This is a genomic window from Pseudomonas sp. NFX5 (genome assembly GCF_049132125.1).
GTDB classification, from domain to species: domain Bacteria; phylum Pseudomonadota; class Gammaproteobacteria; order Pseudomonadales; family Pseudomonadaceae; genus Aquipseudomonas; species Aquipseudomonas marginalis.
The window spans coordinates 171204-286163 of sequence record NZ_JAFMZG010000023.1 but is presented as its reverse complement, the minus strand read 5'-3'; the positions used below and the strand labels follow the sequence as shown (position 1 = coordinate 286163).

The window sequence follows — 114960 nt, the reverse complement described above, 5'->3', positions numbered from 1 at the left end:
ACCACGCCCGCGACCTGGCGCTGGTGCGCGCGCGCCAGGAAGACATCCCGATTGTGCTGGGCTCGGCCACACCCTCCCTGGAAAGCCTGCACAACGCCTACACCGGTCGTTACGGGCTGCTGCGCCTGAACGAGCGCGCCGGCGGCGCCAAGCAACCACGCTTCCTGCGCCTGGACGTAAAAAGCCGGCCGCTGGACAGCGGCATTTCCGGGCCGATGCAACAAGCCATCGGCCAGACCCTGGCGGCCGGCCAGCAGGTCTTGGTGTTTCTCAACCGCCGGGGCTTTGCGCCGACGCTGCTGTGCCATGACTGCGGCTGGATGTCCGAGTGCGAGCGTTGCGATGCGCGCATGACCGTGCACCAGCGCCATGGCGAACTGCGTTGCCACCATTGCGGCCATGTGGAACGTGTACCGCGCCATTGCCCGCAGTGCGGCAAGGTCGACCTGCGTCCGGTGGGCGCAGGCACCGAGCGCGCCGAGGAGCGCCTGGGCATTCTGTTCCCGGACTACCCGGTTTTGCGGGTCGACCGCGACAGCACCTCGCGCAAGGACGCCATGAACCAGCTGTTCGCCACCATCCAGAAGGGCCAGCCGTGCATCCTCGTGGGCACACAGATGCTCGCCAAAGGGCACCACTTCCCCCGGGTGACCCTGGTGTCGATCCTGGATGCCGACGGCGGCCTGTTTTCCGGCGACTTTCGCGCCAGCGAGCGCATGGCGCAGCTGATCGTGCAGGTCGCCGGGCGTGCCGGGCGCGCCGAGGAGCCAGGCAAGGTGATTATCCAGACCCACCTGGCCGACCATCCGTTGCTGATTCAACTGACCGAACAAGGCTACTTTGCCTTCGCCGAACAGGCGCTGAGCGAACGCCGCTCCGCCGGCCTGCCGCCCTTTGCGCACCTCGCGCTGTTGCGCGCCGAAGCCCATAAACCGGGGCAGGCCGAGGGTTTTCTGGATGAAGCCTGCAGCGCCGCCGAACGCTTGCTCGGCGAGCTGGGGCTGAGCGGCATCGAATTGCTCGGCCCGGTACCCGCGCCCATGGAGCGTCGTGCCGGGCGTTATCGTGCCCAGCTACTCTTGCAGGCCACGTCCCGCGCACCGTTGCATCGCCTATTAAGTAGCTGGTTACTTGCGCTGGAGCAAATGCCCAGTGGCCGCCAGGTGCGATGGTCGTTGGATGTAGACCCGGTAGATTTGTATTAAGCCTGGCCATAGGTCCTGCGAAGGTTGGCAAGCCCGCCCTCGCCACGGATAATGCCCAGTTTTTCCACCTGCGCATCGCGCGCCGCCGCTTGCGGTCGAAAGAGAACACCATGAAAGACACCATTCGCCAGCTGATCCAACAAGCCCTCACCCAACTCGTCAACGAAGGTGTGTTGCCTGAAGGCCTGACGCCGGCGATCCAGGTGGAAAACACCCGCGACAAGACCCACGGCGACTTCGCCAGCAACATCGCGATGATGCTGTCCAAGCCGGCCGGCATGAAGCCGCGCGACCTGGCGGAAAAAATCATCGCCGCGCTGCCTGCCGACGAGAGCGTTACCAAGGCCGAAATCGCCGGCCCGGGCTTTATCAACTTCTTCCAGAACACCCAGGCCCTGGCTTCACGCCTGGATGCGGCCCTGGCCGACGCCAGGATCGGCGTACGCAAGGCCGGCCCGGCTCAGCGCGTGGCCATCGACCTGTCGGCGCCCAACCTGGCCAAGGAGATGCATGTCGGTCACCTGCGCTCGACCATCATCGGCGACGGCGTGGCCCGGGTCCTGGAGTTTCTCGGCGACACCGTGATCCGCCAGAACCACGTAGGCGACTGGGGCACTCAGTTCGGCATGCTGATGGCCTACCTGCAGGAAAACCCGATCACCAGCAACGAGCTGTCGGACCTGGAGAACTTCTACCGCGCCGCCAAGAAGCGTTTCGACGAATCCGAAGAGTTCGCCGATCGCGCCCGCGGTCTGGTGGTCAAGCTGCAAGCCGGCGACAAGGAATGCCTGGAACTGTGGGGCCGCTTCCGCGAGATCTCGCTGTCCCACTGCCAGGAAATCTACGAGTTGCTCAACGTCAAGCTGACCATGGCCGACGTGATGGGCGAAAGCGCCTACAACGACGACCTGATCAACGTGGTCAACGACCTCAAGGCCAAGGGCCTGCTGGTGGAGAGCAACGGCGCGCAGTGCGTGTTCCTCGATGAATTCAAGACCGCCGACGGCGAGCCGCTGCCGGTGATCATCGTCAAGGCCGATGGCGGCTACCTCTACGCCACCACCGACCTCGCGGCCGTGCGCTACCGCAGCGGCGTGCTCAAGGCCGACCGTGCGCTGTATTTCGTCGACCAGCGCCAGGCCCTGCACTTCCAGCAGGTGTTCGAAGTGGCACGTCGCGCCGGTTTCGTCACCCATCCGATGCACATGGAGCACATGGGCTTCGGCACCATGAACGGCGCCGATGGCCGCCCGTTCAAGACCCGCGATGGCGGCACCGTCAAGCTGATCGACCTGCTCAACGAAGCCCAGGACCGCGCCTACAACCTGGTGAAGGAAAAGAACCCGGAGCTGGCCGAGGCCGACCTGCGCAATATTGCCCGCGTGGTGGGGATTGGCGCGGTGAAATACGCCGACCTGTCCAAGCACCGCACCAGCGACTACAGCTTCAACTTCGAACTGATGCTCAACTTCGAGGGCAACACCGCGCCGTACCTGCTGTACGCCTACACCCGCGTGGCCGGTGTGTTCCGCAAGCTGGGCAAGGACTTCAGCGAAGTCGAAGGCCGCATCGTGCTGGACGCGCCCCATGAACAGGAGCTGGCCGCCAAGCTGGCGCAATTCGGCGAAGTACTGAACAGCGTCGGCGAGAAAGGCACGCCGCATATCCTGTGCACCTACCTGTACGAAGTCGCCGGGTTGTTCTCCAGCTTCTACGAGAACTGCCCGATCCTCACCGCCGACGACGAAGCCCAGAAGCAAAGTCGCCTGCGCCTCGCCGCACTGGCTGGACGGACCCTCAAGCAAGGCCTGGAACTGTTGGGCCTGGAAACTCTGGAGCGTATGTAAGTTGGCTGCCAAGAAAAAACCTGCACCCAAGCGCGGCGCCAGCCGCTACCAGGCCCCGGCGAAGAAGCCGATCCCAGGCTGGTTGTGGATGGCCATCGGCCTCACGGTCGGCGCGTTTATCGTGTTCCTGATGAAGCTGGACCCAGGCCAGGGCGATGACGTCAAACGGGTCAAGCAGGAGCAGCAGAAGGCCACGAAAATGGCCGAAGCCAACAAGACTGCACCGAGCCCGACAGCACCGGTAAAGCCGAAGTACGACTTCTATACGCTGCTGCCGGAATCGGAAGTGATCGTGCCGCCTGACGCCGTGCCGGAGAAAACCCTGCCGACGCCGCAAGTGCCGACCACCCCGGTAACCCCGGCAGAAGCCGCGAAAATCGATACCGCCCGGGCCCAGGCGGCGTTGGCCGGGATTACTCCGCCGCCAGCACCACCGGTTGCCGAAACCAAGGCCGCGCCGGTGACCAAGTTCTTCCTGCAGGCGGGCTCGTTCCCGAAGCAGGCCGATGCGGATCGCGTGCGTGCGCAGATCATTCTGTTGGGCCAGACGGTGACGGTGGAGTCCGGCACGGTGAAGGACGCGACCTGGTATCGCGTGCTGGTGGGGCCGTTCAGCAACCGCGAACAGCTCACCGTGGCGCAGAAGCAATTGGCCGGCGCCGGGTTTAGCAACCTGTTGTTACAACAGCGCCAGAGCCGCTGATTCGGGCTCAACTTCGATAAAAATGTGGGCGGGGGCTTGCCCCCGATGGCGGTGTATCAGTCGCCGAAAATATTGACTGATCTACCGCTATCGGGGGCAAGCCCCCTCCCACAGTTGCTTTTGCAGCGCTCTGAAATGGGTGTCAGACCGATAAACACCACTCGTCCGCCATAAACCCCCATGGTTGAAATCCCCCCCGCCACCCCCATATGAGTTTCCATCAGGGCATTTTCGCCCCGCTGCGTGGAGACTCTCCCCTTGACCACCATCGTTTCAGTACGTCGCCACGGCAAAGTCGTCATGGGCGGCGACGGCCAGGTTTCCCTGGGCAATACCGTGATGAAAGGCAATGCGAAAAAAGTGCGTCGCCTGTATCACGGCCAGGTCCTCGCCGGTTTTGCCGGTGCAACCGCCGACGCCTTCACCCTCTTCGAGCGTTTCGAAGGCCAGCTGGAAAAACACCAGGGCCACCTCGTACGCGCCGCGGTCGAACTCGCCAAGGAATGGCGCACCGACCGCTCCCTCAGCCGCCTGGAAGCCATGCTGGCCGTCGCCAACAAAGATGCGTCCCTGATCATCACCGGTAACGGCGATGTGGTTGAACCTGAACATGGCCTGATCGCCATGGGCTCCGGCGGCGGGTATGCACAAGCCGCAGCCAGCGCACTGTTGAAGAAAACCGACCTGTCGGCCCGCGAAATCGTCGAGACCGCCCTGGGCATCGCCGGCGATATCTGCGTGTTCACCAACCACAACTTCACCATTGAGGAGCAGGACCTCGCCGAGTAAGCCACAGGCTTATTCCCGCTTGAGGCCGCCAAACACTATGTCCATGACTCCCCGCGAAATCGTCCATGAACTCAATCGCCATATCATCGGCCAGGACGATGCCAAGCGCGCCGTTGCCATCGCGCTGCGTAACCGCTGGCGCCGGATGCAACTGCCCGAAGAATTGCGCGTTGAAGTAACACCGAAGAACATCCTGATGATCGGCCCGACCGGCGTCGGTAAAACCGAGATCGCGCGACGCCTGGCCAAGCTGGCCAACGCGCCGTTCATCAAGGTCGAAGCGACCAAGTTCACCGAAGTCGGCTATGTGGGCCGCGATGTCGAGTCGATCATTCGTGATCTGGCCGACGCTGCCCTGAAGCTGCTGCGCGAGCAGGAAATGACCAAGGTCAGCCACCGCGCCGAAGACGCCGCCGAAGAACGCATCCTCGACGCCCTGCTGCCACCCGCGCGCATGGGCTTCAACGAAGATGCCGCACCGGCCTCGGATTCCAACACCCGCCAGCTGTTCCGCAAGCGCCTGCGTGAAGGCCAGTTGGACGACAAGGAAATCGAGATCGAAGTCGCTGAAGTCTCTGGCGTCGACATCTCCGCACCGCCTGGCATGGAAGAAATGACCAGCCAGTTGCAGAATCTGTTCGCCAACATGGGCAAGGGCAAGAAGAAAAGCCGCAAGCTCAAGGTCAAGGACGCGCTGAAGCTGGTACGCGATGAAGAAGCGGGACGCCTGGTCAACGACGAAGAGCTCAAGGCCAAGGCCCTGGAAGCCGTTGAGCAGCATGGCATCGTGTTTATCGACGAGATCGACAAGGTCGCCAAGCGCGGCAACGCCGGCGGCGTCGATGTATCCCGCGAAGGTGTGCAGCGCGACCTGCTGCCGCTGATCGAAGGTTGCACTGTCAATACCAAGCTGGGCATGGTCAAGACCGACCACATCCTGTTTATCGCTTCGGGTGCGTTCCACCTGAGCAAGCCAAGCGACCTGGTGCCCGAGCTGCAAGGCCGGCTGCCGATTCGCGTAGAGCTGAAGGCGCTGACCCCCGGCGACTTCGAGCGCATCCTCAGCGAACCCCATGCGTCGCTCACCGAGCAGTACCGTGAGCTGCTGAAAACCGAAGGGCTGGGCATCGAGTTCCTGCCGGACGGTATCAAGCGCCTGGCGGAGATTGCCTGGCAGGTCAACGAGAAGACCGAGAACATCGGTGCGCGCCGCCTGCACACCTTGCTTGAGCGCCTGCTTGAGGAAGTGTCCTTCAGCGCCGGCGACATGGCCGGGGCGCAGAATGGCGTAGCGATCAAGATCGACGCCGACTACGTCAACAGCCACCTGGGCGAATTGGCGCAGAACGAGGACTTGTCGCGGTATATTCTGTAAGCCTCACACAGAACTGCTTTGCTTCAAATGTGGGAGGGGGCTTGCCCCCGATAGCGGTGGATCAGTCAGCTTATCTATAGCTGACCCACTGCAATCGGGGGTAAGCCCCCTCCCACATTTTTAAGCCGGTTTATTCAAGAGCACCTCATATGGCCAAGTTTCCTACCGCTGTAAACCTGCACAAAACCTCCAACACCCTCGGCCTCACCTATGGGCCCGACGAGGTCTACCAGTTGCCCGCCGAACTGCTGCGGGTGCATTCGCCTTCCGCCGAGGTCCAGGGCCACGGCAAGCCCATCCTGCAATTCGGCAAGCTCAACGTGCGCCTGACCAAGATCGAACCGGCCGGCCAGTACGCACTGAAATTGACCTTCGACGACGGACATGACAGCGGACTGTTCACCTGGGACTACCTCTACCAATTGGCCGTGCGTCAGGACGCGTTGTGGGCCGATTATCTCGCCGAGCTCAAGGCAGCCGGCAAAACCCGTGATCCGAGCGAGTCGGTCGTGCGGCTGATGCTCTAGTCCAGGCTTCTTGCTCTTTAGAGGGCATTTTCTAATTTCATCTGCTTGAATGCCCTGTCGCGTGGCCAACGATTGGCCCGCTTGCGAAAAAAATTAAACTCGGGTAACCAATGGAACTGGCAAGTTCCCTGCATTTGACGATGCGGTATCAACGGTCACCCGAGTCGCAGTACCTGGCTTGTGTTGTGTATCGAAACCTGGTGCGCAGCGGTACCCGGTACTCGTCTTTCGGACAATGGAGCGTCGTAGATGAGTAACAAGAACAACGATGACTTGAAACGCCAGGCCTCGGAAAACACCCTGGGGCTCAACCCGATCATCGCGTTACGTAAAAAGGATTTACTGGCCTCGGCCAAGATGGTGCTGACCCAAGCCATCAAGCAACCGTTGCACAGCGTCAAGCACGTCGCCCATTTTGGCGTTGAATTGAAGAACGTGATGTTCGGCAAATCGCAGCTGCAGCCCGAAAGCGATGACCGTCGCTTCCACGACCCAGCCTGGAGCCAGAACCCGCTCTACAAACGCTACCTGCAAACCTACCTGGCGTGGCGCAAGGAACTGCACGACTGGATCGGCCACAGTAACCTGTCGGAACAGGACATCAGCCGCGGCCACTTCGTAATCAACCTGATGACCGAAGCCATGGCCCCTACCAACAGCGCGGCCAACCCGGCGGCGGTCAAACGCTTCTTTGAAACCGGCGGCAAGAGCCTGCTCGACGGCCTGTCGCACCTGGCCAAGGACATGGTGCACAACGGCGGCATGCCGAGCCAGGTCAACATGGGCGCGTTTGAAGTGGGCAAGACCCTGGGCATCACCGAAGGGGCGGTGGTATTTCGCAACGACGTGCTGGAGTTGATCCAGTACAAGCCGATCACCGAACAGGTGCACGAACGCCCGTTGCTGGTGGTACCGCCGCAGATCAACAAATTCTATGTATTCGACCTGAGCCCGGAAAAGAGCCTGGCGCGCTTCTGCCTGCGCAATGGGCAGCAGACCTTTATCGTCAGTTGGCGCAACCCTACCAAGGCCCAGCGCGAATGGGGCCTGTCGACCTATATCGAGGCGCTCAAGGAAGCGGTCGACGTGGTCACCGCGATCACCGGCAGCAAAGACGTGAATATGCTCGGCGCCTGCTCCGGCGGCATCACCTGCACCGCCCTGCTGGGCCACTACGCGGCGCTGGGGGAGAAGAAGGTCAACGCCCTGACCCTGCTTGTGAGTGTGCTGGACACCACCCTGGACACCCAGGTAGCGCTGTTCGTAGATGAGCAGACCCTGGAAGCGGCCAAGCGCCACTCCTACCAGGCCGGTGTACTGGAAGGCCGCGACATGGCCAAGGTGTTCGCCTGGATGCGCCCCAACGACCTGATCTGGAACTACTGGGTCAACAACTACCTGCTGGGCAATGAGCCGCCTGTGTTCGACATCCTGTTCTGGAACAACGACACCACGCGCTTGCCTGCGGCCTTCCACGGCGACCTGATCGAACTGTTCAAAAACAACCCGCTCGTGCGCGCCAATGCCCTGGAAGTGTGCGGCACGCCGATCGACCTCAAGCAGGTCACGGCCGATATCTATTCACTGGCCGGCACCAACGACCACATCACGCCGTGGCAGTCGTGCTACAAATCGGCCCAGCTGTTTGGCGGCAAGGTGGAATTCGTACTCTCCAGCAGCGGGCATATCCAGAGCATCCTCAACCCGCCCGGCAACCCCAAGGCGCGCTACCAGACCAGCGACAGCCTGGCGGGCAAGCCACTGGAGTGGCAGGAGAATGCGACCAAGCATACTGACTCGTGGTGGCTGCATTGGCAGGCGTGGCAAGCGGAACGGGCGGGCAAGCTGAAGAAGGCACCGACGACTTTGGGTAACAAGACCTATGCCGCAGCGGAAGCAGCCCCCGGGACTTACGTACACGAACGCTGAATTGAAATGCGTTCAAATGTGGGAGGGGGCTTGCTCCCGATGGCCGTGTGTCAGCCATCTGATCAATTGCAATCGGGGGCAAGCCCCCTCCCACCGTTGGCCTGCATTCCAACCGTCACATCTCACAGGGCTTGAGCATGCCGCAACCGTTCATCTTTCGTACCATCGACCTGGATGGCCAGACCATCCGCACGGCGGTACGCCCGGGCAAGCCCCACTTGACGCCGTTGCTGATCTTCAACGGCATCGGCGCCAACCTTGAGCTGGTGTTTCCGTTCGTCCAGGCCCTGGACCCGGACCTGGAAGTGATCGCCTTCGATGTGCCGGGCGTGGGTGGCTCCTCGACGCCCAACCGGCCTTATCGTTTTCCCGGCCTGGCCAAGCTCACTGCGCGCATGCTGGACTACCTGGACTATGGCCAGGTGAATGCGGTGGGCGTGTCCTGGGGCGGCGCCTTGGCGCAGCAGTTTGCCTACGACTACCCGGAACGCTGCAAGAAACTGATCCTGGCGGCGACCGCGGCCGGTGCCTTTATGGTGCCAGGCAAGCCGAAGGTGCTGTGGCTGATGGCCAGCCCCCGGCGCTATATCCAACCGTCCCACGTGGTGCGCATCGCACCGATGATCTATGGCGGTTCGTTCCGCCGCGATTCGAAACTGGCGGCCGAGCACGCGAGCAAAGTGCGCTCGGCCGGCAAGCTGGGCTACTACTGGCAACTCTTCGCGGGGTTGGGCTGGACCAGCATCCACTGGCTGCACAAGATCCGCCAGCCGACCCTGGTGCTGGCCGGGGACGACGACCCGCTGATCCCGCTGGTCAACATGCGCATGCTGGCCTGGCGCATTCCCAACGCACAGTTGCACATCATCGATGACGGCCACCTGTTCCTGATCACCCGGGCTGAAGCCGTGGCGCCGATCATCATGAAGTTTCTCGAGGAGGAGCGCATGCGGGCCGTGATTCACCCGCGACCTGCGGTGTAAGGACCACACCGCCGCGCAACTTGCCGAGAACCGACTATGGTTCTGAATTGGCGTGCCTGTTGATGGCTTGACGAAGGAGTGTTGGCTCATGCGAGAAAGACCCGTGACGAACCCGGCGCCCACCCCTGCCGCGTTCATCAACGCACAAAACGCGATCACCGGCCTGCGCGGTCGGGATTTGCTGTCGACCTTACGCAGCGTTGCCGCCCACGGCTGGCGCAACCCGGTGCATACCGCCCGTCACGCCCTGGCCCTGGGCGGTCAACTGGGTCGTGTGCTGCTGGGTGAGACCGTGCACGAGCCCAACCCACGGGACAGCCGCTTCAGCGACCCGACCTGGACGCTCAACCCGTTCTACCGACGCAGCCTGCAAGCCTATTTGAGCTGGCAGAAGCAGACCCGCCAGTGGATCGATGACAGCTCACTGAGTGACGACGACCGCGCCCGCGCGCACTTTGCCTTCGCCTTGATCAACGACGCCGTGTCGCCCTCCAACACCCTGCTCAACCCGCTGGCCGTCAAGGAGCTGCTCAACTCCGGCGGCAACAGTGTGGTGCGCGGCGTGAGCAACCTGTTCGACGACCTGCTGCACAACAACGGCCTGCCGCGCCAAGTGAGCAAACAGGCCTTTGAAGTCGGCAAGACCGTGGCCACCACCCCAGGCTCGGTGGTATTTCGCAATGAGCTGCTTGAGTTGATCCAATACAAGCCCATGAGCGAAAAACAGTACGCCAGGCCGCTGCTGATCGTGCCGCCGCAAATCAACAAGTACTACATCTTCGACTTGAGCCCGGCCAACAGCTTCGTGCAGTACGCCCTCAAGAACGGCCTGCAGACCTTCATGGTCAGTTGGCGCAACCCGGACGTGCGCCACCGCGAATGGGGCCTGTCCACCTATGTGGCGGCGCTGGAGGAAGCACTCAACGTCTGCCGGGCCATCACCGGTGCCCGCGAGGTCAACCTGATGGGCGCCTGCGCCGGTGGCCTGACCATCGCCGCCCTGCAAGGCCACTTGCAAGCCAAGCGCCAGCTGCGTCGTATCTCCAGCGCCAGCTACCTGGTGAGCCTGCTGGACAGCCAGATCGACAGCCCCGCCATGCTGTTCGCCGATGAGCAAACCCTGGAAGCCGCCAAGCGTCGTTCCTACCAGCAAGGCGTGCTGGACGGCCGCGACATGGCCAAGGTGTTCGCCTGGATGCGTCCCAACGACCTGATCTGGAACTACTGGATCAACAATTACCTGCTGGGCAAGGAACCGCCGGCCTTCGACATTTTGTACTGGAACAACGACAACACGCGCCTGCCCGCCGCACTGCATGGCGACCTGCTCGATTTCTTCAAGCACAACCCGCTGAGCCATCCCGGCGGCCTGGAAGTGTGCGGCACGCCCATCGACCTGCAGAAGGTCACGGTGGACAGCTTCAGCGTGGCCGGGATCAACGACCACATCACGCCGTGGGACGCGGTGTATCGCTCCACGCAATTGCTCGGTGGCGAGCGGCGCTTCGTGCTGTCCAACAGCGGGCATATCCAGAGCATCCTCAACCCACCGGGCAACCCCAAGGCCAACTACGTTGAAAATCCCAAGCTGAGCAGCGACCCGCGTGCCTGGTACTACGACGCCAACCACGTCGAGGGCAGTTGGTGGCCGCAGTGGCTGGCGTGGATCCAGCAGCGCTCGGGCGTACAGCGCGAAACCCTCACCGCCCTGGGCAACCAGAATTACCCACCGATGGAAGCGGCGCCCGGCACCTATGTGCGAGTGCGCTGAGCTCAACGATCAGATTAAGAAGACTGGATGAAGACCCGCGACCGTATCCTTGAATGTGCCTTGCAGTTGTTCAACCAGAAGGGCGAGCCGAACGTGTCGACCATGGAGGTGGCCAATGAAATGGGGATCAGCCCCGGCAACCTCTACTACCACTTCCATGGCAAGGAACCGCTGGTGCTGGGGTTGTTCGAGCGCTTCCAGGGCGAATTGGCGCCGCTGCTCGACCCACCGGCGGACGCGCAACTGCAGGCCCAGGATTACTGGCTGTTCCTGCACCTGATCATCGAACGCATGGCCCAATACCGGTTTTTGTTCCAGGACCTGTCGAACCTGGCGGGGCGCCTGCCGAAACTGGCCAAGGGCATTCGCAACCTGCTGACCGCACTCAAGCGCACCCTCGCGTCCTTGCTGGCGCGCCTGAAGGCGGACGGGCAACTGGTCAGTGACACCCAGGCGCTGGGCCAGTTGGTGGAGCAGATCACCATGACCCTGCTGTTCTCCCTGGACTACCAACGCATTCTCGACCGTGAGGGCGAGGTGCGGGTGGTGGTGTATCAAGTCATGATGCTGGTGGCGCCGCATCTGCTACCTGCGGCGCGGCAGGCCACGGAGCGATTGGCGCTGCGCTATCTGGACGATCATGTTTAAGCATTATCCGGAAATCTGCGGCTGACAGTTGAGCCGAATCATTCAAACTCCCCGAATTGCTGGGTAAACTTGAATAACTCACTGTCATTCTTGATTCCCAATTTTCTATAAGCCGATTGTTTCTGCGTACTGATCGTACTCGCACTGCGTGAAAACTTTGCGGCAATCGAATTCACCGACATTCCATCCAGAAAACATCGCAGCACCTCCTGTTCTTTAGGCGTAAGACAGGCGTTCAAGCGCAACGGCGTTGCATAGTCCATTTTCGACTTCATACTCACGACTTCCAGCATTGATTGCATGCCCTGCAAAGCAGGCACCATGCAAGGCTGCAGATAAATTCGACCTTGGGCGACGGTTCGAATAGCCGTGATCAACTCCGTCAGGTTCTGGGTTTTACCCAGGATTCCCCAACAGCCAGCCTTCAGCGACAGTGATACGGTAGCGGGCGTGTAATGCGAACAGACAATCAACGGCCGGCACTGGCTGAAGCGCCGGTTCAGCGCTTGTATAAGACTCAGGCCATCGTTGTCCGAAGGGGCCAGGATGAAGTCCATTACCACCACATCCGCCGGGCGCCGCGCAAGGGCTTCCAGTAATTCCTTGGCCGTCCCGAAAGAGCCGACCACATGGAGGTCGGCCTCGTTGCTCAACCCCAACTCGATCCCCTGCCGAAGCATCGCATGGTCATCTAGCAGCATGACGGTATACGTAGTGGATATTGAAGTAGGCATAAATAAACCCGCATAAGTAAATACAACACCGCAACATTATTCGCTGCTGCGAGCACGGTATACCCTGCCCCATCAAGGGATCAACATAGCGGGGCAATAAGCGTTACCCCTTCAGCAACATCCTACAGATAATTCCCAGTACTACAGACAATTCCTAAGTTAACCCGATTATTTTTCGAACTATCACGAGATAAAACTCGCCACTTCACTATAGATGCCATCTGGCACTGCACGCCAAATTATATAACCGCCATTAGAGACTAGTTCGAAACGAACTACAGGTGCTGCTTTTTACCTGTGGCGGCTCTCGTTTATTAAAATCACGACCGGAATCATCATGAAATTTACCGCTATCTCCACCGCTGCAACACTTCTTGCCCTGACAGCTGCGTTATCACGGCCCGCATTCGCCACCAACGACGGGGTCATCAACTTCACGGGGTTGGTGACCGATGTGACCTGCACCGTCGAGGGTGCCGCACCTGGCACAGGCGCAGTGGTCAAGGACGTCAACCTGGGCGGCGTCTCTGCTTCACGCCTGGCAACCGCTGGCAGTCGCGCCAACCTCACCGGTTTCACCATTCGCATTGGCGGGCCCGGCGAAGGCAGTTGCACCAACGGCCGCACCGCCATGGTGGCGTTCGACCCAACCAGCCCGGCCATTGACGTGGCGACCGGGCGCTTGAACATCGACGGCTACGACGACCCTTCCGACACTACCAATGCCAAGAACGTACAGGTCGAAGTCACTAACCGCGACGGCTCCCCGATCAACGTCTACACCGATAAATCCGAGGGCGTCGTGATCGCCGATAACCAGGCCATTATCCCGCTGGCAGCCCAAATGTACGCCAGCGGCGCCGCAACCGAAGGCACGGTGAAAACACGCGTCGGCTTCCTGGTCGAATACGCCGAGTAAGGGACAACACGTCTGCATACGCAGACCTCGAAGCCCGGGACCTGCAATTGCATTGCGGGTCCGCCCCCAGACTCGAAGAGACTTCAAATGATTAAAAGAATGGCCTGCCGTGCTCTCGCCACCTGTGCCCTCGGGCTGCTATCGCTGCACGCGCTCAACGCCCATGCCGGCATCATTGTCCATGGCACACGCGTGATCTACCCCGCTGAGCAGCAGGAAGTGGTTGTGCGCCTGGAAAATAAAGGCGATCGCCCGGCACTGGTACAGACCTGGCTGGATACTGGCGACCGAAACTCGACACCAGCGACTGCGCGGACTCCGTTCACCCTCTCACCGCCGATGTTTCGCATCGAACCGCACCAACAACAGGCATTGCGCCTGCGTTATTCCGGCGCCCCGTTGCCTACTGATCGCGAAAGCCTGTTCTGGTTGAACATATTCGAAGTGCCGCCGACTTCCGCCGACGCCGCGCAAAACAACCAGATCGAATTGTCGTTTCGCACTCGCTTGCGGGTGTTCCTGCGCCCACAAGGGTTGCCATACCCCGTCAGCAGCGCGGCAACCAGACTGCAGTGGAAACTGGTCCCCCATGACAATGGGTTCGCCCTGCAAGCGACCAACCCCACGCCCTACCATATTTCGCTGGCATCGGTCGCGTTGCTGAGCGAAGGCAAACGGTTCAACAAGGCGCCGAGCCAGGCGGCCAATGACGGTCTGTTATTGCCGGCCGGAGACATGAAACTGTTTGCATTGCCCCAGTTGCGTATTCGTCCCAACGGCAACCCCAAGGTCGAGTTCGTTTCCGTCAGCGATTTTGGCGCCCGCGTGCAGCACACGACGGCTGTCACCCTTTCGTCCGCAGGATAACCCGCAGCATGAACGCGACTTTGATCTCACATTGGCTAACCAGACTCAGCCTGTTGACGCTTGCACTGATCTGTCCCGTCATGGCGCAGGCAAGCGTTGTGATCAGCAGCACACGGATCATCTATCCGCAACAGGACAAGGAAGTCACAGTAAGGCTGGAAAGCAAGAATCAGGTACCCGTCCTGATGCAGGCATGGCTGGACAAGGGTGACGAGCACTCTACCCCGGACGCCGGCGGAATCCCCTTTGTTGTCACGCCGCCGATCTTTCGTATCGAGCCAGGCCGGCAACACGTCGTGCGCCTGGCATACACCGGCGAAACGCTGCCGTCTGCGCAGGAAAGCCTGTACTGGTTCAACTTACTCGAAGTGCCTTCGCAGGCCGAAGATGCCGCCCAGGGCAACCAGTTGCAACTTGCCTTCCGCTCCAGGATCAAGGTGTTTCTCCGACCGCCCAGCCTGCCCTTTGCGGCCGAAGCCGCGCCGGCCAAATTGCAGTGGCGCAGCGTAACCACCGAGCACGGCCCGTCACTGGAGGTCTATAACCCGACCCCCTATTACGTGAATTTCGACAAGATCGAAGTGGTCGCGAAGGGGCAGCGCCATGCGCGCAAATCCGCTGCATCGAGCGGAGACAATATGGTGGCGCCCGATAGCCGCAACCACTTCCAGATTGCAGGGCTTGCGTCGTTGCGTACGGCCGAGATGACCGTGGAGTTCCAGACGCTCGACGACTTCGGGCTCACGATCCAGCACAGCGCCAAGGTGTCGCCATGATCGCCCCACCCTGAGTTCATCAGGGTCCAGTCCCTGCCTCTCGAGGTTGATTGACCCGCCGCAGCACAAATCAAACACGTCCGTTCAGTACTTGTTCGTCAGGACAGGGCCGCGCTTTGTCGCAATTCGGACCACAACTTTCCCCGGGAACGGTATCCATGAGTTCGAAAACACCGGCCAGACCCGAAAACGGGTTTATATCGCCTTTCAGGTTGACGCTTGTAGCTCAAGGTCTATTGCTGTTGGGTGGCGCCCACACTGCAGCGGCCCAAGACGCCACGCATTCTGTATTCAACCCGGCCTTTTTTCCCGGCGGGGCAGCGGGCTTGCAGGTCGACATTTCAAAGTTCAACCAAGGCAACGTCGTGCTACCCGGCAGCTACCGTGCGGAGGTTTATCTCAACGGCCAATGGATAGGCAGAGAGACGCTATCGTTCAAAGCGATGGACGGACAAGACACTGCGCAGATGTGCCTTGAGCGTGACGCGCTCTTCAGGTTCGGCATCGACATGGAGGCGGTCGACAGGCAATCGACCGACGCCGTATTTTCCGCATGCGCCGATATTGCCAGCTACCTGCCAGGCGCCAGCGGCCGGTTCGATTCCGGTGAAAATCGCCTTGACCTGCAGATTCCGCAGATTTACCTCGCACGCAAGGCTCGGGGTTATATCGATCCCAAACACTGGGACAGTGGCATCGACGCTGCCTTCGTGCGTTACAACGCCAACACCTTTGCCACCCAAACCAGGCATCAGTCGCTCAACTCCAACTACGTCGGCCTGAACACCGGGCTCAACCTGGGCGACTGGCATTGGCGCCACAACGGCAGCTACAGCCAATCAAAGGTGGGCACTGGCTACCAAAGCAGCAGCACCTACGTTCAGCGTGAAATGAGCTCGCTGCAGTCTCAATTGATGGTCGGCGAAATCTACACGCCGGGCGAGCTGTTCGACAGCGTCCGCCTGCGGGGTGCGAGCCTGTTCAGCGATGACCGGATGCTGCCTGATTCCCAGACCGGTTTTGCCCCCGTGGTGCGCGGCGTTGCCGAGACCAACGCGCGGGTTACCGTGCGCCAGCGCGGGGTACTGCTGGATGAGGTGTCGGTGGCGCCTGGGCCGTTTGTACTCAATGATTTATTCCCTACCGGATATGGCGGCGACCTGACCGTCACGATCACCGAGGCGGATGGCCGTCAGCGGGAGTTCATCGTCCCCTTTGCGGCCAACGCCAACCTCCTGCGACCCGGCCACCACCGCTATTCGCTGAGCATCGGCCAGCTCGACGAGCTTGGCCTTCGGCACCCACCCACACTGATGCAGGCGACCTACCAGCATGGCCTCAGCAATCTACTGACCGGCTATACCGGTGCGGTCGTGGGCCAAGACTACAACTCACAATTATTGGGAACGGCACTCAACACGCCATTGGGTGCGGTGTCATTTGACTTGACCCACTCCAATGCCCATGTACCTGGACACGGTTCGCGTGAGGGACAAAGCCTGCAACTGCGCTACAGCAAGAATTTCGCAGACACCGGCACTCACTTCGCATTGGGGGCCTACCGCTATTCCACTGAAGGGTTCCTGAGCGTGGGCGATGCCGCACGGGTTCGCGACCTTGCCATCGACGGACTCAGCCTCGACAGCGTCTCGCGCCTGCGCGACAGAATGGACATAAGCCTCAACCAGAGCCTGGGCAACGGCTCGGTTTACCTGACCGGTTCTTCGCAAAACTATTGGAACCGCACAAGTGGCAACCTGACCTTTACCGCGGGATACAGCGGCACCTGGAAGGGCCTTCACTATACCGTCAGTGCACAGCGCACCCGTGACCTGTTGAGCGACCGAGTCGACAAGCAGGTGGATCTGACCTTGAGCCTGCCACTGGGCAGCGGCGCGCGTTCGCCGACCCTGACCACCACGGTCTATCACGGCGACCAAAACAGTGGCGAGCGCGTGAACGTCGGCGGCAGCCTTGGCGAACGCAGCGAATTCAGCTATGGCCTTGGTGCCAGTCGAACCCGAGGCAGTGGCAACGCCGCGAGTGCCGATATGAAATACCAGGCCAGCCACGGCGTGCTGTCTGCCGGTTACGGGCAGAGCAGCGACTACCGCTCGGTATCGCTGGGGATGACCGGCGGCATCGTTGCCCACGCCGGCGGCGTGACCTTCGCCCCGGAGTTGGGCGACACCATCGGCATCGTCCAGGCGCCCGACGCCCAGGGTGCGCGGATCAACGGTAACCACAGCGCGCAAGTCGGTAACAGCGGCTACGCCGTGGTACCCCACCTGACCCCGTATCGCCAGAACGTCGTGGAGCTGGACCCGAAGGACCTTTCGGTCGATGTGGAACTCAAGACCGCCGCCCAGAACGTAGCGCCCCGTGCCGGTTCGGTGGTGAAGCTTAAGTTCGAGACGGTCAGCGGCCAGGCCATGTTGATCACGGCACTGCGCGAGGATGGCAGCCCGCTGCCGTTTGGTGCGGATGTGTTCGATGAGGACGGCGCGAGCGTCGGGGTGGTCGGGCAGGGTGGTCAAGCCTTTGTTCGAGTGTCTCGTACACAGGGACCATTGACGATCAAGTGGGGCCCCCATGCCGGCGCCGCATGCCAGTTGCATTACGACTTGGGTCCACAGTCGAACATTGCCGGCACCCAACGCTTGCTTAATCTCGACGCGGGCACCTGCCGGCTCGATACAGCACAGCACATGCCACCGTCGAGCGAGCGCAATGCAAGCAGTTGATCCGGCGCAGGCGAGCACGCCCAGCGCACTGCTTGCCTGCAACCGCCCTATTTCTTTTGCGGGACTGAAGATGAAACGCGCCATACAACTCATGTCAACAGTGCTGGTCCTTGGCTCGCCGATTGCGGCTCAAGCGGCGTGTGACAGGTATCAGAACGACACATTCACACTCACCCTTCCGTCCACAATCGTCGTGCCGGACAGCCTCCCGGTGGAGTCTGAAATTGTCATTAAGGAATTCACTGGTACGGCACCCTCTTACACCATGAATTGCGGCCACACTTTATTAACGATTACCGGGCGCTACAACGCAAGGTCTCACTCAAAGTACTACGAGACCGAGGTTCCTGGCGTGGGCGTGCACATGCGCATCCGACATTCCGGCTCGCTTTACCCTTTCTTTGGCATGCATAACCAACAACGCACATTCAGCGGCCCCCTCACCAGCTTCATGGCCGCGGAGTTGGGGTTCTATAAAGCCGGGCCTGTAACAGACGGGACAGTGCCTGCCGGTAACATTTGGGTGCAGAGACTGGATAACCGTCCGGAGAGTTTTACCTTGAGGCTCGGCAACGCAGTGCGCTTTGTCAGGCCCGCCGCCACCTGCGACCTGGCAACCGGCGACGTCAACCGCACGATCTCGCTCGACCCGGTGCAAGTCGGCGCATTCAACAACGCAACGACCGCGGGCCCACGCAACTTCGAGTTAACCGCAAACTGCACCAACGCTTCCAACGTGACCTTCCGCTTTTCCGGTACCCCCGCACCTGGCAATGATCGGCTCTTCGCCAATACGGGCACTGCCGGTGGCGTCGCCCTGTGGCTGTATTCGCGCATTGGCGGTGGTATCCAGAACATCCTCGCCAACGGCACCGAAAACACCCGCACGGTGCCGGTCTCCGGGGGGCGCGCGGTGCTGCCGCTGGGTGCGGCCTATCACAAGAACGGCACGGTCAGCCAAGGCAGGCTCGAAACGACCGCGACCGTCAACATCACCTATAACTAAAAACCTGAGGAGTATGTAATGAGGATTCGAGCCCTGCCCCTGCTGCTGGCTATCACCGCGAGCCTGGCCGCCACTGCGGTCCAGGCCGCAACTACGGGCACCTTGCGCTTTACCGGCCAGGTCAACGCCGGCACCTGCAACCTGGCCGCCGGTGATGTGACCCGCACCATCACCCTGCCCTCGATCAAAGTATCGGATTTTGATTCATCCGAAGAAGTGGGTACGACAAATTTCGACATTACCGCCGAGTGCGAATCGGACATTCAAAATGTGTTCTTTCTGTTCGCGGGCACTCCGTCCAGCGGCAATGGCGCATTGTTCGCCAACACCGGAACCTCAGCCGGGACGGCGCTCTCGCTTTCCCACCGAAACGTCGCTGACATTCCCGCCAATGGCTCTGTCGCCGAGCGCACTCGCCAGATCGCCACAAGCGGCGCAAGAGCGTTGTTACCGATGAATGCGTCGTATCGGAAAACCGGCACCCCAATTACCGCGGGTACCCTGGACAGCACTGTCACCGTTTCCATTACTTACAATTGATGGGGAACCGCGCACGAAAAAAATGCCCAGCCTTTGCAGGCCGGGCATTTTTTTCGCGTCCCGGAAAAATCAGGACTGACTGGTTGGCGTCGGGGTGACCGGCGTTGCAGTCGGGGTGGCGGCAGGCGTGGGTGCCGACACCGAGTTGGCTGTCGAAGCAGCCGGTGCCGTGGTTGCCGGCTTGGCGGCAACAGCAGGCTTAGGCGCTGCCGGTTTTTTCGCTGCAGCTGGCTTCTTCGCCGCAGCAGGTTTGGCGGCTGGCTTGGCCACCGGTTTCGCGGCAGCTGGCTTGGCCGCAGGTTTAGCAGCGGCAGGCTTGGCCGCGGGTTTGGCGGCTGCGGTTTTGGCTGCGGGCTTAGCGGCCGGTTTTGCGGCGGCCTTGACTGCTGGCTTAGCCGCAGGTTTGGCAGTTGCTTTCGCAGCCACGGGTTTAGCGGTGGCCTTGGCAGCCGGTTTGGCCGCTGCGGTTTTGGCAGCCGGTTTAGCGACTGCTTTTACAGCTGCCTTGGCCGCGGGTTTTGCAGCTGGCTTGGCGGCAGCTTTCACCAGAGGTTTGGCAGCCGTTTTAGCCGCTGGTTTGGCAGCGGCCGTTTTTGCAGCAGGCTTGGCAGCCGGTTTAGCGGCGGCCGCTTTCACTGGAGCCACTTTGGCACCGGTCAGTTTTTCGATTTGCTTTGTCAGGGTATCGACCTTGCTGTGCAGGGTCTTCAGCTCAGCTTTACTCGGCACGCCCAGGCGCGAAATAGCACTGTTGAGGCGCTTGTCCAGAGCCCCTTCGAGTTCGCCCCAAGTACCCAATACCTGTTTCTTCGCATCACTGATGCGCGAACCGGCAGTGGCTTTAGCAGCACCTACTTGTTTACCCACTGCGCTCTTGGTCAACTTCTCGGCTTTCTCGCCGTCCTTAACCAACGTCTCGAAGAGTTTACTGCCGTCACTGTCGATCTTCGAGTAAACGCCTAAACCAGCCAGCCAGATCTTGCGGGAATACTCTTCAACTTTCCCGACCCACGAGCTGCCTTCTTTCTGAGTAGTCTTTTTAACAGCCATCCCGATGTCTCCTTAGTGTTTACGCGCGACACGTTCGAGCAATGCCGTCAGCTCTTCGAGCTTAGCAGAGAGTGTCTCCACGTCATGTTTAGACGCAATGCCAATTCGATTCAAGGCACTGGCAACGCGAGTATCAAAAGCTTTTTCAACTTTATCCAGCTGAACTTCTACCAGACCTTTGACCGCGGAGACATTACTCTTTACTTGATCAATCTGACTGTTGGCTGCATCAAGTTGTTCCACTGCAACTTTTTTGCCTTTACTTTCAACATGTTGACCGGTTTTAACCAGCTCTTTGAAGTAGTCGCCGCCCTCGCTGCCGACCTTCGCGTAGGCACCAAGACCCGCCAACCAGATCTTGCGGGCGTAGGTTTTAACGTCACTCAACGCGCCGGTCTGAGCATCGATTTTTTTCTTCAGGATAACTTTGGCCATGGTGCACCTCACGCAGAAAAGGGGGGAGGAACGGCCCGCAGGAGTTGAGGACCTGGGCACAAAGTAGGCTGGAAAATTAGAATCGGCACCCTAAGTACTCGCGGATCAGGCCAAGGCTTTATCCAGGGCTTTCTCGATTTCGGACTTGATGGTGCCACTCATGGCCGACATCAACAGGCCCAGTTCCACATCAATGCGCAGCGAATCATCCGCCACCAACACGGTGCCTTTAACCCCCGAACGCTTGAGGTTCAAGGTATCGCCGGACCACGAGGGCTCCAGGCCATATTGCTCCTGGAGTTTATGCGCCAACTTCTCGGCCTTTGCGCGTGCCCCTTCTTTACCCAGGGAATGTGCACGCTCAACGGTTATACGGGCCATTACGATGACTCCTCTTTATAGGGATTTGAATACCTTGAATGCGGCAAAAGGTCTCGGTGCCTGCCTATCTTACCTGCAGCCTTGCCAAGACAAAGCAGGCCTTGGGGATTATCATGTCCCGCATTCTCTTTTGGTGACAGCGATATGACTGATCAGCGCAAAGGCAGCGATGCCGAACCCACCACTCACTTCGGTTTCAAGAACGTCCCGGAAAGCCAGAAGGCGGAAAAAGTCGCTGAGGTGTTCCACTCCGTGGCAGCCAAGTACGACCTGATGAACGACGTGCTCTCCGGCGGCATGCACCGCCTGTGGAAACGCTTCACCATCGAGCTGTCGGGGGTACGCACCGGCAACCGCGTGCTGGACATCGCCGGCGGTACGGGTGACCTGGCGGCCAAGTTTTCCAAGCTTGTCGGCCCTACCGGCCAGGTGGTGCTGGCGGATATCAACGGCTCGATGCTCAAGGTCGGCCGTGATCGCCTGCTCGACAAAGGCGTGGCCGGCAATATCGAATTCGTCCAGGCCGACGCTGAAAAGCTGCCGTTCCCCGACAACCATTTCGACTGCGTGACCATCGCCTTCGGCCTGCGCAACGTGACCCACAAGGAAGACGCGATCCGCTCGATGCTGCGCGTCCTCAAGCCGGGTGGCCGCCTGTTGGTACTGGAGTTCTCCAAGCCGACCAACGCGCTGATGTCCAAGGTCTACGACACCTACTCCTTCGCCTTCATGCCGTTGATGGGCAAGCTGATCACCAATGACGCCGAAAGCTACCGCTACCTGGCCGAATCGATCCGCATGCACCCCGACCAGGAAACCCTGAAGTCGATGATGGTAGAAGCCGGTTTCGACCGCGTGACCTACCACAACATGACTTCGGGCATTGTCGCCCTGCACCGTGGCATCAAGCCCTGATGCTGCTCAAAGGCCTTCTCGCCAGCGTCGAACACGGGATCAACCGTGTACTGCGCCTGGACAGCACCGCCCTGGCACGGCTCGCGCACTTGAACGGCAAGGTCATCGCCGTGGACTGCAGCAGCCCCGCCCTGCAGCTGTTTATCCTGCCCAGCGATGAAGGCCTGCTGCTCGCCACTCAATGGGCTGCCGAAGCCGACTGCACCCTGCGTGCACCCGCCTCCAGCCTGTTGCACCTGGCGCTGAGCCGCAACAAGACCGCCATCCTCCACGGCCCCGAAGTGCACCTGGAAGGCGACAGTGCGGTCCTGATGGACCTGGCCGCCGTGCTGCAGGACCTGGAACTGGACTGGGAATACGAGCTGTCCCGCTGGATCGGCCCCGTCGCCACCCAGTTGATCAGCGGGCACCTGCGCAGTCGCACGCGCTGGTACCAGCAGGGGTTCGCCAGCCTCAACCAGAACCTTGCCGAATACTTGAGCGAAGAATCGCGCACCCTGGTCGGCGAACGCGAAGCGCAAGCGCGCTTTCGTGAGCTCGACAAGGCCAAAATCGACCTGGAACGCCTCGAGGCCCGCTTCGAGCGCCTGAGCCGTTCCCTTGATCCAAGCGATAACGCATGAAGCTGCTCGCCGTCCGCCGTTTGTTCCGTATCCAGCGCGTCGTAATCCGCTACCGCCTCGATGACCTGCTGTTCGCCCTGCCCTTGCCATGGTTCCTGCTGGCGGTGCGCTATGTGCTGCCGTGGCGCTGGTTCCCGCGCAAACAGCTGGAGTTGAGTCGAGGCGCGCGCCTGCGCCTGGCGTTGCAGGACCTGGGGCCGATTTTTATCAAGTTCGGGCAGATCCTCTCCACGCGCCGCGACCTGCTGCCCGAAGACATCGCCGACGAACTGATGCTGCTGCAGGATCGCGTGCCGCCGTTCGATTCCCAGCAGTCGATGAAGCTGATCGAAGAGCAACTGGGCAAGAAGATCAGCGAGGTGTTCAGCCGCTTCGACGTCGAACCGCTGGCCTCGGCCTCGGTGGCGCAAGTGCACGCCGCGCAGTTGAAGAGCGGCGAAGAAGTGGTGGTGAAGGTGATTCGCCCGGGCCTCAAGCCGATCATCGGCCAGGACCTGGCGTGGCTGTTTATCCTGGCCCGCGCCGCCGAACGTTTCTCTGCCGATGCGCGCCTGCTGCACCCGGTGGACGTGGTCGCCGACTACGAAAAAACCATCTACGACGAACTCGACCTGCTGCGCGAAGCGGCCAACGCCAGCCAGCTCAAGCGTAACTTCGAAGGTTCGCCGCTGCTGTACGTGCCGCAGGTGTATTGGGATTGGTGCCGCCCGAAAGTGCTGGTGATGGAGCGCATCTACGGCGTGCAGGTCACCGACCTCGCGACCCTGGCCGACCAGCGCACCGACATGAAGATGCTTGCCGAGCGCGGCGTGGAGATCTTCTTCACCCAGGTGTTCCGCGACAGTTTCTTCCACGCCGACATGCACCCCGGCAATATCTTCGTCAGCACCGTCAACCCGTGGAGCCCGCAGTACATTGCGATCGACTGCGGCATCGTCGGCAGCCTGACCCCGGAAGACCAGGACTACCTGGCGCGCAACCTGTTCGCCTTCTTCAAGCGCGACTACCGCCGCGTGGCGCAGTTGCACATCGATTCGGGCTGGGTGCCGGCGGAAACCAAGCTCAATGAATTCGAAGCGGCGATCCGCACCGTGTGCGAGCCGATCTTTGAAAAACCCCTGAAAGATATCTCCTTCGGCCAGGTGCTGATGCGCCTGTTCCAGACCGCGCGGCGCTTCAATATGGAAGTGCAGCCGCAACTGGTGCTGCTGCAAAAAACCCTGCTCAACATCGAAGGCCTGGGCCGTCAGCTGTACCCGGACCTCGACCTGTGGAACACCGCCCAGCCGTTCCTGGAACGCTGGATGCGCGAGCGGGTCAGCCCGAAAACCCTGCTGGGCAACCTGCACAGCCAGTTCGAACAACTGCCGCACCTGGCCAACATGACCCGCGACCTGCTGGAGCGCATGTCCCAGCCCCATGCCAAAGACCCAGCGCCGCCCTGGCAGAAGCGCAAGGACGACTGGTTCCTGCGCCTGCTGGGGGCCGCGCACCTGGTCGGTGGCGTGATGCTGGCCATTGGCGGGCCGCTGAACCAACTGGGCCACTGGCCGGCCGGCATCATGGTCGCCGTGGGTGTTTATCTGATCGTGCGTCGATAGCCAATCCGGTTATACACTGTCGCAAATTGCCGGAGCCGAAAATGAAAGACTGGCTGGACGAGATCAAGTGGGACAGTGACGGCCTGGTGCCGGCCATTGCCCAGGACTACAAGACCGGGCGCGTGCTGATGATGGCCTGGATGAACCGCGAGGCCCTGAGCCTCACCGCCACTGAGCAGCGCGCCATCTACTGGTCACGTTCCCGTGGCAAACTGTGGCGCAAGGGCGAAGAGTCCGGGCACGTGCAGACCCTGCACGAGATGCGCATCGACTGCGACGCCGACGTGGTGATCCTCAAGGTCGAGCAGATCGGCGACATCGCCTGCCACACCGGCCGCCACAGCTGCTTCTATCGCGTGTTCGAGAACGGCGAATGGAAGGTTGTAGAGCCGGTGCTCAAAGACCCGCACGCCATCTACTCGGCAGGACACTGACCATGAGCGATACCCTCAACCGTGTGGCCCAGGTGCTGGAGGACCGCAAAGGTGCGGACGCCGACAGCTCCTACGTCGCCAGCCTGTACCACAAGGGTCTGAACAAGATCCTGGAAAAACTCGGCGAAGAGTCCATCGAGACCATCATCGCGGCCAAGGACGCGCAAATCAGCGGCGATTGCAGCGATGTCATCTATGAGACCGCCGACTTGTGGTTCCATAGCCTGGTCATGCTCGCCCAACTGGGGCAGCATCCACAGGCCGTGCTGGATGAACTGGACCGTCGCTTCGGCTTGTCCGGGCACGCCGAAAAGGCATCGCGCCCGTCCGCCTGAATAACTTTTACTAGAGGATTTGCAGCATGGGCATTTTTGACTGGAAACACTGGATCGTCATTCTGGTAGTGGTGGTACTGGTATTCGGCACCAAGAAACTCAAAAACCTCGGCACCGACGTGGGCGAGTCGATCAAGGGCTTCCGTAAAGCCATGAACGACGATGAGAAGCCTGCCGACCCGGCCGCCAACCCGGTGCCACCGGCCCAGCCTGTACACCCCCAGGCCACCCAGCCGATCACCGAGCGTCGCACCTTCGACGTGCAGGCTGAAAAAGTCGAAGAGCCGACCCGCAAAGACTCGTGAGCACTGACTAATGTTTGGTATCAGCTTCTCTGAACTGCTGCTCGTCGGCCTGGTTGCCTTGCTGGTACTGGGGCCGGAACGCCTGCCCGGTGCCGCACGCACGGCCGGCCTGTGGATCGGGCGCCTGAAACGCAGTTTCAACGCCATCAAACAGGAAGTTGAACGGGAAATCGGCGCCGACGAGATCCGTCGCCAACTGCACAACGAACATATTCTGTCGTTGGAACAGGAAGCCCGGAAGATCCTGTCGCCGGTGCAGGAGCCCGCCAAACCGGTGGAGCCTGTGGCCGAGCACAGCATCGCGCCTGCGCCAGCGGTGGATACCCAGCCCGCCGCCCCGACCCCGACCGCTCCAACCGAGCCTGCGCCGACGCCCGCTGCGTCGCCCGCGCCCCATGACCCTACATTGCCGCCGCGAGCCCCATGAGCGCTGATAAACCGGAAAACGACCAGCATATGCCGCTGGTCTCGCACCTGACCGAGCTGCGGACCCGCCTGCTGCGTTGCGTGGCCGCGATCTTCGTGATCTTTGCCGGGCTGTTCGCCTTTACCCAGCAGATCTACACCTTCGTCTCCACGCCGCTGCGCCAGTACCTGCCGGCCGGCGCGACGATGATTGCCACCGATGTGTCATCGCCCTTCCTCACACCGTTGAAGCTGACGATGATGGTCTCGCTGTTCCTGGCGATCCCGGTGATCCTGCACCAGATCTGGGGCTTTATCGCGCCGGGCCTGTACAAGCATGAGAAGCGCATCGCCGTGCCCTTGCTGGTGTCGAGCATCCTGCTGTTCTACACCGGCATGGCCTTCGCCTACTTCCTGGTGTTCCCGTTGATCTTCAAGTTCTTCGCCGCCGCCACCCCGGCCGGCGTGGAGATGATGACGGACATCACCAGCTACCTCGACTTCGTGATGACGCTGTTCTTCGCCTTTGGCGTCGCCTTCGAAATCCCCGTGGCCGTGGTGTTGCTGGTGTGGATCGGCGTGGTCAACGTGCAGTACCTGAAGAAGATCCGCCCGTACGTGATCATCGGCTGCTTCGTGGTCGGCATGATCCTCACGCCGCCGGACATCTTCTCCCAGACCCTGCTGGCCGTGCCGATGTGGATGCTGTTCGAGATCGGCATCCTGTTCAGCGGCCTGATCAGCAAGCGTGGCGATCACCCGGATGACCAACCCGCAGACGACGACCAGCCGCCAGCGACCCAGCCGTGAACCTGCTGCTGCTGTTCGATGCCGACTTTATCGCGGCCGACCGGGTGATCCTGCGTGATCGGCGCCTGGTGCATATGCAGGAAGTCCACCGCGCCGCCGTAGGCGACAGCCTGCGGGTCGGGCGCCTTGGCGGGTTGATGGGCAACGCGCAATTGCTGCGCCTGGAAGCCCGTGAAGCCGAACTGCAAGTGAGCTTCGACCAACCACCGCCGGCCAAACTGCCCCTGACCCTGCTGCTGGCCCTGCCACGTCCGAAGATGCTGCGCCGGGTCCTGCAAACCGTGGCGGCCATGGGCGTGCCGAAAGTGGTGCTGGTCAACAGCTACCGGGTGGAAAAAAGCTTCTGGCAGACCCCCTTCCTGGAGCCCGAGGCCATTCGCGAACAACTGATCCTCGGCCTGGAACAGGCGCGGGACACGGTACTGCCGGAAATCCTTATCGAAAAGCGCTTCAAGCCCTTCGTCGAAGACCGCCTGCCGGCCATGACCGCAGGCACCTTTGGCCTGATTGGCCATCCCGGCGACTACCCACCCTGCCCACGCGGCCTGGACGAACCGGTCACCCTGGCCATAGGCCCGGAAGGTGGCTGGATCCCCTATGAGGTGGACCTGCTGGCCAAGGCCGGCTTGCAGCCGGTGCAATTGGGCGCCCGCATCCTGCGCGTCGAAACGGCCGTCACCGCCCTGCTCGCCCGCCTTTTCTAACCACACCGCATAACCCTTTGGGAGGGGGCTTGCTCCCGATAGCGGCGGGTCAGTCAGCATTTCTGATACTGAACCACCGCTATCGGGAGCAAGCCCCCTCCCACAGGGGACAGCGTCGCTACAGAATTCCGTATGCAAGCCGATAACCCGTGAATAAGTCCAAGCCTTGTTCCAGGGGAGTTCGCAACATGTATCGTTGGTTAGCCGAAAAGCTGGGGAATGTCAGCGTCAAAACCAAGCTGGCGGTGGGCTTTGGCCTGGTATTGCTGTTGACACTGATGATCACCTTCACCGGCTGGAGCGGCCTGGGCGACGTGATCAGCCGTGGTGACAAGCTGGGTTACATCTCCAGCCTCAACGGCTTGACCAAAGACCTGCGCCTGGCACGCCTTGACTACGAGATGCGCCGTGGCGAACAAGGCCCGACCGCCGTCAGCGAACTGCTGAACAAGCTGGACACTGGCCTGAAGACCGCACGCAGCCTGATCGAACAACCCACGGATGCCGCCCTGGTCGATGAGCAATTGGCCGCCGTGGACCAGTACAAGCGCGCGTTCAACGATATGGTGCAGGCAGGCACCAACCGCGACAATGCCCGCAGCAAGCTGGGCGATACCGCCGATAATGCGGTACTCAAGGTCAGCGAAGTGGAGAAATCCCTGCTGCAAGGCGACAGTGTCACGCTGTTCAACAGCGTGGTGGACCTGAGCAAACTGATCCAGCAAGCACGCTTCCAAGTACGGGGCTACACCTACAGCGGCAAGGTGGAGGCCGAGCAGCCCGCGCTGGATGCCATCGACAACGCGCTGAAAAAAATCACCAGCCTCACCAGCCAAATACCTGATCAGTATTCAGCCAACCTGCAACAGGCCAGCGTCTCACTGCAAGCCTACCGCGCCGCCGTCAGCCAATACCGCGACTCTCAAGTGGCCAGCGCAGCGGCACTCAAGACCATGTCTGCCCAGGGCGATATCCTGCTGGGCCACAGTGACAAACTGACGGTTTCCCAGACCGCGGTACGCGATGCGGATGCCGCGCAAGCCAAATACTTGCTGCTAACGGCCACCGTGCTGGCGCTGATCTTCGGCCTGGTTGCCGCCTGGGCCATCACCCGCCAGATCATCCTCCCCCTGAACCAGACCCTGCAGGTCGCCGAGCGTGTCGCGTCGGGCGACCTGAGCCACAACCTCACCTCCTTGCGCCAGGATGAGCTGGGCCAATTGCAACGCGCCATGCAAAGCATGACCGTGGGCCTGCGCGAGTTGATCGGCGGCATCAGCGAAGGGGTCACCCAGATCGCCAGCGCTGCCGAGCAACTGTCGGCCGTGACCGAACAGACCAGCGCCGGGGTCAACAGCCAGAAAGTCGAGACCGACCAGGTGGCCACCGCCATGAATGAAATGGCCGCTACCGTGCAGGAAGTGGCGCGCAATGCCGAGGAAGCCTCCGAAGCCGCAGTGGCCGCCGACCAGCAGGCCCGCGAAGGCGACAAAGTGGTCGGCGAAGCGATCGCCCAGATCGAACGCCTCGCCACTGAAGTCGGCAACTCCACGGTCGCCATGGCCGATCTGAAGCGCGAAAGCGACAAGATCGGCAGCGTGCTCGATGTGATCAAGTCCGTGGCCCAGCAAACCAACCTGCTGGCCCTCAACGCAGCCATTGAAGCGGCACGGGCCGGTGAGGCCGGACGCGGTTTCGCGGTGGTGGCCGATGAAGTACGCAGCCTGGCCCAGCGCACCCAGAAGTCCACCGAAGAGATCGAAGAGCTGATCGTCGGCCTGCAAAGCGGCACCCAGCAGGTAGCGAACATCATGGACAACAGCCGTGGCCTCACCGACAGCAGTGTCGAGCTGACCCGCCGCGCCGGCAGCGCCTTGGAGAACATCACACGTACGGTCTCGACCATCCAGGCGATGAACTCCCAGATCGCCACCGCCGCCGAGCAGCAAAGCGCCGTGGCGGAAGAGATCAATCGCAGTGTGTTGAACGTGCGCGATATCTCCGAGCAGACGGCTTCGGCCAGTGAAGAGACCGCCGCATCGAGTACCGAACTGGCGCGCCTGGGCACTCATCTCCAGGCGCTGGTCGGCCGCTTCCGGGTCTGACCCCTTCCCCGCGTGGCGACCCGCCCTGGGTCGCCGCCTGCAATCTGTGAAATTTCCTACGCATTTATCAGCCCCACCTCTGCGCCGAGAGAACTAGCGTTCAATTCAGCTCAATGTGCCTGCGCACGTTGAGAACGCCCACTGTTCACTTGTCGGAGGTTGATCATGCTTCGTCGAATGACTTACCTGCTGGGTGACGCCAGTGTCACTCTCAAACTGGCCCTGGGCTTCTCCCTGGTCCTGGCATTGAGCCTTGTGATTGCCGTGACTGGCTGGCAAGCGCTGGCCGCGTCCCTTTACCGCTCGCAGACCCTGACCGTGCTCGCGCAACTGGCCGTGACGGGTGAAGAACTGCGGGCCGACAGAATCGTCTACCGAACCCTGGACGATACCAACAGCCTCAACAAATTGAGCGTGAGCATAGAAAAAATCGACGGATTCCTGAGCGAGCTTTCCAACCGGCTCAAAGTCCCCAAATCCATTCAATACCTGCAGGAGATGACCCGCCTCTCCGCAACGTTCAAAACCACGCTCAAGGAGGTGCCCGCCCTGGTCGAGAAACGTGAGAGTGCCCGTGAACAACTGAAGCAGAGCTCCGTACGCACCGGCGACGTGCTGGCACAACTGGCCAGCGACTTACCCGACCAGGAGGATGAAAAAGCCCTCGATGCCATCGAAAACCTGCGCCAGGCCATAGAGCAGGCGGAGGATCGCGCCCAAACCCCTGCCTGGGCCGCCAGCTCGCTGGATGCCTACGCCCAGGCCGTCAGCGACGCCGAGCGCAACCTCGAACTCGCCCAGGCTGGCGTAGCAAAATTGCCGGTCGACAGCGGCGCCCTGAAAAATACCGTGCTCAGTATCCGCACCCACCTCACACGCCTCAAGGACACGCAACTCACAACCGAGGGCGCGCAAAAGCAATTGGAACAGCAACTGGACGAACTGCTCGCCCAGAGCGACCTCTTGAGCCAGGACCAGACTCAGCGGCGCGAACGCGAAGCCGAACAGGCCCGCACCCAAACCCTTGGTACGACCGCTGCCGCCTTGCTGCTGGGCACTCTGGCAGCCTGGCTGATTGCCGGGCAAATCGTGAAACCGCTGCGCAAAGCGCTGTCCGCTGCCAATCGCATTGCCCAAGGCGACCTGAGCCAAGATGTGCAGTCCCGACGGCGTGACGAGTTGGGCCAACTGCAACGCAGCATGAGCCAAATGACGCTGAACCTGCGGGGGCTGATTGGCAACATCAGCGACAACGCGCGGCAAATTGCCAGCGCCGCCGAGGAGCTCTCCACCGTGACCGAACAAACTCGCGCCGGGGTGAATAATCAGCGCGATGAAACCGAGCAGGTCGCCGCCGCCATGAATCAGATGCTCGCCACCGCCCAGGAGGTTGCGCGCCACGCCGAGCAGGCTTCGCTCGCCGCCGGACAGGCCAATCAACAGACTGAGCTGGGCGATCAGGTGGTGACGGATGCCGTGGCGCAAATCGAGCACCTTGCCCATGAAATGGCGCGCGCGGGTCAGGCCATGGTGGGGCTGCAACGGGAAAGCCAGAAAATCAGCAGTGTGCTGGATGTGATCAAGTCCGTGTCACAGCAGACCAACCTGCTGGCGCTCAACGCCGCGATAGAAGCCGCACGGGCCGGCGAGGCCGGTCAAGGCTTCGCGGTGGTCGCCGATGAGGTGCGCGGTCTCGCCCAACGGACCCAGCAGTCCGCCGAGGAAATCGAAGAGCTGATTGGCGGCCTGCACAGCGGTACACAACAGGTGGCCGACATCATGGACTACAGCCGCACCCTGACCGACAACAGCGTCGGCCTGGCCCGCAATGCCGGGGACTCCCTGACGGAGATCGCCCGCACGGTGTCGGTCATCCAGGAAATGAACCCGCAGATCGCCGCTGCCGCCGAGGAGCAAAGTGCGGTGGCCGAAGAGATCAACCGCAGCGTATTGAAAGTACGCGACGCCTCGGAGCAAACCGCCGCCGCCAGTGAACAGACGGCAGCGGCCAGTATCGAACTGGCGCGGCTGGGAACGGATTTGCAGCAATGCGTGGGGCGGTTCAAGGTATGAAGCGCCCTATAGCACCTGGCGCAGGAACGCCTGGGCGCGCGGGTCTTTGGGCGCCGCGAAGAACTCGGCCGGGGCCGCATCCTCCAGCAACTTGCCATGATCGAAGAACAGCACCCGGTCCGCCACTTCACGGGCAAAACCCATCTCGTGGGTGACGCAGACCATGGTCATGCCTTCAAGGGCCAGGGTCTTCATCACGTCCAGCACCTCGCCGACCATTTCCGGGTCGAGGGCCGAGGTGGGCTCGTCGAACAGCATCACCTTGGGCTCCATCGCCAACGCCCGGGCAATCGCCACCCGCTGTTGCTGGCCGCCGGAAAGCCGCGACGGGAACTCGTTGGCTTTCTGCGCAATGCCGACCTTTTCCAGCAGCGCCAGGGCCTTGGCTTCGCGCTCCTTCTTGCCGCGCTTGCGCACGACTTTCTGCGCCAGGCACAGGTTTTCCAGCACGGTCATGTGGGGGAACAGGTTGAAGTGCTGGAACACCATGCCGACTTCACGGCGATAGGCATTCACATCGGTTTTCGGGTCGGCCAGTTGCAGGCCATCGATGCTCACCGAGCCGGAATCGAATTCTTCCAGGCCATTGAGGCAACGCAGGAACGTGGACTTGCCGGAGCCGGACGGGCCGATCACCACCAGCACTTCGCCCTTGGCCACCTGGGTGGTCACATGGTCCACCGCGCGCACCACATGCCCGCGGGTATCGAAGACTTTTACCAGATCGCGGACTTCAATCACTTTGGGCGAGCCTCCGCTCAAGCCGGCTGGCCATTTTCGACAGCGGCAGGTTGATCAGCAGGTACAGCCCTGCGACGCAGAACAGGATTTCAAACGGCGAGAACGAGGTGGTGATCACTTCGCGACCGCTTTTGAGCAGCTCGGTAATCGCGATCACCGAGACCAGCGAGGTGTCTTTCACCAGGCTGATAAATTGCCCGGCCAGCGGCGGCAACACGCGCTTGAAGGCCTGCGGCAGCACCACATGACGCATCGACTGGCTGGCGCTCAGGCCCAGGGAGCGAGCCGCCTCGTTCTGGCCACGGGTGATGGACTGCACGCCGGCACGGACGATTTCCGCCACATACGCGCCGGTGAACAGCGACAGCGCGGCGATCCCGGCGAATTCCCGGGACAGGTTGAGCACCGTGCCGATAAAGAAGTAGAAAATAAAGATCTGCACCAACAGCGGCGTGCCACGCACCAGCTCGACGTAGATCGTCGACAGATCGCGCAGGGTCGGGTTATTGGACAGTCGGCACAACCCGGTGGCAAGACCGATCGCCAGGCCGAGAATCCCGGATACCACCGACAGCCACAACGTGGTCCACAGGCCCCACATCAAGGGGCCCAACGCCCAATGGCGGTTAACCCCGATGACGTCGCCTTCGGCCACATCATCGCCGCGCGCCACTTGCAGGCTGTTGTCGGCCACGCTCACACGCTGTTCGACGCCGGCATCGTTGCGCAGGGTGACTTCGGCCACATCGCCCTTGCGGACCAGCTCCACGACAGTGGAGATGTCCGCAGCGCGCTGGGACTCTTCGGCCTGGTAGGCGAAGTATTGCGGGACCCGGTTCCAGCGCCACTCGTAGGACATCAGCGAGGTGGCGTAATACAAGGCGCCGGCCAGGCCGACCAGCACGACGACGGTCAGCAGGTGCCAGGGCCATTGGGCTTTTTTCTGTTTCATCTACTCAGCATCCAAAAAAATCGAGGCCCGCACACCTGATGTGGCGAGCGGGCTCCCCACATCAAGCCCTCTCACACCAGAAAACAGTCCCGCTTTATTCCATGTCCTTGAGCCACTCGGAGCTCTTGAACCACTTGTCATGGATGCGATCGTAGGTGCCGTCGTTCTTGATCTGGTGCAGGAAGTTGTTGATGAAGTTGATGCTGTCGTAGTCACCCTTCTTCAGGCCGAACGCCAGGGGTTCAAAGGTGAAGGGTTCTTCAAGGAACACCAGCTTGCCGTTACCGACTTTTTTCTCGGCGACCACGTTGTACGGCGCGTCATACACGAAGGCATCGGCCTTGCCGTTGACCACGTCCAGCACACCTTCCTGCTCGTTGTCATAGCCGTGGTACTTGGCCTTGGAGATCAGCTTCTTGGCGACCATCTCACCGGTGGTGCCGAGCTTGGAGGTCAGGCGGTACTTCTCGTCGTTCAGGTCTTTGTAGGACTTGATGGTGCCTTCCAGGTCCTTGCGGATCAGCAGGGTCTGGCCAACCACGATGAAGGGTTCGCTGAAGTTCAGGCGCAGGTTGCGTTCCTGGGTCAGGGTCATGCCGCTGCCGATCATGTCGAACTTGCCGGTGAGGAACGCCGGGATGATGCCGTCATAGCCGGTGGACACCAGCTCCAGCTTGACGCCCATGGACTTGGCCATGGCCTTGAGGATATCGACCTCGAACCCAATGATTTCGCCGCGTTTGTCGGTCATTTCGAACGGCATGTAGGTCGGGTCCATGCCGACTTTCAGCGTGCCGCGCTTGACCGCATCATCGATGGCACCGGCCTGGGCGGCATTGGCCGAAACCAGCGCGGCCACGCCGAGCAGCAGCATCGAAAGATACTTTTTCATCATCAAGTCCCCTGAACGATTCTTATACGGTCGGCGCGCAAAAGGGCTGCACCAATTCGGGGTGCGATCCTAACCCACTCATTGCCTGTCACAAAGGTTTCACGGGTATTTGTTATCTGCGTATGTCGGAAAAGTCCCACAACAACGCAGCCAGCTGCTGGGATAGACGCTTGCGTTGGCAGCGCTGGCAACGGATTGATGTGTAAGAAGTTATGACTTCCAGTCGACCTCTACCAGCCAGTCCATGTCCTTGAACCACTTGTCGTGCAAGCGATCGTAGGTCCCGTCCTGGGCGACTTGATTGAGGAAATGGTTGATCCAGTTGAGGCTGTCAAAATCGCCTTTCTTCACGCCAAACGCCAAGGGCTCAAAGGTGAACGGCTGTTCAAGCGCCAGCAGCTCGCGGTTTTCCGGCAGGCTCAGGGCGATCAGGTTGTAGGGCGCATCATAAATAAAGGCATCGGCGGCACCGTTCACCACTTGGCGCACAGCTTCCCGGGGCGTTGCAAAACTGCTCAAGCGCGCCGCCCCCAGGAAGCGTTGCGCCGCCGCCTCGCCAGTGGTGCCCTGGACGGTGGTGACACGGTAAGTGGCGTCGTCCAGGTCTTCGACACTGGCGACCTTGTCCTTCAGGCTGGGGTGCAGCAACACGGTTTGCCCCACCACGATAAAGGAGTCGCTGAAATTCAGCTTCAGGTTGCGCTCCTGGGTGACGGTCATGCCGCTGCCGATCAGGTCGAACTTTTTCGCCTGCAGCCCAGGCAGCAACTCGGTATAGGGCACGCTGACCAATTCAAGCTCAACGCCCAGGGCCTGGCTCATCATCTTGAGCAGGTCGATTTCAAAGCCAACGATACGACCCTCTTTATCGGTCATTTCAAAGGGGACATAGGTGGGCGTAGTACCCACTTTCAACACACCACGCCGAACCGCATCGTCGATGGCACCGGCCTGCACCAGACCAGCGTGAATCAATGCAATAACGCCGATCAGCAATGCCGAACAATACCTTTTGATCATGAATCCCCCTGTGACCGAGTCAAATTTGGGGGGCGATCCTACCCCACTCGCGGGCACGCAAATACGCCTCGGACAAGGGACTTTTGTTTCGAAATAACAAGGAGTTAGGGCGGTAGAAAAACGCTGTAGGACCAGCGCTTCGAACGCCCCCGAAGTGAACCCTCGGGGGCGTCTGAATCAGGCCGGTTGGGCCTGGGACGACAGCGGTTGCAGCGGCAGTAACGGCGCGTGCGGGTCGGCCTTGATCGAGTTCCGCCAGGCAGCGAGCCAATCGGCATGCCCTTCGCTCCAGACCTGCTCATGCAAGCGGGCCAGGGCTACCGGGTCGCTGAGCAACGCCAGGCGTTCGCCGTTGTTGAGGCCGGCAGGGCCGACTTTCAACGCGTGGCGCACACGTTCGGTACGCAGGTACTCGATGGGCTCGGCCTGACCGTGACGCGAGGTCGCCAGGGCACAGGCCAGTGCGTTCTGCTGCGGGTCGACCACCGAGCGCACAAAGCCGTCTTTCAGCGCGTGCCAACGGTTTTCGTGGGTGTACTTGTCGGTGGACAGCAACGCTTGCGGCGGATTGTATTCCTCAGGGATCAGGAACAGGCTCTCATCGCGGGACTTCAGTCCGAGGTTGACCCGGCTGGAGATCACCGACACCGGGATCGACAGCATCAACGAACCCACGATCGGCACCAGCCACCACAGGAAGCTCGGGTTCAACCACACCACCAGCAGGGCCCAGAAGAAGCCAAGCAAGGTCTGCGTGCCGTGACGCTTGATCGCTTCGCCCCACGGGGTGGAGTCGTCGTCACGCTGCGGCGAGTTCCAGGTCGCGGCCCAGCCGAGGAACGCGGCGAGCACGAAACGGGTGTGGAAAATCATCCGCACCGGCGCCAGCAGCATGGAGAACAGCATCTCCAGCAGCATGGACATCGTCACCTTGAACTTGCCACCGAACTCTTTCGCGCCCTTGGCCCAGATCAGGATGATGCTCAGCAATTTCGGCAGGAACAGCAGCACGATGGTGGTGGAGAACAGCGCCACCGCCTTGTCCGGGTGCCATTGCGGCCACAGCGGGTACAACTGGCGTGGCGCCATGAAGTACTGCGGCTCCATCAGGGTGTTGACCGCCAGCAAGGCCGTCGACAGCACCAGGAACAGGAACCACAACGGCGCCGACAGGTAGGACATCACACCGGTCAGGAACACCGCGCGGTGCACCGGGTGCATGCCCTTGACCAGGAACAGGCGGAAGTTCATCAGGTTGCCGTGGCACCAGCGACGGTCACGCTTGAGTTCATCCAGCAGGTTCGGCGGCAGTTCTTCGTAGCTGCCCGGCAGGTCGTAGGCAATCCACACGCCCCAGCCGGCACGGCGCATCAGCGCCGCTTCAACGAAGTCGTGGGACAGGATGGAGCCGGCGAATGCACCTTTACCCGGCAATGGCGCCAGGGCGCAGTGCTCGATAAACGGTTTCATGCGGATGATCGCGTTGTGACCCCAGTAGTGGGATTCACCCAACTGCCAGAAGTGCAGGCCGGCGGTGAACAGAGGGCCGTACACCCGGGTGGCGAATTGCTGCATGCGCGCATACAGGGTGTCCATGCCCGACGCACGCGGCGCGGTCTGGATAATCCCGGCATCCGGCGTGGCTTCCATCAGGCGCACCAGGCTGGTCAGGCATTCGCCGCTCATCACGCTGTCGGCGTCGAGAACCACCATGTACTTGTAGTCGCCGCCCCAACGACGGCAGAAGTCGTCGAGGTTGCCGCTTTTACGCTTCACGCGACGGCGACGGCGGCGATAGAAGATCTTGCCGAAGCCACCCGCCTCACGGCAAACGTCGAGCCAGGCTTGCTGCTCGGCGATGCAGATGTCGGCCTCGTTACTGTCGCTGAGCACGAAGAAGTCGAAACGATCGAGGTCACCGGTGGCGGCCACCGATTCGAACGTCGCGCGCAAACCGGCGAATACCCGCGGCACGTCTTCGTTGCAGATCGGCATGACCAGCGCGGTGCGCGCGTCTTTCGGGATCGGCTCGTCGCCGGCACTTTTACCGGAAATCCGGTATTTATCGTGGCCGGTGAGCAGTTCGAGGAAGCCCATCAATGCAGTCCAGAAACCGGCCGAGACCCAGCAGAACAGGATCCCGAACATGATCAGGATGCTGGTCTGCAGGGCGTAAGGCAGCACCTGGGTGGCGGTTTGCAGCAGGGTCTGGTTGCGGATCTCGTCGAAGTCGACCAGCGACCAGCCCTGGTACGGCATGATGCCTTTCATGTACCAGCCGGCCACGATGGTCTGGCCGAGCATCAGCACCAGCAGGATATAACGACGAATCGAACCCACGGTACGCCAGCGGGCCGCCGGCAATACGCGCTCATCCTTCGGCGGGGTCGGCGGGTTGCTGCGGCCGGTGATCCGCCGCCAGCCGCGCACCAGGATATTGGTGCGCCACGGTTCAGGCACCACGCGGGTACGGCGGATGGGCGGCGTGGCCTTGAGGCACACGCGCCCACTGGCGTCGAGCCCGAGCATTTCGGCGTCTTGCAGCTCTTCGGCCGTGCTGAGGGTCAAGCGGGGACCCACCGACGCCTGGGCGGCGTCGACGGGTGCATCGAACGCCTTGGACGACAAGCGCTCGTGCAACTCGGTGAAGGATGTGCAGCCCGCCAACTCGGCGCGCTGCTCAGCGGTCATCGGAAGATGCGCCAGGTACTCGGAGAGAGTCTCTGGCTGGACTTGAGAATTACTCATCGGCAGGCAACTGATAGCTCCAGGTTTCGGTCAGGACTTGCTCGGTCTTGATCGGCTCCGGTGTGGCTGGGGCAGCTTCTGGCTGCTTGGCTTCCTTGTCTTTCGCGTCTTTCTTGGCCTGTTTCTCGTGTTGCTTGGCCAGGACCTTGTCGGCCTTCAGCACCTGGGTCGAAACATGCTCAGGCTCAGGCGGCGTGATGTCCTGGACCAGGGCTGCACGCATCTCGGTCGGCTTGCCTGCGTCCTTGATCTTCATACGCAGGGTCAGGCGCCAGCCTTTGGTGTGTTCGTTGTAGCGCACGCTGTTTTCTACCAGCTCGGCATTGTCACTCACGCTCACCTGGCTGCGCACCGGGGCGTCCGGCAGCAGTTTCTTCAGGGACGGGCCCTCGAAGTCCACCAGGTACGCCACGCTGCCATCCGGCTGACGGATCAGGTTGGATTGCTTCACATCACCGGTGGAGCGCAGGGTCTGCTTGACCCAGGCGCTGTCCGGCGAGTGGAACGCGGCATCATCGAGGGTCCAGTGCAGGCGGTAGGCCACTTCCAGCGGCTTGCCGACTTCCGGCAACTCCGCCGGGCTCCAGAATGCAACGATGTTGTCGTTGGTTTCGTCGGCAGTCGGGATCTCGACCAGGTCGACGGAGCCCTTGCCCCAGTCGCCTTCAGGCTCGATCCACGCGCTTGGACGCTTGTCGTAGTTGTCGTCGAGGTCTTCATAGTGGCTGAAGTTGCGACCCCGTTGCAGCAGGCCGAACCCACGCGGGTTCTCCACGGTGAAGTTGCTGACCGACAGGTGTTTAGGGTTGTTCAGGGGGCGCCAGATCCACTCGCCGTTGCCGGCATGGATCGACAGGCCGCTGGAGTCATGCAGCTCGCGACGGTAGTTGAGCACCTTGGACGGCTGGTTGGCGCCGAACAGGAACATGGAGGTCAACGGGGCAACGCCCAGTTTGCTGACCTTGTCACGCAGGAACATCTGGGATTTCACATCGACAACCGTGTCGGTGCCCGGACGCAGGATCAGGCGATAGGCGCCGGTCGCACGTGGGGAATCCAGCAGGGCAAAGATCACCAGGTGCTTGTCACCCGGTTTTGGACGCTCGATCCAGAACTCGGTGAAACGCGGGAATTCTTCACCCGACGGCAGCGCGGTATCGATCGCCATGCCACGGGCGGACAGGCCATAGACCTGGTCCTTGCCGACGACGCGGAAATAGCTGGCGCCGAGCATGGTCATGATTTCGTCTTGCTTGTCGCCCTTGTTGATCGGATACAGCACACGGAAACCGGCGTAACCCAGCTGCTCGGTGGCTTTAGGATCAAACTTCACGTCACCGAAATCGAAGCGAGTCGGGTCGTATTTGATTTCCTGGACGCTGTCGGCGGTCACTTCGTTGATTTTCACCGGTGTATCGAAATGCATACCCTGGTGATAGAAGGACAACTTGAACGGGGTGTTCTGATCGGCCCATTCGGCTTTTTCGTTGCGGAAACGAATCTTCTGGTAGTCCGCGAACTTCATTTCGCGGAATTCGTTCGGCAGATTGCTGCGCGGAGCTTCGTATTTCTGCCCGGCCAGCTCTTTTGCCTTGGCCGACACATCATCCAGACTGAATGCCCACAGTTGACCCGCGCCGAACAGGCAAAACAGGGCAGAGCCCGTCACCAGTGCGTTTCGTAACCGTTTGGCAGACAATTTTGGTGCATTACAGGGACTAACAATCACGAGCAACCCTCGCCGAAAACAGATCAAAAAACCAACGGCCAGCTATCTATATGCCAGGTTGGCGAGCATTGTTCCGACTCCCCTGGGGCAAAATGATTCCCCAGTGGTTACCGGACAAGTCTCTACCTAAGTCAAAAATGGACCAAACAACGCTGATCCCCGTAGCGCGCGATTATCTAGTAGCCCGCGAGACAACGCATCAGGGACAACGAAGTATTTGTAGCGAAACCCTACGTTTTTAGGCATTAAAGTCGTTTTTAATACATTCATGTCTGTAAGAGAAAGGTCACAGGGCCATCATTGACCAAATGCACCTGCATATCCGCACCAAAACGCCCCGAGGCCACCTTGCCATGCAATTGTTGCGCTTGTAACAGCAAGTGATCAAAAAGCGCCGCTCCCAGGGCCGGCGGCGCAGCGGTTGAGAAGCTTGGCCGCAGGCCGCTCTTGGTATCCGCCGCCAGGGTGAACTGCGACACCAGCAGCAATCCCCCATCGATATCCTTCAACGACAGGTTCATCTTGCCCTCGTCGTCGCTGAATACCCGGTAGTTAAGCAGCTTGTGCAGCAGTTTGTCGGCACTCTCGGGCGTATCTGCAGGTTCGACGGCCACCAGCACCAGTAAACCCTGGTCGATAGCCCCGACGATTTCGCCCGCCACTTCGACCCGGGCGCCACGCACCCGTTGCAGCAAGGCCTTCATGCTTCTTCTGGCGGCAGATCAAGCAGGCGCCGTGCCATTTCGCCGGTCGCGCGCACCAGTGCATCGGTAATCCCGGGCTCGGACGCCGCATGGCCCGCTTCACGGATGACCTGCAGTTCGCTGTTCGGCCAGGCCTGATGCAGCTCCCAGGCGTTATCCAGCGGGCAGATCATATCGTAGCGGCCATGGATGATGACGCCAGGCAGATGGGCGATCTTGTGCATATCGCGAATCAGCTGGTTGGGCTCCAGGAAGGAGTTATTGGTGAAGTAGTGGCATTCGATACGGGCGATGGACAGCGCGCGCTGAGGCTCGGAAAAGCGCTCCACGTGCTGCGGGCTCGGGCACAGGCCGAGCATGCGCCCTTCCCAGCCGGACCAGGCCTTGGCGGCGTGCATCTGGGCGATCTGGTCGTTGCCGGTCAGGCGCTTGTGGTAGGCCGCGATCATGTCGTGACGCTCATCGGCGGGAATCGGCGCGATGTAGTCCTGCCAGTAGTCCGGGAACAGGCGGCTGGCACCGGCCTGGTAGAACCATTCGATGTCCTGGGGGCGGGCGAGGAAAATACCGCGCACGATCAGGCCATGCACACGCTCGGGGTGGGTTTGCGCGTAGGCCAGGGCCAGGGTCGAGCCCCAGGAGCCGCCGAACAGCACCCATTTGTCGATGCCAAGATGTTCGCGGATGCGCTCGAGGTCGGCGACCAGGTCCCAGGTGGTGTTGTTTTCCAGGCTGGCGCGCGGGGTGGAACGGCCGCAGCCACGCTGGTCGAAGGTGACGATGCGGTACAGGTTGGGATCGAAATAGCAGCGGCTCTGGGCATCGCAACCGGCGCCAGGGCCACCGTGGATGAATACGACAGGCAAGCCTTCGGGGGAGCCACTTTCATCGACATACAGCGTGTGGGTGTCATCGACGGCCAGATCGTGCCGGGCGTAGGGTTTGATCTGCGGGTACCAAGTCTGCATTGCGCGCTCCGTAGGGGGTCGGGTTCATCCCTGGGGGGACGTCTTTTATTTTGCCGTCTGGCACTATAAACCCGAATTGTGCAATGAGCATGTCCTTGAGCGCTTAGAGCTGCGTCAGCAGTTCGCTCCTCAGGTAATCCAACAGGTAGCCGTACAGCCGATCCACCTCCGGGGCCTGGCCCTTTGCGCGTAGACAGCCGTGGACCAGGCCTTTGCCCGGATACAACAGTGCAGGCACACCGGCCTGTTGCAGGCGCTCGGCGTACAGCATGCCGTCGTCGCGCAGCGGGTCGAATTGGGCGACTGCGATCAAGGCCCTGGGCAAACCACTGAGATCCTCGGCCAACAGCGGCATGGCATAGGCCGATGGTTTATCCAAACCGCGCAGGTAGAGCGCCAGGTAGTAGTCGGTGTCGGCAGTGCTGAGCAGCGGCGCGTCCATGCAGTCACGGCGCGAGGGCAAATCGGCCGGGCCGCCCAGCCCGGGGTAAATAAGGACCTGGGCCCGCGGCATAGGCTGGCCATCATCGCGCAACCCCAGGCACAACGCCGCCGCCAGGTTGCCGCCCGCACTGTCACCGACCACTGCCAGGCGTTGCCGATCGATGGCGTGTGGCGCCTGTCCTTTCTGGATCGCCTGCCACACTGCGCGGCAATCGTCGTAGGCGGCCGGGAATGGGTGCTCGGGCGCCAGGCGGTAGTCGATGGCGATCACCAGCACCCGGAGGGCATTGGCCAGCTCGAAGCAGATGAAGTCATGGGAATCCAGGCCGCCGACCACCCAGCCACCGCCGTGTATATAGAGGAGACATGGCCAGCCATCGGCGGGTGGCGGTGCAGGGGGCAGATAACTGCGCACGTCCACGCCGGCCAGGGTGAAGTCCGTGAGCTGCAAGCCTTCCGGTTTCGGCGGGGTGAATGCCTGGCACATGCGCTGGTAACTTTGGCGCTGGCTCGTCAGGGAAGAGTCGGCGCAGGTGAAGGACTCGGTTTTTGCGACGAAGGCGGCGAGTTGCGGGGATATCGGGTACATACGCGATGATCTCTGGCGCGGCAGGTTCAAGGTCGGGGGTTTCCGATTGCGATGGATCAGTCACTTGATAGGTTGCCCGGCATGGCGCTATCGGGGCAGTCGTATCTACACATCTTCGGTGAAAGAATAATCTAAGGTAATGAAGTCCTTGTGGTGAGCGGGCTTGCCCCGCTCACCACAGCGTTATGCGTCAACCCTCAAGATACCCATGGCTATCGGGGGCTGCACTTGGCTTAGGGTTTGAGGTAGGCCTGGAGCGACGCCAAGCCGTCGCTGCCATCAAATGCTGTAACCCCGGCCAACCAGCGCTGCAAATCCTCGGGGTGGTCGCGCAGCCATTGCCTGGCCACGTCCTGCGGTGACTGGCGCTCCATGATCGGCACCATCAACTGGCTTTCCTGGGCGGCGGTGAAGGTCAGGTTCTCGAGCAATCGGTTAGCGTTGGGGCAGCGTTCGGCAAAGTCCGGCGCGGTCACGGTGGAGACCGTGGCGCGCCCTTCGTCAGGACCGAACACGTCTTCGCTGCCAGTGAGATAGGCCATTTTCATATTGATGTTCATGGGGTGCGGGGTCCACCCGACAAATACCACGAACTCCTTGCGGTTCACTGCGCGCTGCACCGCCGCCAACATGCCAGCCTCACCGGAAGCCACCAGCTTGAAGCCGCCCAGGCCGAAGTGGTTGGTGTCGATCATTTTCTGGATATCGGTATTGGCGCCGCTGCCGGGCTCGATGCCGTAGATCTTGCCGCCCAGCTTGTCCTTGAAGCGGGCGATGTCGGCAAAGGTCTTCAGCCCGGCGTCAGCCACGTATTGCGGCACGGCCAGGGTGGCCTGGGCATCGGCGAGGCTGGGTTTATCAAAGACCTTGACCTGCCTGGCGGCCAGAAACGGCGCGATGTTGTTGTCCATCGCCGGCTTCCAATAACCGAGGAACACGTCCAGGCGTTTATCGCGGATACCGGCAAAGATGATCTGCTGCACGGCGCTGGTCTGCTTGCTGTCATAGCCCAGGCCGCTGAGCAGCACGTCGGCCATGCCCGAGGTGGCGACTACATCGGTCCAACTGACCACGCCCATGCGCACGGTTTTGCAGGAGGCCGGTTCGGCGGCCATGGCTTGGGCACTGAGGAGTGCGGCGCCGGTGAGGGTCAACAGGCAACGGTTGAACAGTCTTTTCATGAAAGAGGTCTCACTCGGCAGCTTTTATTATGGGAAGTGGCGTCTGGTGCGCCATAACCACAACCTTACCGAGCGAGGCCTCTCCCAACACGACCTGTGGCGACTGTGAGTTGCACAGGGGCGACCGTTCGTCACTCGTAGCGCTTGCGCCCCCACGCCAGCAAGCCTTCCAGCAGCTGCTTCAACACCACTTGCGTCGGCTCGGCCAGATCCGGGCGATAGCGGAACGGCTCGAACTCTTCCATATACGTGCTCTGGCACAATTCCAGCTGCACCGCATGGATATCCTGCGCCGGATTGCCGTAATGGCGAGTGATATGCCCGCCCTTGAAGCGCCCCTTCAGCACATGGGTGTACTGAGGATGGGTGGCACAAATGGCCTCGAGCTGGCTCGCCAGTTCCGGATCGCAGGCGGCGCCGTTGAAGGTGCCGAGGTTGAAGTCCGGCAGTTTGCCGTCGAACAGGTGCGGGATCACCGAGCGGATCGAGTGCGCATCGAACAGCAGCGCATAACCGAACTCAGCCTTGAGCCGCGCCAGTTCCTCTTGCAGCGTGCGGTGATACGGGCCCCAGATCTTTTGCAGGTAACTGGCGCGCTCTGTCTCGCTCGGCTCCAGACCTTCGCGGAACAACGGCACGCCATCGAACAGGGTCGCCGGGTACAGGCCGGTGGTGGCACCGGCGTACAGCGGCTTGTCGTCCGAAGGCCGGTTCAGGTCAATGACAAACCGCGAGTACTCCGCCGACAGGGTGCTGGCGCCCAGTTCATCCGCGAAGTCATACAGCGTGGGGATGTGCCAATCGGTGTCCGGCAGGCTTTGCGCTTCGGGGATCAACCCGGCTTCCACCGCAGGCGTCAGGCGCAGGCCGGCGTGGGGCATGCTGATCAGCAGCGGCACACGGCCTTGTTTGAAGTTCAGAACCTTATCCACAGCAGTGCTCCTTATAGGGTGACGTCGATGCCGTGGCGCACGACGCGTTTATCCAGCTCACCGCCCAACCAATAGGCGAGGTCGGCGGGGCGATCGATCTGCCAGGCGACAAAGTCGGCCACCTTGCCCACTTCCAGGGATCCATGGGTGTCGCCCATGCCCAGGGCGGTGGCCGCATGTTGCGTGACACCGGCCAGGGCTTCTTCCGGGGTCATGCGGAACAGGGTGCAGGCCATGTTCAGCATCAGGCGCACCGACAACGCCGGCGAGGTGCCGGGGTTGAGGTCACTGGCGATGGCGATCTTCACGCCGTGCCTGCGCAGGGCGTCCATCGGCGGCAGCTGGGTTTCGCGCAGGAAGTAGAACGCCCCCGGCAGCAACACGGCGACGGTGCCGGCAGCGGCCATGGCGATGGCGTCTTCTTCGGTCATGAATTCCAGGTGATCCGCCGACAGCGCGTGGTAACGCGCCGCCAGGCTGGAGCCGTGCAGCGACGACAACTGCTCGGCGTGCAGCTTCACCGGCAGGCCGAGTTGCCGGGCGACCTTGAACACCCGCTCCACCTGCTCGGTGGAAAACGCCAGGTATTCGCAGAACGCATCCACCGCGTCCACCAACCCCTGCGCCGCCAAAGCCGGCAGCATTTCATTGCAGATGTGCTCGATGTAATCGTCGGCGCGGTCCTTGTACTCCGGCGGCAATGCATGGGCCGCCAGGCACGTGGCACGCACGCTGACCGGCAGCGCTTCGCCCAGGCGCCGAGCCACCCGCAACATCTTGCGCTCGTTGGCCAGGTCCAGGCCGTAGCCGGACTTGATCTCCACGGTGGTCACGCCGTCACGCAGCAGGCTGCGCAGGCGCTTATAGGCGCTGGCGAAGAGTTCATCCTCCGTGGCGGCGCGGGTGGCACGCACGGTGCTGGCAATACCGCCGCCCTTGGCCGCGATGTCGGCATAGCTCACGCCCTCGAGGCGCTGCTCGAATTCGCCGCTGCGATTGCCGCCAAACACCGCGTGGGTGTGGCAGTCGATCAGCCCGGGGGTGACCCACGCGCCTTGCAGGTCATGCACCTGGGCGTAATCCGCCGTCGGTACTTCGCTGCGCGGACCGATCCACTCGATGAGCGAACCGGCGGTGACCAGGGCGGCATCCTCGATGATCGAGTATTTGCCCTGGGCCATGGTTGCGACGTGGCAGTGTTGCCAAAGGGTTTTCATCAACGCCTCCCTAAGTTATCGATGAGACAAGGCCGGGTCGTAATGGACCTTGGCCGCTTGCCCGGCGGCGGGCTTGACCCACAGCAGGTAGGCAACGACCAGCAACACGATCCACACCGCACCGACCAGCAAGGCCGCCTGGGTGTCCGGGAAGTAACCGAGCACGCCAAACACAAACAGCATGAACACGATGGCCGCAGCCGGCGCGCAGGGCCAGAACGGCACCGGGAATTTCAATTCGGCCACCTGCTCTTTCGTCATCGAGCGGCGCATGGCGACCTGGGTGAACAGGATCATCAGCCACACCCATACGGTGGCGAAGGTGGCAATCGACGCGATCAGCAGGAACACGTTTTCCGGGATCAGGTAGTTGAGCAGCACACCGCCGAGCAAGGCGGCGCCCATCACCACCACCGTCATCCACGGTACGCCTTGCCTGGACAACCGGGCAAAGCCCTTGGGCGCCTGCCCTTGCTGCGCCAGGCCGTACATCATGCGGCCGGCACCGAAGATGTCGCTGTTGATGGCCGACACGGCCGCCGAAATCACCACGATATTGAGGAGGGTCGCCGCCGAGCCTATCCCGAGGTTGCTGAAAATCTGCACGAACGGGCTGCCCTGGCTGCCGATCTGCGGCCATGGGTAGATGGCCATCAAGACAAACAACGTCAGCACGTAGAACAACAGGATGCGCAGCGGCACGGCGTTGATCGCCTTGGGGATCACGCGCTGCGGGTCCTTGGCTTCACCGGCGGTGATGCCGATGATCTCGATGCCGCCAAACGCGAACATCACCACGGCAAACGAGGCGATCAGCCCACCAATGCCGTTGGGCATGAAGCCGCCGTGGGCCCACAGGTTGCTCAGGCCGCTGGCCTGGGTTTCGCCGGCCGAGTGGATGCCGAACAGCATGATGCCGAAACCGCCGAGGATCATCGCCACGATGGCGCCGACCTTGAGCAGCGACAGCCAGAACTCCATCTCGCCAAAGACCTTGACGTTGCACAGGTTCAGGCCGCCGATCAAAAACACGATGCCGAGCACCCAGACCCAGCGTGCGACCTCGGGAAACCAGAAGCCCATGTAGATGCCGAAGGCGGTGACGTCGGCGAGACAGACGATGATCATTTCACAGGCGTAGGTCCAGCCCAGGATAAAACCGGCCAACGGGCCCAGGTAGGTGCTGGCGTATTGGCCGAAGGAGCCGGAGACCGGGTTGTGCACGGCCATTTCACCGAGGGCGCGCATCACCATGAACACCGCGGCGCCGCCGATCAGGTAGGCCAGCAGCACGGCGGGGCCAGCCATCTGGATGGCCGAGGCGGAACCGTAGAACAGCCCGGTGCCGATCGCGGAACCGAGGGCCATGAAGCGAATATGTCGGGCGCTCAGCCCGCGTTTCAAACCCTTTTCTTGCTGGTGCATTTCTCGTCCCTAATTATTTTTATCCTGAGAAAGTTGTTTGTGGTGAGCGAGCTTGCTCGCGCTCGAGTGCGAAGCGCTCGCGGCCTTTTTGGGGCTGCTGCGCAGCCCGGCGCGAGCAAGCTCGCTCGCCACAGAGAGCCATGCCGTCCTCCGAGCCGCTTACAGGCTCGGCAGCAACGTGGCCGGCACCAGCTCATTCAGGCAGCGGCTGGCGAGCAGTTCGCTGGCGGCGATGATGTCCGGGGCGAAGAAGCGGTCCTTGTCGTAGAACGCCACTTTGTCGCGCAACAAGCCACGGGCTTTTTCCAGTTTCGGCGAGGTTTTCAGGCCTTCGCGCAGGTCCAGGCCCTGGCACGCGGCCAGCCATTCCACCGCGAGGATGCCGCGGGTGTTCTCGGCCATTTCCCACAGGCGCTTGCCGGCCGCCGGGGCCATCGACACGTGGTCTTCCTGGTTGGCGGACGTCGGGATGCTGTCGACGCTATGGGGATGAGCCAATGCCTTGTTCTCACTGGCGAGGGCGGCGGCGGTCACCTGGGCGATCATGAAACCGGAGTTCACCCCACCATTGCCCACCAGGAACGGCGGCAGTTGCGACATGTGCTTGTCCATCATCAGCGAGATGCGACGCTCGCTCAGGGAGCCGATTTCGGCGATGGCCAGGGCCATGTTGTCAGCGGCCATGGCCACCGGTTCGGCGTGGAAGTTGCCACCGGAGATCACGTCACCCTCAGCGGCAAATACCAACGGGTTATCGGACACGGCGTTGGCTTCGACCACCAGTACCTCGGCCGCCTGGCGCAACTGGGTCAGGCAGGCGCCCATGACTTGTGGCTGGCAGCGCAGGGAGTACGGGTCCTGCACCTTGTCGCAGTTCTGGTGCGACTGCGACACCTGACTGCTCTCACCGAGCAGGTCACGATAGGCCGCCGCCGAATCGATCTGCCCACGTTGACCGCGAGCCGCATGAATACGCGCGTCGAACGGCGAGCGCGAGCCCAGCACCGCTTCCACGGTAAGACCGCCGCACGCCAGGGCGCCGGCGAACAGGTCTTCGCCTTCGAACAGGCCACGCAGGGCATAGGCGGTGGACACCTGGGTGCCGTTGAGCAGTGCCAGGCCTTCCTTCGCGGCGAGGGTCAGCGGCGTCAGGCCGGCGACTTTCAGCGCGTCGGTGGCTTCCAGCCATTCGCCCTTGTAGCGCGCCTTGCCTTCGCCCAGCAGCACCAGGGACATATGCGCCAATGGCGCCAGGTCACCGGAAGCACCAACGGAGCCTTTCAGGGGAATATGCGGGTACACCTCGGCATTGATCAGCGCGATCAGTGCGTCGATCACCTGCCGGCGAATCCCGGAGAACCCACGGCTGAGGCTGTTGACCTTGAGCACCATGACCAGCCGCACCAGCGCATCGCTGATCGGCTCACCGACGCCGGCGGCGTGGGACAACACCAGTGAACGCTGGAGGTTTTCCAGGTCTTCGCTGGCGATGCGGGTCGAGGCCAGCAGGCCGAAACCGGTGTTGATGCCATAGGCGGTGCGGTTCTCGGCGAGAATCTGTTCCACGCAGGCCACACTCGCTTCGATCTGGGCCGAGGCACTGTCATCCAGACTGAGGGTTACCGGCTGCTGGTAGATGGCCCGCAGTTGGGCAAGGCTCAGTTGGCCTGGAATCAGGTTTAGCGCAGTCACATTCATACTCCTTGTGAATTATTCTTTTGAAATAAGTGTTCAGTGCAGATTCGGTAATACGGTGTCCTTGAGCACCTTGGCGGCGGCCGCAATATCCGGCGCCAGCCAACGGTCCTGCTCATAGGCCGGCACCACTTCACGCAACAGGCGCCAGGCGCGAGCGGTACCCGCGCCGAAGCGCTGGTCTTTCAGGAATTCGAAGGCCTGGGCCGCCAGCAGGTACTCGATGGCGAGGATCTGGGTGACGTTGGACACTACCTGGTGCAGCTTGAGCGCGGCGTTGGTGCCCATGCTCAGGTGGTCTTCCTGCAGCCCCGAGGTGACGAAGTTGTCGAGCACCGCCGGTTGCGCCAACTGGCGGTTCTGTCCGCACAGCGAGGCGGCGACGTACTGCACGATCATCATCCCGGAGTTGACCCCGGGGTTGCTCACCAGGAACGCCGGCAGGCCACTGACGTGGGGGTTGATCAGGCGGTCGAGGCGGCGTTCGGCGACCGAGCCGATTTCGGCCAGGGCAATCGCCAGCAGGTCGGCGGCCAGGGCGACGGACTGGCCGTGGGGGTTGGCCTGGGACACCACGCGGTAGTGGTCCGGTGTGCCGAGCACCAGCGGGTTGTCGGTGGCGCTGTTGAGTTCGGTCTCGATCTGGCGAGTGGCGTGTTCCACCTGGTCGCGCGCCGCGCCGTGGATCTGCGGGATCGAGCGCAGGCTCAGGGCGTCCTGGGTGCGGATGCCTTTGCTGCTCGCAATCACTTCACTGCCATCGAGCAACGCACGCAGGTTGCGGCCGACATGCTGCATGCCCGGGTGCGGCTTGAGGGCGATGATTTCTTCGTCGAAGGCATCGATCTGGCCGCGCTGGGCCTCGAAGCTCATGGCACCGATCACGTCGGCCCATTGCAGCAAGTGATGGGCGTCGGCCAGGGCCAGGCAGCTCAGACCGGTCATGCACGGCGTGCCGTTGACCAGGCACAGGCCGTCCTTGGCGCCGAGGACCACCGGCTGCAAACCTTCTTCGTCCAGGGCTTGTTGCGCCGGCACGATCCGGCCGCCATAGCTCACATGTCCGACACCCAGCAGCGCCACGCCGACATGGGCCATATGGGTCAGGTAACCCACCGAGCCCTGGGACGGTACTTGTGGCGTGATGCCGTGGTTGAGCAGCGCCAGCAGCGAATGCACCACCTGCGGATGCAGGCCGGATTTGCCGTGGCTGTAGTTGATGACCGCCGCGCAGATGATCGCGCGGGTCTGCTCGTCGCTGAGGACCGGGCCGACGCCACAGGCGTGACTCAACAGGGTATTGCGCGACAGCTGGCTCAGTTGCTCGCCCTCAAGGGACACGTTGCACAGCGCGCCCAGCCCGGTGTTCACGCCGTAGGCACGTTCGCCGCTGGTGACGATGCGCTGCACGATGGCCTGGGCATTGTCGATCCGCGCCCAGGCCTGGCCCGAGAGTTCGAGCACCGCACCGTGACGGGCCACGGCGACCACGTCCTGCCAGCGCAGGGGGGTGTCGGCGATGATGATTTTTGCTGCCTGGGACATTGTTGACCTCTTCATATTCTCTACAGCTTTGCCGGCCTCATCGGGGGCAAGCCCCCTCCCACAGGGGAATGCATTGCAAATGTGGGAGGGCGCTTGAGCCTCACCACAGAACCTGGGTCAGACCACCGCCGCACGCCGCTGGACAAACCGGTCCACGTACTCATCCGCCGGCGAATGCAGGATCTCCCTCGGCGTGCCGACCTGGATCAGCCTGCCGTCCTTGAGGATCGCAATGCGGTTGCCGATACGCACGGCCTCGTCGAGGTCGTGGGTGATGAATACGATGGTCTTGTGCAGGGTCTTTTGCAGCTCGAGCAACTGGTCCTGCATCTCGGCGCGGATCAGCGGGTCGAGGGCGCTGAAGGCTTCGTCCATCAGGATGATGTCGGTGTCAGCGGCCAGGGCGCGGGCCAGGCCGACACGCTGGCGCATGCCACCGGAAAGCTGGTGCGGGTACTTGTTTTCGTAGCCCTTGAGGCCCACGGTTTCGATCCAGTGCAGCGCGCGTTCGGCGCAGACCTGCTTGGTTTCGCCACGCACCTTGAGGCCGTAGGCGACGTTGTCGAGCACGCTCTTGTGGGGCAGCAGGCCGAAGCTCTGGAACACCATGCTGATCTTGTGCCGACGGAATTGGCGCAGGGCGTCCATGTCCAGTTGCAGGATGTCTTCGCCGTCCACCAGGATCGCGCCGCTGGTGGGGTCGATCAGGCGGTTGAAGTGGCGCACCAGCGTGGACTTGCCCGAGCCCGACAGGCCCATGATCACGAAGATCTCACCGGTGCCGATGCTCAGGGACAAATCGTTCACGCCGACCACGCAGCCGGTCTCGGCCAGCACCTGGTCCTTGGTCTTGCCCTGGCCGACCATGGCCAGCGCCTCCTTGGAGCGGGCGCCAAAGATCTTGAAGACGTTTTTAACTTCGATTTTGCTGACAGTAGTCATTTGCTCGCCTCATGCCGTGGACGACCATAGGCCTGGGTAATACGGTCGATGACCACGGCGAGAATCACGATCGCCAGCCCGGCTTCGAGGCCACGGCCGACGTTGAGGGTCTGGATGCCGACCAGGACATCTTCACCCAAGCCACGGGCGCCGATCATCGAGGCGATCACCACCATCGACAACGCCATCATGGTGGTCTGGTTGATACCGGCCATGATGCTCGGCAGCGCCAGCGGCAATTGCACGCCGAACAGCTGTTGCCAGCGGTTGGCACCAAAGGCGTTGATGGCTTCCATGACTTCGCCGTCGACCTGGCGAATCCCCAGGTCGGTGAGGCGAATCAGTGGCGGCGCGGCGTAGATCACCGTGGCGAAAATCGCCGGCACCTTGCCCAGGCCGAACAGCATCAGCACCGGGATCAGGTACACGAAGCTGGGCATGGTCTGCATGATGTCGAGCAGCGGCATCAGCACCGAACGCAGGCGATTGCTGCGCGCCGACAGGATGCCCAGCGGGATGCCGATCAACACCGAGATCACCGTGGCAACCATCATCAGCGCCAGGGTCTGCATCAGCTTGTCCCACAGGCCGACCGCGCCCACCAGGAACAGCAGACCGACGATCACCGCCGTGGTCAGCACCTTGCGGGTGGCATGCCAGGCAACGGCGCCGACGATGGCCAGCATCAGCCACCATGGGGCGGCGCGCAGCAGCCCTTCCAGGTTGACGATGGCCCACAGCAGGGTGTCGGAGATGTGCCGGAACACATCGCCGTAATTGGTAACCAGTGAATCCACCCAACCATTGACCCAGTCGGCGATGGAAAACGTAAAACTCTCAGGAAACATAGCGTGCTCTCGATCCAGTGGGTTGTGGCCAGGCGCCCGGCCACCCCTGAGGGTAGCCGGGCACACTTGACCTACAAGGCCGCGTCGATTTTCTTGGCTGCCTCGTCACTCACCCAGGCGTGCCAGACTTCAGGATGTTCATTGAGGAAAATTTTCGCCAGTTTCGGCGACTCAATGCGCTCCTTGGCCATGCGCCCCAGGTTCTGGTTCAGCAGGTCGATGGGCAGGTTGACTTTTTCCAGCACGGCCACCAGTTCCGGGGCTTGCTCGTGGAAGGTCTTGGACAGGCCGACCTTGATGCTCACGGTCTTATCCACACCGGGTTTTTCTTCCAGCTTGACCAGGTCGACCTGGCCCATCAGCGGGGTTGGCGACCAGTAGTAGAACAGGATCGGCTCGCCACGCTTGTAGCTCGACAGCACCGCCGCATCCAGCGCCGGGCCGGTGCCTGGGCGGAAGTTGGTGTAGGTGCTTTCCAGGCCGTAGCTCTTGAGCATTTCGCTGTTGTCCAGCTCGCAGGTCCAGCCGGCAGGGCAGTTGTAGAAACGGCCCTTGGACGGTTCTTCCTGGTCCTTGAACACCGCGGCGTACTTGGCCAGGTCGGCGATGTTTTTCAGGTCCGGCGCCTTGGCTTCCAGCTTGCGCTTGGCGTCGCCTTCGATCACGTAGCGCGGTACGTACCAGCCTTCGACGGCGCCCACTACCGGGGCACCGACACCGACGACTTTGCCGGCCTTCTCGGCCTTGTTCCAGACTTCGCTGCGGCCGACCCATTCTTCGGCAAACACTTGGATGTCGTTGCTGCTCAGGGCGTTTTCCATGGTGATGGAGTTGCCCGGCAGGCTGTCGGTTTTGCAGTCGTAGCCTTTTTCCAGCACGGTTTGCAGGATGTCGGTGAGCAACATGCCGCTTTCCCAGTTCAGGCCGGCGAATTTCACCGGTTTGCCGGATTCACACCAACCGGCCGCCTGGGCGCCAGCAGTGGCCAGCAAGCCCGCGGAAAACACGGTGGCCAACAGGGTCTTATGCATTTTCATTGTTGTGACGCTCCCAAATCTTGAAATGGATTACGGCAGTCAGTAGGCATCCTGCCCTGTCCACGTCCCATCAGGCCTGTGCAACCAGCCCGTTTGTCGTCGTCGGTGCAGCGCCCTGCTCTGTCGGCAGGGTCAGGTGTTCAGGCGTTGCGCGAGGCCACTTTTTCGCCGCCCAGTAATAGAGCGCGGCGGGAAGGACCAGGCCGATGATCCAGGAAATATCCACATCCCCCAGGGCCGCCACCAGGGGACCGGTGTAGAACTTGGTGGAGATGAAAGGCAATTGCACCAGCACACCGAAGACATACACGCTGATACCGAGCAGGTTCCAACGGCCATAGCGCCCGTTCGGATCGGCCAGCGCCGGCACGTCGTAGCGATCGCGGGTGATGCAGTAGTAGTCGACCAGGTTGATCGCGCTCCATGGGGTAAAAAACGCCAGCAGGAACAGGATGAAGGACTTGAACGCCCCCAGGAACGAGTGCTGCCCGAGCAAGGCGATCAGGGTCGCCGTACCGACGATGGCCAGTACGAAAAACAGGCGCTGCAAGCGCGTGACCTCGAGGCGACCGCGAAAGCCGCTGATGATCGTGGCAATGCACATGAAGCTGCCGTAGGAGTTCAGCGTGGAGATGGTGACCTTGCCGAACGCGATGCTGAAATACAGCAGCGCCGCAGTGGCTCCGGTACCGCCCAGGCCGACGATGTAGGCCACTTCGTGACCGGCAAATTGCCCGTTGGACATGGCCGCGGCAAACACGCCGAGGATCATCGCCACCTGCGCGCCAACCACCGAACCTGCGCCTGCGGCAAGAAAGGTTTTCAGCGAGGACGTGTTGCTCGGCAGGTAGCGTGAATAGTCCGCCACGTACGGGCCGAAGGCGATTTGCCAGGATGCCGCGAGCGACACCGCCAACAGGAAGCTGCTCCAGCTGAAGTGGCGGATTTGCAGGAGCGCGCCTACGTCGGCCTGGCTCATCAGACGGCTGAACAGGTAGACAAAGGCAATCACGCCAATGACGCTGGCAACGCGGCCGATGAAGTGGATCACCCGGTAACCGAGCACCGTGACCAGCACGATGACACTGGCGAAGATCAGGATCCCGACGCTGTCGCTGACACCAAACAACTGGCCCAGGGCCTGGCCGGAAAGCACGGTGCCGGTTGCGGTGAAACCGAGGTACATCAGGCAGACCAGCACGATCGGAATCGCCGCGCCGTACACACCGAACTGCACCCGGCTGGAGATCATCTGCGGCAGGCCCAGCCTGGGCCCTTGCGCCGCATGCAACGCCATCACGCCACCGCCCAGCAGTTGACCGAGCAACAGACCGAGCAACGACCAGAACACATCACCGCCCAGCACCACGGCCAGGGCCCCGGTGACGATCGCGGTGATCTGCAGGTTGGCACCCAGCCACAGGGTGAACTGGCTCAATAGACGACCGTGTCTTTCCGCTTCCGGGATGTAGTCGATCGAACGCCTTTCGATCAACGGGGTGGTGTCGTTTGCAGCCATGTGTATTCAACCTCTGATGGATTGTCCTGGGTTCGCCGCCATCGGGGGCAAGCCCCCTCCCACATCGGGTTACTTGATCATTGGAAGATTGAGGCCCTGCTCTTTGGCGCAGTCGATGGCGATCTGGTAACCGGCGTCTGCGTGACGCATCACACCGGTGGCCGGGTCGTTGTGCAGCACGCGGGCGATGCGCTCGGCCGCTTCGTCGGTGCCGTCACAGACGATGACCATGCCGGAGTGCTGGGAGAAGCCCATGCCCACACCGCCGCCGTGGTGCAACGAAACCCAGGTCGCGCCGCTGGCGGTGTTGAGCAAGGCGTTGAGCAACGGCCAGTCGGACACGGCGTCGGAACCGTCCTGCATGGATTCGGTTTCGCGGTTCGGGCTGGCGACCGAGCCGGAGTCCAGGTGGTCACGACCGATCACCACCGGCGCCGACAGCTCGCCGCTGCGCACCATCTCGTTGAACGCCAGGCCGAGCTTGGCGCGCTGCCCCAGGCCAACCCAGCAGATACGCGCCGGCAGGCCCTGGAAGCTGATGCGCTCGCGCGCCATGTCCAGCCAGTTGTGCAGGTGGGCGTCGTCGGGGATCAGCTCTTTGACCTTGGCGTCGGTCTTGTAGATGTCCTGCGGGTCGCCCGACAGCGCAGCCCAGCGGAACGGGCCGATGCCACGGCAGAACAGCGGGCGGATGTACGCCGGTACGAAGCCTGGGAAGTCGAAAGCGTTTTCCACGCCCTCTTCCTGGGCCATCTGGCGGATGTTGTTGCCGTAGTCGAAGGTCGGGATGCCTTGCTTCTGGAATTCCAGCATGGCTTTGACGTGCACCGCCATCGACTGCTTGGCGGCCTTGATCACGGCAGCCGGTTCGGTCTTGGCGCGGGCGCGGTATTCGTCCCAGGTCCAGCCGGCCGGCAGGTAACCGTTGAGCGGGTCATGGGCGCTGGTCTGGTCGGTGACCATGTCCGGGCGCACGCCGCGCTTGACCAGTTCCGGCAGGATTTCCGCGGCGTTACCCAGCAGCGCGATGGAGATGGCCTTGCCTTCCTTTGTGTACTTGGCGATGCGGGCCAGGGCGTCGTCGAGGTCGGTGGCCTGCTCGTCGACGTAGCGGCTGTTGAGGCGGAAATCGATGCTGACCTGCTGGCATTCAATGTTCAGCGAGCACGCGCCGGCCAATGTCGCGGCCAGAGGCTGGGCACCGCCCATGCCACCGAGGCCGGCGGTGAGGACCCAGCGGCCCTTGAGGTTTGAATCGTAGTGCTGGCGACCGGCTTCGACGAAGGTTTCGTAGGTGCCCTGGACGATGCCCTGGCTGCCGATGTAGATCCAGCTGCCGGCGGTCATCTGGCCGTACATGGCCAGGCCCTTGGCGTCCAGCTCGTTGAAGTGTTCCCAACTGGCCCAGTGCGGTACCAGGTTGGAGTTGGCGATCAGCACACGCGGGGCATTGCTGTGGGTCTTGAACACGCCGACCGGCTTGCCGGACTGCACCAGCAGGGTTTCATCGTCATTCAGGTGGGTGAGGCTCTCGACGATCTGGTCGTAGCACTCCCAGTTGCGCGCTGCACGGCCAATACCGCCGTACACCACCAGCTCCTTGGGGTTCTCGGCCACTTGCGGGTCGAGGTTGTTCATCAGCATGCGCAGCGGCGCTTCAGTCAGCCAGCTTTTGGCGGTGAGCTTGTTACCGCGGGCGGCGCGGATTTCGACGTCACGGTATTTTGTAGGCTTGGTCACAACAAGAACTCCTCGGCGATCGATGCGCGAACATGGATGGTGCGAAGGAGAGTCTTACGCACACATCTTTACTTGTACATACAAGCATATGCAATCAAGCGGCCAACTTTCCGAGGGAGGTGTTAGGATTTTTCCGAAAAGCGTGTGCGAGCCTTGGAAATTAAGGCTTCGAGCCGTGATGAAATTTCTTGCGAAGGGGGTTTATAGCGAAGGAGGTGTGTCACGACAGCGCGGTTTTGCGCCGAGCTGGGGCGTTCGGTAACAAATTGGTGCAGGGACTGGAAACAGATTCTATAAGCGACACAAAAACAAATGTGGGAGGGGGCTTGCTCCCGATTGCGGTGTGTCAGCCCAGGATATACCGACTGATCCACCGCTATCGGGGGCAAGCCCCCTCCCACATTTTTTAATCGCGCTGAGTCAGTTCGATGATGCAGCTACGGCCAGTGATAGAGATGTCCAGCAAGCCAGCGTTACCGTCCACTTGCAGGCAATCGTGATGGCCCAGTACCTCGTCCAGCACCTTCACTTCATCCGCCACGCTGAACACCAGCACCGTCTGCGCCGTAGTGAAGAACCGCTGCACACCATCTACCCACTGCAACCGCGCATGGTAACGCTGGGGCGAGTAGATCAGGTTGAAGTCGCGGATAGGCCCGGTAATCAAGCGGCATGAAACCTGGCTGTCGCCTTTGAAGGCGAACGGTTGCAGCGGTAACAACCCGCGCTGTTCCTCGCCATCCACGGTCAACACCATGCCTGCGCCTTTAATCACGGTGATCACACGTTGGTAACCGGCGAAGGTGGAAAACCCGCCGGACTCACCGATATCGGCAATCGACAGGCGCCAGCCGAAGCCTTCCAGGCCCTCGCCGGCATCGCGGGTGATTTCTTCGGTACTGCCGCCGCCGTTTTTCCACGGCATGCGCACGTAATCGGCGGCGCGCCAGACTTTCACTGCACTCATTTACTGAACCGTCCTTCCAGGCTGTGGCGGGAACCGGGGTGGATCAAACGCGCGGCAGTCACCGGCTGACGACCGGACCAGGTACGCCGGCGAATCAACAGGCACGGCTCGCTCGGCTCGATCTGCAGCAACTTGCACTCGGCAACGTCGGCGAGAATCGCCTCGACCACGTGCTCGCCTTCGGTCAACGGCGCCACCTGGTTGAGATAGGCATAGGGGGTTTGCAGGGTGAAGTCCTGTTGCAGGTATTCCGGCGCGACCAGGGCGTTGACGAAACGGTCCTCGATTTGCACGGGAATATCGTTTTCGTAATGCACGATCAGCGAGTGGAACACCCGCCCGCCTTCACGCATTTCCAGGGCGACGGCGCGTTCGGAACCGGCAGCCTCTTCACCCAGGGTGATGACCTGGCAGGTATGCCGATGACCGCGGGAGGCGATCTCATCGGCAATGTTGTGCACTTCGAACAGCGCCGACTGGCTCTTGGGCTCGGCGACGAACGTGCCGACGCCTTGCATGCGCACCAGCAAACCTTCGGCGGTGAGCTCGCGCAGGGCACGGTTGATGGTCATGCGGCTGAAGCCCAACTGGCTGACCAGTTCGCTCTCCGACGGTACGCGATAATGGGGCGGCCAGTTGCCGTTGAGGATCTGCTGGCTGATCATCTGTTTGACGCGGGCATACAAGGGCGCCGGACTTTCGTCCATGTGGGCAGCCAGTGAAGACTTGGCGGGCGGAGTCGGCACAGGGAATCCTTGCAAGGGGAAAAGATGCATAGATTGCCGGAGTTTACCGAGCAGGCAAACGTCTGTATATGTATATACAAATAAACACACGACCGGGGTGCTCTAATCATGTCCGCTTTCTTTGCCGAACGCGCGCTGCTGCCTAGTGGATGGGCCAACGATGTACGTCTTGAAGTCAGCGCCGATGGCCTGCTGACACAGGTTGAGGCCAACGCCAGCGCAGCCGGTGCCGAACGGCTCAGGGGCCCGGTATTGGCGGGCATGCCGAACCTGCACTCCCACGCCTTCCAGCGCGCCATGGCCGGGTTGGCCGAAGTGGCCGGCAACCCGAATGACAGTTTCTGGACCTGGCGCGACCTGATGTACCGCATGGTCGGCAAGATCAGCCCGGAGCAACTGCAGGTGATCGCGCGGCAGTTGTATATCGAGATGCTCAAGGCCGGCTACACCTCGGTGGCCGAATTCCACTATGTGCATCATGACGTCAGCGGCCAGCCGTACGCCGACCGTACGGAACTGTCGCGGCAGATCAGCCAGGCCGCAGCGAGTAGCGGCATCGGCCTGACGCTGGTGCCGGTGCTCTATACCCACTCAGGGTTTGGCGGCCAGGCGCCGAATGAGGGGCAGCGACGGTTTATCAACAGCACCGAAAACTACCTGGACCTGCAGGCGCGCCTCAAACCGATTCTGGCGGCGCAGCCGGCGCAGCAACTGGGGCTGTGCTTCCACTCCCTGCGCGCGGTTACACCACGGCAGATCAATGAAGTATTGGCCGCCAGCGACAAGACGTGCCCGGTGCATATCCATATCGCCGAACAGCAAAAGGAAGTCGACGACTGCCTGGCCTGGAGCGGCAAACGCCCGTTGCAATGGCTGTACGACAACGTCGAGGTCGATGAACGTTGGTGCCTGGTGCACGCGACCCACGCCAACCCGGAAGAAGTGACGCGCATGGCCAAGAGTCGCGCGATTGCCGGCTTGTGCCTGACCACCGAAGCCAACTTGGGCGACGGGATTTTCCCGGCGGTGGATTTTCTCGCCCAGGGCGGACGCCTGGGCATCGGTTCCGATAGCCATGTGTCCCTGAGCGTGGTGGAAGAACTGCGCTGGCTGGAATACGGCCAACGCTTGCGCGATCAACGGCGCAATCGCTTGTATCGCAGCGACCAGCCGATGGTCGGCCGTACGTTGTTCGATGCGGCGCTGGACGGCGGCGCACAAGCGCTGGGGCAGCCGATAGGTCGACTGGAAGTGGGCAAGCGTGCGGATTGGATCGTGCTGGACGGTGACGACCCTTACCTGGCGACAGCGACACAGGACGGCATCCTCAATCGCTGGCTGTTTGCCGGCGGTGATCGGCAGGTGCGCGATGTGCTGGTCAACGGCAAGTGGGTCGTGCGGGATGGGCGACATGCCGGCGAGGAAGAGAGTAGCCGGGCGTTTACACAAGTATTGAAAGACCTACTCGGTTAAACATGCGGAAGGGGGCTTGCCCCCTCCCACCATTGGATCTGTGGCGATCCAGAATTACTGCGAAGTCTTCGCCATCTGCTTATCCGACGTGCGCCAGATCAACCGCGTGGTGTCATACCCTTGCTGCCGCGCCCTGCTCAACAGGTCTTCACGGGTGTCCGCACTGACCGTCGGCGTGCGCGACAGGATCCACATATAGCGCCGGCTCGGGCTGCCGACGATGGCGGTCTTGTAGTCATCGCTGACGTACAGCACCCAGTAATCGCCCTTGGCGACGCCTGGCAGCAGTGACGTAAACCAGTTGTTGAATTCCACCCAGAGCTTGTCGGTCTTGCCAGGCACCTGCGGCGTGGCCGTGCCCTTGGCTTCTTCCCACTTCCACTCGGTGGTGAGGCAGCGGTTGAATACCGACATATCGCCATCAGGCAGCAATGTGTAGCGGGCTTCGGACTGCGCGCAGTTGCGCTGGAAGTACATCGGCAATCGAGCCAACTCATACCAGGTGCCCTGGTAACGCTTGAGGTTGACGTTGCTCGCTGTCTTGGGTTGCAGATCATCGCCAGAATGGCTGGCGCAGCCCGCCAAAAACAGGCTGGCGCAAAGGAACAAAACAAAACGCATCATTCTTCTTCTCCCGCAGGCTTTCGCCCCGGTTTACTTCAGGCCTTGCCCGGAAAACATCAGAACTTTGTCACCGGCATATTGAACGCTGATAAAGCTGTTTTTATCGCCCCATGTGCAGCTGGACATGCCCAGTGCGCCGGAACAATCGGTCGGCTTGCCCAGCAGCGACTCCACCTCGGCCTTAGGCATGCCGGCCGACAACTTTGCGTAGTTTTCTTGATTGACCTTGCTGCAAGCGGCCAACAGCACGCAAAAAGCCAGCAAAGCGAGACGGCGTAACGACATGGAATAACTCCTGGAGGGACGAAGCAGCTTGGGTATCTGCCAGAAGCTTAGAAGGGAAAAGAGGTGTCTGGTTCCCGACGAACGAAAACAAAAAAGCCCCGAAAACGCTGAAACGTTTCGGGGCTTCTTTAAGGGTGAACCGGCTCACAACAACGCCGTTCACTTATCGCCGCAGCTTACTTCTTGTGGTAGGCGGTCACACGCTCAACTTCTTCCTTGGAACCCAGGAACACCGCCACACGCTGGTGCAAGCCGTCGGGCTGGATGTCGAGGATGCGCTGGTGGCCATCGGTGGACGCACCGCCCGCCTGCTCTACCAGGAAGGACATCGGGTTGGCTTCGTACATCAGGCGCAGTTTGCCCGGCTTGGACGGCTCGCGGCTGTCGCGTGGGTACATGAACAGGCCGCCACGGGTCAGGATACGGTGTACGTCGGCCACCATCGCCGCGACCCAACGCATGTTGAAGTTCTTCTTCAACGGACCTTCTTCGCCTTCCATCAACTCGTTCACATAGCGCTTGACCGGTTCTTCCCAGTGGCGCTGGTTGGACATGTTGATCGCGAATTCCTGGGTGGAAGCCGGAATGGTGATGTCTTCATGGGTGAGGACGAAGCTGCCCATTTCACGGTCCAGGGTGAAGCCTTTGACGCCATCGCCCAGGGTCAGCACCAGCATGGTCTGTGGGCCGTAGATCGCGTAGCCGGCAGCGACCTGCTCGGTGCCTGGCTGCAGGAAGGCCTTTTCGTTCAGGGCTTCGTTCTGGCTCAGGTATTCGTTCGGGCAACGCAGTACCGAGAAGATGGTGCCGACCGGGGCGTTGATGTCGATGTTGGACGAACCGTCCAATGGGTCGAACACCAGCAGGTAGGCGCCTTTCGGGTATTTGCCCGGGATCTGGTAGGCATTGTCCATTTCTTCGGACGCCATGCCGGCCAGGTGACCGCCCCATTCGTTGGCTTCGAGCAGGATCTCGTTGGAAATCACGTCGAGCTTCTTCTGCACTTCGCCCTGCACGTTTTCAGTGCCCATGCTGCCCAGGACACCACCCAATGCGCCTTTGGACACGGCGTGGCTGATTTCCTTGCAAGCACGCGCCACCACTTCGATAAGGAAGCGCAGATCGGCAGGCGTGTTGTTGCTGCGGGTCTGCTCAATCAAATAGCGACTCAAGGTAACGCGGGACATGGAAGGCTCCGATGAAGGGGGGGCTAAAAACCCGCGCAGTTTAACGCGAGTCGGGGCGTATTTCCTCCTATCAGAGGATTTAAACCCAATAGAGTTCATGGACTTTATTTAACGTGCCACCGGTGGCTTGCGCAGCAAACTGTAGGCCATGCCTCCCAGCGCCGCCACGCCGAGCAGCAATACGGCCCAGAGTCCGAGTTTTTTCCAGTTCGGCCCGCTGTCGACAGCCGCCGGGACCGGTGGCGAAGTGACCGCGACGGCCCCGGCCACCTTGGCTTGTCCCAAGGTGTTGAGGCGCTCGGCGGTGTAATCCGGGATCAGCGTCGACAACGGCAGGTTCGCCGCCTTCACCGAGGCATTCCCCAGCGCCAGTGTGAACGGCGGCTCGCCCCGCGCCAGGAACACCAACTGCGTGGCGCGCACCGCGAAGCGCAGGGACGGCGCTTCGACGCCCAGGCCGCCGCCGCGCTCGTCGACCTGCAACTTGAGTTCGGTGACCGTCTGGCCGGGCAGTTGCAACTCGTCCTGCACCACGTCCTGGCCATTCTGGGTCAGGCGGTAGAGCAGACCATTGCTCAGCGGCTGCCAGGCTTGATTGCCATCGCGTCGCCCCGCCAAGGTCACCGGCGCCAGCGTATTGGCCTGCTTCAGCTCGACACGCAAGCGCTCGACACCCAGCCCAGTGGGCAACTTCCAAGTGTACTCACCCGCCTTGAGCCGCGTGCCCGAGAGCGGCTGCGACCATACCAGCGGCAGCGGCAGGCTGCTGCTGGTGGCACTGGCCAACCTGGCCGAGGTCAGCAACGGCGCCGCCTGCCCCTTCCACACCAGGCGCAGGTAACGCGCGGACTGGCCCGGCAAACTGACGTCATGCTGCTCGACCCGCTCGTCGGCAAACGACAAACGCGCCACTTGTCCATCGCCCCAGGATTGCCAGTGCTGCAAGTCATCACTGGCTTCAATGCTGAAGCGCTGGAAGCCCTCCTGCTCGCGGCTCCAGTCCAGGCTCAACTGCTGCAACGGCGCCTTGATTTTACTGGCATCGAGCACCCAGCCACGCAGCACCTGCTTGCCGGGCTTGGGTGCGGTGGACGGCTTGATTTCCACCAGGGTGCCTTCGGCCGTGGTTTTCATCACCACACCGGGTAAGGTTGCCTGGGTGTCGGCGGCGTACAGCGGGAACCACTTCACGTCGGTGACTTCACGACTTTCGGTGCGTTGCGACGCTTGACGCGCCAGCGCGTAGGCCTGGGGTTCACCGGCGGCGTTGAACACGCGCACATCGCTGAGATCAGCCTGGCGCGCATTCAGTTGCACGGCCAAGGGCAACTCAAGGCGATACCAGGGGCCGTTGCCGCTGACGCTCAGCGGCACCTGGCTGCTGAAGTCGGCCGGCGTTTCCAGCGCCCACGCCGACAATGTCGTACAGATGCCCAGCACGACCACGCTCAACTTACCGATCAAGAGGATGCTCCTTCAGTGTCCAACCCAGGTTCGGCACGCTTGGGCGGCAGCGGCGCAAAGTAGCCCACCACCAGCAACAACCCGCCCACGCCGATAAACGACACGATCCGCGCCAGGCCGCCACGGTTGCTCAGCTCGACAAAGAACAGCTTGGCCACCACCACCGCGATCAGCGCCGCGCCGATCAGCCACACTTCGCGGCGATGGCGCAGGTGGCCGCCGATCATCAGGCCGAGGGCGATCAGGGTCCAGACAATCGACAGGCCGGCTTGCACCAACATCGATTCCAGCAACCCATCCAGATGGAAAGGTACGCCGCCCCAGTGATGTGCGGTGCGCATCACCAGGGCCGTAAAGAACGCGAACAGCGAAATACCGGCAATGCCCTGGGCGATCAATTCAGCACGCGGCCCGCGTTGCGGCGCCACGCTGCGCGACCACAGGTACACGCCCAGCAGCGCAAACAGCAGCCCCAGGTCCAGCGGGTTGAACAGCGGCACATAGGGCAGCGGCTTGGCCGTGCCGTCGCTGAAGGTATTCGCCAGCCAGAACCAGCCCAGCATCAGCACCGCCAAGGGCAGCGCCGCCAACACGCGATACTCCCGTGGATACGCCGACACCGGCCATGGCCAGTTGCGCGGTGCAGCAGCCAGCACCAGGTACAGACTTGGCAGGATCGCCCAGCCCAGCCAGCGCCAGGCGTTGTATTCGCTCGACAGCAACAACAGGCCGTAGCGCAGTTCCAGCGCCAATACGCCGATCAGCATCCAGCCACCCAACACGTGAGCAATGCTCAGGACGGTGGCCGGCACCAGCGTCGCCAAACGCCGCAGCGCGATGAAATGCACCCCGAACACCGCCAGCCAGGCCAGCCAGCCGTAGTGCGCCGCCGGGTGGTAATAATTATGCGCAGACACCAGCAAAACCATCCCCGCCGCCGGCATCAACAGGGTGCAGAGCATACCCAGGGACGCCCAACGCAGGCGCGTCGCGAGCAACGCCCAGATCGCCACACTGACCGCCGCACTACCCAGCAGGCACGCCCCCCGCAGTTCATCGGGGATAAACCGCAGCACTTCAGCGATCAGCGCCAACGCCCACCACGCCGCGCCCCACACCAGCAGCAGGTCAGACAGGCGTTGCAGCTTGAGCACGGCAAACACCGGCGCATGGGGTTCACGCTGCAGGCGCCAGGCACCGATCAAGGCGGCCAGGCCCAGCACCATCGGCGTCCAGAACCCGCTATGTCCCAGGGGACGCAGGCCTTCGCTGGCCAAAGGCCCGAGCAGCTCCGGCACCGCCAGCAGGAACGACGCGCCGCCGATCACTTGCAGCAGCAACCCAAATACAAAACTGACGCGCTGTTGCAGGTACAGGCTCAACCAGATGATCAACAACCCACTGGCCGCCCACACACCGCTGGCGCTTTCCCATGGCAGTACAAACAGCACGGCGAGGTTGATCAGCACCAACCCGGCCAGCAGCACCACGGACAGCCCGCGCAACAGCCGTACATCGCTACGCACCATGTCGTCGCGCGCCGCCAGCAGCATGCCGCCGATCAACGCCAGGCCGATCAACGACGCGCTGAGCAGGCCGCTCCAGCCGGCGTTGAATACCGCTGCCGAGTCGCCGCCTTGCAAGCGCAGCAGGAACAACGCCCCGCCCAGCAGTTGCACGGCGAACGCCGTGAACAGGAACGTGCGCGAGCCAATCCGCAAGCCGATGAACAGGGTCGCCAGGCCGGCGAGCGCCCAACTGATGGCAGTGCCTTGAGTCAGCAACAGCAGCGGCGCGAGCAGGTACACGAAAGTCAGGCCGAGGCTGGCCAGAACCGGCAGGCCCTTGCGCTCCCACTCCGCCGCCTGCTGCGTCGCGGCCCTGCGCAGTTGGTCGAAGCTGAACAGCAAGGCCGCGCCCAGCAGCAACGCCCCCAAGGGCGCCCCCTCCAGCAGCGTGTGCTCGCCGATGCGCAGCTCACTGAGAAACGCCAGCGCCGAGCCCAATTGCAGCAACAGGCCAAATGCCCGCGCCAACGGCCGCTGCTGGCGCAAGCCGAGCCAGAAGATCCCGGCACCTTCCACGGCCCAGGCAGCTGCGGTCCAACGCGCATCGAGCCCCAGGGGAATCGCCAGGCTGGCAAAGATCACCCCCAGGGCCAGGCAGGTTTCCGCCAGCAGCAAGGCGCGCCCGCCACTGAGCACGCGGGCCAGGCCCATGTAGAGGATGCCCAGGCCCAGCGCGCTGAATGCTGCGGCGAACTCAAGGTGCTGCACCAGCGCGAACTGCAGGCCAAACCCCACCAGCGGCGGGCCGAACAGCATGCTGCCGTCGACGTAGTCGCCTTTGGATGCCGACCAGCGCAACAACGCATCACGGCCTTCGGGCGCGTCGCCCATCTCCCGCAATTTGCGCCGGGCGAACAACAGGCCGATAGCCAGGTACATCAGGAAAAACAGGATCAGGAACGGCTCGGTACTCCACAGCAGTTCCGGCGTGTAGGAGCGCATGCCCCAGGCAAAGCCGATGCCGAAGGTGCCGACAAAGCCGATCAGGTTGAGCAAGCGCCAGGCCTTGAACCAGGCGATGGCGAGGATACCGGCGTTGAGCAGGGCAAAATAACTGAACAGCGCGACATGATTACCGGCGCCGGTGGACGTGAGGATCGGCGCCGCGAAGCCGCCGAGCGCGGCCGCACAGGCCAGTCCCAACGCATCCTGGGTAATCGCCAGGATCGCCGAGAACACCGTGACCGCCACCAGCAGGCCCAGCGCCGCGCTCGGGTCGATCAACGGGTGCAGGCGCATCGCGGCAAACACCGTCAGGTACAGCACCGCGATCCCGGTGCCTTGCAGCATCAAGCCGTAGTTGCTGTTACGCAACCGCAGCCACCAGCCCAGGCCCAACAGGCCAAGGGCCGCCGCGGCAACGCCGGCGTAACGCAGTTCGATCGGCACCACCATGCCTTCGGTGGCGTAGCGCAACAGGAAGGCCAGGCCGAGAAACAGCAGCACCACACCGACACGCAGCACGGTGTTGCCACCAAACAGCCAATTGCGTGCGCCGCTGATGGCGCGTTCGATCAGGTTTGGGTCACGGGGAGCAGCAGGTTCTTGAGGCGGACGTGGCGTCGGGGCAGGCGTCCAGACGTCATCCGGCAATGGCTGGCTCGGTTCGGCGACCATGGCGACAGGCGCCAATTCAGCCGGCAGCTCCCACACCAGTTCAGGCGCCTTGGCGACAGGTGCCGCCTCAGGCACAGGCGGCTCGACGATGACAGTGCGTGTCGGCGTGGGTACTTCCAGTTGCCGCAGGCGCTCACCCAGGGCGATCAACGCCTTCTGCGTGGTTTCCAACTGAACAGCCTGCTGCTGCGCCTGGGTCGCCAGCTTCGACAGGCGAATCGCCTGGCCGATGCCCAACCCCAACAGCGCACCGATGCCCGCATCATAGAACGACTCATCGAGCGTCCAGCCGAGCACCAGGCCAATCAGCATGAAAATCCATTGCATGGTCGATATTCCCTAAGCAAACCGGCGCTCAGTATATCGACGCGCAACTAATGTGGGAGGGGACTTGCTCCCGATAGCGGTGTACCAGTCGACATATTTGTCGACTGACACTCCGTCATCGGGGGCAAGCCCCCTCCCACATTTTGTATTGCGGTGTTTAGTCGAGGGCTTTCCAGATTTCAGTGGCGTACTCGCGGATCGTCCGGTCCGACGAGAACCAGCCCATCCGTGCGGTATTGAGCACCGCCGAACGCCACCACGCCTTGGAATCATGCCAATGCGCTTCGACCCGCGCCTGGGCGTCCCAGTAGGAATCGAAGTCGGCGCAGACCAGGAAGCGGTCGTAGTCGATCAACCCGTCGATCAAGCCCACATAGCGGCCCGGATCGTCCGGCGAGAACACCCCGCCGCGAATCGCTTGCAGCACATCGCTCAGACGATGGGACGCCGCAATATCGGGCCCGGCGTTGAATTCACCGGCATGTTTACGTGCCTCCACCTGTTGCGCACTGAGGCCGAAGATAAACATGTGATCGGCGCCCACGCGCTCGTGCATCTCCACGTTGGCGCCGTCCATGGTGCCGATGGTCAGCGCGCCGTTGAGGCCGAACTTCATGTTGCTGGTGCCCGAGGCTTCAAAGCCGGCGGTGGAGATCTGCTCCGACAAGTCCGCCGCCGGAATGATGCTTTCCGCCAGGCTGACGTTGTAGTTGGGCAGGAACACCACCTTGAGCAGGCCGCGTACGGTCGGGTCGTTGTTGACGGTGCGCGCGATGTCGTTGGTCAGCTTGATGATCAACTTGGCCTGGTGATAGCTGGCCGCCGCCTTGCCCGCGAAGATCTTCACCCGTGGCACCCAGTCGGTGCCCGGCTCGGCACGGATTGCCTGGTACAGCGCCACGGTGTGCAGCAGGTTGAGCAACTGGCGCTTGTATTCGTGGATACGCTTGACCTGCACGTCGAACATCGCCGCCGGGTTCACCGAAATGCCCAGGCGCTCATGGATGATCTCGGCCAGCGCACGCTTGCTGTGCAGGCGCTGATCGGCGAAGGCTTTGCGGAAGGTCTGTTTCTCGGCGAAGGTTTCCAGCTCGCCCAGGCGGGTTTCGATGGTGTCGAGAATGTCCGGGCCCAAGGCTTCCACCAGCATATCGGTGAGCTTGGGGTTGGCCTGGTACAGCCAGCGGCGGAAGGTAATGCCGTTGGTCTTGTTGTTGATGCGCTCCGGGTAGAGCTTGTGCAGTTCGGAGAACACGGTGCTGCGCATCAGTTGGGTGTGCAGGCCGGACACGCCGTTGACGCTGTGGGAGCCGAGGAACGCCAGGTTGCCCATGCGCACACGGCGGCCGTTGTCTTCTTCGATCAGGGACACGGCGCGCAGCACGTCGAAGTCATGGATGCCCTTGGCGCGCAACGCATCGATGTGCTGGGCGTTGATCAGGTAGATGATCTGCATGTGCCGGGGCAGCATGCGCTCCATCAGGCCGACCGGCCAGGTTTCCAGAGCCTCGGGCAACAGGGTGTGGTTGGTGTACGACAGGGTTTCGACGGTGACATCCCACGCGGCTTCCCACGGAATGTCGTGCAGGTCGACCAACTGGCGCATCAACTCGGCCACGGCGATCGAGGGGTGGGTGTCGTTGAGCTGGATCGCCGCGTGTTCGCCCAGGCTCAGGACCGAGCCGTGCATGTTCTTGTGGCGACGCAACAGGTCTTGCAAGGAGGCGGCGACGAAGAAGTATTCCTGGCGCAGGCGCAGTTCCTGCCCCGCTTCGGTGCTGTCCGCCGGGTAAAGCACTCGGGAGATGCTCTCGGCGCGGGCCACTTCGGCGACGGCGCCCAAGTGGTCACCGGCGTTGAAGCGCTCCAGGTGCAGGTCTTCCACCGCCCGGGCACGCCACAGGCGCAAGGTATTCACGCTGGCGCCGCGCCAACCGACCACCGGGGTGTCGTAGGCAACGGCGCGCACGGTTTCGTTGGGCGTCCACACCTGGATCAGCTTGCCGGAGGCATCCGGCAGGGTCTCGACGCTGCCGCCAAAGCCAATCGGGTAAATCACCTCGGCCCGCTCGAATTCCCACGGGTTGCCGAAATCCAGCCAGCGTTCGGTCTGTTCCTGCTGCCAGCCATCGACAATCGCCTGGCGGAACAAGCCGTGCTCATAACGAATGCCATAACCGTGACCGGCGATGCCCAAGGTCGACATGCTTTCCATAAAGCATGCGGCCAGACGGCCGAGGCCGCCGTTGCCAAGCGCCGCGTCGGGCTCCAGCAGGCGAATGCGTTCGAGGTCCACACCCAGCTCGGACAAGGCTTCGCGAGCGATCTCCAGCACGCCGAGGTTGCTCAGGCTGTCGTAGAGCAGGCGGCCGATAAGGAATTCCAGGGAGAGGTAATACACCCGCTTCTGGCCTTTGCGGTAGATACGCCGCGTGTGATCCATCCAGTGGTCGACCATCTGGTCGCGGGCGGCCAGGGCAATGGCTTCGAACCAGTCGTGGTCGAAGGCATGGTCCGGGTCTTTGCCCACCGCGTAGGTGAGTTTGGTCAAGACAGCATCGCGGAATGCGGCTACCTCTGCTTCTCGTGCAAGCGGTTCCTGAGACATCGGTGTGACCTCGGGCGAGATTGAAGGAGTTGCTAGAGCCTAGTCGGTCTGACAGACGGTAGACGCTCTGGTTCGGCAGTTTTTTAACTCATTCACCTTTAATACGCTTTTGATGCAGGGGTCGTGCCCGATCAGCCCTCATCCGCGCCTTTGAGCTGAAATCCGTAAAATATTGTTCAAAAAACCACCAATCCCGGTATGATCGCGCGCCCGGATACCGCCCCACCTTTTGGAACCCTGATGAAGCCTCAACTGATCGCCGCTGCGGAACTCGACCGTCTCGAGACTTGGCAGAAATACTCCGCCCATATGTGCGGCGGCTGCGTGTCCAGCTGCTGCACGCTGCCGGTTGAGGTGAAGATCAAGGACCTGATCCGCATTGGTATCGTCGATGAATTCGAGCGCGGCGACCCGCCGAAGAACATCGCCAAGCGGTTGCAGAAGGAAGGCATCGTCGAGCGCTACAACAACAAATCCGAGATTTTTACCCTGCAGCGCATGAGCAACAACGACTGCCTGTACCTGGATCGTAAGACGCGCTTCTGCACTATTTATGACAAGCGCCCGGATACTTGCCGCAACCACCCGAAGATCGGGCCGCGCCCGGGGTATTGCGCGTACAAGCCGAAGGAAGTAGTGCGCGAGACCAAGTTCAAGACCCTCGACAAGTTCTGATCCGGGTTTTGTGGGACTCTCAAGGGCCCTATCGGGGGCTTGCCCCCGATGAGGCCAGTACAGCCACCACAGAAACTGCAGGCATAAAAAAACGCCCCCGGCCTTTCGACCGGGGGCGTTTTTCATTCAGCCTGAGTTAACTCAGTTCTTGGCTTTCTTGGCAGCGCGGGTACGCTCGCCTTCGTCCAGGATCTTCTTACGCAGGCGGATCGACTTCGGCGTCACTTCGCACAGTTCGTCGTCCTGGATGAATTCCAGGGCCTGTTCCAGGGTGAAGCGAACAGGTGGAACCAGGGCGATGGTTTCGTCTTTACCCGAAGCACGCATGTTGTCGAGCTTCTTGCCTTTGGTTGGGTTGACGCCCATGTCGTTGTCACGGCTGTTCAGGCCAACGATCTGACCGTTGTAGATCTCTTGACCGTGTTCAACGAACAGCTTGCCACGCGCCTGGAGGGTTTCCAGGGAGTAGGTCAGCGCCTTGCCGGTTTCTACCGATACCAGAACACCGTTCTGACGGCCGGACATGTCGCCGGACTTCATGGTGTCGTAGCGATCGAAGATCGAGGTCAGGATGCCAGCACCGTTGGTCAGGGTCAGGAACTGGTTACGGAAACCGATCAAGCCACGAGCAGGGATGTTGTATTCCAGACGCACACGGCCTTTGCCATCCGGCACCATGTTGGTCAGGTCGCCCTTACGCAGGCCCATCTCTTCCATGACCTTGCCCTGGGATTCTTCAGGGGTGTCGATGGTGACGTTTTCGAACGGTTCCTGCTTCACGCCGTCAACCTGACGGATGATCACTTCAGGACGACCAACGCCCATTTCGAAGCCTTCGCGACGCATGGTTTCGATCAGTACCGAGAGGTGCAGCTCACCACGGCCGGAAACCTTGAACTTGTCAGCCGAGTCGCCTTCTTCAACGCGCAGTGCAACGTTGTACAGCAGCTCTTTGTCCAGACGTTCCTTGATGTTACGGGAAGTCACGAACTTGCCTTCTTTACCGCAGAAAGGCGAGTCGTTTACCTGGAAGGTCATGGAAACGGTTGGCTCGTCGACGGTCAGAGGCTTCATTGCCTCGACATTGTCCGGCTGGCACAGGGTGTCGGAGATGAACAGCGAGTCCATGCCGCTGACGCACACGATGTCGCCGGCGAAGGCTTCTTCAACGTCGATACGGTGCAGGCCGTGGTGACCCATCAGCTTCAGGATACGACCGTTGCGCTTCTTGCCGTCGGCGCCGATTGCCACAACCGGGGTGTTCGGCTTGACGCTGCCACGGGCGATACGGCCAACGCCGATCACACCCAGGAAGCTGTTGTAGTCCAGTGCCGAGATTTGCATCTGGAACGGGCCGTCACGGTCAACTTTCGGCGCAGGTACGTTGTCGACGATCGACTGGTACAGCGGGGTCATGTCTTCGGCCATGTCGGTGTGGTCCAGACCGGCAATGCCGTTCAGGGCCGAGGCGTAGACGACTTTGAAGTCCAGCTGTTCTTCGGTGGCACCCAGGTTGTCGAACAGGTCGAAGATCTGGTCCAGAACCCAGTCCGGACGCGCGCCTGGACGGTCAACCTTGTTGATGCACACGATCGGACGCAGGCCGGCTTCGAACGCCTTCTTGGTCACGAAACGGGTTTGCGGCATAGGGCCGTCTTGAGCGTCAACCAGCAGCAGAACGGAGTCAACCATCGACATTACGCGTTCTACTTCGCCGCCGAAGTCGGCGTGGCCCGGGGTATCCACGATGTTGATGTGGTAGCCGTTCCAGTTGATGGCGGTGTTTTTTGCCAGGATGGTAATACCGCGCTCTTTTTCCTGGTCGTTGGAGTCCATCACGCGCTCGTCGTTGAGCTCGTTGCGCTCCAGGGTGCCGGATTGACGCAGGAGTTTGTCTACCAGGGTGGTTTTACCATGGTCAACGTGGGCAATGATGGCGATGTTACGTAGATTTTCGATCACTTGTGTATCTCGATCAGAGGATTCGGTGTGCTGACAGGTCGTGGCAGCGATTAACAGTAGAGTCAGGCCTTGCCGTTACAGCTTGACGGCAGAGTCGGGGGGCCGGTGACGCAGGCCACAGGCAAACAGCCCCGGGCTCTTAGCTCGGTCGATAAACGCGCACATTGGCATGCCCCTCACTGAGCAAATGGTGGGCATGCAGGCGACTCATCACGCCTTTGTCGCAATACAGCAGGTACTGACGGCTGTTATCCAGTTCCTTGAAACGCGCGTTCAATGCATAGAACGGCAGCGTTTGTACGTCGATGCCGGCGATTTCCAGCGGCTCATCTTCAGCGGCATCCGGGTGACGGATGTCGATGACGATCTGGCCGGCCAGGGCTTCGCTGACTTCTTCGATCTGCACATCCTGGCCCAGTTCGTCGATAACACGATCGATCGGGACCAGCTTGGCGTTCTCGAGCGCACGCTCCAGAACCGCCATATCAAACTGTTGTTCTTCGTACTCCACGCGGTTGCGCTTGGCGTGGGTCTTGGGGTTCACCGAAATGACCCCGCAGTATTCAGGCATATGCTTGGCAAAGTCGGCGGTGCCGATTGTTTCTGCCAAGTCGATGATGTCCTGCTTGTGGCTGGCGATCAGCGGGCGCAGTACCAGCTTCTCGGTCACGCAGTCGATCAGCGACAGGTTCGGCAGCGTCTGGCTGGAAACCTGGGAAATCGCTTCACCGGTCACCAGCGCGTCGATCTGCAACTGATCGGCGATTCGGGACGCAGCGCGCAACATCATACGCTTCAAAACTACGCCCATATGACTGTTATCGACTTTACCGAGAATTTCGCCCAGCACTTCCTCGAACGGTACGCTCACAAATAGCACGCGCTGGGAGCTGCCGTACTTCTTCCAGATAAAGTGCGCAACTTCCATCACGCCCAATTCGTGTGCACGCCCGCCCAGGTTAAAGAAGCAGAAGTGGCTCATCAGGCCGCGGCGCATGATCTGGTAGGCCGCCACCGTGGAATCGAAACCGCCGGACATGAGGACCAGGGTCTGTTCCAGGGCGCCCAGCGGGTAGCCGCCGATGCTGTCGTGCTGGCTGTGAATCACAAACAACCGTTGGTCGCGAATTTCCATGCGCACTTCAATTTGCGGCGCCTTGAGGGAAATTCCGGCGGCGCCGCACTCGCGACGCAGCTTGCTGCCGACGTATTTCTCGACGTCCATGGAACTGAACGGGTGCTTGCCGGCACGCTTGCAGCGCACCGAAAAAATCTTGCCTTCAAGGCTGTCGCCGAAGTGCCGTTTGCATTTCTCGGTGATGTCGTCGAAGTCCCCCAGCGGGTACTCATCCACCTGCAGGAAATGCGCGATACCCGGCATGCAGCTCAGGCGCTCGGTCATGTCCTTCAAGGCTTTGGCGTCGGTCAGACGGGTTTCCAGCTCGAGGTTGTCCCACACACCGTTCACCACCACAGCCGGGTCCAGATCGCGGAGCACGGCACGGATGTTCTTGGCCAACTGACGGATGAAACGCATCCGTACCGGTCGGCTCTTGATGGTGATCTCGGGAAAGACTTTAACGATTAATTTCATGGAAACAGCGCGCGCAGGGCCTGCCGAAAAAGGGGGGCGCGGATTATAGCGGAAATCGCTCAAGGTTTAACCAGTTAATATGCACAACACTCGACTCGCACTAAAGAGGTGCATTTTCACTCGCTCGCGCCACATTGCGGTGCGCTAATTTCCGGCATTTGTCGCAATGCACCTTTATAGGGGCGTTTTTGGAGCAAAAAACCCATGTTGGCGCACTGGCATGCAATTTGCTCTCTTGTGAGGCAGGTTGCCATGGCGGACTATCCGCGCCGGCATCACCCACATTCTAAGGGCTAACTCCACTACCCCAGCCCGAAGCCACCCGGAGGACACTATGTCGAAGTCGGTTCAACTCATCAAAGATCATGACGTTAAATGGATTGATCTGCGCTTCACGGACACCAAAGGCACTCAGCACCACGTGACCATGCCGGCTCGCGACGCGCTGGATGATGCTTTCTTCGAAGAAGGCAAAATGTTCGACGGCTCCTCCATCGCTGGCTGGAAAGGCATCGAAGCCTCCGACATGATCCTAATGCCGGACGACAGCACTGCCGTCCTCGACCCGTTCACCGAAGACCCAACCCTGATCATCGTCTGCGACGTGATCGAGCCTTCGACCATGCAAGGCTACGACCGCGACCCACGTGCGATCGCCAAGCGTGCCGAGGAATACCTGAAGTCCACCGGTATCGGCGACACCGTATTCGTAGGCCCGGAGCCGGAATTCTTCATCTTTGATTCGGTCAAGTTCAAGTCCGACATCTCCGGCTCCATGTTCAAGATCTTCTCCGAACAAGGTTCGTGGATGTCCGACCAGGACGTGGAAGGCGGCAACAAAGGCCACCGTCCAGGCATCAAAGGTGGCTACTTCCCGGTTCCGCCGTTCGACCACGACCACGAAATCCGTACCTCCATGTGCAACGCCATGGAAGAAATGGGCCTGGTCATCGAAGTTCACCACCACGAAGTGGCGACTGCCGGCCAGAACGAAATCGGCGTTAAGTTCAACACCCTGGTGGCCAAGGCTGACGAAGTCCAGACCCTGAAGTACTGCGTACACAACGTGGCTGATGCCTACGGCCGTACCGCTACCTTCATGCCTAAGCCGCTGTACGGCGATAACGGTTCGGGTATGCACGTTCACCTGTCCATCGCCAAAGAAGGCAAGAACACCTTCGCTGGCGAAGGTTATGCCGGCCTGTCCGACACCGCCCTGTACTTCATCGGCGGCATCATCAAGCACGGTAAGGCCCTGAACGGCTTCACCAACCCATCGACCAACTCCTACAAGCGTCTGGTCCCAGGTTTCGAAGCACCGGTCATGCTGGCCTACTCGGCTCGTAACCGTTCCGCCTCGATCCGCATTCCTTACGTATCCAGCCCGCGCGCTCGCCGTATCGAAGCTCGCTTCCCGGATCCAGCAGCCAACCCATACCTGGCCTTCGCTGCCCTGGTCATGGCCGGCCTGGACGGTATCCAGAACAAGATCCACCCTGGCGACGCCGCCGACAAAAACTTGTACGACCTGCCGCCTGAAGAGGCCAAAGAGATCCCACAAGTGTGCGGCAGCCTGAAAGAAGCCCTGGAAGAGCTGGACAAGGGCCGTGCGTTCCTGACCAAAGGCGGCGTATTCAGCGACGACTTCATCGATGCCTACATCGAGCTGAAAAGCGAAGAAGAAATCAAAGTGCGCACCTTCGTACACCCACTGGAATACGAGCTGTACTACAGCTGCTGATCCGGTAGCGCTGCTTGACGCAGCGTGATGAAAAAGGCCTCCTTCGGGAGGTCTTTTTTTTGCCCGCACCCTAGGAGGTCACCTCTTGAAGCGTCTACTCGCATTCACTTTATTGTTCGCCAGCGCCAGTGCATTCGCTGCACCGCCGACACTGGCGCCATTGCTCAACAGCATCGCCGAACGCCTGGCCATTGCCGACCAGGTGGCCCTGAGCAAATGGGACAGTAAAAAACCGGTAGAAGACAAAAAGCGCGAGCAGGACGTGCTCGCCAGCGTCATTGCCCAGGCACCGAGTTACAAACTGGAGCCCGCCGCCGCCGAGCAATTTTTCTCGGCGCAGATCGAGGCAAACAAGCTGGTGCAGTACACCCACCTGTCCGACTGGCAGTTCCAGGGCAAGGCACCCGACGACCCGCGCCCGGACCTGGTGAAGCAGATCCGCCCGCAGCTGGATCAATTGCAAAAACGCCTGCTGCAACAGCTCGCGGACTTCACACCACAACGCAGCGACCCGCAGTGCCCTCAATGGCTGGCTGAAGCGGTGCATGAACCGCTGAACGACCCGTTGCGGCAGCTGGCGATGATTCGCGCCACGGCCGAGCTATGTATCCACAAAGACTGAAGCTGTAACCCGAGCCGAACATGTGGGAGTTCCTCCCACATTGGATTTGTGTGAATTCGGCACTTCCTGAACAACCTTCACAAAACCGCACTATATTGGTGCGACATCCCGCACCCTTCCCACTGACTCACACCATTTTGGTTCGAAACTTCCCGAGCGGGCTGGCAGAACGCCACAGTTTCGCGCCTTAACCCCTTATTTCAGGGGATTCACGCTTCTTTTCGGAGCCTTGGTTTGGTTTTTGCATTTTCCTTGTATCAGCGTGTGCCTCAAGCCCACGCCTTGCTCCAAAAGAGGTCCCGATGACCATCAGCGATGCACTGCACCGTTTGCTACTCGACAACCTGACCACCGCGACCATCCTGCTCAATGACGACCTGCGCCTTGAGTACATGAACCCGGCGGCAGAGATGCTCCTGGCCATCAGCGGTCAGCGCAGCCATGGGCAGTTCATCAGCGAATTGTTCACCGAGTCGGCCGAAGCCTTGAGTTCGTTGCGCCAGGCAGTGGAGCAGGCACACCCGTTCACCAAGCGTGAAGCGATGCTCACGGCACTGACCGGCCAGACGCTGACCGTCGACTACGCCGTAACCCCGATCCTGAGCAACGGCGCCACGCTGCTGCTGCTCGAAGTGCACCCCCGCGACCGCCTGTTGCGCATCACCAAGGAAGAAGCCCAGCTGTCCAAGCAGGAAACCAGCAAGATGCTGGTGCGCGGCCTGGCCCATGAGATCAAGAACCCGCTGGGCGGCATTCGCGGCGCGGCGCAGCTGCTGGCCCGTGAATTGCCGGACGAGCACCTCAAGGACTACACCAACGTCATCATCGAAGAGGCCGACCGCCTGCGTAACCTGGTGGACCGCATGCTCGGCTCCAACAAGCTGCCGTCGCTGGCGATGACCAACGTGCACGAAGTTCTGGAGCGCGTCTGTCAGTTGGTAGAAGCCGAAAGCCAGGGCTGCATCACCCTGGTGCGCGACTACGACCCAAGCATTCCCGACGTGTTGATCGACCGCGAGCAGATGATCCAGGCGGTGCTCAACATCGTGCGCAACGCCATGCAGGCCATCAGCAGCCAGAACGAGCTGCGCCTTGGCCGCATCAGCCTGCGCACCCGCGCCCTGCGCCAGTTCACCATCGGCCACGTGCGCCATCGCCTGGTGACCAAGGTCGAGATCATCGACAACGGCCCGGGCATTCCTGCGGAACTTCAGGAAACCATCTTCTTTCCCATGGTCAGCGGCCGCCCGGACGGTACCGGGCTGGGCCTGGCCATTACCCAGAACATCATCAGCCAGCACCAGGGTCTGATCGAATGTGAGAGCCATCCCGGCCACACCACATTCTCGATCTTTCTGCCTCTGGAACAAGGAGCCCCATCGACATGAGCCGTAGTGAAACTGTGTGGATCGTCGATGACGACCGTTCTATCCGCTGGGTCCTCGAGAAAGCCTTGCAACAGGAAGGCATGACCACCCAGAGCTTCGACAGCGCCGACGGGGTGATGAGCCGCCTGGCGCGCCAGCAGCCCGACGTGATCATCTCCGACATCCGCATGCCCGGCGCCAGTGGCCTGGACCTGCTGGCGCGGATTCGCGAGCAGCACCCGCGCCTGCCGGTGATCATCATGACGGCGCACTCGGACCTGGACAGCGCTGTCGCGTCCTATCAGGGCGGCGCCTTCGAGTACCTGCCCAAGCCGTTTGACGTGGACGAGGCCGTGGCGCTGGTCAAGCGCGCCAACCAGCACGCCCAGGAACAGCAGAACCAGGAAGCTCCGCCGACCCTGACCCGCACCCCGGAAATCATCGGTGAAGCGCCGGCGATGCAGGAAGTGTTTCGCGCCATCGGGCGCTTGAGCCATTCCAACATCACCGTGCTGATCAACGGCGAGTCGGGTACCGGTAAAGAGTTGGTGGCCCACGCCCTGCACCGCCACAGCCCGCGGGCGGCCTCGCCGTTTATCGCGCTGAACATGGCGGCGATCCCCAAGGATCTGATGGAGTCCGAGCTGTTCGGCCATGAGAAAGGCGCATTCACCGGCGCAGCCAACCTGCGTCGCGGCCGCTTCGAACAGGCGGACGGCGGCACGCTGTTCCTCGATGAAATCGGCGACATGCCGGCCGACACCCAGACCCGCCTGCTGCGCGTACTGGCGGACGGCGAGTTCTACCGCGTGGGCGGGCACACACCGGTCAAGGTCGATGTGCGCATCATCGCCGCGACTCACCAGAACCTGGAAACCCTGGTGCACGCCGGCAAGTTCCGTGAAGACTTGTTCCACCGTCTCAACGTGATCCGCATCCACATCCCACGGATGTCGGACCGCCGCGAAGATATCCCGACCCTCGCCCGCCACTTCCTCAGCCGCGCCGCCCAGGAGCTGGCCGTCGAGCCGAAGCTGCTGAAAAGCGAGACCGAGGAATACCTGAAGAACCTGCCGTGGCCCGGCAACGTGCGCCAGCTGGAGAACACCTGCCGCTGGATCACCGTGATGGCGTCCGGCCGCGAAGTGCATATCGGCGACCTGCCGCCGGAACTGCTGAGCCTGCCGCAGGATTCGGCCCCGGTGACCAACTGGGAACAGGCGCTGCGCCAATGGGCCGACCAGGCCCTGGCACGCGGCCAGTCGAACCTGCTGGACAGCGCCGTGCCGGCCTTCGAGCGGATCATGATCGAAACCGCCCTCAAGCACACCGCCGGCCGCCGTCGCGATGCCGCCGTGTTGCTGGGTTGGGGTCGCAATACCCTGACGCGCAAGATCAAGGAGTTGGGCATGAAGGTCGATGGTGGGGATGACGATGAGGGCGACGACGCCTGATCTCCCATCTACCGAGGTCTAATGTGGGAGGGGGCTTGCTCCCGATGGCGGTGGATCAGTCAGATAGTTATCGACTGACACTCCGCCATCGGGAGCAAGCCCCCTCTCACATTTGGGCCTCCACACGGACTCAGAACCGTGCACCGCTTCAATGCACCCTGTTCTAGCATCGCGCACACGTTCCAAGCCCGAAACATGCGTTTTGTTAAGAAAATGCTGAACCCCGAAAACACTAAAGCCCCGTATTCCGGGGCTTTGCGCTTTCTGGAGAAATTTTTTGGCACAACTTAGCCACTCTGGCACGCGCCCTGCAATAACCCCAGTACAACCCAGTTTCGGGGACCTTGGTACAGGCAGGCCGAGAATCCCCTCTTTACACCCGGGGTGCTTGATGCGAACCGCGTCGCGCTCCACACCGCTTTCGGGAACCTCGGTACAGGCAGGCCGGGGATTCCCTCTTTAACACCGAAGCCTCTGGCTTCACCCCGTTTTGGGAGCCCTGGTACAGGCAGGCCGGGAACTCCCTCTTTTATTGCTCTTGGAGATGGATCTCCAGCCGCCAGCGGTCATCCACCTCCTCGCCCTTCCACTCCCCGCGCAGCGGCCGAGCCGCCACCAGGTTCAGCAGCAAGCCCGCATCGGTCTTGCGCACGCGCCAGTTCACATCCTTGTCGTTGACCTTGAGCTGCCCGCTGGCGGCTTTGCCTTGTGCATCGAACAACAGCGCCACGGTGCCGTCGATATGCTCACCATGCAGCTTGGGTTCGCGGTTGAACCACGCAACCACACCGTCCGCCGCCGTCTCTATCTGCTGCAACTCGACCGGGTCAGGGGTGGTCAGGCGACCGATCATCAGGCCCACCATCAGGCCGACAATCGCCAATGAGCCCATGACCCTCGGCATTAGCTTCGGCCTTGGGTCTTCTTCAGGGGTAGAATGCAGCGCATCTTTGCCTTCGGAGCCGTGCATGTTTCACGTCATCCTTTTTCAACCAGAAATTCCGCCGAATACCGGCAACGTTATCAGGCTGTGCGCCAACAGTGGCTGCCACCTGCATTTGATCGAGCCCCTGGGCTTCGACATGGACGACAAACGCCTGCGCCGTGCCGGCCTGGACTACCACGAGTACGCCACCCTCCAGCGCCATGCCGACCTGGCCAGCTGCCTGGAAAGCCTGGGCCACCCACGGCTGTTCGCGTTCACCACCAAGGGTTCGCGACCGTTCCATGATGCCAGCTTCGCCGAAGGCGACGCTTTCCTGTTCGGCCCGGAAAGCCGCGGCCTGCCGGCCGACGTACTCGACGCCCTGCCGGACGGGCATCGCCTGCGCCTGCCGATGCGCGAAGGCTGCCGCAGCCTGAACCTGTCGAACACCGTCGCCGTGGCCGTCTACGAAGGCTGGCGCCAACTCGGCTTCAAGTAACACACATAACAAATGTGGGAGGGGGCTTGCCCCCGATGGCGGAGTGTCAGTCGACATCTACGTGACTGATCCACCGCCATCGGGAGCAAGCTCCCTCCCACATTGGGTTCTGCGTCGGGTTCGAGATTACTGAACCGTCGGCGCGCCTTCCTGTTGCATGCGCTGCAGCTCTTGGGCGTACAGGGCATCGAAGTTCACTGGAGCCAGCATCAACGCCGGGAACGAACCACGGGTGACCAGGCTGTCCAGGGTCTCGCGGGCATACGGGAACAGGATGTTCGGGCAGAACGCACCCAGGGTGTGGCTCATGGACGCTTCGTCCAGGCCCTGGATCAGGAAGATACCGGCCTGTTGCACTTCAGCGATGAAGGCCACTTCTTCGCCATTCTTGACGGTGACCGACAAGGTCAGCACGACTTCGTGGAAATCGCCTTCCAGTGCCTTTTGACGGGTGTTCAGGTCCAGGGCAACGCTTGGGGTCCATTCCTGGCGGAAGATAGCCGGGCTTTTCGGCGCTTCGAACGACAAGTCACGCACGTAGATACGCTGCAGCGAAAATTGTGGGCCTTGGGCTTCTGCTGCTTCGGTGTTCTGTTGGTCAGTCATCGCAGATCCTTCTTGATCTTGGGGTCTTTTAGGGGTTAGGAGTCAGACGAGCAGCAGCGCATCGAGTTTACCGGCGCGCTCCAGGGCAAACAGGTCGTCGCAACCACCGATGTGTTTGGCGCCGATCCAGATCTGCGGCACCGATGTGCGCCCCGCCTTCTGGGCCATTTCGGCACGCACCTGGGGCTTGCCATCGACCTTGATCTCTTCGAAGGCAACGCCCTTTTTCTCCAGCAGGGCCTTGGCCCGCATGCAGTAAGGGCACCAATCGCTGGAATATACGACGACCTGGCTCATATCACTTCACCAGCGGCAGGTTATCGGCGCGCCAGCTGCTGATGCCACCGGACAGCTTGGCGGCGGTGAAACCGCTCTTGAGCATCTCGCGGGCGTGGGTACCGGCGTGCTGGCCCTGGGCGTCGACCAGGATGATGGTCTTGGCCTTGTGCTTTTCCAGCTCGGCCAGGCGCGCGATCAGCTTGTCCTGAGGAATGTTCAGGGCACCGACGATGTGGCCGGCGGCGAAATCCTTGACTGGGCGGATATCCACCACAATGGCCTCATCCTTGTTGACCAGCGCGGTCAGCTCCGACGTGCTCAGGCTGCGGCCACCACGGCTCAATTCGTGAGCGATCAGCAGCGCCAGCAGGATGACGAAGGCACCCACGAGCAGATAGTGGGCAGTGGCAAATGCAATCAGGTGATCAACCATCAAGGAGGTTCCAGGGCGTTAAAATGGCGGTAAGTATACACAGCCGTCAGGGGGGGCCAACCCCCGTAAGGCGGTGACGTGGTCGGAACTTCGCTTTAAACTGCCACTCCCTTTTCAATTGCCTTCCTTTATTACCGCCGCGAGAGGATCTATGACTACTACGCCTAAACCTTTGGTCCTGATAATTCTCGATGGCTTCGGACACAGTGAAAGCCACCACGACAACGCGGTGTATGCGGCCAAGAAGCCCGTACTCGACCGCCTGACCGCGACGGTGCCCAACGGCCTGATCTCCGGCTCGGGCATGGACGTAGGCCTACCGGACGGCCAGATGGGCAACTCGGAAGTCGGCCACATGAACCTCGGCGCCGGACGAGTGGTCTATCAGGACTTCACCCGCGTGACCAAATCGATCCGCGATGGCGAGTTCTTCGAGAACCCGACCCTCTGCGCAGCGGTAGATAAAGCCGTGGCCGCCGGCAAAGCCGTGCACTTCATGGGCCTGCTGTCCGACGGCGGCGTACACAGTCACCAGGACCATCTGGTGGCGATGGCCGAGCTGGCCTTCAAGCGCGGCGCCGACAAGATCTACCTGCACGCCTTCCTCGATGGTCGCGACACCCCGCCAAAAAGCGCGCAATCCTCCATCGAGCTGCTGGACGCCACCTTCGCCGCCCTGGGCAAGGGACGCATCGCCAGCCTGGTGGGGCGCTACTTCGCCATGGACCGCGACAACCGTTGGGACCGCGTGTCCCAGGCCTACAACCTGATCGTCGACGGCCAGGCCGAATTCCACGCCGCCACCGCCCAGGAAGGCCTGGAAGCCGCCTACGCCCGCGGCGAGAGCGATGAATTCGTCAAGGCCACCACCCTCGGCGAGCCGGTCAAGGTCGAAGACGGCGACGCCGTGGTGTTCATGAACTTCCGCGCCGACCGTGCCCGCGAGCTGAGCCGTGTGTTTGTCGAAGACGGTTTCAAGGAATTCGAGCGGGCGCGCCAGCCAAAAGTCCAATACGTCGGCCTGACCCAATACGCCGCCAGCATCCCGGCCCCCGCAGCGTTTGCTGCCGGCAGCCTGGACAACGTGCTGGGCGACTACCTGGCGAAGAACGGCAAGACCCAGCTGCGTATTGCCGAAACCGAGAAATACGCCCACGTCACCTTCTTCTTCTCCGGCGGCCGTGAAGAACCGTTCCCAGGCGAAGAACGCATCCTGATCCCTTCGCCGAAAGTCGCCACCTACGACCTGCAGCCGGAAATGAGCGCGCCGGAAGTCACCGACAAGATCGTCGACGCCATCGACCACCAGCGTTACGACGTGATCGTGGTCAACTACGCCAACGGTGACATGGTCGGCCACAGCGGCAACCTGGAAGCTGCGACCAAGGCCGTGGAATGCCTGGACCTGTGCGTCGGCCGCATTGTCGAGGCCCTGGAAAAAGTCGGCGGCGAAGCGCTGATAACGGCCGACCACGGCAACTGCGAGCAGATGTCCGACGAAACCACCGGCCAGGCCCATACCGCCCACACCACCGAGCCGGTGCCGTTCATCTATGTAGGCAAGCGCGACTTCAAAGTGCGTGAAGGCGGCGTACTGGCGGATGTGGCGCCGACCATGCTGATGCTGATGGGGTTGGAGAAGCCCAAAGAGATGACCGGGACCTCAATTCTGGTCTGATCTCAACAAACATGTGGGAGGGGCTTGTCCCCTCCCACATTGGATCTCCGGCGTTTGGTAGATGTCTTTTTGCCATACCACCGCCACTCGGCACCTATCTTGCCTTCCAGGCCGAATTGGGCGTTTTTTTTGCAGCGCTTGGCGGGCATACTAGGCCGTCCCTTTCCCTGGTGTCGCCCGCCTCTATGCTTCGCGCCTTGATTACCCTCGCTCTTGTCTGCCTGCTCCAACCGGCGTTTGCCGACGAGCGCGCACAAACTCAACAACAGTTGGACGCTACGCGTCAGGACATTACCGAGCTGAAAAAACTGCTCGGCAAGCTCCAGGAAGAAAAATCCGGGGTGCAGAAAGACCTGCGCGGCACGGAAACCGAAATGGGCAAGCTGGAGAAGCAGGTCCAGGAGCTGCAAAAAGAACTAAAGAAGAGCGAGTCGGAACTGGAGCGACTCGACGCTGAGAAAAAAAAACTCCAGAGCGCACGCGTTGAACAGCAACGCTTGATCGCGATCCAGGCCCGCGCCGCCTACCAGAGCGGCCGCCAGGAATACCTCAAGCTGCTGCTCAACCAGCAGAACCCGGAGAAATTCGCGCGCACCCTGACCTACTACGACTACCTGAGCAAGGCCCGCCTGGAGCAATTGAAAAGCTTCAACGAGACCCTGCGCCAGTTGGCCAACGTCGAACAGGAAATCGCCAACCAGCAGTCGCAGCTGGAGGACCAGAAAGCCAGCCTCAACGCCCAGCGCGACGAGCTGGACAAGGTCCGCAAGGAGCGCCAGCTGGCCCTGGCCAAGCTCAATGACGACCTGAAGGCGCGCGACGCCAAGCTGCAGGCCCGCGAGCAGGACCAGGCCGACCTGGCCAAAGTGCTCAAGACCATCGAAGAAACCCTGGCACGCCAGGCACGCGAGGCCGAAGAAGCGCGACAGAAAGCGCTGATCGCCCAGCAGGAAGCGGAAAAAAAGCGCCAGCGTGAGGCCGAACTGGCAGCCACCAGCGATGCCCCCGCACCGCGTAAACCGGCACATGCCGCCCCTGGCCCGCTGGTTTCCAGTGCCGGCGAGTCGTTCGGCGGGCCTTTTGCTTCAGCCCGCGGCAAACTTCCATGGCCGGTTGATGGTCGACTACTGGCACGCTTTGGGGAAACCCGAGGCGACGATACCCGCGCCAAGTGGGATGGGGTGATGATCAGCGCCTCTGCCGGCAGCCAGGTCCACGCCGTACATGGCGGGCGCGTGGTGTTTGCCGATTGGCTGCGGGGCGCCGGCTTGCTGGTGATTCTCGACCACGGTAATGGCTATTTAAGCCTTTATGGCCACAATCAGACGTTACTCAAGTCGGCAGGTGATGTTGTAAAAGCCGGTGAATCCATCTCCACTGTCGGTAACAGTGGTGGCCAGGACACCCCGGCGCTGTACTTCGCTATTCGTCAGCAGGGTCGCCCGAGCGATCCCGCACAATGGTGCCGGTCCCAAGGATAGGGTCGCATCTACATTAGGAGTTCGTTCGACATGCTGCATTTGTCCCGCCTCACTTCGCTGGCCCTGACGATCGCCCTGGTCATCGGCGCGCCTCTGGCTTTTGCCGACCAGGCCGCCCCGGCTGCACCCGCCGCCACGGCCGCGACCACCAAGGCGCCATTGCCGCTGGACGAGCTGCGCACCTTTGCCGAGGTCATGGACCGGATCAAGGCCGCCTATGTCGAACCTGTAGACGACAAGACCCTGCTGGAGAATGCCATCAAGGGCATGCTCAGCAACCTTGATCCGCACTCCGCCTACCTGGGTCCGGAAGATTTTGCCGAGCTGCAGGAAAGCACCAGCGGTGAATTCGGCGGCCTGGGCATTGAAGTCGGCGCCGAAGACGGCAATATCAAGGTGGTCTCGCCCATCGATGACACCCCGGCGTCCAAGGCCGGCATCCAGGCCGGTGACTTTATCGTCAAGATCAACGGCCAGCCGACCCGCGGCCAGACCATGACCGAAGCCGTCGACAAGATGCGCGGCAAGATCGGCCAGAAAATCACCCTGACCCTGGTGCGCGACGGCGGCAACCCGTTTGACGTGACGCTCACCCGCGCGACCATCGTGGTCAAGAGCGTGAAGAGCCAGCTGCTGGAGTCGGGCTACGGTTACATCCGCATCACCCAGTTCCAGGTCAAGACCGGCGACGAAGTGGCCAAGGCCCTGGCCAAGCTGCGCAAGGACAACGGCAAGAAACTCAGCGGCATCGTGCTCGACCTGCGCAACAACCCGGGCGGCGTGCTGCAGTCGGCGGTGGAAGTGGTCGACCACTTCATCACCAAGGGCCTGATCGTCTACACCAAGGGCCGTATCGCCAACTCCGAGCTGCGCTTCTCGGCCACCGGCAACGACCTCAGCGAGAACGTGCCATTGGCCGTGCTGATCAACGGCGGCAGCGCCTCGGCCTCGGAAATCGTCGCCGGCGCCCTGCAAGACCAGAAGCGCGGCGTGCTGATGGGCACCACCAGCTTCGGCAAAGGCTCGGTACAAACCGTGCTGCCGCTGAACAACGATCGCGCCCTGAAGATCACCACCGCGCTGTACTACACGCCGAACGGCCGCTCGATCCAGGCCCAGGGCATCGTGCCGGACATCGAAGTGCGCAAGGCCAAGATCACCAACGAAATCGACAGCGAGTACTACAAGGAAGCCGACCTGCAAGGTCACCTGGGCAATGGCAACGGCGGTGCCGACCAGCCAACCGGCAGCAGCAAGAAAGCCAAGCCGATGCCGCAGGACGATGACTACCAGTTGGCCCAGGCGCTGAGCCTGCTCAAGGGCCTGAGCATTACGCGCAGCCGTTGATATGCGTGTTGCCCTGATCATCGCTGTGCTGTGCAGCCTGGCAGGGGTCGCCCAAGCGACCCCTGTCGGCGAATCCCACAAAGCCTACCTGACCCTTATCATCGACGACCTGGGGCAAAACCTGCCCCGGGATCGTCGCGTGCTGGCCCTGCCTGGGCCAGTGACCACGGCGATCATGCCCGACACGCCCCACGCCGCCGAATTCGCCCGCGAAGCGCACAAGGCCGGCAAGATCGTGATCCTGCACATGCCCATGGACCCCGCCACCGGCCCGTTCGCCTGGCACCCTGAACTCTCCCTCGAAGAACTTGGCCAACGCCTGGACGCCGCCTTCAAGGCCGTGCCCTACACCGCCGGCATCAATAACCATATGGGCAGTCGCATGACCGCCCAGCCGGCCGCCATGGCCTGGCTGATGGCGGAACTGCAGCGGCGCAACAAATTCTTCGTCGACAGCCGCACCAGCGCACAGACCGTGGCCGCCGCCGAGGCGCAGAAGATCGGCCTGGCCCATGTCTCGCGGGATGTATTCCTCGATGATGAGCGCACCGAAGCGGCGATTGCCACGCAGCTGCAAACCGCGATCAAGCTGGCGCATAAACAGGGTTCGGCGGTGATGATCGGCCACCCCTATCCGCAGACGCTGGCGGTGCTCGAGCGCGAATTGCCCAAGCTCCAGGCCCAGGGTATCGAGTGGATCGATATCAAGCTGATGATCAGTGTGCGCAGCAATCAAGCCATGGCGGGGCACGGCAAGAACGGCGTCTACCGCTACAAATAGTCCGCCATGATCTGTTCCACCCGCCCTTCAGAGCGCAACTGATCCAACGCTGCCTGCAGCCTGGCCACCGTCTCATCCGGCACATCCTTGTTCAGCGCCAGGTACAACTGGGCACTGTTGAACCGCAGCACAGTCTTGAGCCCGGTCACACCGACCTGGCGCGCCAGGTAACGTCCGGCCGGGTCGCCGGTGGCCCACAGGTCGATCTGGCCATCCACGAGCTTTTGCGCGTTGTCCTGGTCACGCAACACCACCACCGGGTTAAGGCCCTGCTTCTCCAGGGTCTCGGCGATGGCATCGCCTTTATAGGCGCCGATCCTGTAGCGGCGCGCGTGCTCCAGGTCGTCGAGCTGGATCTTGCTGTCGGCCTTGGCCAGCAGCACCCAGTCGTCCGGACCGATGGGGCCGACCCACTTGAACAGCGCTTCACGATCCGGCAGGCGCGCCATCACAAACACGCCATAGCCGGGTTTCTCCAGGGCGAGCTTGTAGATTCGCTCCCAGGGAAAACGCAGGGTGAGATTGTAGGAAATGCCGGCACGCTTGAAGGTTTCGCGCACGATGTCCACGGCGATGCCTTCGATGTTCTCGTCCCTGGCGAAGTTCTTGCCGTTCTTGGCCATGTTGTAGGGCGGGAAATTTTCCGTCAGCAACACCAGGGAGGCGTCGGACGGCTCTTCGGCGTGGGCCGCACTCACCATGAAGATGGAGGCGCTGGCGAGGGCAAGCAGCAGGGTCTTGAACATGAAGGCTACCGGAATCCATGGCAAGCGCAGAGAGTGCCGCGCGCCTGCCATGGTGTCCAGCAACGTTTAGCGAACCACGATACCGCGCGCCGCCATGTAGGCCTTGGCCTCGGGAACGGTGTATTCGCCAAAGTGAAAAATACTCGCCGCCAACACCGCGCTGGCATGGCCTTCGATGACGCCGTCGGCCAGGTGTTGCAGGTTACCGACGCCGCCGGAGGCGATCACCGGAATACCCAGCGCATCGCTGATGGCGCGGGTCACGCCCAGGTCGAAGCCGTTCTTCATGCCGTCCTGGTCCATGCTGGTCAGCAGGATTTCCCCGGCGCCCAGGCCTTCCATCTTCATCGCCCACTCCACCGCGTCCAGGCCGGTCGGCTTGCGACCGCCATGGGTGAAGATCTCCCAGCGCGGGGTTTCGCCCGGGCCGGAGACTTTCTTGGCGTCGATGGCGACCACGATGCATTGCGAGCCGAAGTGCTGCGCGGCTTCGCCGACGAACTCCGGGTTGAACACCGCAGCAGTGTTGATCGAGACCTTGTCCGCACCGGCATTGAGCAGGTTGCGGATGTCCTGCACGGTGCGCACGCCACCGCCCACGGTCAGCGGGATAAACACCTGGCTGGCCATGCGCTCGACGGTATGCAGCGTGGTGTCGCGGCCGTCGACGCTGGCGGTGATGTCGAGAAAGGTGATCTCGTCGGCACCCTGCTCATCGTAGCGACGGGCGATTTCCACCGGGTCGCCGGCGTCACGGATGTTCTCGAACTTGACGCCCTTGACCACGCGACCGTTGTCGACGTCCAGGCAAGGGATGATGCGTTTGGCCAGCGCCATGGTCAGTCCTCAGCCGTTGTAGGCATCGCAGTAAGCCTGGGCTTCGGCGACGTCCAGGGTACCTTCGTAGATCGCGCGGCCGGTGATGGCGCCGATGATGCCGGGGGCCTTGGCGTCCAGCAGCGACTTGATGTCGCCCAGGTTGTGAATGCCGCCGGAAGCGATCACCGGAATCTTCGTCGCCGCCGCCAGCGCCGCGGTGAACGGCACGTTGCAGCCCTGCATCATGCCGTCTTTGGCGATGTCGGTATAAACGATGGCGGACACGCCGTCGGCTTCGAACTGCCTGGCCAGGTCGATGACTTGCACGGTGCTGATTTCAGCCCAGCCGTCGGTGGCGACGAAACCATCTTTAGCGTCCAGGCCCACGATCACTTTGCCCGGGAACGCGCGGCAGGCTTCGGCGACGAAGGCCGGGTCTTTCACGGCCTTGGTGCCGATGATCACGTAGCTCACGCCAGCCTTGACGTAATGCTCGATGGTTTCCAGGGAGCGGATACCGCCGCCGATCTGGATCGGCAGGTTCGGGTAGCGCCTGGCGATCGCGGTGACCACCTCGCCGTTGACCGGCTGGCCTTCGAAGGCGCCGTTCAAGTCCACCAGATGCAGACGCCGGCAGCCCCCTTCCACCCATTTGGCAGCCATGCTCACCGGATCATCGGAGAACACGGTGGAATCTTCCATACGGCCTTGGCGCAGACGGACGCAGGCGCCGTCCTTGAGATCGATAGCGGGGATAATCAGCATCTGGCAAACCTTATTCGATATTCAGCAATGCTTGGGAAATCAGGGTTTCTCAAGCGACCACAGGTCGCTTTCGATGCTTTCGAACCTTTCTTTAAGGAGCGTCTGCGTATCGAAAATCGCCCTGTTGTAATAGTGCGGAGCCACTTCGGTGGTGAACAGCTCAAGAATCTCGGCGACCTCGAACGAGCCCAGCTTGAGCTCGAAGCGGTCTTCCATGAAGCGCTTGATCTTGAGGGTAGCCTCACTTTCCTGCTCCGGCGTGAGGGTCAAGATCGGCAGCTTCGGCTTCCTGGCCATTTACCAGCGCCCATCCCAGGCGGCGAAGTTCTGCAGCAATTGCAGGCCATGGGTATGGCTCTTCTCCGGGTGGAACTGCACGGCAAAACGCGAACCTTCGGCCAACGCTGCGGCGAAGTCGACGCCGTAGTGCCCACCACCCACCACCTGGCGCGGTTTACCGGCGGCGATGTAGTAGCTGTGCACGAAGTAGAAGCGCGCCATGTCCGGGATGTCGTGCCACAGCGGGTGATCCACCGCCTGGCTGACTTCGTTCCAGCCCATGTGCGGGACTTTCAGGTGGGCGCCGTCTTCGTGCAGGTCCTTGCCGAAGAACTTCACCTGGCCGGGGAACAGGCCGATGCAGTCGACGCCGTCGTTCTCTTCACTGCGATCGAGCAAGGCTTGCATGCCCACGCAGATGCCGAGGAACGGACGATCCTGGCTGACTTCGCGCACCAGGCTGTCAAAGCCCAGGCGACGGATCTCCGCCATGCAATCGCGGATCGCCCCCACACCGGGGAACACCACGCGGTCGGCTTCGCGAATCACGCTGGCATCGCTGGTGATCAGCACCTTGCCGGCCCCTACGTGTTCGAGGGCCTTGGCCACCGAATGCAGGTTGCCCATGCCGTAATCGATAACCGCGACCGTCTGCATTACAAGACGCCCTTGGTCGAGGGCATCTGCCCGGCCATGCGCTCATCCAGCTCCACGGCCATGCGCAGCGCGCGGCCGAAAGCCTTGAACACGGTTTCGATCTGGTGGTGGGTGTTGGTGCCGCGCAGGTTGTCGATGTGCAGGCTGACAAGTGCGTGGTTGACGAAGCCCTGGAAGAATTCCTGGAACAGGTCGACGTCGAAGCCGCCCACGGTGGCGCGGGTGTATGGCACGTGCATCTGCAGGCCTGGGCGGCCGGAGAAGTCGATGACCACACGCGACAGCGCTTCGTCCAGCGGGACATAGGCGTGACCGTAGCGACGGATGCCTTTTTTGTCGCCGATGGCCTTGGCAAACGCCTGGCCGAGGGTGATGCCTACGTCTTCCACCGTGTGGTGGTCGTCGATATGCAGGTCGCCCTTGCTGACGATATCCAGGTCGATCAGCCCGTGACGGGCGATCTGGTCCAGCATGTGCTCAAGAAAAGGTACACCGATATCAAATCGGGCCTTTCCGGTGCCATCCAGGTTGATCGAGGCTTTGATCTGGGTTTCCAGAGTGTCGCGCTCGACGGACGCCTTACGTTCGGCCATCACCAGCTCCGCAAAATCATTGGGCGAAAAAGGCAGCCATTATAGGGGCGCGGGCGCTAAACAGAAACATCGAAGGGGATAAGACTGACGAGTTGAGGCGGGGAATGTCGGGATAGACATGTATACACAAGCGGGCGCTCCAGGATGGTGCGCCCGCTTGTATTCAACTTAGTGGAACAGTACCGCCGTCTTCTGCAGGGTCACCCACACACCCCACGCCAACGGAATACCCACCACCAGCCAGGCCGCGATCGCCAACGGCACGGTGCCGGGCGCCGCTTTCCACTCCAGGGAAGTGCTGGCATCGGCACCCTTGTCATGGCCCAGCGCCTGCTCGGCGGCCAGTTCCGCGTCGGTCATGAAGTACTTGTCGGCCACCGGGCGGACCAGCATGTTGCAGATAAAGCCCAGCACCAGCAGGCCGGCGAGGATGTACAAGGTGATGTCATAGGCTGCAGCGCGTTCAACGCCGATGCTCAGTTGATACTCACGCAGGTAGTTCACCAGCACCGGGCCCAGCACGCCCGCCGCTGCCCAGGCGGTCAGCAGGCGACCGTGGATCGCGCCGACCATCTGGGTACCGAACAGGTCGGCCAGGTAGGCCGGGACGGTCGCAAAGCCACCGCCGTACATCGACAGGATGATGCAGAACGCCGCCACGAACAGCGCCACGTTGCCCAGGTGCCCCAGGTTCGGGATCAGCGCATACAGGGCAAAGCCCAGGGCGAAGAACACGAAGTAGGTGTTTTTACGCCCCAGGTAGTCGGAGAACGACGCCCAGAAGAACCGGCCACCGATGTTGAACAGGCTCAGCAGGCCGGTGAAGCCCGCAGCGATGGCGGCAATCGACGCCAATTGCCCGGCATCCAGTTGGCCAAACGGCACATCGACACCCAGCAGCTTGCCACCGAACACTTCCTGCAGCAGCGGCGAAGCCATGCCGAGGATACCGATACCGGCCGACACGTTCAGGCACAGCACCAGCCATACCAGGCGGAACTGCGGGGTTTTCCACGCCACATTCACGTGCACGTGACGGTGGGTGATCATCGCGTTACTGGCTTTTTTCGCCGGTGCGGTCCAGCCCTCAGGCTTCCAGCCAGTGGGTGGAACGCGGTAGGACAGCGCGCCGCCGATCATGAACACGAAGTAGATCGCAGCCATGACCAGGAAACTCTGCCATACGCCTACGCTGGTCGGCGAAGCAAAGTGCCCCATCAGCGCAGCAGCCAGCGGGGCGCCCACCATTGCGCCGCCGCCGAAGCCCATGATCGCCATGCCGGTGGCCATGCCGCGCTTGTCCGGGAACCACTTGATCAGGGTCGATACGGGCGAGATATAGCCCAGGCCCAGGCCGATACCGCCAATGACCCCGGAGCCGATCCACATCAGCCAGATCTGGTGGGTATAGATACCCAGCGCCGAGATCAGCAGGCCGCCGCACCAGCACAACGCCGACACAACACCGGCCTTGCGCGGCCCGGCATGTTCCAGCCAGCCACCCCAGATCGCTGCCGAGCAGCCCAGGAAGATGAAGAACAGGGTGTAGATCCAGCCCAGCATGGAGATGGGCCAGTCGCATTGGGATGAGAAGACCTGGGCGATAAAGCTCATGTCCGGTGCACAGGCGACAGGCTTGGTGATACCCAGCGCCTTGGACAACGGCAACCAGAACACCGAGAAGCCGTAGGCCATGCCGATGCACAGGTGGATGGCCAGGGCGGCCGGTGGAACCAGCCAGCGGTTGAAGCCGGGCTTGGCGATAATGCGCTCCTTGGACAGGAACGCAGGCTGTGGGGCGGTAGTGCCCGCCACAGTGCTGCTGCTCATTGATGTATCCCCCAGTTATTAGTATGCGTTCGTCAGGCGCTCTCTCCCTCGGCCTTGCACGCAAAGCGTGGCCGTTTTTGTAGAGTGAAGCTCCATTTTGGCGCGACGATAAGTCGCAGAAGGCGAACGAACGGCTGAAGATTAGCATTAGCGAGTGACAGAAAAACCAAAATGACATCATCTTTTTGCGATTTTTCGGTTTTATTGGCGTCAAAAACCCGTTTTCACCCCTATGGATACAATGTAACGATCGGTGACCTGACGCAGGCCGTCGGGCGTTATACTCTGCGGCTAAATTTTGAAATCGACATACAAGGACTCGCCCATGAAAGCGTTCGGCAAAATCCTGGGTCTGGTACTTCTCGGGCTGTTGCTGATCATTGTGGCTCTGGGCTTTGCCCTGACCCATCTCTTCGATCCCAACGACTATAAAGACGAGATTCGCCAGATTGCCCGCGACAAGGCCCACATCGAGCTGACGCTCAATGGCGATATCGGCTGGAGCCTGTTCCCCTGGCTCGGCCTTGAACTGCACGAAGCCAGCGTGGCGACCCTGACCACGCCGACCCAACCCTTCGCCGACCTGCAAATGCTTGGCCTGTCGGTGCGCGTCCTGCCGCTGCTGCGTCGCGAGGTGCAGATGAGCGATGTGCGGGTCGAAGGCCTGAACCTGCGCCTCAACCGCGACAAGCAGGGCCATGGCAACTGGGAAGACATCGGCAAGAACGCGCCGGTGGCAACTGCCGGAACCCCCGCGCCAGCGCAAGCGCCTGCCGAGCCCGAAGCAGAAAAACCGTCCAAGCCGATCCGCCTGGATATCGACAGCCTGACGGTCAACAACGCCCGCGTCGAATACAACGATGAACAGACCGGCAAGCAATTCAGCGCCGAAAGTATCCAGCTGAGCACCGGCGCCGTGCACGAAGGTGCGAGTATCCCGGTGAAACTCACCGCCTTCTTCGGCAGCAATCAGCCGGTGATGCGCGTCAAGACCGAGCTCAACGGCAACCTGCGTATCGAACGCGCGCTCAAGCGCTACCAGTTCGAAGACATGAAAGTCACCGGCGAAGCCACTGGCGAGCCGCTGCAAGGCAAGACCGTGACCTTCTCCACCCAGGGCCAGCTACTGGTGGACCAGGCGGCCAATATCGCCGAATGGACCAACCTGAAGCTCGCGGCCAACCAGTTGCGCGCCCTGGGCGAGCTGAAGGTCAACGACCTGGACAAGACCCCGCAGCTCAGCGGCGCGCTGTCCATCGCCCAGTTTGACCTGGCCAAGTTCCTCGACAGCGTCGGCAACCCGCTGCCGCCCATGGCCGAGGGCAGCCTGAGCAAGGTCGAGCTGGTCAGCCGCCTCAAGGGCACGCCGACCAGCCTGGCGCTGGAAGACCTGAACCTGAAACTCGATGGCAGCACCTTTACCGGTCGTATCGCCGTGGACGACTTTGCCAAGCAGGCGCTGCGCGTGCAGCTCAAGGGCGATACCTTCAACGCCGACAACTACCTGCCGGCCAAGTCCGAATCCGCCAAGGGCGCGACCGCCGCCCGCCAGGCCGAAGTGCAGAACAGCGAAGCCGGCGCCATGGCGGCCGGGGGCACCACGCCACTGCCGGAAGCACCGACCAAAGGCGCCTGGAGCACGGACAAACTGCTGCCATTGGCCCACCTGCGCAAGCTGGATGTGAATGCCGACCTCGCCTTCGGCCAACTGACCCTGAGTAAATTGCCGATCCAGAATGCCGTGCTGAAAGCGTCCGGCGTCGACGGCCAACTCAAGCTCGACACTCTGAGCGGCGGGCTCTACAACGGCACCTTCCAGGCCAATGGCAGCCTGGACGTGCGCCAGGACATTCCGCTGCTGGCCCTGCAAAGCCGGATCAGGCAGGTGCCGGTCGAACGCATCCTGCAGGCCCAGGGGCAAACGCCGCCGGTGAAAGGCCAGGTCACCCTCGACAGCAACCTCAGCGGCCGCGGCAACAGCCAGAAAGCCCTGATCGACAGCCTCAACGGTACCGCCAGCTTTGTGATCAACAACGGCGTGCTGCTCAACGCCAACCTCGAGCAGCAACTGTGCACCGGTATCGCCCTGCTCAACCGCAAGACCTTGAGCGGCGAACAACGCGGCAAGGACACACCGTTCCAGGAGTTGAAGGGCAACCTGACCTTCCGTAACGGCGTCGCCAACAACCCCGACCTGAAAGTGCGCATCCCCGGGCTGGCGGTCAATGGCAACGGTGACGTCGACCTGCGCGTACTGGGCATGGATTACCGCGTCGGCATCATCGTCGAAGGCGACCAGCGCGAAGTACCGGACCCGGCCTGCGAAGTCGGCGCCAACTTCCAGGGCATCGAAGTGCCGCTGCGCTGCCGTGGCCCGCTGGAGCTCGGCGCCAAGGCCTGCCGCCTGGACAAGGACGGCCTGAGCCAGGTCGCGATCAAGGCGGCCGGCAACAAGCTCAGCGAGAAGCTGGAAGAGAAGCTCGACAAGGTCAATCCGCAGCTCAAAGATGCTTTGAAAGGCCTGTTCAAACGATGAAAAACGAGCAGTTTTCAACGGCGGTGCTGGACTGGTACGACCGCCACGGCCGCCATGACCTGCCCTGGCAGCAGGGCATCACGCCTTACCGGGTGTGGGTTTCGGAGATAATGCTGCAGCAGACCCAGGTCAGCACGGTGCTCAATTACTTCGACCGCTTCATGGCCTCCCTGCCAACGGTCGAAGCCCTGGCCGCCGCGCCGGAGGACGAAGTGCTGCACCTGTGGACCGGCCTGGGTTATTACACTCGGGCGCGCAACCTGCAAAAGACCGCGAAAATCATCGTGGCCGAGTACGGCGGCGAGTTTCCCAGGGATGTGGAAAAACTCACCGAGTTGCCCGGCATCGGCCTGTCCACCGCCGGCGCGATTGCCAGCCTGAGCATGGGCCTGCGCGCGCCGATCCTCGACGGCAACGTCAAACGCGTGCTGGCGCGCTTCACCGCACAAGAGGGCTACCCCGGCGAACCCAAGGTGGCCAAGCAGCTGTGGGCCACCGCGGAGCGCTTCACACCCCATGACCGTGTCAACGCCTACACCCAGGCGATGATGGACATGGGCGCCACCCTCTGCACCCGCAGCAAGCCCAGTTGCCTGCTGTGCCCGCTGGAAAAAGGCTGCGAAGCCCACCTGCTCGGCCTGGAGACACGCTACCCGATCCCCAAGCCGCGCAAGAGCATCCCGCAGAAGCGCACGCTGATGCCGATGCTGGCCAATGCCGAAGGCGCTATCCTGCTTTACCGTCGCCCTTCCACCGGCCTGTGGGGCGGCTTGTGGAGCCTGCCCGAACTGGACGACCTGCAAGACCTCGAACACCTGGCCAACCAGCACGCACTCGAACTGGGCAAGCATCAGGCACTGCCGGGGCTGATCCACACCTTCAGCCACTTCCAGCTGGCCATCGAACCCTGGCTGGTCCAGGTCGAGGAATCCGCCCATCACGTGGCCGAGGCCGACTGGCTCTGGTATAACCTCGCCACCCCGCCGCGCCTGGGCCTTGCCGCCCCGGTAAAGAAACTGCTGAAACGCGCGGCCGATGTATTGAACGCAGGAGAGTCGTCATGACCCGCACCGTAATGTGCCGCAAGTACAACGAAGAATTGCCAGGCCTGGAACGCCCTCCGTACCCAGGTGCGAAGGGCCAGGACATTTTCGATCATATCTCCGCCCAGGCATGGGGCGACTGGCTGAAACACCAGACGCTGCTGATCAATGAAAAACGCCTGAACATGATGAACGCCGAAGACCGTAAATACCTGTCAGGCGAAATGGACAAGTTCTTTTCCGGCGAGGATTACGCCAAGGCTGACGGCTACGTGCCGCCTGCTCAATAATTGATCAAAAATCGGGGTCGGCACGTAAGCGACGGTAATAATTAAATTTTTTTTGAAAACTTGCTTGACGACCCCCTGAAAAACCCGTTTAATGCGCCCCGTTGCCCAGATAGCTCAGTCGGTAGAGCAGGGGATTGAAAATCCCCGTGTCGGCGGTTCGATTCCGTCTCTGGGCACCACTAATTAGTTTCAGGTGGTGCAAAAACCACCCGAAAGCCCACAAGAAGCCCGCCCAGTGCGGGCTTTTTGTTGTCCGGGATTTATAGATGCCGCCTGGGGCGATCGAGCATCGTCCCAGGGGATTTCAGTTAGCTGCGATCCGACATCAATGTGAACACTGCCACCCGCTCCTGATCGGATATCTCAAAACCGCGCTCTTCCACCCGATCCAGCCAGCCCTGGGCTGACAGCTGCTCGCCAAAGCGTACCAGGCGCCCGTAACGCTCGAAGACCGCCCTCAACACATTGATCATCGCCGGATAGCTGCAACCGCCATCAAAGCCAATGCTCAGCCTTCCGATTCGCGAGCGCTCAATTACGTAGCCACTGACGGGCCGCTTAAAGTCCTTTTTCGTCATATCCCTGTGCTTCCAATACGGCAAGTTCAAAAAACGGCACAGCCAATTTGACCGACCGGTCACTCGATCGGCAAACATACAGCAAGGTGCCAGGTCACTTCAGCAAAAACACCACCAGCGGGTTGTCGTTCAATCGCCCCTCTAGGCTCGGCTGCAGGCGATCCAGGGGCGTTCCCGGCAACAGCGCCGTTTCCTTGCGTGCCACGATCACCCAGGCAGGACGGGGCAAAGCATCCAGCCGTCCAACCTCGTTACCCGCGATAAACACGGGCTGCTCGTCGTGGTCCAGGTTCATCATGTAGCGCACGGCCCAGGTATCACGCCCCAGATTGAGAAACACCAAGGTACCCGGCTGCTTCACGCGAAGCGCCTCCACCTGCCCCACGAATCTCCGGGTATCGAACTGCAAATCCTTGGCCGGCTCCACGACAGCCACCAACACCAGCCATTGCGCCGCCAATGCAACGAGGCTGAGCCACACCAGTCGCTGCGGCCGTCGCCAGACACCCAGCGCCGCCACTTGCAGCACCAACAGGACAGCAATCAGTAGCGGCAACGAAACGTTAGGCCAGTAACCGTGCTTCTGCCACCCATGCCGACAGACAAACACGGCAACCACGCACAGCGCCGGCAGCGCCGCGACAAGCCACTCATAGCCCCTGCGCACGCCCGAGAGCCAGCCTTGCGCCTGAAGCAGCCCATAGGCCGCGACAGCCGCAAACATCGGCACCATGGGCAGGATGTAATAGGCACGCTTGAAATGCGGCACCGACAAGCCAAGCAGGATCATCAACCCACAGGCACCGAGCCGCACCACCAATTGCACCGGATCATCAAACCGCTGCGCCCAACGATGACGCAGCGCAACCAATGTGACCAACGCCAGCGGCACCACGGGGAAGTAACGGTACAGGCTCAGCTGGAAGTAGAAATAGAACGGCTCGCCGCTTTCATCAAGGCGCCCGCCCACTTGCATCTTGAACACTTCATCGGCAAACCCATCGCCGCCGCTGATGCGCGCCAGCTTCACCAACAGCCACCAACAGGCCGCCAGCAACACCAGGCCGACGATGCCGTGGATCAACACCTGCCTGACCCGTCGTCCAGGACTGCCCAGCGCCCAATACACGCACACCACGCCGCAGACTTCGATCAAGCCCAGCGGGCCGCGTATCGCGAAACCCAGGATGAACAGCGGGAACACCGCAAGTTGCCTGAGCCGTGAGCCCAGGCGCTCACCACTGTGCAGCAGGTAGAAACTGCCGACACACAGCAACGCCACCATCTGGTCCAGGCATACCGAGCGGGACTTCTCGAGCAATTGGGTGGTGAGCAACGTCAGCAGCACCGTGAGCAACGCCCACGGGCGACTCGCCGGGACCAGCAAGCGATAGATCAAGGCTACGACCCCGGCGGATGCAAGGGCAGTGGGCAGCACATTGGCCAAGTGGTTGGGCGCACCGAACAGCCGGGCAAATACGTAACTGAAGAAGGTCGCGGTACCAGGGTAGTCCGCATAAGGCTGCCCATAGGTGGTGGGGAAAAGACTCGCGCCATGGCGAAACATTTCCTGCAGGAACAGCGCCCAGCGCCCGTCAAAGCCCTGGGGTTGCTGGTCCCAGATACCCAGCGTGAACAGCAACAGCGCGAACAGGAAAATGCCCAGGGACTCCAGGCGGAAACGGTTGCAGTGATCCATGGGTTGGCCTGTCAGGTAGGGAACGCCGACCTAGGGTGCCGAACGTATCCCTAATAGCACCTGAACAAACCTGAACATTCACGTTTCACCGACCTGCAGGCCACACCAGCCTCGGGATCAGGCGCACGTAGATCAACTCGCCCACCAACTCGACCAGGGTTTGCAGGATCACCGCCGTCGCCGCCACGCCGCGCACGCCTTCTGGCAACGCCAGGGCCAGCGGCAACACCACCAATGAGTTACGCGTCGATGCGCTGAACGTCACCGCCCGTGCCGTCGCCGCCGGCAGCGCGAACAGCCTCGCAGCCAACGCCCCGATCACCGGCGCCAGCAACAGGAACGCCACGTACACCGGGATCACCGGCAGCAACAGGTTAATGTCACGCACCACCGAAGTGATTTGCGAACCGATCACCACCACCAACACCAGCGCCATCGCCGGCACCGGCAACCACGCCCAGGCGTCGCTCCACGCACTGACGCCCGATGAGCGCCGCGCCAGGAATGTGGTGATCACCGCCAGCCCCATGGGCAGCACGATCAACAACAGGAACGCCTCGATAAACGGCCCCGCCTGCACCACCACCCCGGACTGCGCCCCCAGCATCAACCCCAGGTACACCGGCAACAGCAGCAACTGCAGCAACAACAGCACCGGCGTCGCCGCCAGCATCAAGCGCGAGTCGCCTTTACCGATATGGGTAAACACCACCACATAGTCGACACACGGCGTCAGCAACACCAGCAATGCGCCCACCAGCAAGGCAGGGCGCTCCACCAGGCCACGGGTCAAGGCCCAGACCAGCAACGGCACGAGGATGAAATTGGCCAGCAGCAGCGCCGACAGAAAGCGCTTGTGGCCCAAGCCCTGGCGCAGGTCCAGAAAAGGAATTTGCAGGAACATCGCATACATCAACACCGCGATGGCGGGCGTGGCCAGCGCGCCAAGGCTCTGGGCCAACGAAGGCGCGAACACACCGAAAGCGGCAGCCAGGAGGACAGCGGCGAAGTAGACGGGGATCTGGTGGTGTTCGAGGGTGTCGCGGGTCATGAAAACGCTCTGGTGGATCGCAGAGGTGCAAGCCTATGCGTCTACTGGCGCGAGGTCGAGTGCAGCGGGCCGGTCGCCTCTGAAGGATATTCTTGGCGTGTATGCAATACGGTCAGGATCTCGACCTGTTCCATAACGCGATAGACGACCAGATAGTTTGGATGAACAACCATTTCACGAGTGCCGGACAAGCGCCCTTGCCTGAATCCGTATGGCATTGACGACAAACCCTCAGCGGCCTCCACAATCGTACGGTGCAACGAAGCGGCGGAAGCGGCATTGTACTGCTCGATGTAATCAATAATTTCGGTCAAGGCGACGATAGCCTCAGGTCGCCATTTAACGAGCAGCACGACGAGCCTTGCGCCTCTCTTCCAGCATCCTCTCGACTTCGGCCATTGCCTCATCATGTGGAATGCTTGGGCGAGGATCATCAATGGAAGCCTGTACCTTGGCACGAAACCAACGGTCGTAGCTGGCAGCCTGCTCTTCAGTTTCAAACTCTGAAACGATGGGAGAACGTGGGATGCTCATGGAGACCTCCGGAATAGGTGCCTGCCAGTCTAATCTGTCCATGGTTTGCTGTCGTTTCTCTCGGATGTATGGCTTTCGCCGGGGCTCTGCACGCTTTGCGAGCGCCGAAGGTTAATGACCCAATCAAAGGGCAGACAAGTGCTGGCAAACTGGCTAACTGTTACTAAAAAATAATAATCCAGGCAGGGGCTTCGAAACGATGAATTTGAATGACGCCTCTTCAGTAGTAAAAATTGCAACTACACCCAGAAATAGCCAAAGCGAATCCTTCAAGGAATCCGCCGCAGACGGCCATCCCCTCGGCGGCTTCACCTGGCGCCACCCGCGCACCGACCGCGAACGCCCGGTCGTCATCATCAACGCCGCCACCTCCGTGCGTTGCCGCCACTACTCACGTTTCGCCGACTACCTGTTCGCCAACGGCTTTGACGTGATCACCTACGACTATCGCGGCATCGGCGAGTCCCGCAGCGGTTCGTTGCGTGGGTTCAAGGCGTCGTGGTCGGATTGGGGTACGCTGGATTTCGAAGCGATCCTGCTGCGGGCACAGCGGGAGTTTCCAGGCCAGCCGATTGATGTGGTCGGCCACAGTTTTGGTGGCTGTGCGGCAGGGCTGGGCGCATCCGGCGCGGTGATCCGGCGAATCGTGACCGTGGGCGCGCAGTTCGCCTACTGGCGCGATTACGCCGCCGCCGGGCGCTGGGAGATGTTTGCCAAATGGCATGTGGTCATGCCGGTGGTCACGGCATTCTGCGGGTATTTCCCCGGCAAGCGCCTGGGTTGGCTGGAGGATACGCCGGCAGGCGTGGTGCGCGACTGGAGCACGCCAACGCCCAGGTATGAGACGCGGCCCAGCGGGCGGGCCCTGGCGGACTTGCCATTCAGTCGCGTAAAGGCGCAGGTGCTGGCGATCAGCATCACCGATGACCCCTTCGGCACTGTGGCGGCGATTGAGCGGTTGCTGGGTTACTTCGACGGCAGCGAGCGCACCCATCTGCGCATCGCCCCGGAAGACATCGGCGAAAAACAGGTCGGACATTTCGCGTTCTTTCGCAGGGAGTATCAGGATCGATTGTGGCCGATTGCACTGGCCTGGCTGCAACACGGTCAATTAACGGCGGATACCCTTGGGATTTCCCTCAACCTGCGCTTCAATACCCCACCCAGATCCTGACCCAAGGACGTGAGCCCATGGCCTCGCCGAACAAGCAGCAAAAACGTGCCCACCGGGCCAAGGCCAAGGCCAAGCAGAACCGCACCCAGCGCGCCGTCGCGAGCAAGCCGGATGCGTTTGCCGGCGATGACGACCGCATTGACCTTGAGTCAGTGGATTTGACCGAGCTGTTCGTGGAGATGCGCACCGCCGGCGAGACCAGCCAGCAGGCCCTCTGCGCGGTATTCCTGGCCCACCCGCTGCTCGCCCTGGTGCTGGAGCAGGAAGGCGAAGAAGAAGCCACCGACTTTATCCTGGCGGCACTGATCGAGTATCGGCAGTGGGCCACCGACAGCGACGATGAAGCCGCCGCACTGGCGTGGATCGAATCGCCGCAGTTCCAGGCGGATTACGTCGCCGCATCCGAGGCCCTCACCAACTAAAACCAAATGTGGGAGGGGGCATGCCCCCTCCCACATTTGAACTGCGGCGCAATCAAGCACCGCATTCCATCACATCAATTCAGCACCGCAGCGCCCACTCTCTGCGCCTTGCGACGGCTGGACACAATCAACCCCGCCGCCACTACCAGCAAGCTCAAGACCCCAGTCGCGATGATCTCGACCCGATGCGCTTCCTGGAACAGCATGATGGTCAATGTGCCGACGATGAATACCATCACCGCGTAAGTCAGGCCTGGGAACAGCCACATCTTGAAGACAATTTTCTCGCCCGCCGCCATGCGCTTCTGGCGCATGCGCAGTTGCGACACCGCAATCACCAGGTACACCAGCAGCGCGATGGCGCCGGAGCTGGCCAGCAGGAATTCGAACACCGCTGCCGGCGCCACGTAGTTGGCAAATACCGCCAGGAACGCCGCGCCGGTGGACAGCAATACCGCCCAGTAAGGCGTGCCGCTCTTGTTGGTGCGCTTGGCCACGGCCGGTGCATCGCCGCGACGGCCCAGGGAGAACAGCATGCGCGAAGCGGTGTACAGCGCCGAGTTCAGGCAGCTGGTCACGGCAACCAGGACCACCAGGTCGACGATCAGCTTGGCGTTCGGGATACCCATGCGTTCCAGCACGGTCTGGTAGGAACCTACCGCCGCCAGGGTCGGATCATTCCAAGGCACCAGGGACACGACGATGAAGATCGACAACAGGTAGAACAAGCCAATCCGCCAGATCACCGAGTTGGTGGCCTTGGTGATTTGCTGGCCTGGGTTCTTCGATTCAGCGGCGGCGATGGTGACGATCTCGGTGCCCATGAAGGAGAACATGGTGGTCAGGATCGCGGCCAATACCGCGCCCATGCCGTTGGGCATAAAGCCTTGGGTGTCAAAGAGGTGGGAAACGCCGCTGACCTGGCTGGTCGGCAGGAAGCCGAAAATTGCCGCCAGGCCGAGGATCACAAAGCCCACGATCGCCACGACCTTGATCAACGCGAACCAGAACTCAAACTCACCGTAGTTCTTCACGCTGAACAGGTTGGTCGCCGTCAGCAGCAACGTGATGACCAGCGTGAAGGCCCAGATGGCCACATCCGGGAACCAGGCGTGGAGAATGGTCGCGGCGGCGTTGGCTTCCAATGGAATCACCAGCACCCAGAACCACCAGTACAGCCAGCCGATGGTAAAGCCGGCCCAGTGACCGATCGCACGGTCGGCGTAGGTGGAGAACGAACCGGTGTCCGGCGACGCCACGGCCATTTCGGCCAGCATGCGCATCACCAAGACCACCAGCGTACCCGCTGCGGCATACGCCAGCAGGACCGCAGGGCCGGCGGCAGCAATCGCGTGGCCGGAGCCGACAAACAAACCGGCACCAATGACGCCGGCAATCGACAGCATGGTGACGTGACGCGGTTTGAGCCCCTGTTCGAGGTCATTGGAGCTTTGCGTACTACTCATTGACACACCTTTGCGAGGAATTGCGAAAACGGTCCGCCCGGCCTGGGCTCTTCCTCGTGAAAAGAAACCAACAGGGCGTTCTTTATTTTTTACGCAAGATTTGCGCCAAAATGTTACAAAACCGCGATTGACGCGGCCTGCAGGACGATTCACCAGTCATCGCAAGTCATTGAGAACAATGGCATTCCGCTATAGCGTTACCGTGCGACTCACTTTCAAGACGAACAAGTGCACCAAAACCACACACGAAAAGTACGCAGCGCGCCATAAAAGGGCCGATAGCTACCGTTTGCCCGTTTAACCCTTCCAACACCCGGCCAAAGCTGGCACCATCGCGCCCTTTTTCACGCGAAGCCTGCGGATTCACGGGTTAAAACGGTTGTTCGGTTGTTGATGGCGCGACACCCTGCTGTGCCGATGCGACACCCTGCCGCACACCGCCCGTTTACCGCCCGCCGCGCTGTTGGCCGCCATCAGGACGCTATGCTAGCTTGGCGCCTCGCCAGGAAGGCGGCCCAACAGCGAAGATCGCAATGAACACAATGAGGACCCCACATGGCCGAGGCCACGCCCGCGCTTGAAATCCGCAACTTGCATAAACGCTATGGTGAGCTGGAGGTACTCAAAGGTATCTCGCTGACCGCTCGCGACGGCGATGTGATCTCGATCCTGGGTTCCTCCGGTTCCGGCAAGTCCACGTTCCTGCGCTGCATCAACCTGCTGGAAAACCCGCACCAGGGCCAGATCCTCGTGGCCGGCGAAGAACTCAAGCTCAAGGCCGCGAAAAACGGCGAGCTGCAGGCCGCCGACGGCAAGCAGATCAACCGCCTGCGCAGCGAAATCGGTTTTGTGTTTCAAAACTTTAACCTGTGGCCGCACATGAGCATCCTCGACAACATCATCGAGGCCCCTCGCCGTGTGCTCGGCCAGAGCAAGGCCGAGGCCATAGAAGTGGCCGAAGCCCTGCTGGACAAGGTCGGTATCGCCGACAAGCGCCATGCCTACCCCGCGCAATTGTCCGGCGGCCAGCAACAACGGGCCGCCATCGCGCGCACCCTGGCGATGCAGCCCAAGGTCATCCTGTTCGACGAACCCACTTCAGCCCTTGACCCGGAAATGGTCCAGGAAGTACTTAATGTGATCCGCGCGCTGGCCGAAGAAGGCCGCACCATGCTGCTGGTCACTCACGAAATGGGCTTCGCCCGTCAGGTGTCCAGTGAAGTGGTGTTCCTCCACCAGGGCCTGATCGAAGAGCAAGGATCGCCACAGCAGGTGTTTGAAAACCCGCTTTCGGCGCGCTGCAAACAATTCATGTCCAGCAACCGCTAACGGAGCAACATGCATGCAGAACTATAAAAAATTCCTTCTGGCCGCGGCCGTCTCGATGGCGTTCAGCGCCACGGCCATGGCAGAAACCTTGACCATGGGGATCGAAGCGGCCTACCCGCCGTTCAACAATAAAGACGCCAGCGGCCAAGTGGTCGGCTTCGACAAAGACATCGGCGACGCCCTGTGCGCCAAGATGAAAGTCGAGAAGTGCGACGTGTACGTGTCCGACTGGGACGGCATCATCCCGGCCCTGAATGCCAAGAAATTCGACTTCCTGGTGTCCTCGCTGTCGATCACCGACGAGCGCAAGCAAGCCGTCGACTTCACCGACCCGTACTACTCCAACAAGCTGCAGTTCATCGCGCCCAAGGCCACCGCAGACTTCAAGACCGACGCCGCCTACCTGAAGGGCAAGGTCATCGGCGCCCAACGCGCGACGCTGGCCGGTACCTACCTGGAAGACGAGCTGCCTGACACCGAAGCCAAGCTCTACGACACCCAGGAAAACGCCTACCTTGACCTGACGTCCGGCCGCCTCGACGGGATCCTCGCCGACAAGTACGTGCAGTACGAATGGCTCAAGAGCAAAGACGGTTCGGCCTACGAGTTCAAGGGCGACCCGGTTGTCGAGAGCGACAAGATCGGTATCGCCGTACGCAAGGGCGACCCGCTGCGCGAGCGCCTGAACAAAGCCCTGGCAGAGATCAAGGCAGACGGCACCTACAAGAAGATCAACGACAAGTACTTCCCGTTCAGCATCGAATGACCTGAACGGCCTGCCCGGCGCGCTCACTTGAGCGCGCCGGCTTTCAGCAATGCCTGCCGCGATATGAAGACACCATGAATTTCGATCTCTACGGATTCGGCCCGGCGCTCGCTGCCGGCGCGCTGATGACCGTCAAACTGGCCCTCACGGCGTTATGCCTGGGGCTGGTACTCGGCCTCGCCGGTGCCCTGGCCAAGACTTCCCCGTACAAGCCGTTGCAATGGCTGGGCGGTACTTACTCGACAATCGTTCGCGGTGTGCCGGAGCTGCTGTGGGTGCTGCTGATTTACTTCGGCACGATCAACGCCATGCGCTCACTGGGTGAGCTGCTCGACATTCCCGACCTGTCCCTCAGCGCCTTTGCCGCAGGCGTGATCGCCCTGGGCCTGTGTTTCGGCGCCTACGCCACGGAAGTGCTGCGTGGAGCGATCATCTCCATTCCCAAGGGCCACCGCGAAGCGGGTGTGGCGCTGGGCCTGTCGAAGTTTCGTATCTTTACCCGGTTGATCATGCCGCAGATGTGGCGCATCGCCCTGCCGGGCCTGGGCAATCTGTTCCTGATCCTGATGAAAGATACCGCGCTGGTCACGGTCATCGGCCTCGAAGAAATCATGCGCCATGCGCAGATCGCCGTGACCGTCACCAAACAGCCTTTCACCTTCTATATGGTCGCCGCGTTCATCTACCTGGGCCTGACGTCGCTGTCGATGGTGGCCATGCACTTCCTGGAACAACGCGCCGCCCGCGGCTTCGTGAGGACGACGTAATGGAATGGGAAGTCATCATCAAGTGGCTGCCGAAGTTTATCCAGGGCGCCATCCTGACCCTGGAGCTGGTGAGCATCGCAGTGATCCTCGGCCTGATCCTGGCCATCCCCCTGGGTATCGCGCGCTCGTCCAGGCACCTGTCTGTGCGCGCCCTGCCCTACGCCTACATCTTTTTCTTTCGCGGCACGCCGCTGCTGGTGCAGTTGTTCCTGGTCTATTACGGCCTGGCCCAATTCGACAGCATCCGCTCAAGCTTCATGTGGAAGTACCTGCGCGACCCGTTCTGGTGTGCCACCGCCACCATGACGCTGCACACCGCCGCTTACATCGCCGAGATCCTGCGGGGTGCCATCCAGGCCATTCCGCCTGGGGAAATCGAAGCCGCCCGTGCGCTGGGCATGTCCAGGCCCAAGACGCTGTTCTACATCGTCCTGCCCCGGGCCGCGCGCATCGGATTGCCGGCGTACAGCAACGAAGTGATCCTGATGCTCAAGGCCAGCTCGCTGGCGAGCACCGTGACCCTGCTGGAACTGACCGGCATGGCCAGGACGATCATCGCGCGCAACTACCTGACGGTGGAGATGTTCTTCACCGCCGGCGTGTTCTACCTGCTGATCTCCTTCCTGCTGGTACGCGGCTTCAGGCTGCTGGAACGCTGGCTGCGCGTCGATGCCTGCCAGGGACGTTGAAGCCCGCTTCAAGGCGCTGGATGCGTTTCTGATCGAGCACCAAGGGCTGTGGCGACCACGGCCCTTTGTTCATCGGCAGCTGCCTTGGGAAACCGAGCATCCGCAACTGGCCCGATGGCTGCGCCAACGCTCGTTGTCCGACGCGGAAACCAGTCATAACCATCCCCACACCCTACCCGCGCCGGCGCCTTTTCCCTCACTGGCCCGCGAAGCATTGCGCCTCAGTGCTGTGGATAAGTTACCGACGCAGCCCCTGCAACCCGCGGCGCGCCGCCTGAATGTCGACGTACCCGGGCGCAAGTGGCAGCAAATCGAAGCCTTCGGCGCCGCGCTGCAGTTTGCGCAAACACCCCGGCATTGGCTGGACTGGTGCGCCGGCAAGGGCCACCTCGGCCGCCGCCTGCTGCACACCGGCCAGCAACTGACCTGCCTGGAATACGACCCGGCGCTGATCGCGGCAGGCCAGGCCTTGAGCGACCACCACGGCCTGCCCGTCACCCATCGCCTGCAAGATGTCATGGCAGACGTGGCCCTTGACCCCGAGCACACCCCCGTCGCCCTGCATGCCTGCGGCGACCTGCATGTGCGCCTGCTGCAACTGGCCAGTGCCGCCGGCTGCAAGCAACTGGCCGTAGCGCCGTGCTGCTACAACCGCATCCACGCGAGCGCCTACCAACCGCTGTCCGAAGCGGGCCGTGCTTCCACCTTGCAGCTGTCGGTCGACGACCTTGGCCTGCCCCTCAGCGAAACCGTCACGGCCGGCAAACGCGTGCGGCTGCAGCGGGACACCTCAATGGCCCGCCGTCTGGGTTTCGATCAGTTACAACGCCAGTTACGCCACTGCGATGAGTACCTGCCCACACCGTCCCTGCCCGCCGGTTGGCTGGACAAACCCTTCGCCGACTACTGCCAGGCGTTGGCCAGCCTCAAAGGGTTATCCACAGGTGAACAGGATTGGGCGGCGCTGGAGGCGCACGGCTGGCGACGTTTGGCCGAGGTCAGGAACCTGGAGTTGCTGCGTGGGCTGTTTCGGCGCCCACTTGAGCTGTGGCTGGTCCTGGATCGGGCACTGTTTCTGGCCGAACGTGGCTACAGGGTCGAGGTGGGCAGCTTCTGCGAAACCGCACTGACACCACGCAACTTGATGGTGCTTGCCGAGCGCGATTAAGGGGCAGAATTGTCGCACCCCAGCCTGTGGATAACTCTGTTGATGGAATCGTTACAAGGCCTGTGGTCATCTGCGCTACAGGCAAAAAGCCACGTTGTTCATTTTTTGTTCACAGAATAAAACACACGTAAAACAGTCAGTTGCGGGGTGATGAGAATGGCTCCACAACCTGATCATTTCGCGACAGCCCAAACAACCAATTGTGCATAAGCATCTGGCGTCAAGGACATAAACCGGCATTTACAGTTGCTTTTTGCGGGCAATCAGCAGGCGGCAAAGCTCATTGATATCGTCACCGGCCAGGCTCAACGCCTGGCTGTCCAGCGGGTCGGCACCGAACGCCAGGGCTTCGCTGATCCCTACGTCGTGATGCACCTCAAACGGCTCTTTCGTCCCCAGGCGCTGCCGGAATGCCTCAACCATATCCAAGCTGAAGGCGCTGTCCTCATCCAACTGGTTAAGCACGTAGTGAACGTGCGGCGCCCGGTCGCGCCCAAGGTGCGGCGCCAGCAGCCCATCGAGTTGGTCCAGGGTTCCCAGGGACGCCGCGTCGGCCTGGGCGATCACCAGCACCACATCCGCCACGCTCACGGCTTGGTGGAAATAGACGCTGTTACCGGCGGGGGTATCGAGGATCACCGTGTGGCGGGCGTCCAGGCCCAAGGCGTGCAGCCGCTGCGCCAGCCAGTACGGTTCATGTTTCAGCCAGCGCTGCAGGGTGTCCTGCTGCTGGATATCGGTGTCGCCAAAGGTAATGACGCGGCTGCCGACAAAACCAGGCTGCTGGATGTGTTTCCAATGCGCATTCTGCAGGCTGGCGAGGCCGATGCCCGGTGAGGTCGGAGCGACACCGAAGTGACGGCGCAAGGCGTTTTGCGGGTCCAGGTCCACCGCCACCACCGATTCGCCCAGGCGCTGCAAACCACTGCTCAACAGGGTGGCCAGGGTGCTGCGCCCCACGCCTCCGTTGACCGACACCAGCGCCACCACGCAAGGGCGCCGCTCGGCCTTCTCCATCAGCGCGGACTGTACAGTGGAATCCTGAGGGGGAAAGGGGGTGCCATCCTCCACGGGAATGCTGCCAAAAAAGTGCAGTCGCGAATTCAGGCCACGGGGGTCACGGCTGACATCTTTGCCAAGCAGAGCAAGAAGACCGTCGGTAAAGCTCATAGCGCACCCTCCTCACGGCGAAGCTTAAAGACGTGAAAAGGTCAGCTGATACGACTGCTTACCGCAGGTCTTCTTATGGTCGCCCTTGTACAGGCAGTCTGCTTCAAGCGCACAAAAGTGTCATTATTTTGATGGATAAGCCGTCTATTTTTTAGATAAACGGCAAGGCGTCAAATTACCGACCAATACTGATCGTGTCGTAGGGAGTCTGCAGATCCCGCTCTGGAATTTCCCAAATCAACAACTTCGGCGGGGTTTGCTTGAACGCCGGGCTGTCGAAGTACGCCTTGGCTGCGCCGGAGAACTCGCCGCCGTCCTTGCTGAAATTGCCCACGGGAGCGTTCAGGGCTTTCTGCAGGAAGCCGACAAAGTTGGAATTGCGCGAGAACGAAGTCCCGATCAGTGCCACATTGGGCAACCCGGCGTCGCCGAACAGGTCATCAGTGTTGCTGGTGGCGCCACCCGCTTCGTGGGCGGAGCTGGCCGCGACCGATTCCCCCGGGGGCTGCAACTTCGGCGGTAACCAGTCGAGACCGGCCAGGCGCACCAGATCACCGGGGCGCACGGCAAGCGGTGCCTGGGTGATCTCAAAGGTTTGCTCGGGCGTAGCCTTGATCTCACGTTGCTGGATGCGTTTTGCCAGCGCCTGGGCGCCGGCGTTGGAGCCGATTTCGCTCCAGTGGGTGTCGGTGCGCAGGTATGCCTCGGGCCCGAGGGGTCTTAAGGTATCGGTGAGGTCCAGCGCGGACACGCCAGCGGCCTGCAAAGTGGCCGTCCAGTCCTGAATCCGGCTGTTGAGCACTGCCGGTCGGTACACGCCACACAGCTGGGCAACCGCAATGCGGCTCTTGTCCGGTACCACCACCACTTGCAGCTCGATACCTTTTTCACCCAGTTGCCGCTGCAGGTCGATCACGGCCTGGGCCTTGGTCTGTGCGTTGGCTTGGGCGTGGCGGTTGATGCGCAGTTCATCGCTGATAAACAGCCAGCCCGGGCAACCCGGCCGCACGCGTGGGCCGGTGTCGCCGAACGCCAGCCAGCTTGCGCCACGTTCCAGGTTGGCCGCCTGGATCGCCATCGGCGCCTTGGCCAGTTCCTTGGCGAAACGGTGGGTCAACTCACCGTGCAGCAGCATGTCGCTGTCGACCTTGGCAGGCAAGAAGCTGATCGGCCCCTTCACCATCAGCCAGGCGCAGGACAGCAGCCCCGCCGCCAGGAAGGGCACCAGCACCCAGGCCGCCAGGGGGCTGGTGCGAACAGCCAAGTCGCTCGGAGGAGTCGGCGCGGTAGGAGCGGGCATGGTCGGGCGTCCTTAGAACTGAAAGTACAGAAACGGTACGGCGTCGCGGCTGGCGATCAGCGCGAACGACAACACAAACCCGGCCACCGGCCACAACGAAGCGGCCACCACAAACCAGGGCTGGGTACCGAAACGCTGCTCGCAACGCACCTGCCAGATCGGCGCAATGATGCAGACCAGGCCCAGCAACGCCGCCATGCCGTGGGCCGGGCGCATGGCCACGGCCATGGCGTCACCCAAGGCCACGCCATGCATACCGAACTGGCCGGCGTACATGGTCAGTGCCGAATGGAAGTCCGGCGCGCGGAACAAGGTCCAGGCCAGGCACACAAACAGTAACGTCAGGATGTGCGACAGCACCGGCGGAATGCGCGGCAGGCTCGACCGCGACCAGGCGCGATCCACACACAGCGCGATACCATGCGCCGCCCCCCACAACAGGTAGTTCCAACTGTCGCCGCCGTGCCACAACCCGGCGATCGCCATGGTCAGGAACAGGTTGCGATAGGTACGCCACACGCCGTCGCGGTTACCGCCCAGGGCGATATACAGGTAGTCGCGCAACCAGCTGGACAACGACAAGTGCCAACGACGCCAGAAGTCCTGGATGCTGCTGGCCAGGTACGGGCGGTTGAAGTTTTCCGGGAAGTGAAAGCCCAGCATCAGGCCCAGGCCGATGGCCATGGCGCTGTAGCCGGCGAAGTCGAAGAACAGTTGCAGCGAATAGGCCAGGCAACCGATCCACGCATCCACCAGGCTCGGGTTTTCCAGGTGGAAGGCAATGTCCACCAACGGCGACAAGGTGTCCGCCACCAGCACTTTCATGCCCATGCCGATCATGAAGCGCCGCGCACCGAGGGAGAAATTCGGCCAGTTGAAATAACGCTGGTTCAGCTCACGGCGAACCCAGTCATAACGGATGATCGGGCCTGCAATCGAGTGGCCGAACATCGAAATGTACGTGGCGTAATTGATGAAGCTGCGTTCCACCGGCACCGTATGACGGTGCACGTCCACCAGGTAGGAAATCGCCTGCAGCACGATAAATGACAAGCCGGCCGGCAAGGCCACGCGCTGCCAATCCAACGGCATGGCGCCGTACCAGGTGATCACCTCGCTCACGGTACCGGCGACGATGTTGGCGTACTTGTACCAACACAGCACCGCCGTGTTGAACACAATCAACGCGATCAACAGGCGCACCCGGCCTTTGCCGTCCTCACGGGAACGGTCCACCAGCAGGCCGCCGACCCATGCCACCACGGTCAACACCATGTGCAGGAACAGGAACAACGGGCTCAGCCAGCCGTAGAACAACCAGCTGCCGATCAACAGGATGACGTTGCGCCAGCTCGGACGAGCCAGGGCATAGATCAACAGGAAGGCCGGCAGGAACAGCGTGAGGAATTCGAGTGAGGCAAAGACCATGGTGGTGTCGGGCCCGATCAGTTAGCGAGTGCGTCGGAAGCGAACAGCAACTTCGAACCTGCAGCCGAAGGGACGGCCAGCACGCTATAGCGCTCACCCGCCTTGAGGGTGAACGTCAGCGGCTGGCCCACCGGAGCACCGGCGCACTTGAGCTGCACCGACAATTCCAGCGGGTTGATCATGCGGCGTTGCAACGAACCTTCGGCCACCTTCTTGAACAGCTCGGCCTTTTGGGCCACGGCTTCCAGGCTGGCGTCGGCGCAGGCAGCATCGGCGTTGATAAAGGCCAGGGAAGCCTTGAGCGCGTTGAAGTCGTCCGGTTGCTCACGCACCACCAACTGGCGCGTGGCGCCCTGGGCGTCGACCAACGCGACCACGGTGGCGAATTCGCCGGGGGCCACGGTCACCGACAGGTCGACGTTTTTGCCGTCGCGGCTCAACACGCCCTTGATCGGCTTGTCACCCCCCACCACCGGCAGGAAGGCCGACACGGCTTTATCCCCGCTCAACACCAGGCTGGCCTTGGAACCGTCCGCCACCAGCTTCAACTCACCGGGAGTGCCGTTGGCAAAACGCAGGAACGCTGCGTCTTGCTCCGGGCCGGTGGGGTACAACGGGATGTCGGCGCTGTAGGCGCTGACACTGGCGAGCAAGGTCGCCAGGCCCAGGGTCATGCGTTTCATTATTTGCTTCCTTTACCGTAGGCCGATGGCGGCAGGTCGCCCAGGGCCGTACCAATGGCCTTGGCCCATTTCTGGTAGCCGTCGATGGTGAAGTGCTGGCCGTCAGTGGTGATCCACTCGCCCGGCTTGGAGAAGGTCAGCGAATCGATGTAGGTGCACGGCGCCACGTTACTGGCCAGGAAGGCCGACATCAGCTTGGTGCGGGTGTCGTCCTTCTTGTACTGGGAACCGACCTTGCCCCACGGCGGACCGACCCACACGCACTTGGTGCCGGTGTCGGTGATCGCCTTGGTCAGCGAGGTCACGCTTTTCCAGGCCCAGGCCTTGGGGAACACCGGGTTGGTGTACGAGCCCATGGTGTCGCCGATGATCAGCACGACAACGTCGGGTTTGTCCTTGGCGATCAGTTCCTGGATCGGCGTGGTGCTCATGGCGTTCTTGCCGTAGATCACCGCTTTGCCGGTGGGCAGGCGCTCGCCGCCACACTCGACTTTTTTCGGTACGACCCAATCCGCCGCACCAGCACCGCAGGCACCGATGGAATGAACCACCGCGCCTTGCTTGGTCAGGTTGTCTTGCAGCGGGTTGAGCAACGAATCGGGAAAGCTCATATGACTTTCGCCCAGTACCAGCATGGTTAGGCCGGCAATCGCAGAAACAGGCATGAATGACTCCGATTTAATCAGTTGGAATAAGGGGAACGGTACGGGCTGACCGGCAAAGGCATAGGTCCGCTCAGGTCTTCGAACAAGTAGCGCAGATAGGCATTACCCGCGTACTGGCGGTAATCCTGGGCGTTATCGAGTCCGATTTCACCCCCCAGGTAGAACCGCGAGCTGAGACGGTATTCGGCCGCCGCGTTGAAGCTATAGCCGACGCCGGTTTTGCTGGTGCTCTCGTACTTGGGATTATTCCTGGACGCTTGCAGCGTACTTTCGCCAGGGAAGAAATCCGCCCCATCTTGCGCGATATGCTGCAGGCCTACCGAACTTTTTACCTGGTAACTGAAGCGATCAAAGCTTTGTGCCCAACGAATCGGCACGCCCAGGGAGAAGAAGCGCTGCGGGCTGAAGTAACCACCGTTGCCGTAGGTGTAGAAGTCCTGGTTTTCCTTGAAGGTCATCGCCGAGCCGCTGATGCCCAGGGTCAACGTGTCCCGCTGGTTGTTGCGCAGGTACCAGTAGATGCCGCTGCCCAGTTCCAGGCGGGTGTTGTCTTCGACGTTATTGCCCAGCAATTCATGCAGCGACGCGTAGCCGTAGACGCCCAGCTTCTGGTTGTCATAGCTCAGCTCACCACGGCCGCCGTTGGCGGTGACGCCGCCCCATTTGTTGCCATCGCCGTCTTCGGAACCCGCGAAGGAAGTGACACTGTCGGTGACCGGACGCCGGGAAATATTGGCGCCATAGCGGAAGTTCGAATTGGCCTCGAACGGACGCGAGACACTCACGCCACCCACCAGGGTGTTGTAGAGGAAGCCCAGCGGGCTGACCCCGACGTCGGCCTTGAGACCTTCATCCGGATTCTCGAACGCGACGGCCAAGCCAACACCGGTGTCGCTCTGGGAGCCCGCCGGTGTGGTGGTGCCTTTGCCGAAACGCGACAACGCATCGCTGCCCACGCTGCCCGCACTCAAGTGCACCGGCGTGACGCGCAACGCTATGGTGTTATCGCCCACCGGCATGCGCGCTTCGAACGGCGCTTCCACATCGGTGATCTTGCTCAAGCCTTTCTCGCCGTTATTGCTGCGCACACTCAAGCCCTGCACCACATACCCGGTACGGTCACGCAGGATGGTATCCAGCGCACGCCGGGCCGGGCTCAGCTCGGGGCTGTCGATGGAGGCGATGGTCGACGGCGGCACAAACGGGTCGCTCAGGTCGTTGGACGTCGCGCTGGCAAACGCGCTGGACGTGACGGTCTTGGTCGGTGCATCGATCGGCGGCGGCACGGCGCCGGCGACAGTCAGGTCGGTGACCTGGCGGCGCTGGCCCGGCAAGCCCACGAAGGGGTTAGACGATTTGCCCTGAGGTTCGGCCTGGGCCACCTGGGTCCTGGCCTTCATCGCGGTTTCAATCGCCAGGGCCTTGCGCAGCAGTTCAGCGGCTTCGCTGTTCTTGCCCAGGCCCTGATAGATGCGTGCCGCCGAAGTGAGGATCTCCGGGTTGCCCGGTTCGAGCGCCAGGGCCTTGTCGCTGGCCGATTGCGCCAGGCTGCGGTCGTTGCCTTTCAGGGCGATGTCCGCCAGACCCAATTGCAGGCGCGCATTGTTCGGGTTCTGCTGGATCAACGGCGTGTACAGCTCCATGGCCTTCTTGCCATTGCCGCTGGCCGCGTACATGCGCGCCAGGGCACCGACACCCAATGCGTCGTTCGGGCGCTGGGCCAGGGCCGGGGAAAGCATGTCGTAGGCCGCCACCAGGTCGTTCTTCTCGCGCAGGGCGTCGGCCTGCTTGACCCG

104 protein-coding genes, 1 tRNA gene and 2 pseudogenes (2 of these 107 running past the window's edge) are annotated in these 114960 nt (G+C 61.6%); 50 read left to right on the top strand and 57 right to left on the bottom strand.

The genetic code is table 11. The features are described 5' to 3' along the window. From J1N02_RS15620 to J1N02_RS15575, 10 genes are all read left to right on the top strand, one after another. A protein-coding gene (locus tag J1N02_RS15620; RefSeq protein ID WP_421147473.1) for a primosomal protein N' crosses the window boundary here: on the top strand, positions 1–1205 show its 3' portion. Its footprint begins 1015 nt before the window's first position; the window shows 1205 of its 2220 coding nt (coding positions 1016–2220); the start codon falls outside the window, past its left edge; the stop codon is at positions 1203–1205. 110 nt (positions 1206–1315) lie between these two features. Next, a complete protein-coding gene (gene argS / locus J1N02_RS15615) occupies positions 1316–3052 on the top strand; it encodes an arginine--tRNA ligase (protein WP_098480515.1) in 1737 nt (578 codons plus the stop codon). A gap of 1 nt (position 3053) precedes the next feature. Continuing rightward, positions 3054–3755, top strand: coding sequence for an SPOR domain-containing protein (locus tag J1N02_RS15610; protein ID WP_027605014.1), 702 nt, complete (start codon positions 3054–3056; stop codon positions 3753–3755). A gap of 258 nt (positions 3756–4013) precedes the next feature. Beyond that, complete coding sequence (gene hslV / locus J1N02_RS15605) at positions 4014–4544, top strand: ATP-dependent protease subunit HslV (RefSeq protein ID WP_010563201.1); 531 nt, start codon at positions 4014–4016, stop codon at positions 4542–4544. A gap of 37 nt (positions 4545–4581) precedes the next feature. Next, positions 4582–5919, top strand: coding sequence for an ATP-dependent protease ATPase subunit HslU (gene hslU, locus J1N02_RS15600; protein WP_421147472.1), 1338 nt, complete (start codon positions 4582–4584; stop codon positions 5917–5919). A gap of 149 nt (positions 5920–6068) precedes the next feature. Beyond that, the gene (locus tag J1N02_RS15595) at positions 6069–6446 is read left to right on the top strand and encodes a gamma-butyrobetaine hydroxylase-like domain-containing protein (protein WP_027605016.1); all 378 of its coding nucleotides are present in this window, start codon (positions 6069–6071) and stop codon (positions 6444–6446) included. A gap of 249 nt (positions 6447–6695) precedes the next feature. Further along, positions 6696–8375, top strand: coding sequence for a class II poly(R)-hydroxyalkanoic acid synthase (phaC, locus tag J1N02_RS15590; RefSeq protein WP_108573662.1), 1680 nt, complete (start codon positions 6696–6698; stop codon positions 8373–8375). Between the two features lie 137 nt (positions 8376–8512). After that, positions 8513–9358, top strand: a complete 846-nt coding sequence (gene phaZ, locus J1N02_RS15585) for a poly(3-hydroxyalkanoate) depolymerase (RefSeq protein WP_027605018.1) — start codon at positions 8513–8515, stop codon at positions 9356–9358. Between the two features lie 88 nt (positions 9359–9446). Continuing rightward, the gene (phaC, locus tag J1N02_RS15580; protein WP_027605019.1) at positions 9447–11129 is read left to right on the top strand and encodes a class II poly(R)-hydroxyalkanoic acid synthase; all 1683 of its coding nucleotides are present in this window, start codon (positions 9447–9449) and stop codon (positions 11127–11129) included. Between the two features lie 27 nt (positions 11130–11156). Beyond that, a complete protein-coding gene (locus J1N02_RS15575) occupies positions 11157–11777 on the top strand; it encodes a TetR/AcrR family transcriptional regulator (protein WP_027605020.1) in 621 nt (206 codons plus the stop codon). A 38-nt stretch (positions 11778–11815) separates the two neighbouring features. On the opposite strand, the gene J1N02_RS15570 is transcribed toward J1N02_RS15575, so the two are convergent. Further along, entirely contained in the window at positions 11816–12478 is a 663-nt protein-coding gene (locus J1N02_RS15570; RefSeq protein WP_043293466.1) for a response regulator transcription factor, read from the bottom strand. 370 nt (positions 12479–12848) lie between these two features. On the opposite strand from J1N02_RS15570, the gene J1N02_RS15565 reads away from it, so the two are divergent. The 6 genes from J1N02_RS15565 (at position 12849) to J1N02_RS15540 (ending at position 19363) form a co-directional block, all read left to right on the top strand. Continuing rightward, positions 12849–13430: a fimbrial protein gene (locus J1N02_RS15565; RefSeq protein WP_027605022.1), complete on the top strand. Its 582-nt coding sequence runs from the start codon at positions 12849–12851 to the stop codon at positions 13428–13430. A 99-nt stretch (positions 13431–13529) separates the two neighbouring features. After that, entirely contained in the window at positions 13530–14297 is a 768-nt protein-coding gene (locus J1N02_RS15560) for a fimbrial biogenesis chaperone (protein ID WP_223841667.1), read from the top strand. An 8-nt stretch (positions 14298–14305) separates the two neighbouring features. Continuing rightward, the gene (locus J1N02_RS15555) at positions 14306–15073 is read left to right on the top strand and encodes a fimbrial biogenesis chaperone (protein WP_098480519.1); all 768 of its coding nucleotides are present in this window, start codon (positions 14306–14308) and stop codon (positions 15071–15073) included. Between the two features lie 158 nt (positions 15074–15231). Continuing rightward, entirely contained in the window at positions 15232–17817 is a 2586-nt protein-coding gene (locus J1N02_RS15550; protein WP_421147471.1) for a fimbria/pilus outer membrane usher protein, read from the top strand. Then, entirely contained in the window at positions 17804–18823 is a 1020-nt protein-coding gene (locus tag J1N02_RS15545; protein WP_421147470.1) for a fimbrial protein, read from the top strand. The genes J1N02_RS15550 and J1N02_RS15545 overlap by 14 nt, the downstream gene beginning before the upstream one ends. Positions 18824–18841: 18 nt before the next feature. Continuing rightward, positions 18842–19363: a fimbrial protein gene (locus J1N02_RS15540; protein WP_027605026.1), complete on the top strand. Its 522-nt coding sequence runs from the start codon at positions 18842–18844 to the stop codon at positions 19361–19363. A 69-nt stretch (positions 19364–19432) separates the two neighbouring features. Here J1N02_RS15540 and J1N02_RS15535 read toward each other — a convergent pair whose 3' ends face one another. The 3 genes from J1N02_RS15535 to J1N02_RS15525 form a co-directional block, all read right to left on the bottom strand. Beyond that, on the bottom strand, positions 19433–20413 hold the full coding sequence (locus J1N02_RS15535; protein ID WP_027605027.1) for a phasin family protein: 981 nt from the start codon (positions 20411–20413) through the stop codon (positions 19433–19435). A gap of 12 nt (positions 20414–20425) precedes the next feature. Further along, positions 20426–20848 (bottom strand): phasin family protein, encoded by a 423-nt coding sequence (locus J1N02_RS15530; RefSeq protein WP_027605028.1) that lies wholly within the window; start codon positions 20846–20848, stop codon positions 20426–20428. 105 nt (positions 20849–20953) lie between these two features. Next, complete coding sequence (locus J1N02_RS15525; protein WP_027605029.1) at positions 20954–21229, bottom strand: polyhydroxyalkanoic acid system family protein; 276 nt, start codon at positions 21227–21229, stop codon at positions 20954–20956. A gap of 144 nt (positions 21230–21373) precedes the next feature. Here J1N02_RS15525 and ubiE point away from each other — a divergent pair, with 144 nt between their 5' ends. From ubiE to J1N02_RS15465, 12 genes and pseudogenes are all read left to right on the top strand, one after another. Beyond that, the gene (gene ubiE / locus J1N02_RS15520) at positions 21374–22144 is read left to right on the top strand and encodes a bifunctional demethylmenaquinone methyltransferase/2-methoxy-6-polyprenyl-1,4-benzoquinol methylase UbiE (RefSeq protein ID WP_003171186.1); all 771 of its coding nucleotides are present in this window, start codon (positions 21374–21376) and stop codon (positions 22142–22144) included. Then, positions 22144–22767, top strand: coding sequence for a ubiquinone biosynthesis accessory factor UbiJ (locus tag J1N02_RS15515; RefSeq protein ID WP_027605030.1), 624 nt, complete (start codon positions 22144–22146; stop codon positions 22765–22767). Before ubiE ends, J1N02_RS15515 begins: the two co-directional genes overlap by 1 nt. Next, a complete protein-coding gene (ubiB, locus tag J1N02_RS15510; RefSeq protein ID WP_027605031.1) occupies positions 22764–24368 on the top strand; it encodes a ubiquinone biosynthesis regulatory protein kinase UbiB in 1605 nt (534 codons plus the stop codon). Before J1N02_RS15515 ends, ubiB begins: the two co-directional genes overlap by 4 nt. A 41-nt stretch (positions 24369–24409) precedes the next feature. Beyond that, positions 24410–24802, top strand: coding sequence for a phosphoribosyl-AMP cyclohydrolase (gene hisI, locus J1N02_RS15505; RefSeq protein ID WP_012721796.1), 393 nt, complete (start codon positions 24410–24412; stop codon positions 24800–24802). A 2-nt stretch (positions 24803–24804) separates the two neighbouring features. After that, a complete protein-coding gene (locus tag J1N02_RS15500; RefSeq protein ID WP_027605032.1) occupies positions 24805–25137 on the top strand; it encodes a phosphoribosyl-ATP diphosphatase in 333 nt (110 codons plus the stop codon). 26 nt (positions 25138–25163) lie between these two features. Beyond that, positions 25164–25442: a twin-arginine translocase TatA/TatE family subunit gene (locus tag J1N02_RS15495; protein ID WP_003171180.1), complete on the top strand. Its 279-nt coding sequence runs from the start codon at positions 25164–25166 to the stop codon at positions 25440–25442. A 10-nt stretch (positions 25443–25452) separates the two neighbouring features. Further along, positions 25453–25869: a Sec-independent protein translocase protein TatB gene (tatB, locus tag J1N02_RS15490; RefSeq protein WP_098480521.1), complete on the top strand. Its 417-nt coding sequence runs from the start codon at positions 25453–25455 to the stop codon at positions 25867–25869. Further along, positions 25866–26657, top strand: a complete 792-nt coding sequence (tatC, locus tag J1N02_RS15485) for a twin-arginine translocase subunit TatC (protein ID WP_027605034.1) — start codon at positions 25866–25868, stop codon at positions 26655–26657. Before tatB ends, tatC begins: the two co-directional genes overlap by 4 nt. After that, the gene (locus J1N02_RS15480) at positions 26654–27361 is read left to right on the top strand and encodes a 16S rRNA (uracil(1498)-N(3))-methyltransferase (RefSeq protein WP_092358737.1); all 708 of its coding nucleotides are present in this window, start codon (positions 26654–26656) and stop codon (positions 27359–27361) included. The genes tatC and J1N02_RS15480 overlap by 4 nt, the downstream gene beginning before the upstream one ends. A 188-nt stretch (positions 27362–27549) precedes the next feature. Continuing rightward, positions 27550–28608, top strand: a pseudogene (locus tag J1N02_RS15475) (methyl-accepting chemotaxis protein); the annotation flags it as partial. After that, entirely contained in the window at positions 28594–29466 is an 873-nt protein-coding gene (locus tag J1N02_RS15470) for a methyl-accepting chemotaxis protein (protein ID WP_421147478.1), read from the top strand. The pseudogene J1N02_RS15475 and the gene J1N02_RS15470, both read left to right, overlap by 15 nt. Positions 29467–29631: 165 nt before the next feature. After that, complete coding sequence (locus J1N02_RS15465; protein WP_368961371.1) at positions 29632–31539, top strand: methyl-accepting chemotaxis protein; 1908 nt, start codon at positions 29632–29634, stop codon at positions 31537–31539. A 6-nt stretch (positions 31540–31545) separates the two neighbouring features. Here J1N02_RS15465 and J1N02_RS15460 read toward each other — a convergent pair whose 3' ends face one another. From J1N02_RS15460 to hutC, 22 genes and pseudogenes are all read right to left on the bottom strand, one after another. Continuing rightward, positions 31546–32280 (bottom strand): amino acid ABC transporter ATP-binding protein, encoded by a 735-nt coding sequence (locus tag J1N02_RS15460; protein ID WP_027605038.1) that lies wholly within the window; start codon positions 32278–32280, stop codon positions 31546–31548. After that, positions 32273–33232, bottom strand: coding sequence for an amino acid ABC transporter permease (locus J1N02_RS15455; RefSeq protein WP_065925730.1), 960 nt, complete (start codon positions 33230–33232; stop codon positions 32273–32275). The genes J1N02_RS15460 and J1N02_RS15455 overlap by 8 nt, the downstream gene beginning before the upstream one ends. Before the next feature lie 94 nt (positions 33233–33326). Continuing rightward, on the bottom strand, positions 33327–34124 hold the full coding sequence (locus J1N02_RS15450; protein ID WP_027605040.1) for a transporter substrate-binding domain-containing protein: 798 nt from the start codon (positions 34122–34124) through the stop codon (positions 33327–33329). Between the two features lie 210 nt (positions 34125–34334). Then, positions 34335–35144: a transporter substrate-binding domain-containing protein gene (locus tag J1N02_RS15445; RefSeq protein WP_421147469.1), complete on the bottom strand. Its 810-nt coding sequence runs from the start codon at positions 35142–35144 to the stop codon at positions 34335–34337. A 175-nt stretch (positions 35145–35319) separates the two neighbouring features. Next, positions 35320–37892, bottom strand: a pseudogene (gene mdoH / locus J1N02_RS15440) (glucans biosynthesis glucosyltransferase MdoH); the annotation flags it as partial. Further along, a complete protein-coding gene (locus tag J1N02_RS15435; RefSeq protein WP_222935589.1) occupies positions 37885–39564 on the bottom strand; it encodes a glucan biosynthesis protein G in 1680 nt (559 codons plus the stop codon). The gene J1N02_RS15435 and the pseudogene mdoH, both read right to left, overlap by 8 nt. Before the next feature lie 323 nt (positions 39565–39887). Beyond that, on the bottom strand, positions 39888–40325 hold the full coding sequence (gene dtd / locus J1N02_RS15430) for a D-aminoacyl-tRNA deacylase (protein ID WP_027605044.1): 438 nt from the start codon (positions 40323–40325) through the stop codon (positions 39888–39890). Further along, positions 40322–41293 carry a prolyl aminopeptidase gene (gene pip, locus J1N02_RS15425; RefSeq protein ID WP_027605045.1) on the bottom strand — a complete coding sequence of 324 codons (972 nt, stop codon included), beginning with the start codon at positions 41291–41293 and terminating at the stop codon, positions 40322–40324. Before pip ends, dtd begins: the two co-directional genes overlap by 4 nt. A 103-nt stretch (positions 41294–41396) precedes the next feature. After that, the gene (locus J1N02_RS15420) at positions 41397–42326 is read right to left on the bottom strand and encodes an alpha/beta hydrolase (RefSeq protein ID WP_027605046.1); all 930 of its coding nucleotides are present in this window, start codon (positions 42324–42326) and stop codon (positions 41397–41399) included. Between the two features lie 233 nt (positions 42327–42559). Further along, positions 42560–43507: a choline ABC transporter substrate-binding protein gene (locus tag J1N02_RS15415; protein WP_115486491.1), complete on the bottom strand. Its 948-nt coding sequence runs from the start codon at positions 43505–43507 to the stop codon at positions 42560–42562. 131 nt (positions 43508–43638) lie between these two features. Then, positions 43639–44439, bottom strand: a complete 801-nt coding sequence (gene hutG / locus J1N02_RS15410) for an N-formylglutamate deformylase (RefSeq protein ID WP_421147468.1) — start codon at positions 44437–44439, stop codon at positions 43639–43641. 11 nt (positions 44440–44450) lie between these two features. Further along, complete coding sequence (hutI, locus tag J1N02_RS15405) at positions 44451–45656, bottom strand: imidazolonepropionase (RefSeq protein WP_092358729.1); 1206 nt, start codon at positions 45654–45656, stop codon at positions 44451–44453. A gap of 15 nt (positions 45657–45671) precedes the next feature. Continuing rightward, positions 45672–47081 (bottom strand): amino acid permease, encoded by a 1410-nt coding sequence (locus J1N02_RS15400; protein WP_421147467.1) that lies wholly within the window; start codon positions 47079–47081, stop codon positions 45672–45674. Positions 47082–47240: 159 nt separating this feature from the next. Then, a complete protein-coding gene (gene hutH, locus J1N02_RS15395; RefSeq protein ID WP_092358727.1) occupies positions 47241–48779 on the bottom strand; it encodes a histidine ammonia-lyase in 1539 nt (512 codons plus the stop codon). A 33-nt stretch (positions 48780–48812) separates the two neighbouring features. Beyond that, a complete protein-coding gene (hutH, locus tag J1N02_RS15390; RefSeq protein WP_421147466.1) occupies positions 48813–50321 on the bottom strand; it encodes a histidine ammonia-lyase in 1509 nt (502 codons plus the stop codon). Positions 50322–50438: 117 nt separating this feature from the next. After that, on the bottom strand, positions 50439–51263 hold the full coding sequence (locus J1N02_RS15385; protein WP_051429333.1) for a quaternary amine ABC transporter ATP-binding protein: 825 nt from the start codon (positions 51261–51263) through the stop codon (positions 50439–50441). Then, positions 51260–52111: an ABC transporter permease gene (locus J1N02_RS15380; protein ID WP_027605053.1), complete on the bottom strand. Its 852-nt coding sequence runs from the start codon at positions 52109–52111 to the stop codon at positions 51260–51262. Before J1N02_RS15380 ends, J1N02_RS15385 begins: the two co-directional genes overlap by 4 nt. A 71-nt stretch (positions 52112–52182) precedes the next feature. Further along, a complete protein-coding gene (locus J1N02_RS15375; protein WP_421147465.1) occupies positions 52183–53148 on the bottom strand; it encodes an ABC transporter substrate-binding protein in 966 nt (321 codons plus the stop codon). 70 nt (positions 53149–53218) lie between these two features. Then, positions 53219–54667 (bottom strand): purine-cytosine permease family protein, encoded by a 1449-nt coding sequence (locus J1N02_RS15370; protein ID WP_146476822.1) that lies wholly within the window; start codon positions 54665–54667, stop codon positions 53219–53221. Between the two features lie 69 nt (positions 54668–54736). Next, complete coding sequence (hutU, locus tag J1N02_RS15365; protein ID WP_065940753.1) at positions 54737–56407, bottom strand: urocanate hydratase; 1671 nt, start codon at positions 56405–56407, stop codon at positions 54737–54739. Positions 56408–56813: 406 nt separating this feature from the next. After that, positions 56814–57374 carry a HutD family protein gene (locus tag J1N02_RS15360; protein WP_027605057.1) on the bottom strand — a complete coding sequence of 187 codons (561 nt, stop codon included), beginning with the start codon at positions 57372–57374 and terminating at the stop codon, positions 56814–56816. After that, on the bottom strand, positions 57371–58081 hold the full coding sequence (gene hutC / locus J1N02_RS15355; protein WP_223841674.1) for a histidine utilization repressor: 711 nt from the start codon (positions 58079–58081) through the stop codon (positions 57371–57373). The genes J1N02_RS15360 and hutC overlap by 4 nt, the downstream gene beginning before the upstream one ends. A gap of 147 nt (positions 58082–58228) precedes the next feature. Here hutC and J1N02_RS15350 point away from each other — a divergent pair, with 147 nt between their 5' ends. Then, positions 58229–59593, top strand: coding sequence for a formimidoylglutamate deiminase (locus J1N02_RS15350; protein ID WP_027605059.1), 1365 nt, complete (start codon positions 58229–58231; stop codon positions 59591–59593). 54 nt (positions 59594–59647) lie between these two features. On the opposite strand, the gene J1N02_RS15345 is transcribed toward J1N02_RS15350, so the two are convergent. The 6 genes from J1N02_RS15345 to J1N02_RS15320 form a co-directional block, all read right to left on the bottom strand. Then, positions 59648–60217 carry a lipocalin family protein gene (locus tag J1N02_RS15345; RefSeq protein WP_027605060.1) on the bottom strand — a complete coding sequence of 190 codons (570 nt, stop codon included), beginning with the start codon at positions 60215–60217 and terminating at the stop codon, positions 59648–59650. A gap of 30 nt (positions 60218–60247) precedes the next feature. Further along, on the bottom strand, positions 60248–60502 hold the full coding sequence (locus J1N02_RS15340) for a hypothetical protein (protein WP_027605061.1): 255 nt from the start codon (positions 60500–60502) through the stop codon (positions 60248–60250). Between the two features lie 176 nt (positions 60503–60678). Further along, positions 60679–61689: a class 1 fructose-bisphosphatase gene (locus J1N02_RS15335; RefSeq protein ID WP_027605062.1), complete on the bottom strand. Its 1011-nt coding sequence runs from the start codon at positions 61687–61689 to the stop codon at positions 60679–60681. A gap of 108 nt (positions 61690–61797) precedes the next feature. After that, positions 61798–63150 (bottom strand): DUF3999 domain-containing protein, encoded by a 1353-nt coding sequence (locus J1N02_RS15330; RefSeq protein WP_027605063.1) that lies wholly within the window; start codon positions 63148–63150, stop codon positions 61798–61800. After that, positions 63150–66665, bottom strand: a complete 3516-nt coding sequence (locus J1N02_RS15325; RefSeq protein ID WP_421147464.1) for a DUF2339 domain-containing protein — start codon at positions 66663–66665, stop codon at positions 63150–63152. The genes J1N02_RS15330 and J1N02_RS15325 overlap by 1 nt, the downstream gene beginning before the upstream one ends. Positions 66666–66822: 157 nt before the next feature. After that, on the bottom strand, positions 66823–69273 hold the full coding sequence (locus tag J1N02_RS15320; protein ID WP_027605065.1) for a glycogen/starch/alpha-glucan phosphorylase: 2451 nt from the start codon (positions 69271–69273) through the stop codon (positions 66823–66825). 240 nt (positions 69274–69513) lie between these two features. On the opposite strand from J1N02_RS15320, the gene J1N02_RS15315 reads away from it, so the two are divergent. Further along, positions 69514–69948 (top strand): YkgJ family cysteine cluster protein, encoded by a 435-nt coding sequence (locus J1N02_RS15315; protein WP_024072902.1) that lies wholly within the window; start codon positions 69514–69516, stop codon positions 69946–69948. A gap of 141 nt (positions 69949–70089) precedes the next feature. Here the strand turns inward: J1N02_RS15315 and typA are convergent, their stop codons facing one another. Both typA and thiI read right to left on the bottom strand, forming a co-directional pair. Beyond that, the gene (typA, locus tag J1N02_RS15310; RefSeq protein ID WP_098480533.1) at positions 70090–71910 is read right to left on the bottom strand and encodes a translational GTPase TypA; all 1821 of its coding nucleotides are present in this window, start codon (positions 71908–71910) and stop codon (positions 70090–70092) included. A gap of 139 nt (positions 71911–72049) precedes the next feature. Further along, positions 72050–73504, bottom strand: a complete 1455-nt coding sequence (gene thiI / locus J1N02_RS15305; protein WP_065940748.1) for a tRNA uracil 4-sulfurtransferase ThiI — start codon at positions 73502–73504, stop codon at positions 72050–72052. 334 nt (positions 73505–73838) lie between these two features. Here thiI and glnA point away from each other — a divergent pair, with 334 nt between their 5' ends. From glnA to ntrC, 4 genes are all read left to right on the top strand, one after another. Next, positions 73839–75245: a glutamate--ammonia ligase gene (gene glnA, locus J1N02_RS15300; protein WP_024072899.1), complete on the top strand. Its 1407-nt coding sequence runs from the start codon at positions 73839–73841 to the stop codon at positions 75243–75245. A gap of 85 nt (positions 75246–75330) precedes the next feature. Beyond that, positions 75331–75867 (top strand): chorismate mutase, encoded by a 537-nt coding sequence (locus tag J1N02_RS15295; RefSeq protein ID WP_421147463.1) that lies wholly within the window; start codon positions 75331–75333, stop codon positions 75865–75867. A 302-nt stretch (positions 75868–76169) separates the two neighbouring features. Beyond that, a complete protein-coding gene (glnL, locus tag J1N02_RS15290) occupies positions 76170–77255 on the top strand; it encodes a nitrogen regulation protein NR(II) (RefSeq protein WP_024072896.1) in 1086 nt (361 codons plus the stop codon). Then, positions 77252–78688 carry a nitrogen regulation protein NR(I) gene (gene ntrC / locus J1N02_RS15285; protein WP_027605069.1) on the top strand — a complete coding sequence of 479 codons (1437 nt, stop codon included), beginning with the start codon at positions 77252–77254 and terminating at the stop codon, positions 78686–78688. Before glnL ends, ntrC begins: the two co-directional genes overlap by 4 nt. A 529-nt stretch (positions 78689–79217) precedes the next feature. On the opposite strand, the gene J1N02_RS15280 is transcribed toward ntrC, so the two are convergent. After that, a complete protein-coding gene (locus J1N02_RS15280) occupies positions 79218–79658 on the bottom strand; it encodes a hypothetical protein (RefSeq protein ID WP_027605070.1) in 441 nt (146 codons plus the stop codon). Here J1N02_RS15280 and J1N02_RS15275 point away from each other — a divergent pair. Next, on the top strand, positions 79657–80112 hold the full coding sequence (locus tag J1N02_RS15275; protein ID WP_046070509.1) for a tRNA (cytidine(34)-2'-O)-methyltransferase: 456 nt from the start codon (positions 79657–79659) through the stop codon (positions 80110–80112). The genes J1N02_RS15280 and J1N02_RS15275 overlap by 2 nt on opposite strands. Before the next feature lie 126 nt (positions 80113–80238). On the opposite strand, the gene secB is transcribed toward J1N02_RS15275, so the two are convergent. Genes secB through J1N02_RS15260 form a run of 3 tightly spaced genes read right to left on the bottom strand, consistent with a single transcriptional unit; the run spans position 80239 to position 81430 of the window. Further along, positions 80239–80718 (bottom strand): protein-export chaperone SecB, encoded by a 480-nt coding sequence (gene secB, locus J1N02_RS15270; RefSeq protein WP_014716520.1) that lies wholly within the window; start codon positions 80716–80718, stop codon positions 80239–80241. Between the two features lie 42 nt (positions 80719–80760). Further along, on the bottom strand, positions 80761–81015 hold the full coding sequence (gene grxC / locus J1N02_RS15265; protein WP_010213876.1) for a glutaredoxin 3: 255 nt from the start codon (positions 81013–81015) through the stop codon (positions 80761–80763). Position 81016: 1 nt separating this feature from the next. Next, positions 81017–81430: a rhodanese-like domain-containing protein gene (locus tag J1N02_RS15260; RefSeq protein WP_027605071.1), complete on the bottom strand. Its 414-nt coding sequence runs from the start codon at positions 81428–81430 to the stop codon at positions 81017–81019. A gap of 151 nt (positions 81431–81581) precedes the next feature. On the opposite strand from J1N02_RS15260, the gene gpmI reads away from it, so the two are divergent. The 4 genes from gpmI (at position 81582) to J1N02_RS15240 (ending at position 86717) form a co-directional block, all read left to right on the top strand. Next, positions 81582–83108 carry a 2,3-bisphosphoglycerate-independent phosphoglycerate mutase gene (gpmI, locus tag J1N02_RS15255; protein ID WP_027605072.1) on the top strand — a complete coding sequence of 509 codons (1527 nt, stop codon included), beginning with the start codon at positions 81582–81584 and terminating at the stop codon, positions 83106–83108. Positions 83109–83293: 185 nt separating this feature from the next. Then, entirely contained in the window at positions 83294–84589 is a 1296-nt protein-coding gene (locus tag J1N02_RS15250; RefSeq protein WP_414887311.1) for a murein hydrolase activator EnvC family protein, read from the top strand. Positions 84590–84619: 30 nt separating this feature from the next. Beyond that, positions 84620–85936 (top strand): S41 family peptidase, encoded by a 1317-nt coding sequence (locus J1N02_RS15245; protein ID WP_027605074.1) that lies wholly within the window; start codon positions 84620–84622, stop codon positions 85934–85936. A 1-nt stretch (position 85937) separates the two neighbouring features. Then, positions 85938–86717, top strand: a complete 780-nt coding sequence (locus J1N02_RS15240; protein ID WP_098480537.1) for a divergent polysaccharide deacetylase family protein — start codon at positions 85938–85940, stop codon at positions 86715–86717. Here the strand turns inward: J1N02_RS15240 and J1N02_RS15235 are convergent. From J1N02_RS15235 to J1N02_RS15205, 7 genes are all read right to left on the bottom strand, one after another. Then, positions 86708–87463, bottom strand: coding sequence for a substrate-binding periplasmic protein (locus tag J1N02_RS15235; protein ID WP_027605076.1), 756 nt, complete (start codon positions 87461–87463; stop codon positions 86708–86710). The two genes, J1N02_RS15240 and J1N02_RS15235, sit on opposite strands and share 10 nt — an antisense overlap. 66 nt (positions 87464–87529) lie before the next feature. After that, on the bottom strand, positions 87530–88300 hold the full coding sequence (gene hisF / locus J1N02_RS15230; protein ID WP_003171107.1) for an imidazole glycerol phosphate synthase subunit HisF: 771 nt from the start codon (positions 88298–88300) through the stop codon (positions 87530–87532). Positions 88301–88309: 9 nt separating this feature from the next. Continuing rightward, the gene (gene hisA, locus J1N02_RS15225; protein WP_027605077.1) at positions 88310–89047 is read right to left on the bottom strand and encodes a 1-(5-phosphoribosyl)-5-[(5-phosphoribosylamino)methylideneamino]imidazole-4-carboxamide isomerase; all 738 of its coding nucleotides are present in this window, start codon (positions 89045–89047) and stop codon (positions 88310–88312) included. Between the two features lie 39 nt (positions 89048–89086). Further along, positions 89087–89344: a DUF2164 domain-containing protein gene (locus tag J1N02_RS15220; protein WP_027605078.1), complete on the bottom strand. Its 258-nt coding sequence runs from the start codon at positions 89342–89344 to the stop codon at positions 89087–89089. Beyond that, entirely contained in the window at positions 89345–89983 is a 639-nt protein-coding gene (hisH, locus tag J1N02_RS15215) for an imidazole glycerol phosphate synthase subunit HisH (protein ID WP_065925756.1), read from the bottom strand. Next, on the bottom strand, positions 89983–90576 hold the full coding sequence (hisB, locus tag J1N02_RS15210; protein ID WP_017849940.1) for an imidazoleglycerol-phosphate dehydratase HisB: 594 nt from the start codon (positions 90574–90576) through the stop codon (positions 89983–89985). The genes hisH and hisB overlap by 1 nt, the downstream gene beginning before the upstream one ends. Before the next feature lie 168 nt (positions 90577–90744). Then, positions 90745–92406 carry an OFA family MFS transporter gene (locus tag J1N02_RS15205; protein WP_027605080.1) on the bottom strand — a complete coding sequence of 554 codons (1662 nt, stop codon included), beginning with the start codon at positions 92404–92406 and terminating at the stop codon, positions 90745–90747. 325 nt (positions 92407–92731) lie between these two features. On the opposite strand from J1N02_RS15205, the gene J1N02_RS15200 reads away from it, so the two are divergent. The 4 genes from J1N02_RS15200 to J1N02_RS15185 all read left to right on the top strand — a co-directional run bounded on the left by J1N02_RS15200 (position 92732) and on the right by J1N02_RS15185 (position 96454). After that, complete coding sequence (locus J1N02_RS15200) at positions 92732–94942, top strand: AsmA family protein (RefSeq protein ID WP_405126281.1); 2211 nt, start codon at positions 92732–92734, stop codon at positions 94940–94942. Beyond that, entirely contained in the window at positions 94939–96006 is a 1068-nt protein-coding gene (gene mutY, locus J1N02_RS15195) for an A/G-specific adenine glycosylase (RefSeq protein ID WP_027605082.1), read from the top strand. Before J1N02_RS15200 ends, mutY begins: the two co-directional genes overlap by 4 nt. Next, positions 96003–96275 (top strand): oxidative damage protection protein, encoded by a 273-nt coding sequence (locus J1N02_RS15190; protein WP_027605083.1) that lies wholly within the window; start codon positions 96003–96005, stop codon positions 96273–96275. The genes mutY and J1N02_RS15190 overlap by 4 nt, the downstream gene beginning before the upstream one ends. A 103-nt stretch (positions 96276–96378) precedes the next feature. Further along, positions 96379–96454: transfer RNA gene (locus tag J1N02_RS15185), tRNA-Phe, on the top strand. A 129-nt stretch (positions 96455–96583) separates the two neighbouring features. Here the strand turns inward: J1N02_RS15185 and J1N02_RS15180 are convergent. From J1N02_RS15180 to J1N02_RS15160, 5 genes are all read right to left on the bottom strand, one after another. Next, entirely contained in the window at positions 96584–96853 is a 270-nt protein-coding gene (locus tag J1N02_RS15180; protein ID WP_027605084.1) for a hypothetical protein, read from the bottom strand. A 94-nt stretch (positions 96854–96947) separates the two neighbouring features. Beyond that, positions 96948–98552 carry an ArnT family glycosyltransferase gene (locus J1N02_RS15175; RefSeq protein WP_027605085.1) on the bottom strand — a complete coding sequence of 535 codons (1605 nt, stop codon included), beginning with the start codon at positions 98550–98552 and terminating at the stop codon, positions 96948–96950. Between the two features lie 85 nt (positions 98553–98637). Further along, positions 98638–99603 (bottom strand): arsenic resistance protein, encoded by a 966-nt coding sequence (locus J1N02_RS15170; protein ID WP_098480540.1) that lies wholly within the window; start codon positions 99601–99603, stop codon positions 98638–98640. A gap of 41 nt (positions 99604–99644) precedes the next feature. Continuing rightward, positions 99645–99953 (bottom strand): type II toxin-antitoxin system RelE/ParE family toxin, encoded by a 309-nt coding sequence (locus J1N02_RS15165; RefSeq protein ID WP_051429336.1) that lies wholly within the window; start codon positions 99951–99953, stop codon positions 99645–99647. Further along, complete coding sequence (locus J1N02_RS15160) at positions 99943–100137, bottom strand: stability determinant (protein WP_081744416.1); 195 nt, start codon at positions 100135–100137, stop codon at positions 99943–99945. The genes J1N02_RS15165 and J1N02_RS15160 overlap by 11 nt, the downstream gene beginning before the upstream one ends. A 199-nt stretch (positions 100138–100336) precedes the next feature. On the opposite strand from J1N02_RS15160, the gene J1N02_RS15155 reads away from it, so the two are divergent. Together J1N02_RS15155 and J1N02_RS15150 are read left to right on the top strand one after the other, a co-directional pair. Beyond that, on the top strand, positions 100337–101311 hold the full coding sequence (locus J1N02_RS15155) for an alpha/beta fold hydrolase (RefSeq protein ID WP_421147462.1): 975 nt from the start codon (positions 100337–100339) through the stop codon (positions 101309–101311). A gap of 17 nt (positions 101312–101328) precedes the next feature. Then, on the top strand, positions 101329–101733 hold the full coding sequence (locus J1N02_RS15150) for a hypothetical protein (protein ID WP_027605088.1): 405 nt from the start codon (positions 101329–101331) through the stop codon (positions 101731–101733). A 74-nt stretch (positions 101734–101807) separates the two neighbouring features. Here the strand turns inward: J1N02_RS15150 and gabP are convergent, their stop codons facing one another. Next, positions 101808–103199 (bottom strand): GABA permease, encoded by a 1392-nt coding sequence (gabP, locus tag J1N02_RS15145; protein ID WP_027605089.1) that lies wholly within the window; start codon positions 103197–103199, stop codon positions 101808–101810. Between the two features lie 555 nt (positions 103200–103754). Between gabP and J1N02_RS15140 the strand changes: the two genes are divergently transcribed. The 5 genes from J1N02_RS15140 (at position 103755) to J1N02_RS15120 (ending at position 107918) form a co-directional block, all read left to right on the top strand. Further along, positions 103755–104528 carry an ABC transporter ATP-binding protein gene (locus J1N02_RS15140; protein WP_027605090.1) on the top strand — a complete coding sequence of 258 codons (774 nt, stop codon included), beginning with the start codon at positions 103755–103757 and terminating at the stop codon, positions 104526–104528. 13 nt (positions 104529–104541) lie between these two features. Then, positions 104542–105294 carry an ABC transporter substrate-binding protein gene (locus J1N02_RS15135; protein ID WP_027605091.1) on the top strand — a complete coding sequence of 251 codons (753 nt, stop codon included), beginning with the start codon at positions 104542–104544 and terminating at the stop codon, positions 105292–105294. A gap of 74 nt (positions 105295–105368) precedes the next feature. Further along, positions 105369–106061, top strand: a complete 693-nt coding sequence (locus J1N02_RS15130; RefSeq protein ID WP_027605092.1) for an ABC transporter permease — start codon at positions 105369–105371, stop codon at positions 106059–106061. Next, positions 106061–106750, top strand: coding sequence for an ABC transporter permease (locus tag J1N02_RS15125; RefSeq protein WP_315871229.1), 690 nt, complete (start codon positions 106061–106063; stop codon positions 106748–106750). Before J1N02_RS15130 ends, J1N02_RS15125 begins: the two co-directional genes overlap by 1 nt. Further along, positions 106731–107918 (top strand): methyltransferase, encoded by a 1188-nt coding sequence (locus tag J1N02_RS15120; protein WP_421147461.1) that lies wholly within the window; start codon positions 106731–106733, stop codon positions 107916–107918. Before J1N02_RS15125 ends, J1N02_RS15120 begins: the two co-directional genes overlap by 20 nt. A 240-nt stretch (positions 107919–108158) precedes the next feature. Here the strand turns inward: J1N02_RS15120 and bcsQ are convergent, their stop codons facing one another. The 6 genes from bcsQ to J1N02_RS15090 form a co-directional block, all read right to left on the bottom strand. Further along, positions 108159–109088 (bottom strand): cellulose biosynthesis protein BcsQ, encoded by a 930-nt coding sequence (bcsQ, locus tag J1N02_RS15115; RefSeq protein ID WP_027605095.1) that lies wholly within the window; start codon positions 109086–109088, stop codon positions 108159–108161. Positions 109089–109263: 175 nt separating this feature from the next. Continuing rightward, a complete protein-coding gene (locus J1N02_RS15110) occupies positions 109264–110388 on the bottom strand; it encodes an alginate O-acetyltransferase AlgX-related protein (protein ID WP_421147460.1) in 1125 nt (374 codons plus the stop codon). Positions 110389–110400: 12 nt separating this feature from the next. After that, complete coding sequence (locus J1N02_RS15105; protein WP_027605097.1) at positions 110401–111816, bottom strand: MBOAT family O-acyltransferase; 1416 nt, start codon at positions 111814–111816, stop codon at positions 110401–110403. A gap of 17 nt (positions 111817–111833) precedes the next feature. Beyond that, positions 111834–112499, bottom strand: coding sequence for a DUF4397 domain-containing protein (locus J1N02_RS15100; RefSeq protein ID WP_098480544.1), 666 nt, complete (start codon positions 112497–112499; stop codon positions 111834–111836). Beyond that, positions 112499–113164 (bottom strand): SGNH/GDSL hydrolase family protein, encoded by a 666-nt coding sequence (locus J1N02_RS15095; protein WP_027605099.1) that lies wholly within the window; start codon positions 113162–113164, stop codon positions 112499–112501. The genes J1N02_RS15100 and J1N02_RS15095 overlap by 1 nt, the downstream gene beginning before the upstream one ends. Positions 113165–113181: 17 nt before the next feature. Beyond that, a protein-coding gene (locus J1N02_RS15090) for a cellulose biosynthesis protein BcsC (RefSeq protein ID WP_092358701.1) crosses the window boundary here: on the bottom strand, positions 113182–114960 show its 3' portion. The gene runs 2061 nt beyond the window's last position; the window shows 1779 of its 3840 coding nt (coding positions 2062–3840); its start codon lies beyond the right edge, outside the window; the stop codon is at positions 113182–113184.

What these genes read in the sequence shown, in the direction of transcription:
- argS (WP_098480515.1), top strand. Translation starts at nt 1,316, where the DNA reads ATGAAAGACACCATTCGCCAGCTGATCCAACAAGCCCTCACCCAACTC.
- J1N02_RS15550 (WP_421147471.1), top strand. Translation starts at nt 15,232, where the DNA reads ATGAGTTCGAAAACACCGGCCAGACCCGAAAACGGGTTTATATCGCCT.
- J1N02_RS15375 (WP_421147465.1), bottom strand. Translation starts at nt 53,148, where the DNA reads ATGAAAATGCATAAGACCCTGTTGGCCACCGTGTTTTCCGCGGGCTTG.
- J1N02_RS15385 (WP_051429333.1), bottom strand. Translation starts at nt 51,263, where the DNA reads ATGACTACTGTCAGCAAAATCGAAGTTAAAAACGTCTTCAAGATCTTT.
- ntrC (WP_027605069.1), top strand. Translation starts at nt 77,252, where the DNA reads ATGAGCCGTAGTGAAACTGTGTGGATCGTCGATGACGACCGTTCTATC.
- thiI (WP_065940748.1), bottom strand. Translation starts at nt 73,504, where the DNA reads ATGAAATTAATCGTTAAAGTCTTTCCCGAGATCACCATCAAGAGCCGA.
- J1N02_RS15450 (WP_027605040.1), bottom strand. Translation starts at nt 34,124, where the DNA reads ATGAAAAAGTATCTTTCGATGCTGCTGCTCGGCGTGGCCGCGCTGGTT.
- hutH (WP_421147466.1), bottom strand. Translation starts at nt 50,321, where the DNA reads ATGTCCCAGGCAGCAAAAATCATCATCGCCGACACCCCCCTGCGCTGG.
- ubiB (WP_027605031.1), top strand. Translation starts at nt 22,764, where the DNA reads ATGAAGCTGCTCGCCGTCCGCCGTTTGTTCCGTATCCAGCGCGTCGTA.
- J1N02_RS15170 (WP_098480540.1), bottom strand. Translation starts at nt 99,603, where the DNA reads ATGACCCGCGACACCCTCGAACACCACCAGATCCCCGTCTACTTCGCC.
- J1N02_RS15515 (WP_027605030.1), top strand. Translation starts at nt 22,144, where the DNA reads ATGCTGCTCAAAGGCCTTCTCGCCAGCGTCGAACACGGGATCAACCGT.
- hutC (WP_223841674.1), bottom strand. Translation starts at nt 58,081, where the DNA reads ATGGACGAAAGTCCGGCGCCCTTGTATGCCCGCGTCAAACAGATGATC.
- J1N02_RS15565 (WP_027605022.1), top strand. Translation starts at nt 12,849, where the DNA reads ATGAAATTTACCGCTATCTCCACCGCTGCAACACTTCTTGCCCTGACA.
- J1N02_RS15240 (WP_098480537.1), top strand. Translation starts at nt 85,938, where the DNA reads ATGCGTGTTGCCCTGATCATCGCTGTGCTGTGCAGCCTGGCAGGGGTC.
- hisI (WP_012721796.1), top strand. Translation starts at nt 24,410, where the DNA reads ATGAAAGACTGGCTGGACGAGATCAAGTGGGACAGTGACGGCCTGGTG.
- J1N02_RS15560 (WP_223841667.1), top strand. Translation starts at nt 13,530, where the DNA reads ATGGCCTGCCGTGCTCTCGCCACCTGTGCCCTCGGGCTGCTATCGCTG.
- J1N02_RS15150 (WP_027605088.1), top strand. Translation starts at nt 101,329, where the DNA reads ATGGCCTCGCCGAACAAGCAGCAAAAACGTGCCCACCGGGCCAAGGCC.
- J1N02_RS15545 (WP_421147470.1), top strand. Translation starts at nt 17,804, where the DNA reads ATGCAAGCAGTTGATCCGGCGCAGGCGAGCACGCCCAGCGCACTGCTT.
- J1N02_RS15110 (WP_421147460.1), bottom strand. Translation starts at nt 110,388, where the DNA reads ATGCCCGCTCCTACCGCGCCGACTCCTCCGAGCGACTTGGCTGTTCGC.
- J1N02_RS15465 (WP_368961371.1), top strand. Translation starts at nt 29,632, where the DNA reads ATGCTTCGTCGAATGACTTACCTGCTGGGTGACGCCAGTGTCACTCTC.
- J1N02_RS15335 (WP_027605062.1), bottom strand. Translation starts at nt 61,689, where the DNA reads ATGTCCCGCGTTACCTTGAGTCGCTATTTGATTGAGCAGACCCGCAGC.
- hisH (WP_065925756.1), bottom strand. Translation starts at nt 89,983, where the DNA reads ATGCAGACGGTCGCGGTTATCGATTACGGCATGGGCAACCTGCATTCG.
- hisF (WP_003171107.1), bottom strand. Translation starts at nt 88,300, where the DNA reads ATGGCGCTGGCCAAACGCATCATCCCTTGCCTGGACGTCGACAACGGT.
- hisB (WP_017849940.1), bottom strand. Translation starts at nt 90,576, where the DNA reads ATGGCCGAACGTAAGGCGTCCGTCGAGCGCGACACTCTGGAAACCCAG.
- J1N02_RS15100 (WP_098480544.1), bottom strand. Translation starts at nt 112,499, where the DNA reads ATGAAACGCATGACCCTGGGCCTGGCGACCTTGCTCGCCAGTGTCAGC.
- J1N02_RS15340 (WP_027605061.1), bottom strand. Translation starts at nt 60,502, where the DNA reads ATGTCGTTACGCCGTCTCGCTTTGCTGGCTTTTTGCGTGCTGTTGGCC.
- phaZ (WP_027605018.1), top strand. Translation starts at nt 8,513, where the DNA reads ATGCCGCAACCGTTCATCTTTCGTACCATCGACCTGGATGGCCAGACC.
- dtd (WP_027605044.1), bottom strand. Translation starts at nt 40,325, where the DNA reads ATGAAGGCCTTGCTGCAACGGGTGCGTGGCGCCCGGGTCGAAGTGGCG.
- J1N02_RS15470 (WP_421147478.1), top strand. Translation starts at nt 28,594, where the DNA reads ATGCAAAGCATGACCGTGGGCCTGCGCGAGTTGATCGGCGGCATCAGC.
- J1N02_RS15280 (WP_027605070.1), bottom strand. Translation starts at nt 79,658, where the DNA reads ATGCACGGCTCCGAAGGCAAAGATGCGCTGCATTCTACCCCTGAAGAA.
- J1N02_RS15220 (WP_027605078.1), bottom strand. Translation starts at nt 89,344, where the DNA reads ATGGCCAGGAAGCCGAAGCTGCCGATCTTGACCCTCACGCCGGAGCAG.
- J1N02_RS15175 (WP_027605085.1), bottom strand. Translation starts at nt 98,552, where the DNA reads ATGGATCACTGCAACCGTTTCCGCCTGGAGTCCCTGGGCATTTTCCTG.
- J1N02_RS15415 (WP_115486491.1), bottom strand. Translation starts at nt 43,507, where the DNA reads ATGAAAAGACTGTTCAACCGTTGCCTGTTGACCCTCACCGGCGCCGCA.
- J1N02_RS15125 (WP_315871229.1), top strand. Translation starts at nt 106,061, where the DNA reads ATGGAATGGGAAGTCATCATCAAGTGGCTGCCGAAGTTTATCCAGGGC.
- J1N02_RS15495 (WP_003171180.1), top strand. Translation starts at nt 25,164, where the DNA reads ATGGGCATTTTTGACTGGAAACACTGGATCGTCATTCTGGTAGTGGTG.
- phaC (WP_027605019.1), top strand. Translation starts at nt 9,447, where the DNA reads ATGCGAGAAAGACCCGTGACGAACCCGGCGCCCACCCCTGCCGCGTTC.
- secB (WP_014716520.1), bottom strand. Translation starts at nt 80,718, where the DNA reads ATGACTGACCAACAGAACACCGAAGCAGCAGAAGCCCAAGGCCCACAA.
- J1N02_RS15250 (WP_414887311.1), top strand. Translation starts at nt 83,294, where the DNA reads ATGCTTCGCGCCTTGATTACCCTCGCTCTTGTCTGCCTGCTCCAACCG.
- J1N02_RS15160 (WP_081744416.1), bottom strand. Translation starts at nt 100,137, where the DNA reads ATGAGCATCCCACGTTCTCCCATCGTTTCAGAGTTTGAAACTGAAGAG.
- hisA (WP_027605077.1), bottom strand. Translation starts at nt 89,047, where the DNA reads ATGCTGATTATCCCCGCTATCGATCTCAAGGACGGCGCCTGCGTCCGT.
- grxC (WP_010213876.1), bottom strand. Translation starts at nt 81,015, where the DNA reads ATGAGCCAGGTCGTCGTATATTCCAGCGATTGGTGCCCTTACTGCATG.
- J1N02_RS15245 (WP_027605074.1), top strand. Translation starts at nt 84,620, where the DNA reads ATGCTGCATTTGTCCCGCCTCACTTCGCTGGCCCTGACGATCGCCCTG.
- J1N02_RS15155 (WP_421147462.1), top strand. Translation starts at nt 100,337, where the DNA reads ATGAATTTGAATGACGCCTCTTCAGTAGTAAAAATTGCAACTACACCC.
- hutH (WP_092358727.1), bottom strand. Translation starts at nt 48,779, where the DNA reads ATGAATGTGACTGCGCTAAACCTGATTCCAGGCCAACTGAGCCTTGCC.
- hslU (WP_421147472.1), top strand. Translation starts at nt 4,582, where the DNA reads ATGTCCATGACTCCCCGCGAAATCGTCCATGAACTCAATCGCCATATC.
- J1N02_RS15320 (WP_027605065.1), bottom strand. Translation starts at nt 69,273, where the DNA reads ATGTCTCAGGAACCGCTTGCACGAGAAGCAGAGGTAGCCGCATTCCGC.
- J1N02_RS15380 (WP_027605053.1), bottom strand. Translation starts at nt 52,111, where the DNA reads ATGTTTCCTGAGAGTTTTACGTTTTCCATCGCCGACTGGGTCAATGGT.
- J1N02_RS15190 (WP_027605083.1), top strand. Translation starts at nt 96,003, where the DNA reads ATGACCCGCACCGTAATGTGCCGCAAGTACAACGAAGAATTGCCAGGC.
- J1N02_RS15500 (WP_027605032.1), top strand. Translation starts at nt 24,805, where the DNA reads ATGAGCGATACCCTCAACCGTGTGGCCCAGGTGCTGGAGGACCGCAAA.
- J1N02_RS15095 (WP_027605099.1), bottom strand. Translation starts at nt 113,164, where the DNA reads ATGCCTGTTTCTGCGATTGCCGGCCTAACCATGCTGGTACTGGGCGAA.
- J1N02_RS15200 (WP_405126281.1), top strand. Translation starts at nt 92,732, where the DNA reads ATGAAAGCGTTCGGCAAAATCCTGGGTCTGGTACTTCTCGGGCTGTTG.
- tatB (WP_098480521.1), top strand. Translation starts at nt 25,453, where the DNA reads ATGTTTGGTATCAGCTTCTCTGAACTGCTGCTCGTCGGCCTGGTTGCC.
- J1N02_RS15130 (WP_027605092.1), top strand. Translation starts at nt 105,369, where the DNA reads ATGAATTTCGATCTCTACGGATTCGGCCCGGCGCTCGCTGCCGGCGCG.
- J1N02_RS15345 (WP_027605060.1), bottom strand. Translation starts at nt 60,217, where the DNA reads ATGATGCGTTTTGTTTTGTTCCTTTGCGCCAGCCTGTTTTTGGCGGGC.
- ubiE (WP_003171186.1), top strand. Translation starts at nt 21,374, where the DNA reads ATGACTGATCAGCGCAAAGGCAGCGATGCCGAACCCACCACTCACTTC.
- J1N02_RS15120 (WP_421147461.1), top strand. Translation starts at nt 106,731, where the DNA reads ATGCCTGCCAGGGACGTTGAAGCCCGCTTCAAGGCGCTGGATGCGTTT.
- gpmI (WP_027605072.1), top strand. Translation starts at nt 81,582, where the DNA reads ATGACTACTACGCCTAAACCTTTGGTCCTGATAATTCTCGATGGCTTC.
- J1N02_RS15455 (WP_065925730.1), bottom strand. Translation starts at nt 33,232, where the DNA reads ATGAAACAGAAAAAAGCCCAATGGCCCTGGCACCTGCTGACCGTCGTC.
- glnL (WP_024072896.1), top strand. Translation starts at nt 76,170, where the DNA reads ATGACCATCAGCGATGCACTGCACCGTTTGCTACTCGACAACCTGACC.
- J1N02_RS15180 (WP_027605084.1), bottom strand. Translation starts at nt 96,853, where the DNA reads ATGACGAAAAAGGACTTTAAGCGGCCCGTCAGTGGCTACGTAATTGAG.
- J1N02_RS15360 (WP_027605057.1), bottom strand. Translation starts at nt 57,374, where the DNA reads ATGAGTGCAGTGAAAGTCTGGCGCGCCGCCGATTACGTGCGCATGCCG.
- J1N02_RS15535 (WP_027605027.1), bottom strand. Translation starts at nt 20,413, where the DNA reads ATGGCTGTTAAAAAGACTACTCAGAAAGAAGGCAGCTCGTGGGTCGGG.
- J1N02_RS15205 (WP_027605080.1), bottom strand. Translation starts at nt 92,406, where the DNA reads ATGAGCAGCAGCACTGTGGCGGGCACTACCGCCCCACAGCCTGCGTTC.
- J1N02_RS15530 (WP_027605028.1), bottom strand. Translation starts at nt 20,848, where the DNA reads ATGGCCAAAGTTATCCTGAAGAAAAAAATCGATGCTCAGACCGGCGCG.
- J1N02_RS15260 (WP_027605071.1), bottom strand. Translation starts at nt 81,430, where the DNA reads ATGGTTGATCACCTGATTGCATTTGCCACTGCCCACTATCTGCTCGTG.
- J1N02_RS15370 (WP_146476822.1), bottom strand. Translation starts at nt 54,667, where the DNA reads ATGGCTGCAAACGACACCACCCCGTTGATCGAAAGGCGTTCGATCGAC.
- pip (WP_027605045.1), bottom strand. Translation starts at nt 41,293, where the DNA reads ATGCAGACTTGGTACCCGCAGATCAAACCCTACGCCCGGCACGATCTG.
- tatC (WP_027605034.1), top strand. Translation starts at nt 25,866, where the DNA reads ATGAGCGCTGATAAACCGGAAAACGACCAGCATATGCCGCTGGTCTCG.
- gabP (WP_027605089.1), bottom strand. Translation starts at nt 103,199, where the DNA reads ATGAGTAGTACGCAAAGCTCCAATGACCTCGAACAGGGGCTCAAACCG.
- J1N02_RS15400 (WP_421147467.1), bottom strand. Translation starts at nt 47,081, where the DNA reads ATGCACCAGCAAGAAAAGGGTTTGAAACGCGGGCTGAGCGCCCGACAT.
- J1N02_RS15420 (WP_027605046.1), bottom strand. Translation starts at nt 42,326, where the DNA reads ATGTACCCGATATCCCCGCAACTCGCCGCCTTCGTCGCAAAAACCGAG.
- J1N02_RS15540 (WP_027605026.1), top strand. Translation starts at nt 18,842, where the DNA reads ATGAGGATTCGAGCCCTGCCCCTGCTGCTGGCTATCACCGCGAGCCTG.
- J1N02_RS15595 (WP_027605016.1), top strand. Translation starts at nt 6,069, where the DNA reads ATGGCCAAGTTTCCTACCGCTGTAAACCTGCACAAAACCTCCAACACC.
- J1N02_RS15140 (WP_027605090.1), top strand. Translation starts at nt 103,755, where the DNA reads ATGGCCGAGGCCACGCCCGCGCTTGAAATCCGCAACTTGCATAAACGC.
- J1N02_RS15105 (WP_027605097.1), bottom strand. Translation starts at nt 111,816, where the DNA reads ATGGTCTTTGCCTCACTCGAATTCCTCACGCTGTTCCTGCCGGCCTTC.
- hutI (WP_092358729.1), bottom strand. Translation starts at nt 45,656, where the DNA reads ATGAAAACCCTTTGGCAACACTGCCACGTCGCAACCATGGCCCAGGGC.
- J1N02_RS15275 (WP_046070509.1), top strand. Translation starts at nt 79,657, where the DNA reads ATGTTTCACGTCATCCTTTTTCAACCAGAAATTCCGCCGAATACCGGC.
- bcsQ (WP_027605095.1), bottom strand. Translation starts at nt 109,088, where the DNA reads ATGAGCTTTACCGACGGTCTTCTTGCTCTGCTTGGCAAAGATGTCAGC.
- mutY (WP_027605082.1), top strand. Translation starts at nt 94,939, where the DNA reads ATGAAAAACGAGCAGTTTTCAACGGCGGTGCTGGACTGGTACGACCGC.
- J1N02_RS15235 (WP_027605076.1), bottom strand. Translation starts at nt 87,463, where the DNA reads ATGTTCAAGACCCTGCTGCTTGCCCTCGCCAGCGCCTCCATCTTCATG.
- J1N02_RS15350 (WP_027605059.1), top strand. Translation starts at nt 58,229, where the DNA reads ATGTCCGCTTTCTTTGCCGAACGCGCGCTGCTGCCTAGTGGATGGGCC.
- phaC (WP_108573662.1), top strand. Translation starts at nt 6,696, where the DNA reads ATGAGTAACAAGAACAACGATGACTTGAAACGCCAGGCCTCGGAAAAC.
- J1N02_RS15315 (WP_024072902.1), top strand. Translation starts at nt 69,514, where the DNA reads ATGAAGCCTCAACTGATCGCCGCTGCGGAACTCGACCGTCTCGAGACT.
- J1N02_RS15570 (WP_043293466.1), bottom strand. Translation starts at nt 12,478, where the DNA reads ATGCTGCTAGATGACCATGCGATGCTTCGGCAGGGGATCGAGTTGGGG.
- J1N02_RS15555 (WP_098480519.1), top strand. Translation starts at nt 14,306, where the DNA reads ATGAACGCGACTTTGATCTCACATTGGCTAACCAGACTCAGCCTGTTG.
- J1N02_RS15575 (WP_027605020.1), top strand. Translation starts at nt 11,157, where the DNA reads ATGAAGACCCGCGACCGTATCCTTGAATGTGCCTTGCAGTTGTTCAAC.
- J1N02_RS15445 (WP_421147469.1), bottom strand. Translation starts at nt 35,144, where the DNA reads ATGATCAAAAGGTATTGTTCGGCATTGCTGATCGGCGTTATTGCATTG.
- J1N02_RS15325 (WP_421147464.1), bottom strand. Translation starts at nt 66,665, where the DNA reads ATGCAATGGATTTTCATGCTGATTGGCCTGGTGCTCGGCTGGACGCTC.
- J1N02_RS15135 (WP_027605091.1), top strand. Translation starts at nt 104,542, where the DNA reads ATGCAGAACTATAAAAAATTCCTTCTGGCCGCGGCCGTCTCGATGGCG.
- glnA (WP_024072899.1), top strand. Translation starts at nt 73,839, where the DNA reads ATGTCGAAGTCGGTTCAACTCATCAAAGATCATGACGTTAAATGGATT.
- J1N02_RS15525 (WP_027605029.1), bottom strand. Translation starts at nt 21,229, where the DNA reads ATGGCCCGTATAACCGTTGAGCGTGCACATTCCCTGGGTAAAGAAGGG.